78 protein-coding genes, 1 tRNA gene and 1 pseudogene (2 of these 80 only partly in view) are annotated in these 115,343 nt (G+C 64.6%); 39 read left to right on the forward strand and 41 right to left on the reverse strand.

From position 1 onward, the window contains the following. The 4 genes from C4K27_RS20795 to C4K27_RS20810 all read right to left on the reverse strand — a co-directional run. Positions 1-564 carry the 5' portion of an NADP-dependent oxidoreductase gene (locus C4K27_RS20795; RefSeq protein ID WP_053261968.1) on the reverse strand. The gene continues 435 nt to the left of window position 1, outside the view, so the window shows 564 of its 999 coding nt (coding positions 1-564); its start codon is at positions 562-564; its stop codon lies beyond the left edge, outside the window. A 76-nt stretch (positions 565-640) separates the two neighbouring features. Further along, positions 641-1,510: an alpha/beta fold hydrolase gene (locus C4K27_RS20800; protein WP_053261969.1), complete on the reverse strand. Its 870-nt coding sequence runs from the start codon at positions 1,508-1,510 to the stop codon at positions 641-643. A 47-nt stretch (positions 1,511-1,557) separates the two neighbouring features. Next, on the reverse strand, positions 1,558-2,346 hold the full coding sequence (locus C4K27_RS20805; protein ID WP_053261970.1) for an SDR family NAD(P)-dependent oxidoreductase: 789 nt from the start codon (positions 2,344-2,346) through the stop codon (positions 1,558-1,560). A 72-nt stretch (positions 2,347-2,418) separates the two neighbouring features. Then, the gene (locus C4K27_RS20810; protein WP_053261971.1) at positions 2,419-3,519 is read right to left on the reverse strand and encodes an alkene reductase; all 1,101 of its coding nucleotides are present in this window, start codon (positions 3,517-3,519) and stop codon (positions 2,419-2,421) included. Positions 3,520-3,666: 147 nt separating this feature from the next. Here C4K27_RS20810 and C4K27_RS20815 point away from each other — a divergent pair, with 147 nt between their 5' ends. Next, a complete protein-coding gene (locus C4K27_RS20815; RefSeq protein WP_053261972.1) occupies positions 3,667-4,254 on the forward strand; it encodes a TetR/AcrR family transcriptional regulator in 588 nt (195 codons plus the stop codon). 89 nt (positions 4,255-4,343) lie between these two features. Next, positions 4,344-4,511, forward strand: a complete 168-nt coding sequence (locus tag C4K27_RS31520) for a hypothetical protein (RefSeq protein WP_238437613.1) — start codon at positions 4,344-4,346, stop codon at positions 4,509-4,511. A gap of 232 nt (positions 4,512-4,743) precedes the next feature. Here the strand turns inward: C4K27_RS31520 and C4K27_RS20825 are convergent, their stop codons facing one another. Further along, complete coding sequence (locus C4K27_RS20825; RefSeq protein WP_053261973.1) at positions 4,744-5,805, reverse strand: saccharopine dehydrogenase family protein; 1,062 nt, start codon at positions 5,803-5,805, stop codon at positions 4,744-4,746. Between the two features lie 53 nt (positions 5,806-5,858). Further along, positions 5,859-7,319 (reverse strand): flavin-containing monooxygenase, encoded by a 1,461-nt coding sequence (locus tag C4K27_RS20830; RefSeq protein ID WP_053261974.1) that lies wholly within the window; start codon positions 7,317-7,319, stop codon positions 5,859-5,861. Between the two features lie 61 nt (positions 7,320-7,380). Here C4K27_RS20830 and C4K27_RS20835 point away from each other — a divergent pair, with 61 nt between their 5' ends. Next, a complete protein-coding gene (locus C4K27_RS20835) occupies positions 7,381-8,430 on the forward strand; it encodes an AraC family transcriptional regulator (RefSeq protein ID WP_238437614.1) in 1,050 nt (349 codons plus the stop codon). A gap of 162 nt (positions 8,431-8,592) precedes the next feature. Here the strand turns inward: C4K27_RS20835 and C4K27_RS20840 are convergent, their stop codons facing one another. The 6 genes from C4K27_RS20840 to katG all read right to left on the reverse strand — a co-directional run bounded on the left by C4K27_RS20840 (position 8,593) and on the right by katG (position 18,460). After that, positions 8,593-8,853: a PAAR domain-containing protein gene (locus tag C4K27_RS20840; protein ID WP_053261975.1), complete on the reverse strand. Its 261-nt coding sequence runs from the start codon at positions 8,851-8,853 to the stop codon at positions 8,593-8,595. Positions 8,854-8,925: 72 nt separating this feature from the next. After that, positions 8,926-9,951, reverse strand: a complete 1,026-nt coding sequence (locus C4K27_RS31290) for a T6SS immunity protein Tli4 family protein (protein WP_238437615.1) — start codon at positions 9,949-9,951, stop codon at positions 8,926-8,928. A gap of 246 nt (positions 9,952-10,197) precedes the next feature. Further along, positions 10,198-11,337, reverse strand: a complete 1,140-nt coding sequence (locus C4K27_RS20850) for a T6SS immunity protein Tli4 family protein (protein WP_053261977.1) — start codon at positions 11,335-11,337, stop codon at positions 10,198-10,200. Further along, positions 11,334-13,034, reverse strand: a complete 1,701-nt coding sequence (locus C4K27_RS20855) for an esterase/lipase family protein (RefSeq protein WP_053261978.1) — start codon at positions 13,032-13,034, stop codon at positions 11,334-11,336. Before C4K27_RS20855 ends, C4K27_RS20850 begins: the two co-directional genes overlap by 4 nt. Then, the gene (locus tag C4K27_RS20860; RefSeq protein ID WP_053261979.1) at positions 13,031-15,562 is read right to left on the reverse strand and encodes a type VI secretion system Vgr family protein; all 2,532 of its coding nucleotides are present in this window, start codon (positions 15,560-15,562) and stop codon (positions 13,031-13,033) included. The genes C4K27_RS20855 and C4K27_RS20860 overlap by 4 nt, the downstream gene beginning before the upstream one ends. Positions 15,563-16,195: 633 nt before the next feature. Further along, the gene (katG, locus tag C4K27_RS20865; RefSeq protein ID WP_053261980.1) at positions 16,196-18,460 is read right to left on the reverse strand and encodes a catalase/peroxidase HPI; all 2,265 of its coding nucleotides are present in this window, start codon (positions 18,458-18,460) and stop codon (positions 16,196-16,198) included. Between the two features lie 440 nt (positions 18,461-18,900). On the opposite strand from katG, the gene C4K27_RS20870 reads away from it, so the two are divergent. From C4K27_RS20870 to C4K27_RS20880, 3 genes are all read left to right on the forward strand, one after another. Then, complete coding sequence (locus C4K27_RS20870) at positions 18,901-19,491, forward strand: hypothetical protein (protein ID WP_053261981.1); 591 nt, start codon at positions 18,901-18,903, stop codon at positions 19,489-19,491. A gap of 114 nt (positions 19,492-19,605) precedes the next feature. After that, complete coding sequence (locus C4K27_RS20875; RefSeq protein WP_053261982.1) at positions 19,606-20,382, forward strand: nucleotidyltransferase domain-containing protein; 777 nt, start codon at positions 19,606-19,608, stop codon at positions 20,380-20,382. Positions 20,383-20,683: 301 nt separating this feature from the next. Then, the gene (locus C4K27_RS20880; RefSeq protein WP_223816025.1) at positions 20,684-22,081 is read left to right on the forward strand and encodes a phospholipase effector Tle1 domain-containing protein; all 1,398 of its coding nucleotides are present in this window, start codon (positions 20,684-20,686) and stop codon (positions 22,079-22,081) included. 109 nt (positions 22,082-22,190) lie between these two features. Here the strand turns inward: C4K27_RS20880 and C4K27_RS20885 are convergent, their stop codons facing one another. Beyond that, positions 22,191-23,615, reverse strand: a complete 1,425-nt coding sequence (locus C4K27_RS20885) for an MFS transporter (RefSeq protein ID WP_053261984.1) — start codon at positions 23,613-23,615, stop codon at positions 22,191-22,193. 140 nt (positions 23,616-23,755) lie between these two features. Between C4K27_RS20885 and C4K27_RS20890 the strand changes: the two genes are divergently transcribed. Continuing rightward, the gene (locus C4K27_RS20890) at positions 23,756-24,646 is read left to right on the forward strand and encodes a LysR family transcriptional regulator (RefSeq protein WP_053261985.1); all 891 of its coding nucleotides are present in this window, start codon (positions 23,756-23,758) and stop codon (positions 24,644-24,646) included. Between the two features lie 82 nt (positions 24,647-24,728). On the opposite strand, the gene C4K27_RS20895 is transcribed toward C4K27_RS20890, so the two are convergent. Next, entirely contained in the window at positions 24,729-26,357 is a 1,629-nt protein-coding gene (locus C4K27_RS20895; RefSeq protein WP_053261986.1) for an ATP-binding response regulator, read from the reverse strand. Between the two features lie 113 nt (positions 26,358-26,470). Between C4K27_RS20895 and C4K27_RS20900 the strand changes: the two genes are divergently transcribed. Together C4K27_RS20900 and C4K27_RS20905 are read left to right on the forward strand one after the other, a co-directional pair. Continuing rightward, entirely contained in the window at positions 26,471-27,076 is a 606-nt protein-coding gene (locus tag C4K27_RS20900) for a LuxR C-terminal-related transcriptional regulator (RefSeq protein ID WP_053261987.1), read from the forward strand. Positions 27,077-27,181: 105 nt separating this feature from the next. After that, positions 27,182-27,844, forward strand: a complete 663-nt coding sequence (locus C4K27_RS20905) for a glutathione S-transferase family protein (protein WP_053261988.1) — start codon at positions 27,182-27,184, stop codon at positions 27,842-27,844. Positions 27,845-27,970: 126 nt separating this feature from the next. Here the strand turns inward: C4K27_RS20905 and C4K27_RS20910 are convergent. Next, positions 27,971-28,045 (reverse strand) — tRNA-Gln (locus tag C4K27_RS20910). A 428-nt stretch (positions 28,046-28,473) separates the two neighbouring features. On the opposite strand from C4K27_RS20910, the gene C4K27_RS20915 reads away from it, so the two are divergent. After that, the gene (locus C4K27_RS20915) at positions 28,474-30,186 is read left to right on the forward strand and encodes an amidase (protein WP_053261989.1); all 1,713 of its coding nucleotides are present in this window, start codon (positions 28,474-28,476) and stop codon (positions 30,184-30,186) included. 130 nt (positions 30,187-30,316) lie between these two features. On the opposite strand, the gene C4K27_RS20920 is transcribed toward C4K27_RS20915, so the two are convergent. Together C4K27_RS20920 and C4K27_RS20925 are read right to left on the reverse strand one after the other, a co-directional pair. Continuing rightward, on the reverse strand, positions 30,317-30,796 hold the full coding sequence (locus tag C4K27_RS20920) for a YybH family protein (RefSeq protein ID WP_053261990.1): 480 nt from the start codon (positions 30,794-30,796) through the stop codon (positions 30,317-30,319). A gap of 16 nt (positions 30,797-30,812) precedes the next feature. Next, the gene (locus tag C4K27_RS20925; protein WP_053261991.1) at positions 30,813-31,799 is read right to left on the reverse strand and encodes a zinc-binding dehydrogenase; all 987 of its coding nucleotides are present in this window, start codon (positions 31,797-31,799) and stop codon (positions 30,813-30,815) included. Positions 31,800-31,931: 132 nt separating this feature from the next. Between C4K27_RS20925 and C4K27_RS20930 the strand changes: the two genes are divergently transcribed. Then, on the forward strand, positions 31,932-32,819 hold the full coding sequence (locus tag C4K27_RS20930; RefSeq protein ID WP_053261992.1) for a LysR family transcriptional regulator: 888 nt from the start codon (positions 31,932-31,934) through the stop codon (positions 32,817-32,819). A gap of 36 nt (positions 32,820-32,855) precedes the next feature. Here C4K27_RS20930 and C4K27_RS20935 read toward each other — a convergent pair whose 3' ends face one another. Next, positions 32,856-33,737, reverse strand: coding sequence for a LysR family transcriptional regulator (locus C4K27_RS20935; protein ID WP_053261993.1), 882 nt, complete (start codon positions 33,735-33,737; stop codon positions 32,856-32,858). Between the two features lie 102 nt (positions 33,738-33,839). Here C4K27_RS20935 and C4K27_RS20940 point away from each other — a divergent pair, with 102 nt between their 5' ends. The 3 genes and pseudogenes from C4K27_RS20940 to C4K27_RS20950 all read left to right on the forward strand — a co-directional run bounded on the left by C4K27_RS20940 (position 33,840) and on the right by C4K27_RS20950 (position 36,388). Further along, a complete protein-coding gene (locus C4K27_RS20940; RefSeq protein WP_053261994.1) occupies positions 33,840-34,898 on the forward strand; it encodes an alkene reductase in 1,059 nt (352 codons plus the stop codon). A gap of 10 nt (positions 34,899-34,908) precedes the next feature. Then, the gene (locus C4K27_RS20945; protein WP_053261995.1) at positions 34,909-35,745 is read left to right on the forward strand and encodes a pirin family protein; all 837 of its coding nucleotides are present in this window, start codon (positions 34,909-34,911) and stop codon (positions 35,743-35,745) included. A 58-nt stretch (positions 35,746-35,803) separates the two neighbouring features. Next, positions 35,804-36,388 (forward strand): annotated as a pseudogene (locus C4K27_RS20950) (isochorismatase family protein). Positions 36,389-36,502: 114 nt separating this feature from the next. Here C4K27_RS20950 and C4K27_RS20955 read toward each other — a convergent pair. Continuing rightward, positions 36,503-37,381 (reverse strand): LysR family transcriptional regulator, encoded by an 879-nt coding sequence (locus C4K27_RS20955; RefSeq protein WP_053261996.1) that lies wholly within the window; start codon positions 37,379-37,381, stop codon positions 36,503-36,505. A 182-nt stretch (positions 37,382-37,563) separates the two neighbouring features. On the opposite strand from C4K27_RS20955, the gene ampC reads away from it, so the two are divergent. Beyond that, entirely contained in the window at positions 37,564-38,739 is a 1,176-nt protein-coding gene (gene ampC / locus C4K27_RS20960; protein ID WP_081002322.1) for a class C beta-lactamase, read from the forward strand. Between the two features lie 181 nt (positions 38,740-38,920). Then, positions 38,921-39,475 (forward strand): UPF0149 family protein, encoded by a 555-nt coding sequence (locus C4K27_RS20965; protein ID WP_053261998.1) that lies wholly within the window; start codon positions 38,921-38,923, stop codon positions 39,473-39,475. 111 nt (positions 39,476-39,586) lie between these two features. Here C4K27_RS20965 and C4K27_RS20970 read toward each other — a convergent pair whose 3' ends face one another. The 8 genes from C4K27_RS20970 to C4K27_RS21005 form a co-directional block, all read right to left on the reverse strand. Next, positions 39,587-40,372 carry a sulfite exporter TauE/SafE family protein gene (locus tag C4K27_RS20970; RefSeq protein ID WP_053261999.1) on the reverse strand — a complete coding sequence of 262 codons (786 nt, stop codon included), beginning with the start codon at positions 40,370-40,372 and terminating at the stop codon, positions 39,587-39,589. 221 nt (positions 40,373-40,593) lie between these two features. Beyond that, complete coding sequence (locus C4K27_RS20975) at positions 40,594-41,127, reverse strand: DUF3087 family protein (protein ID WP_037035113.1); 534 nt, start codon at positions 41,125-41,127, stop codon at positions 40,594-40,596. A gap of 221 nt (positions 41,128-41,348) precedes the next feature. Beyond that, entirely contained in the window at positions 41,349-42,119 is a 771-nt protein-coding gene (locus C4K27_RS20980) for a tellurite resistance TerB family protein (RefSeq protein WP_053262000.1), read from the reverse strand. Between the two features lie 155 nt (positions 42,120-42,274). Next, positions 42,275-42,715 carry a carboxymuconolactone decarboxylase family protein gene (locus C4K27_RS20985; RefSeq protein ID WP_007927880.1) on the reverse strand — a complete coding sequence of 147 codons (441 nt, stop codon included), beginning with the start codon at positions 42,713-42,715 and terminating at the stop codon, positions 42,275-42,277. Between the two features lie 202 nt (positions 42,716-42,917). After that, positions 42,918-44,357 (reverse strand): mechanosensitive ion channel family protein, encoded by a 1,440-nt coding sequence (locus C4K27_RS20990; RefSeq protein WP_053262001.1) that lies wholly within the window; start codon positions 44,355-44,357, stop codon positions 42,918-42,920. A 435-nt stretch (positions 44,358-44,792) separates the two neighbouring features. Beyond that, positions 44,793-45,419, reverse strand: a complete 627-nt coding sequence (gene ycaC / locus C4K27_RS20995) for an isochorismate family cysteine hydrolase YcaC (RefSeq protein ID WP_007927871.1) — start codon at positions 45,417-45,419, stop codon at positions 44,793-44,795. A gap of 56 nt (positions 45,420-45,475) precedes the next feature. Then, complete coding sequence (locus tag C4K27_RS21000) at positions 45,476-46,159, reverse strand: isochorismatase family protein (RefSeq protein WP_053262002.1); 684 nt, start codon at positions 46,157-46,159, stop codon at positions 45,476-45,478. Positions 46,160-46,257: 98 nt separating this feature from the next. Beyond that, positions 46,258-47,124 carry a pirin family protein gene (locus C4K27_RS21005; RefSeq protein ID WP_007927867.1) on the reverse strand — a complete coding sequence of 289 codons (867 nt, stop codon included), beginning with the start codon at positions 47,122-47,124 and terminating at the stop codon, positions 46,258-46,260. 108 nt (positions 47,125-47,232) lie between these two features. Here C4K27_RS21005 and C4K27_RS21010 point away from each other — a divergent pair, with 108 nt between their 5' ends. The 3 genes from C4K27_RS21010 (at position 47,233) to dkgB (ending at position 49,834) form a co-directional block, all read left to right on the forward strand. Further along, a complete protein-coding gene (locus tag C4K27_RS21010; RefSeq protein WP_053262003.1) occupies positions 47,233-48,141 on the forward strand; it encodes a LysR family transcriptional regulator in 909 nt (302 codons plus the stop codon). A gap of 124 nt (positions 48,142-48,265) precedes the next feature. Next, positions 48,266-48,805, forward strand: a complete 540-nt coding sequence (locus tag C4K27_RS21015) for a PaaI family thioesterase (RefSeq protein ID WP_053262004.1) — start codon at positions 48,266-48,268, stop codon at positions 48,803-48,805. A gap of 225 nt (positions 48,806-49,030) precedes the next feature. Continuing rightward, the gene (gene dkgB / locus C4K27_RS21020) at positions 49,031-49,834 is read left to right on the forward strand and encodes a 2,5-didehydrogluconate reductase DkgB (protein ID WP_053262005.1); all 804 of its coding nucleotides are present in this window, start codon (positions 49,031-49,033) and stop codon (positions 49,832-49,834) included. Between the two features lie 4 nt (positions 49,835-49,838). Here the strand turns inward: dkgB and C4K27_RS21025 are convergent, their stop codons facing one another. From C4K27_RS21025 to C4K27_RS21050, 6 genes are all read right to left on the reverse strand, one after another. After that, positions 49,839-50,318, reverse strand: coding sequence for a hypothetical protein (locus C4K27_RS21025; protein ID WP_053262006.1), 480 nt, complete (start codon positions 50,316-50,318; stop codon positions 49,839-49,841). A gap of 366 nt (positions 50,319-50,684) precedes the next feature. After that, positions 50,685-51,104: an ANTAR domain-containing protein gene (locus C4K27_RS21030; protein WP_053262007.1), complete on the reverse strand. Its 420-nt coding sequence runs from the start codon at positions 51,102-51,104 to the stop codon at positions 50,685-50,687. 134 nt (positions 51,105-51,238) lie between these two features. Continuing rightward, positions 51,239-51,955 (reverse strand): MgtC/SapB family protein, encoded by a 717-nt coding sequence (locus C4K27_RS21035; RefSeq protein ID WP_053262008.1) that lies wholly within the window; start codon positions 51,953-51,955, stop codon positions 51,239-51,241. A gap of 182 nt (positions 51,956-52,137) precedes the next feature. Next, positions 52,138-54,903 carry a magnesium-translocating P-type ATPase gene (gene mgtA, locus C4K27_RS21040; RefSeq protein WP_053262009.1) on the reverse strand — a complete coding sequence of 922 codons (2,766 nt, stop codon included), beginning with the start codon at positions 54,901-54,903 and terminating at the stop codon, positions 52,138-52,140. A gap of 511 nt (positions 54,904-55,414) precedes the next feature. Continuing rightward, positions 55,415-56,749: a lysine N(6)-hydroxylase/L-ornithine N(5)-oxygenase family protein gene (locus C4K27_RS21045; protein WP_053262010.1), complete on the reverse strand. Its 1,335-nt coding sequence runs from the start codon at positions 56,747-56,749 to the stop codon at positions 55,415-55,417. Positions 56,750-56,880: 131 nt separating this feature from the next. After that, complete coding sequence (locus C4K27_RS21050) at positions 56,881-57,363, reverse strand: sigma-70 family RNA polymerase sigma factor (protein WP_037004888.1); 483 nt, start codon at positions 57,361-57,363, stop codon at positions 56,881-56,883. A 333-nt stretch (positions 57,364-57,696) separates the two neighbouring features. On the opposite strand from C4K27_RS21050, the gene C4K27_RS21055 reads away from it, so the two are divergent. Genes C4K27_RS21055 through C4K27_RS21065 form a run of 3 tightly spaced genes read left to right on the forward strand, consistent with a single transcriptional unit; the run spans position 57,697 to position 62,245 of the window. Beyond that, entirely contained in the window at positions 57,697-58,869 is a 1,173-nt protein-coding gene (locus C4K27_RS21055) for an efflux RND transporter periplasmic adaptor subunit (RefSeq protein ID WP_053262011.1), read from the forward strand. Next, the gene (locus tag C4K27_RS21060; protein WP_053262012.1) at positions 58,870-60,843 is read left to right on the forward strand and encodes a MacB family efflux pump subunit; all 1,974 of its coding nucleotides are present in this window, start codon (positions 58,870-58,872) and stop codon (positions 60,841-60,843) included. It abuts the gene before it with no gap. A 7-nt stretch (positions 60,844-60,850) separates the two neighbouring features. Continuing rightward, on the forward strand, positions 60,851-62,245 hold the full coding sequence (locus tag C4K27_RS21065) for an efflux transporter outer membrane subunit (protein ID WP_053262013.1): 1,395 nt from the start codon (positions 60,851-60,853) through the stop codon (positions 62,243-62,245). Positions 62,246-62,469: 224 nt separating this feature from the next. Here C4K27_RS21065 and pvdP read toward each other — a convergent pair whose 3' ends face one another. Next, positions 62,470-64,095 (reverse strand): pyoverdine maturation tyrosinase PvdP, encoded by a 1,626-nt coding sequence (gene pvdP, locus C4K27_RS21070; protein ID WP_053262014.1) that lies wholly within the window; start codon positions 64,093-64,095, stop codon positions 62,470-62,472. A gap of 218 nt (positions 64,096-64,313) precedes the next feature. On the opposite strand from pvdP, the gene pvdM reads away from it, so the two are divergent. Genes pvdM through pvdO form a run of 3 tightly spaced genes read left to right on the forward strand, consistent with a single transcriptional unit; the run spans position 64,314 to position 67,931 of the window. Continuing rightward, the gene (pvdM, locus tag C4K27_RS21075) at positions 64,314-65,663 is read left to right on the forward strand and encodes a pyoverdine-tailoring dipeptidase-like protein PvdM (protein ID WP_053262015.1); all 1,350 of its coding nucleotides are present in this window, start codon (positions 64,314-64,316) and stop codon (positions 65,661-65,663) included. 31 nt (positions 65,664-65,694) lie between these two features. Further along, entirely contained in the window at positions 65,695-66,987 is a 1,293-nt protein-coding gene (gene pvdN, locus C4K27_RS21080; protein ID WP_053262016.1) for a pyoverdine-tailoring periplasmic protein PvdN, read from the forward strand. 44 nt (positions 66,988-67,031) lie between these two features. After that, positions 67,032-67,931, forward strand: a complete 900-nt coding sequence (gene pvdO, locus C4K27_RS21085) for a dihydropyoverdine dehydrogenase (protein ID WP_053262017.1) — start codon at positions 67,032-67,034, stop codon at positions 67,929-67,931. Positions 67,932-68,059: 128 nt separating this feature from the next. On the opposite strand, the gene C4K27_RS21090 is transcribed toward pvdO, so the two are convergent. Beyond that, positions 68,060-68,887: a formyl transferase gene (locus C4K27_RS21090; RefSeq protein ID WP_053262018.1), complete on the reverse strand. Its 828-nt coding sequence runs from the start codon at positions 68,885-68,887 to the stop codon at positions 68,060-68,062. Positions 68,888-69,073: 186 nt separating this feature from the next. Between C4K27_RS21090 and C4K27_RS21095 the strand changes: the two genes are divergently transcribed. Both C4K27_RS21095 and C4K27_RS21100 read left to right on the forward strand, forming a co-directional pair. After that, entirely contained in the window at positions 69,074-70,726 is a 1,653-nt protein-coding gene (locus C4K27_RS21095) for a cyclic peptide export ABC transporter (RefSeq protein WP_053262019.1), read from the forward strand. 152 nt (positions 70,727-70,878) lie between these two features. Next, positions 70,879-73,278: a TonB-dependent siderophore receptor gene (locus C4K27_RS21100; protein ID WP_125738076.1), complete on the forward strand. Its 2,400-nt coding sequence runs from the start codon at positions 70,879-70,881 to the stop codon at positions 73,276-73,278. A 299-nt stretch (positions 73,279-73,577) separates the two neighbouring features. Here C4K27_RS21100 and C4K27_RS21105 read toward each other — a convergent pair whose 3' ends face one another. Both C4K27_RS21105 and C4K27_RS21110 read right to left on the reverse strand, forming a co-directional pair. Next, a complete protein-coding gene (locus C4K27_RS21105) occupies positions 73,578-85,475 on the reverse strand; it encodes a non-ribosomal peptide synthase/polyketide synthase (protein ID WP_125738079.1) in 11,898 nt (3,965 codons plus the stop codon). A 3-nt stretch (positions 85,476-85,478) separates the two neighbouring features. Then, positions 85,479-99,692 carry a non-ribosomal peptide synthase/polyketide synthase gene (locus tag C4K27_RS21110; protein ID WP_125738081.1) on the reverse strand — a complete coding sequence of 4,738 codons (14,214 nt, stop codon included), beginning with the start codon at positions 99,690-99,692 and terminating at the stop codon, positions 85,479-85,481. A gap of 177 nt (positions 99,693-99,869) precedes the next feature. Between C4K27_RS21110 and C4K27_RS21115 the strand changes: the two genes are divergently transcribed. Continuing rightward, a complete protein-coding gene (locus C4K27_RS21115; protein ID WP_053262022.1) occupies positions 99,870-100,853 on the forward strand; it encodes a siderophore-interacting protein in 984 nt (327 codons plus the stop codon). 77 nt (positions 100,854-100,930) lie between these two features. On the opposite strand, the gene C4K27_RS21120 is transcribed toward C4K27_RS21115, so the two are convergent. Continuing rightward, the gene (locus C4K27_RS21120; protein ID WP_053262023.1) at positions 100,931-101,671 is read right to left on the reverse strand and encodes a thioesterase II family protein; all 741 of its coding nucleotides are present in this window, start codon (positions 101,669-101,671) and stop codon (positions 100,931-100,933) included. 311 nt (positions 101,672-101,982) lie between these two features. On the opposite strand from C4K27_RS21120, the gene C4K27_RS21125 reads away from it, so the two are divergent. Further along, positions 101,983-103,119 (forward strand): cupin-like domain-containing protein, encoded by a 1,137-nt coding sequence (locus C4K27_RS21125; RefSeq protein ID WP_053262024.1) that lies wholly within the window; start codon positions 101,983-101,985, stop codon positions 103,117-103,119. 3 nt (positions 103,120-103,122) lie between these two features. Here the strand turns inward: C4K27_RS21125 and C4K27_RS21130 are convergent, their stop codons facing one another. Further along, positions 103,123-104,316 carry an MFS transporter gene (locus C4K27_RS21130; protein WP_053262025.1) on the reverse strand — a complete coding sequence of 398 codons (1,194 nt, stop codon included), beginning with the start codon at positions 104,314-104,316 and terminating at the stop codon, positions 103,123-103,125. A 132-nt stretch (positions 104,317-104,448) separates the two neighbouring features. Here C4K27_RS21130 and C4K27_RS21135 point away from each other — a divergent pair, with 132 nt between their 5' ends. The 3 genes from C4K27_RS21135 to C4K27_RS21145 all read left to right on the forward strand — a co-directional run bounded on the left by C4K27_RS21135 (position 104,449) and on the right by C4K27_RS21145 (position 107,769). Next, entirely contained in the window at positions 104,449-105,036 is a 588-nt protein-coding gene (locus tag C4K27_RS21135) for a TetR/AcrR family transcriptional regulator (protein WP_053262026.1), read from the forward strand. Between the two features lie 119 nt (positions 105,037-105,155). Next, the gene (locus C4K27_RS21140; protein WP_053262027.1) at positions 105,156-105,956 is read left to right on the forward strand and encodes a glucose 1-dehydrogenase; all 801 of its coding nucleotides are present in this window, start codon (positions 105,156-105,158) and stop codon (positions 105,954-105,956) included. Then, positions 105,949-107,769: a glycoside hydrolase family 15 protein gene (locus C4K27_RS21145; protein ID WP_125738083.1), complete on the forward strand. Its 1,821-nt coding sequence runs from the start codon at positions 105,949-105,951 to the stop codon at positions 107,767-107,769. The genes C4K27_RS21140 and C4K27_RS21145 overlap by 8 nt, the downstream gene beginning before the upstream one ends. A gap of 454 nt (positions 107,770-108,223) precedes the next feature. Here C4K27_RS21145 and C4K27_RS21150 read toward each other — a convergent pair whose 3' ends face one another. Further along, on the reverse strand, positions 108,224-108,496 hold the full coding sequence (locus tag C4K27_RS21150) for a hypothetical protein (RefSeq protein WP_125738085.1): 273 nt from the start codon (positions 108,494-108,496) through the stop codon (positions 108,224-108,226). A 95-nt stretch (positions 108,497-108,591) separates the two neighbouring features. Here C4K27_RS21150 and idi point away from each other — a divergent pair, with 95 nt between their 5' ends. From idi to C4K27_RS21180, 6 genes are all read left to right on the forward strand, one after another. Then, positions 108,592-109,137, forward strand: coding sequence for an isopentenyl-diphosphate Delta-isomerase (idi, locus tag C4K27_RS21155; RefSeq protein WP_053262029.1), 546 nt, complete (start codon positions 108,592-108,594; stop codon positions 109,135-109,137). 107 nt (positions 109,138-109,244) lie between these two features. Next, positions 109,245-110,216: an SAM-dependent methyltransferase gene (locus C4K27_RS21160; protein WP_053262030.1), complete on the forward strand. Its 972-nt coding sequence runs from the start codon at positions 109,245-109,247 to the stop codon at positions 110,214-110,216. Then, positions 110,213-111,280: a terpene synthase family protein gene (locus C4K27_RS21165; RefSeq protein WP_125738087.1), complete on the forward strand. Its 1,068-nt coding sequence runs from the start codon at positions 110,213-110,215 to the stop codon at positions 111,278-111,280. The genes C4K27_RS21160 and C4K27_RS21165 overlap by 4 nt, the downstream gene beginning before the upstream one ends. A 226-nt stretch (positions 111,281-111,506) precedes the next feature. Continuing rightward, the gene (locus C4K27_RS21170) at positions 111,507-111,989 is read left to right on the forward strand and encodes an isochorismatase family protein (protein ID WP_053262032.1); all 483 of its coding nucleotides are present in this window, start codon (positions 111,507-111,509) and stop codon (positions 111,987-111,989) included. 104 nt (positions 111,990-112,093) lie between these two features. Continuing rightward, complete coding sequence (locus C4K27_RS21175) at positions 112,094-112,858, forward strand: hypothetical protein (protein ID WP_053262033.1); 765 nt, start codon at positions 112,094-112,096, stop codon at positions 112,856-112,858. 37 nt (positions 112,859-112,895) lie between these two features. Continuing rightward, positions 112,896-113,798, forward strand: coding sequence for an alpha/beta fold hydrolase (locus C4K27_RS21180; RefSeq protein WP_053262034.1), 903 nt, complete (start codon positions 112,896-112,898; stop codon positions 113,796-113,798). Here C4K27_RS21180 and C4K27_RS21185 read toward each other — a convergent pair. Beyond that, positions 113,784-114,776, reverse strand: a complete 993-nt coding sequence (locus C4K27_RS21185; protein ID WP_007921935.1) for a GlxA family transcriptional regulator — start codon at positions 114,774-114,776, stop codon at positions 113,784-113,786. The genes C4K27_RS21180 and C4K27_RS21185 overlap by 15 nt on opposite strands. Before the next feature lie 114 nt (positions 114,777-114,890). Here C4K27_RS21185 and inhA point away from each other — a divergent pair, with 114 nt between their 5' ends. Beyond that, a protein-coding gene (gene inhA, locus C4K27_RS21190) for an isonitrile hydratase (RefSeq protein ID WP_053262035.1) crosses the window boundary here: on the forward strand, positions 114,891-115,343 show its 5' portion. It continues 234 nt past the right edge of the window; only the first 453 of its 687 coding nucleotides appear in the window; the start codon lies at positions 114,891-114,893; the stop codon falls past the right edge of the window.

Here is a 115,343-nt window from a genome sequence, read left to right on the forward strand (position 1 = left end):
CGCCCCGAGTGCTTTCACCCATTCGACATTCACCGTGCTGGTGGTGGTCGCAACGAAGGCGCCGAGGTGTTTGGCGAGCTGGATGGCAAGCGTGCCGACACCGCCGGATCCGGCATGAATCAACACCTTCTGGCCTTTTTTCACCTGGGCGATCTCAACCAGCGCCTGCCAGGCCGTCAAGGCGGCCAAGGGAATGGAAGCCGCTTCGGCCATATCGAGATTCGAGGGTTTCAGCGCGAGCGCGCTTTCGTTCACGGCGATCAGTTCGGCAAAGGTGCCGATCCGGGCCTCGGGAGGACGGGCATAGACTTCGTCTCCTGGCTTGAATCGCTTCACCGCCGATCCCGTGCGAACGACAACTCCGGCCAGGTCGTTGCCCAATACCAATGGAAAGGTATAGGGCAGGATCAGCTTGAACTCCCCTGTTCTGATCTTTGAGTCCAACGGGTTCACGCTCGTTGCATGCACCTGGATCAGAACGTCATGCACACCGACCGCAGGGTCGGGCACTTCGCCAAGCATTCCGTCCTGCTTGCCGTAGCGGTCGATAAAAAATGCCTTCATGTTGCAGATACTCTTGTCGGTGAAGTGAGAATGGGCGCGGCCACGGCAACCTTGAGGCGATTAGACGTGCAGGCTGTCAGGCGTCGAGGAACGCCACGGCCTTGGCCACGAAATCGGTGTGGTGCTGGAAAATGCTGCCGTGCCCGGCGTCCTGATAAATGATCAGTTGCGCGTTGGGGATTCGCTGCGCCAGCTCGATCGAGTTCACGGTGGGCACCATGATGTCGTTGTCACCGTTGGCGATCAGGGTCGGCATCCGCAGGCGACCGAGATCTTGCGCGGCCTGCCTGCCCCACGCGGTAATGGCTTTGAACTGCCGTAGAAACGCGCGGGGTGTCGGGCCCTTGTCCCGATCTTCCTGGCGCTCTTTCAAACGTTGCAGATACTCGGACGCGGCGCGTTGGCCATTGGCCGTGGTGGTAAAGAACAGGTAGAACTTGGGGTCTCGCAGCGTCAGCAAACCTTTGATCATCAAGGGCCAGGTCACCGAACCGAGGCTGTCGATGCCTGTGCCACCGGCCGGTCCGCTTCCGGTGAGGATCAATCTGCGCACTCGTTCGGGAGCTTTCAGGGCGACGTCTTGAGCGACGAAGCCGCCGAGTGAAAATCCGAGCAGGTCAACCTGGTCAAAACCCAGCGCATGAATCAGGCCGATTGCATCGTCAGCCATCTCACCGACGGTCAATGGCGCGGCGCCACCCGAGCCACCGATACCGCGGTAATCGGTCGTGATGACACGCCGGTTTTTTGCCAGACCGTCGACGATGCGAGGGTCAAAGTTATCCAGCACGGCCCCCCAATGGTTAAACATGACCAGCGGGACCTCCGTCTTGGGTCCCAGGTCACGATAGGCGAAAGGTATCCCGCCAATCAGAACCGACTGGTTCACCGCGTTGATAAATGACGGCTGCGAACCCGAGTGATTGCGGGTAGCCATGGGGGTCATGTTTATTCCCTCCGATTGCGGGGCGAGGCCGACCTGCTGGACAGGGTTCAGACCTGAGTCAAATAGCGTTGCGCCACGGCGGATTGCCTGATCTGCGACAAAAGCCCCTGGCGCGCGGCTTGCAAGGCATCCCAGCACTCGCCTTCTTGCAACGGAGGAATGGTCACCGGTTCGCGACGGTCAAAACCAACCAGTGCGGCATCGACCAGGTCACCCACTTCCATGATTTCGCTCAAGGTGTTGATGTCGATACCGGCGCGATCCCAAATCTCCGTGCGGGTGGCGGCGGGCAGTACGGCTTGCACATAAACACCCTGCGGCGAAAGTTCCAGGCTCAGGCCTTGGGAAAGGAATAGCACAAACGCCTTGGTCGCCCCGTAGACCGACATGCCGAACTCCGGCGCCAGCCCCACCACCGAACCGATGTTGATGATCGCGCCTTCACCTGCCTTGGCCAGGCGTGGCGCGATGGCGCTGGCGAGCCGCACCAGCGCGGTGGTGTTGAGGGCCACCAGTTGTGCAACGCTGTCGGTGCTTTGCTCGATGAAGTGGCCGGACTGTGCGGCGCCGGCATTGTTGACGAGGATGCCGATGCGCGCGTCATCCCGCAGGCGTGCTTCGACGATGTGCAGGTCGCTGAGTTGAGTCAGGTCGGCTGGAAGCACTTCAATGGCGACGTTGTGTTCGCCACGCAACGTTGCGGCGAGCGTCTCCAGGCGCGAGTGGTCGCGGGCGACCAACACCAGAGCATGCCCGCGTTGGGCGAAACGCTCGGCGTAAACCGCGCCGATGCCGGTGGAAGCGCCAGTGATGAGAACGGTGGGGAGAGTAGTCATGATGTCAGCTCTTTTTCGGGAACATGAATTGGGATTGATGCACGAATAAAACCAGGCTCGATCGGCCAGTGCCTAGTTCGCGGCAGCGCTTGATTCGGCAAGCGTCGGGTAGTCGATGTATCCCGCCGCACCGCCGCCGTAGAGCGTGGTGGGGTCGAAGGCGGACAGTGGCGCACCGGTCTTGAGCCGCTCCACCAGATCAGGGTTGCCGATAAATGGACGGCCAAAGGCGATCAGGTCAGCCTTGTCATGTGTAAGGCGTGCCGTGGCCAGGTCCAGGTCATAGCCGTTGTTGGCGATGTAAGTGTTCTTGAAGCGCCGGCGCAAGGCATCGAAATCAAAGGGCGCCACATCGCGTGGCCCACCGGTCGCGCCTTCGACGACGTGCAGATAAACGATGTCTAGAGCATTGAGTTGCTCGACGATGTAATCGAACTGAGCCTGTGGATCACTGCTCGATATGCCATTGGCCGGCGAGACAGGCGAAAGGCGGATGCCCGTGCGACCGGCGCCAATCTCGGCGACCACGGCGGCCGTCACTTCCAGCAGCAGGCGCGCACGGTTGGCGATGGAGCCGCCGTACGCATCCGTCCGCAGGTTGGAGCCGTCCTTGATGAACTGGTCCAGCAAATAGCCGTTTGCACCATGGATTTCCACGCCGTCAAAGCCTGCCGCAATGGCGTTTGCCGCCGCCTGGCGGAAATCGTCGACGATGCCCGGCAGTTCGTCAGTCTCCAGCGCTCGCGGCTCGGAAACGTCCTCGAAGCGATTGTTGACGAACACCTTGGTTGCAGGACGAAGCACGGAAGGGGCTACCGGCGCCGCGCCGTGCTGTTGCAGATCCACGTGGGATACGCGGCCCACATGCCACAACTGCAGGAAAACTCTCCCGCCCTTGGCGTGCACGGCATCGGTCACCTTGCGCCATCCCTCTATCTGCGGCTGCGTGTAAATGCCCGGGGTGTCCTGATAGCCCTGCCCCTGCTGCGAGATCTGCGAGGCTTCGGAAATCAGCAAGCCCGCGCTGGCCCTCTGGCTGTAATAGGCAGCCGCGAACTCGCTCGGCACAAAGCCTTTGCCTGCGCGATTGCGCGTCAGTGGCGCGAGAACCACGCGGTTCGCCAGCGTCAGGGCGCCAAGCGTGTAAGGGGTAAACAGATTCAGGTCGCTCATGGGTGTTTGTTCCGTGTCCGTTGGGAAATGGTCAGGTCGCTTTCAATTAGGATGATGATCGAAATCTAAACTGTCAACGGTTTTGATTATGGTCAACATCTATGTATCATCAGCCGATGATTTTCCAGCGGTAGCGAGGTATTTCCCATGCGAGTGTCCAAGGCTCAGGCCCAGCTAAACCGGGAGCACATCGTCGAAACGGCCTCAATCATGTTTCGCGAGCGCGGTTTTGACGGTGTCGGCGTGGCCGACTTGATGGCCGCCGCCGGTTTCACCCATGGCGGTTTCTACAAACATTTCGGTTCGAAGGCGGACCTGATGGCCGAAGCCTCGGCTAACAGCCTTGCGCAGCCACTTGCCAGCGCCGAAGAATTGAGCGTGAAGGATTTCATCGATGTGTATGTGTCCAGGGATCATCGCGACGGGCGCGCCACGGGTTGCACCATGGCGGCGTTGTGCGGTGACGCGGCGCGTCAGTCGGACGATTTGAAGTCGGCATTCGCTGAAGGCATCGAGCGCACATTGCAAACGCTCGGCGAAAAATACCCGACCGGGCCGGATGCGGCGCCGGGTGAAGCGCGGGTGAAAATGATCGACCTGCTGGCCCGCGCGGTCGGGGCGATCATCTTGTCGCGTGCCTGTCCTGACGACTCGGCGCTGGCCGATGAGATTCTGGCGGTGTGTCACGCGCAAATGACCGAATCATTATCTAGCCAATCGCAGACTCAGTCGTAGAGCAGATAGATGGATGTTGCACAAAGCGTGCTGACTGGAATGACCAAAGCGGAGAGTACTGGGTCGCCAACCAGGCCCGGCTCGACGCCATGTTTGCGGTGTTCGGCCAGGCCGCGATAGAAACCGCCGCGCCCGCGACGGGTGAGCGCGTGCTGGACGTCCTGACAGCGGCCGGCTTTACCGATATCGCTATCGTGCCCTTCGATGTTTCCATCCCGTTCGGCGAGGGCAGGACGCGACGATCGACGACGCGGTGAAGCGTGGCGTTCGGTTGCTTGAAACGCTCGATGACTGCCGCACGGTTGCCCGCGCGAAGTGTGATCGTTTAGTAACGCTCAACCAATGCGGGTGCCAGGCCCAGTAATCTTCTCTGGGGGCGTTGCCTGCATCGATGCGGTAAGCAGCAGGAAGGAAAGCCTGGATACGCTTCCAGGCAGCTTGTTCTGTATAGCTCATCGGAACCTCTACGATCGCGTTGGCGCTATGCACTCAATCCGAGAAATGGGTGCGTACTTCAACACCAGGACGGCTGGCAATCATCTCGTGCCCCATCAGGATTGAGGGTGTGAAATACCCCGCCTGGCTGGTCGCGTTCAGGCAATGTTGAGTCAGGGTCAATGCCGTATCTACGGTGAGTGCATAGACATTGGGTGCCGAGATGGTCGCTGACACGCGCTTGCCCGAAGCGCTGACGGCCTCGCCCCAGAACTCGCTGCGCTGGTTCTCCCGGGCCTCGGCGTCCGGCCCGCCACCGAACAGGCGCACGGCCAGGCGGTCGAGCCACTTTTGCGCCCATGCGGTGGCCATCAGGCCGCGGAACGGACTGCTGATACGCATCAGCAGTCCCAGCGCCAGCGGCAAGGCGGTGTACACCATCCCGTTCGGTACGCCAGTAGAAATACCGGAGGTGTAGACATCTCCCCAGGGAATGGTCACCGACCAACGGGCGCCTCCGGGAAAGCGAATGCGGCGCAAGCAGTGACCGTTGCCTACCGCTTGCAAGGCATGATCGCGGCGGATCAGCCCGCCTTCCTTGGCGCTCTCGACTATGGTTCGCGCCGTACCTACGCTGGGGCGCGTGCCGAAGGAGAAGGCCAGGTCGATGGTCTGCGCATCGGGCAACTGGTGCTTGAGCATGGCAGCCAGACAATCCGTCGGCACGATATCGAACCCAGCTCCCGGGCACAGGATGATGCCTGCTTTTTCCGCCTCGGCGTCCTTCGCATAACACATCTGGAACACCGGGATTTCGCCGCTGATGTCGATGTAGTGCGCGCGCGCATTCAGGCAGGCCTCGACCCAGGCCTGCGCCGTCGACGAAAACGGCCCGGCGCAATTCAGGACTGCGGACATACCCGCTACGTTGGCCTGCGCCAGGGCGACATCAAAGGCGCGGTATTCCAGCCCCAGCTCCTTGGCCAGCGGCAATAGCTTCCAGGCCGAGCGCCCGGCGAGAACAGGCCGCATACCGCGACGCACCGCTTCACGAGCCATCAACTCGCCAGTGTAGCCATAGGCGCCGTAGATCATCCATTGCTGTGTTGAACTCATTTGCTACTCCTGAAGATACGATGGAAAGGGCCAGCTGTGCAGGGCTTCCGCGCTCATACTTCCCGCGACCATTCGAGGCCGGAGTCATCCACGGGACGCCGGTACATGACTTGATCGAGCTCGAAATGGTTCAGGACCCGCCAGGGGCCACTGCGCCCCTGCCGAGGCAAGAATGCACCGCCGCGCTGCACGTAGCCCGCCTGCAGAGAGCCGAACACGCTTTCGGCCTGGATCTCTCCCGTGGGGGCTCGCGGCGTGACGATGGACAGCTTGCGCCTGCTCATTTCATTCAGAACACGGCAGGCGAACTCGGCCGCCATGTCGATCTTCAGCGTCCAGGCGATGTTGGTGTAGCCAAACAGATAGGCGAAGTTCGGGATGTCCTGCACCAGCACCCCTTTGTAGGTCATGCGTTGGTTGACCGCCTGCTCTATGCCATCGATGGACAGCTTCATCCCACCCAGTGCCTGCAGGCGCAAGCCGGTCGCGGTGACGACGATGTCGGCTTCCAGTTCGCGCCCCGACTTCAGCAGTATTCCTGACTCGGTGAAGCATTCGATATGATCGGTCACTACCGAGGCTTTGCCTTCGCGTAACACCCTGAACAGGTCGCCATTGGGCACGGCGCACAGCCGCTCATCCCAGGGCATGTAGCGTGGCGTGAAGTGCTCCATGTCGAAGTCCGGACCCAGTTGCTTGCGCACCAAGGCCAACAACAGCCAGCGAGTTAGCCTTGGGAAGCGGCGGGAGAACTTGTAGCCAGTTCGTTGCAGCAGGATGTTGCGCTTGCGAGACAGTTGGTAAACCCAACTATCGGGCAGATAGCGCCGCAAGACTGTGGCCAGCTTGTCGACCTCCGGCATCGAATACACGTAGCTGGGCGAACGTTGCAGCATGGTGATGTGCGCGGTGTCATTGGCCATCGCGGGGAGCAGGGTAACCGCCGTAGCGCCACTACCGATCACCACGACACGCTTGCCTCGGTAGTCCAGGCTCTCAGGCCAGTGTTGCGGGTGAATGCACTGGCCCTTGTAGGATTCGATACCCGGGAAATTGGGCAGATAGCCCTGGTCATGGTCGTAGTAGCCGGTGGCCGAAACAAGGAAATTGCAGGTCAGGATACGCGCCTCACCACTGTCTTCCTGCAAGGCTTCAACTACCCAGCAACCTTTGGCAGTGGACCAGTCGGCAGAGAGAATGCGCATGCCGAACTGGATGTGCTTGTCCACGCCTGCCGCTTTGGCCGTCTCATTCACGTAGTCCCGGATCGACGGGCCATCAGGCAGAACTCGGCGACCCGTCCAGGGCCGGAAGCGGAAGCCTAAACTCATCATGTCCGAGTCAGAGCGGATGCCGGGATAACGGAATAGATCCCAGGTACCTCCGATGGCGTTGCGCCGTTCGAGGATGGAAAAGCATTTGCCGGGGCACTCACGGATCAGCTGGCAGGCCATGCTGATACCAGAAATGCCGGCGCCGATTATCAGAACATCGAAATGCTGAGCGTTTGCCATCGAACTCTCCCGGAAGTACTGCTTGTCCGGGAGGACTATCTACTCTAAATCAACACGCTTCTTGACGTTACGGGACATTGTTTTTACCTTACAGGCCATGACGACCATGGTTCGCGCGAGTGGGATTTCAGGCTATATCGCGGTGATGCGAGAGCTCGGCATTGATCCCGCGCCTCTGCTGCTGCAGCACCATATCAATCCCGCAGTCCTGCAGGACGACGACGCGCTGCTGTCCCTCAGGGCCGTGACACACCTGCTGGAAGCCAGCAATGAAGCATCTGGCTGCCCGGATCTGGGGCTGCGAATTGCCCAGGAGCAGCATATTGGCACCCTTGGGCCCTTGGGGGTTGTGATCCAGAATGCCGAGACGGTCTATGACGCACTGCAACTCACCTCCCGCTACCTCTTCACCCACAGTCCAGGGTTGGCAGTGACCAGTAATCCTGTCAGCCCACTGGTCGAGGGTGCTTTCGAGCTTGCCGTGGAAATCCAGCTGTCAGGTCGCCCCAGCCAGCGCCAGAACATCGATCTGTGTCTGGGAACCAGTCACCGCATTGCCCAGTTCGTCATGGGGTCGCAGTACAGGCTCAAGCTCGTCACCCTGCCGCACGCGCCGAGTGCCCCGCTGAGCAGCTATCGTCGGTTCTTCAATGCGCCGGTCATCGCCGAGCAAGAGAGGGCTGCGCTGCATCTGGATGCGGCGGTACTGCACGGCAAGATCCAGGGAAGCAACCCGGCACTGCGGCAGATCACCGAAGACTATTTGTCCCGCCACTTTCGCATGCCCGGGGACATCGTCAGCGTCCGTGTCCGCCAAGCCCTCAAGCGGATGCTTGGCACTACTTACACCAGCAAGTCCGATATCGCAGCGATGCTGGCGCTTCATCCACGCACCCTACACCGCCGACTGCAAGCCGAGGGCACGCACTTCGAGGCCATCAAGGAGAGTGTCCGGCAGGAGCTGGCGCTGCAGTACCTGCGAGAAACCAGGGTGCCCTTGAGCCAGATTGCCGACATTCTCGGGTATCCAGAACAGTCGGCGTTTACCCGCTCCTGCAAACGCTGGTTCGGACAAACACCGTCGTCATTTCGTCGGGAGCCTACTTGTTGATGGGTAGGGTTCAGAACGACCGCTTCTGGCCGTTCTCTGCTGGTCATGGTTAAAGCGCGTGTTGATCACACTCGAAGAAATCACTGGCCAGGGAGAATGCGAGTGGCCAGGTCGAATGCAAACGGGTGGGCAAGTCCGTGTAATTACCCACCCTCTACCTGACTAACTCCCGGCGTCGCCTTTGGGCCCACTGGCGATCAGGCTGGCGCCACAGGCGGTTTTCATTCCATGGAGCGCCACGGGAACACCGCCGACATCCAGCAAGGCGCTGCCCTCGGCAATAGGGAACACACCTTTGCATAGAGGGCAGGTGACCTTGTGCCCGACCCCGGCCATGGGTTTGCCATTCAGGTCGGTCTGGTTGAACGCTTCGATCACGGTTCCACCGTGACTGGTGGAATCGCCGAGTCGGATGATGTCCATATCTGCTCCTTTTCCGTTGTACTCACAAAAACTCCTCCCTCCTGGGCCTTGCGCCCTCCGAAGGACAAATATTCAGGAACCTGCTGTATTACCGTCACGCGAAGACACCGGGCGCAGGCGGACGGAGCTGATGATGGTGTCCCAGAACGCCAGCGCTTCTTTGTCTGATTTGAATGGCGGCGCTGGCAGCCTGCCGTTGCTGTCGGGGCTACGTTGAAGCACGCCGAGCGCGGCGGAGATATTGGGTTCGGTGATCGAGCCATCCTTGCCCTGGGCTTCCCAGGCGAAGGTATAGATGCGCTGCCCCTTGTCAGTACTGACCAACAGGTATTCGTCGGCCGGAACCGGTCCACCACGCGCCCTTTTGCGCAGGGTCTCGATCCCCAGCACCATCCTGGCGGCACCTGCGAGGAAACCACTCACCCGATCCAGCAGACGGTTCTCTTCTGCTCCGGTGCTGGAGGTGAATTCGAAGTGGGCGCCGGGATGATCCGGGAAAGTCACGCCGATATCGAAACGTTCGCTCTGGAAACTGTTGCCTGCGATATAGGCACGATCAATGCAAAATCCGGGCTCGGAAGGAACTTCATTAGGCTCACGGGAGCGAAGACTACGGGCTAGAAGGGTAGAAAGCTCTATGGCGCGAGGCTCTCTATCTGCCGACACATTTCCTTTCCATCTATAAGCACGCCATGTTGGGTGAGAAACAACGTAGGTATCTAGAAGATATACCTTAGAAGCGACTTCCGAAGACCAAGATAACAATCCAGATGCACCTGCACCAAAATCCAACCGGCGAAGAAACATACTGCCCTTCGAGTCATGTTGTTGGCTTTTTAATTCCTGCTCACTCTGATTGATTTTGGTGGCCAAGGCCGCAGGCGTTTCGTCGAGAGCCTCAATATTGTCACCCCACAGGTAGTAACCCGCTCTGACTTCCGCTTGGGGCGGCAAATCGATCAGGTATCTGCCAAAGCAATGGGTGATCCATCCGCTCTTGTCCATGACTGGGTCCCGAGAAGAAGAAAATAATGTGCAACTGGTTATCCCGGTCAGGGCAACGATGCCAAGAACAGTGAGGAACTGATGGGCACGCATCATGAATCTTCTAACTGCTGGAGGACTTCGACAATCGATGGCAAATCTCGGTGAAACCGGCCGTTATCCCTGCGGTCCTTATCATCTCGAATGATGTTCACGTCTAGTCCTTTTCCGCTGTACCACCCGACACTTCTGCCTCGGCAGGCTTTATGCCCGCCGAAGGAAAAGTGTCGGCTGTGAAGAGTGATGATCCAGAGAGAGAAGTACCCTCTGCCCCAACGCGTACTGATGCCTACAAAGCTCCTACAACTCATCCATCCAGTTGTTGTTCGGCTTCAGGTCGGCCAGGAATCTCTCGATGGCGTAATCGTCATCCACGGCCTTCGTATTCCCCGTTGGGGCAGTTGGAGCGGGGCTGCCTGCGTTACTGCCACGCGGCGCAGAAGACACCGGGCGCAAGCGGATAGAGCCAATAATGGTGTCCCACAATTCCAGTGCTTCTTTGTCTGACTTGAATGGGGGTGCAGGCAGTTTGCCGCTGCTGTCAGGGCTACGCTCGAGTACGCCAAGGGCAGCTGAGATATTTGGCTCGGTGATAGAGCCGTCTTTGCCTTGAGCTTCCCAGGCGAACGTATAGATGCGCTGCCCCTTGTCGGTGCCAGCCAACAGGTATTCGTCAGCGGGAACCGGACCGCCCCGCTCCCTTTTACGCAGGGTCTCGATACCCGTAACAGCCCTGGCGGCACCAGCCAGGAAACCACCCACCCGATCCAACAGGCGATTCTCTTCGGCGCCAGTGCTGGAAGTGAATTCGAAATGAGCGCCTGGATGATTCGGGAAGGTCACGCCAATATCGAAACGTTCGCTCTGGAAGTGATTGCCTGCGATATAGCCACGATCAATGCAAAACCCCGGCTCGCTGGGAATTTCACTGGGTTCGCGAGAGCGAAGATCGCGTACCAGGTTCTTCGCGACCTCAATGCCACGAGGCTCGCGATCTGGCTCCATCTCAATCCTCCAGTAATAAGGCTGCCACACAGGTTCTGAAACAGCATAAGCGTACAGGTAATACGACTCGATGCTGGCATCGGAAGCCCAAGACAGTATCCCGGTTGAGCCTTTGCCCAGATCATACCGGCGCACAAACATGCTTCCCTTCGTATCATGCTGCTGCCGTTTAAGCTCCTGCTCGTGCTGATCGATCCTGGACGTGAATGCAGCGAGATCGTCCTTTAGTGGCTCAATAACCTGCCCACGCAAGTAATACCCCGCTCTGATTTCCGCTTGGGGCGGCAAATCGATTAGAAATCTGCCATAGCAATGGGTGATCCATCCGGTCTTGTCCATGGAAGGGTTCCGAGAAGAGGAGAATGATGTGCAATTGGTGATACTGGTCAAGGCGACCATGCCAAGAACAGCGAAGAACTGACGCCGGCGCATCATGAACCTCCTGCCCAGTCAGCATGCTGGGCAATTTTGATAACGCCATAGAGAGTGGCCCATTGGGCACGTTTGTCGTTGTAGCTGTTTTGATGATCGTAGCCTTTGTCGGTGTTGTACTGCCCGACGCCCTTGCCGCCCTGGCGGAAGCTGGCCTTGATGCCGGCTTTGCCAGGGGCCAGTCCGGAGTCGGTGGGAACGGTCCCGTCCCCACCGCTGCCGGATGATTCCTGCGTCACGGCAAACCGCAACGGACCTTCGACCACAGCAGGCAGGCCACGGCGGAACCAGCCGTTGTAACTGCCATTCTCATCATCCTTGACGGTAGAACCGGATGACTCCAGGGAAGTTGAATCGCCTTGCCAGATCATGTCCCGCCAACTGTGCCTGTCAGGGGAGTCGTCGGCGCCATAATGAGCGTAGGTTTCGGGGTAATACCCAGCCGCCGCAAGTTCACGATGAAACTTGGCTACAGAGTCAATCAGCCTTTTGAAAACTACTCGTGGTCCCATCACGTCGGCATTACTGAGGCCATCCGACATATTGAGGTACTTAGTATTCTGCTCCGGCACCAACCCATACCAGGCTGAACTCTTATAGATCTCCTCATAAGGATCACCCTGCTGAGGATAAGCACGGGGCGTTCCATCGATGTCCTTCAGGACCTGCCCCTGTGCGTCGCACAGGAACAGCCAAGGGCGCCCTTCCCGGTACTCCGCGGAGGGGGTCAGTTCCAACGCGCCGGGCGAGTTGGCCACTACCGCCGTGACTTCACCGGCGTTGGCGCCGAGGACGACCTGGGCCACCCCTTCGTAGCCACAGCGCACATGGTGATAGATGGCCGATGAGCCAAGGGCAGGCAGCACGCCATGGACCACACCCAGCACCCGCTTGTAGCCATGCAGTTGAGTCAGCGATCGGGCCACCAGGCCACCCATCGAGTGAGTGACCACAATGACCTTGGTCCGCGCCAGTTGCTCAGGGTCGACCCCGCCCTTCTCGCGATAGAAAGGCAATACCGTGTTCTCGATATAGTCGCGCACGTCCTGGCCGGATTGACGGTTGGATTGCAGCCAGTTGTAGCCTGCGCACCAGACATCGAACTGATACTTGCCCGCCGCGCTCAGTTCGTCGCTGCTAAGGGGAGCGGCACTGCCCAGCTCTTCGCCATAGTCGGCAGGCGAGCGCAGGCTTTCAGCTTTCCACCATCCCTGAAGCTCGCGTTGTTTGACGATATGGTCCAGCCGGTTTTCCAGCAGCGCCATGATCGGGTTGTAGGAGGTGCGCATGACCTTGCCCCAACCGCGCATCCGCACGGCCTCCTCGCTCAGCCCCGATTCGCCGGGGTCGACCGTTCCACGATCATCGACCTCGACATCATCGGCCTTGAGCAACTCCTGTCGTCTTTTCGGCCCCCGGAAACCCCAGACAAACAATGCTCCCAGGGCCCCCGCGATATCGCCAAAGCTGAACGACGCATTGGGCGGACTCCAGACACTGTTCAAGGTCTTCTTGTTGCGCAGGTTGGTCCCCATGATGCCGGGAATGAAAATCACTGGAATGGTGACCTGCTGCTTCACCAGTAACACCTTGTCGCGCTGATCCTCAGTGCGGGTGAGCTGACTGGTGTAGACGGGACGGCCCAGGTTGTCGCGCGCACGCGGCACTATCACTTCCTGGGTATTCGCTTCGCTGCTCATGTGGTGGACTCCCTGTCACCCTTGATACTGGCTCCCTTGGCCAAAACACGTATTTGAACCCGATCCATTGCCAGGTCCTGTTGCCTCGGCAAACGACCTTGAGCGTCGGTAGTGAGCTTAAGCGGGGCTCCGTCACCACGCAGCAGTTCCACCGCCGTATTGGCCAGGGGCTCCAAGGTGTTTTCGTCACGCAGGACAAAGGCGTCATCAAATGGCGTGGAGTCCCAGGTGTTGAAGGTGGTCGAGGCGTGTGCCGGTCCGACGTGACTGTGCTTGGCCGCCTTGACAATGAAGTTGCCCGGCATCCCCAGCTCGATGTTGCCGCCCTTGAGGGTGAGGTAGGCACCACCACACATCAGGGTGATGTGCTCCTTCGCGGCAATCAGCACGTGCTGATTGCTTGCACTGACTTCTACGCTCTGGTCCGCCTCCAGGCGGATGGTGTTCTTCTGGGCCTGCAGCAACATTGGCCCCTGGTGAGCGATATGACGCATCTCCCCGCCCTGGGCGAACAGCCCGAGGTCGGTGCCGGCGTTGACCACGAACTTCTGGCCTGACGTCAGTTGCTGGTTCTGCTGGGCCACGCTGTCGATATGCTCCCCAGCCGCCAGCGTGACGCTGTTGGGAGAGGCGGCAGCGATACCCGCCTGGCCGCTCAGGGCGATGGCCGGTGTGCCACCGTTGGTTTTGCCCGACTCATCGTTGGCGCCATGCCCCAGATCGCGAACCGCTTCACTGAGGGCTTTCTGAGGATCGGTGTCGTGGTCGATGCCCTGGTGATCGGCGGCATAGTCTCCCAAGCCCTTGGCCAGTTGCAGCGCCGCCTCCAGCACTTGAACGACGGTGCCACGATCAAGGTGGCCACCGCCGGCATTCAACTGTTCTTCGGTGCTGAGCAACAGCCCCTTGGCCGCGCGCAACGCACCATGCTCGTCGGTGCGCAGCTCGAAACCCTCACCCCGTGGCGCGCCACCGTCGGGACGGGGGTGAGTCAGGTACCCCAGGTGCAGCGCGGTGCTGCCGTGATCGCTCATCAGCGCGGCGCTGATTTGCTTGGTGGTGTCATCGATGCGCAGTTCGTTGGCACGGCTGCCTTTGTATTCCTTGCTCTTGATGGTGCTGAGGATCTTGTGATTGGGCAGTGGGTACGGCGGCATGTTGCTCGCACGGTAGGTGCGGCCGGTGATGATCGGCTGGTCGCAGTCGCCATCGAGATAATCGACTATGACTTCCTGGCCGATACGCGGGATCGCCATATGGCCCCAGTCAGCACCGGCCCAGTTCTGCGAGACCCGGACCCAGCAGGAACTGAATTCGTTGCTCCGGCCCTCCCGGTCCCAGGGGAACTGGACCTTGACCCGGCCAAACTCGTCGGTGTGGATCTCCTCGCCTTCCGGGCCCACCACGCTGGCGATCTGCGGCCCGTCGATACGGGGCTTGGGCAAGGGCGCCGGGCGCCATTCCATTTCTTCGGGAATGATCTCGGCGGTGAAGTCGTAGCTCACGCCCATTTCGGCGTCGGCGGACTCCTCCTGCTGGCTGGCGTGCTGCACGCCTCGGTGGGTAATGCGAACCGAACGCCACCAGCGGTTGAAGTCTTGCCGGGGGTGGCCCGTCAACTGGAAGGAAAGACCCGGGATCAAACGCGGATCGTCACCTTCGACCAGGGCGCCCTGGGCGTCCCGACGGTGGCCACGCAGGCGGTTTTCAGTGAAGGGTTTGCCGGCCGCGCTGGCCTTGTAGCGCCCTGGATAATCGTAGCGTTCATAGTGCCGGGCCTGGTGTTGCAGCTCTTCGCCGACAAGACGCTGTTGCTGGTCGAAAGCCGGACGCTTGAAGGTGTAGTCACGCTGGGTCTGTTCGGCCGTGCGGACGTTTTCCGTGTAGCTGAACGCATACAGCACCGGTCGCGTGGCATCTGCGGCCGGCTGTGCGCTGTACAGCACCGGATCACCCTGGATGCGTTCCTGAACGTAGAGTTTGTCGCTCTGGATCAGCGTGTGGGAGGTCGCGTCGGATTTGAAGTAGTAGAACAAGCCTTCTTCGGTGGACAGCCTGTCGAACCAATAAAGGTCGGTGTCCCCGGCCTGGACGCAATATTCGCGAGGCAGGTGCTCGGTATGAGTGCTCTGCTGATAATCCAGGATGCCGTGCTCGGCCAATACCGACTTGAGTATTTCGGGCACGTTTTTCTGCTGGAAGATCCGCCAGTCGGAACTCAGGGCCAGTCGGGCCAGCTGTGGCTCGACCACGACACGGTAACGTGTGCGGCGGAACCCGGTTTTGCCCTGGGTGAAGCGGGAGACCATGCCATGCACATGACGGACAGCCGTGGTGCCTTGCCAGATGGTCAGCAATGCCGGCTGATCGAGGACCTGGGCAAAATCGAGGGTGGGGTTGTCGCTGGCCAGTTCGAGCGTCAGCCGATAAGGCTCGCAAATGGCTTCTTCCAGGGTGAACTCTACGACCTCGAACTCCATCCGCCCGGACAGCACGGAGAAGGTGAATCTCAAATCCCTTTGACGCATATGACTCATCCTTGGTCAACGTATTGAGGCGCCCGGTGTACGAACTTGGCGTCCAAAACCAAGCGTCAACCGCACCTTGTTTTACCTGGACCGATACCTGGGTCCGCCCCGGAAATGCCTGAACAATCCAGCGCTGTTCATCTGCCCAGGCAGCACATCAGGGCAGCAGCCTATTTGTAAAAATGCACGAGGGTCAACTCCGCACTCACACCGCTTGCATGTTCTCGACGCCTGATCTGATGGGCCTGTGGCCGCCACATCAGGCGTCCAAATCAGGCTTGCCACCATACCCAAAGAGACGAAGGTATAGGGGTAGGAATTATCCAAAATTGCCGTAAGGAAAACCTGATCCTGATCAGATCAAATGCACTTGAGTAGTCAGAGAAAGGACAGGTTATCGACACCTTTCAAGAGGTGGATATCCCCCGTCCTGTGCCAATGAGCCCAGGCAATCGCCACTCCGCGAACAGTCACTGCACCTTCCCCTCGGACAAAAAAACGCCTCCACACTGGGAGGCGTTAGCAACTTTCAAAAACACCGAATGGTTTATGAGGCGCCTACCTCCGGCCTGGTGCCCCCGACCTGAACCATCGGGTCGAGAGCCCTGTTTCCAGACCTCAAGGCGCTTCCCCTCACCGCAAATCAAACCGATCCAGATTCATCACCTTGACCCAGGCCGCGACAAAGTCCTTCACGAACTGCCCCTGCGCATCCGCGCTGGCATAGAACTCGGCCAGGGCCCGCAACTGGGCGTTGGAGCCGAAGACCAGGTCGACGCGGGTGCCGGTCCATTTGACCTGGCCGGTCTTGCGGTCGCGGGCTTCGAACTCTTGCTGGGCGTCGGAGACAGGTTTCCATTCCACGCCCATGTCCAGCAGGTTGACGAAGAAGTCGTTGGTCAGCGCGCCCGGCCGTGTGGTGAAGACGCCGTGCGGGGTGTGGCCGACGTTGATGTCGAGCACGCGCAGGCCGCCGATCAGCGCCGTCATTTGGGGGGCGGTGAGGGTCAGCAGTTGCGCCTTGTCGATCAGCAGCGCTTCGGCCGGTACCGCGTAGCGGGTCTTGAGGTAGTTGCGAAAACCATCGGCGATGGGTTCGAGGTAGCCGAACGACTCGACGTCCGTCTGCTCCTGGCTGGCGTCCATGCGCCCTGGGGAGAACGGCACGCTGATGTCGAGGCCGGCGTTTTTCGCGGCCTGTTCGATGCCGGCGCTACCGCCGAGCACGATCAGGTCGGCCAGGGAGATTTTCTTGCCACCGGATTGCGCACTGTTGAAATCCTTCTGGATCCCTTCGAGGGTCGCCAGCACCTTGGCCAGTTGCTCGGGCTGGTTGACTGGCCAGTCCTTTTGCGGGGCGAGGCGCAGGCGCCCGCCGTTGGCGCCGCCGCGTTTGTCGGAGCCACGGAAGCTGAACGCCGCCGCCCAGGCGGTGGACACCAGTTGCGACACCGACAGGCCCGAGGCCAGCAATTTGGCCTTGAGTGCGGCGATATCGCTGTCGTTGACCAGGGCATGGTCCACCGCGGGGATCGGGTCTTGCCACAGCAGTTCTTCGTGGGGCAGTTCCGGGCCGAGGTAGCGCGAGAGCGGGCCCATGTCGCGGTGGATCAACTTGAACCAGGCGCGGGCGAAGGCGTCGGCCAGCTGATCAGGGTTCGCCAGGAAGCGTCGCGAGATCGGCTCGTAGATCGGGTCGAAGCGCAGCGACAGGTCGGTGGTCAGCATGGTCGGGTTGCGCCGCTTGGAGGGGTCGTGGGCATCGGGGATGATGCCGGCGCCGGCGCCACCTTTGGGCGTCCACTGGTGCGCGCCCGCCGGGCTCTTGGTCAGTTCCCACTCGAAGCCGAACAGGTTTTCCAGGTAGTTGTTGCTCCAGCGGGTGGGCGTGGTGGTCCAGGTCACTTCCAGGCCGCTGGTGATGGTGTCGGCGCCCTTGCCACTGCCGAAAGTGCTCTTCCAGCCCAGGCCCTGCAGTTCCAGGCCGGCGGCTTCAGGCTCGGCGCCGACATTGTTGGCGGGGCCGGCGCCGTGGGTCTTGCCGAAGGCGTGGCCGCCGGCGATCAGGGCCACGGTTTCTTCATCGTTCATCGCCATGCGGGCGAAGGTTTCGCGGATATCCACCCCGGCGGCCACCGGGTCCGGGTTGCCCTCGGGGCCTTCGGGGTTCACATAGATCAGGCCCATCTGCACCGCGGCCAGGGGGTTCTCCAGGTTGCGCCCCTGGTCGGTGCGGCTTTCTTCATTGCCAGGCTCGGCCACCAACTGGCCCTCGCCAGGTTCCTGCATGGCGGCTTTATCCGGTTTGCCATAGCGGGTGTCGCCACCCAGCCATTTGTTTTCCGAGCCCCAATAGACGTCTTCGTCCGGCTCCCAGGCGTCCGGGCGACCGCCGGAAAAACCGAAGGTCTTGAAGCCCATGGATTCCAGGGCGACGTTGCCGGTGAGCACGATCAGGTCGGCCCAGGAGATGTTGCGGCCGTACTTCTGCTTGATCGGCCACAGCAGCCGGCGCGCCTTGTCGAGGCTGACGTTATCCGGCCAGCTGTTGAGCGGGGCGAAACGCTGCTGGCCAGAACCGGCGCCGCCACGGCCGTCACCGACGCGGTAGGTCCCGGCGCTGTGCCAGGCCATGCGGATGAACAGCGGCCCATAGTGGCCGAAGTCGGCGGGCCACCAGTCCTGGGAGTCGGTCATCAGCGCATGCAGGTCTTGTTTCAGGGCCTGGAAATCCAGGCGTTTGAAGGCTTCGGCATAGTTGAAGTCCTCGCCCATGGGGTCGGACAGGGACGAGTGCTGGTGCAGGATCTTCAGGTTCAGTTGGTTCGGCCACCAGTCGCGGTTGGTTACCCCACCGCCGGCGGCGTGGTTGAACGGGCATTTCGATTCGTTTGCCATGAGGAGCTACCTTTGGTCGTATTCATCCAGCTATCCGCCCCAGATGGGCACGAAATAGCGACAGGCGAAAGCAATGACATAGGTTGCGGGGCTCACAGTTCGCTCAACTGATGGGTGTGGCCACAGGGCATGTTGCAGAGCGGCAAGCGAGTTGCCAGGACGGTGGCCCACGGTAAGCCCAGTACGCTTCTGACTCGTTCTTCGTTATCTCTTGATCAGGTCTCATCCGGCCGGCTCGCGCCAGCGCTGAATTAAGGCTAGACCCTCTGTGGCGGATCGCTAATAGCCGGACTATTGGTTGTTGATAGGGACAAACTTTTACCCGGGGCCCACGGCCGAAGCCAATGATAGAGACAGCCCCGCGGGGGCTCTGACGGCTTTTGCGACTGATGCCCCGCCTTTTTCGTCCGCCCGACGCGTACAGAGCACGGGAGAAGACCATGAACCAGCGCCCGCGTTGCACGGCCATCCACGAAGCCGGCCACGCCCTGGCCTTCTGGTGGAACGGTCAACCGATCGCCCGCATTACCGTGCGCACCAGGGCCGAAGCCGACGCGGGTCCGATGCTCGATCGGCGCGGCAACCCGCGCTATGTAGAGGGGTTGGTGGAAGCCGATTACCTGGTCCCGCGCCCGGCCTTCGACGCCCCGGGGATCGCCGAATACCTGCCATCGATGATTGAGTCCATCGAGCGCGACCTGCTGCATTGCTTTGCCGGCCCCGTGGCCGAAGCGATCTATCGCCATGGCCGATCCGACAGGCTGATAAGAGGCAGCGGCCGCGGCGACCTGAGCCGCGCTCATGAGCTGATCAGCCTGCTGCCACCGCGCAAGCTGCTCGACGCCGAATCCCGGGCCCTGGCCCGCGCCAGTTGCCTGGTGCATCGCTACTGGCCGGCGGTCGGCGCGGTGGCGGACCTGCTGCAAGAGCGCGGCATGGTCGAGGGGGAAGCCATCACGGCGCTGTTGTGCGCGATCAACGGCGAGTCGCCGACGCCCCTCGGTAACGATCTGGCGAGCCTCGACCCGTGACGGCGTGGCGTTGAACCGCGCCGGCTTGCGCGATCCGTGAAGTCAGCCAGACTGTCTGCCAATCGCCCGCCTGGCCCGGGCGGTTTTCATCGCCATTGCCCCACCGAGATCACCATGTCGCAGTACCCAGGCGTCGACGCCGAAGGTTTTATCCAGTCCCTACCCGACCAGCCGTTGCAACCGGCGTTCAGCCCTCTGGTGGATGAGTTGCGCGCGATGCTCTCGCGGCGCTTTCCGGCGCTGCTCGATGGCCTGTACCTGTACGGCAGCGTGGCCCGTGGCGACGCGCGGCCGGGTACCTCCGACCTGGATGTGACCCTGGTCCTGGCCTGGGCACCGAGCCCCGCGGAGCGCCAGCGGCTGGAGCAGACTCGGCAAGCGCTGGAAGCGCGGCACCCGGAAGTGTCGAAGATCGATTTCGATATCGGCGTGCTCAACGAGGTGCTGGCGCCCGACAATCGCTACCGCTGGGGTTTCTGGCTCAAGCATCAGTGCCGCTGCATCTGGGGCAACGACCTGGGGCTGCGCTTCGAGCCTTTCCGCCCGAGCCGGACCATCGCCCTGGCACTGAATGGCGACTTCCCCCAGGTACTGGAAGGCTACGCTCGGCAGCTGGAACAAAGCCGCGAACCGTTGCAGCAACAACGCCTGCAACGGGCTGCGGCGCGCAAGGCGCTGCGCTCGGCCAACCTGCTGCGCGGCGAACAGGAGCGCGGCTGGCCGACCACCCTGGAGGAGCATGCGCAGCTGCTGACGGCGGCCGAACCAGGGATGGCCGAGTACGCCGCGTTCTTCCTCAAGCAGGCCTATGTTTCCCAGGGTTCGGTGAGTGAATTCGTGCGGCGGTTGCGGGCCTACAGCGCGTTGCTGGCAGGGGAAAGCGTGGGGTGATTCCTGGCACGCCCTCTCCGCTCATGGCACTGGCGTCGCTTTGGGGAACCTGATTCCGACCCGATGATGGCATTTTGACAACCTTCGACTAGGTTCACTTGAGCAGCCAGCGGGGCACCCTCACCGACCTCCATCGGCTGCATTGCCACGCCTTCCGTATCCGGTCACGGAGACCTTCGAAATGCGCATCGCCCTTCTGTTGAGCCTCGCCCTCCTGTCAGCCTGTTCCACCCCACACAACAGCGCGATCAAACTGCAAACCACACAAGCTCTCGACACCCAATTACTGAGCAAAGCCCGAATGGCCCCATCGCAGGCCTCGGCACAAAAGTGCGCGAATGCGTTCGATACTGAGGGTATTGAAGACGGCTATTTCAAAGTCCGGGAGCGCTGGAAACTCCTCGACTGCCTGTACAGCGATGCCAAGCCCAGAAAACTCGTGGTGCTGCTCGACGGCACGGAAAATACCAAGGAGGACAACACCAATATCTGGCGCATGTACAACCAGGCGCTCGAGCAGGCCAGGAACGGGGCCAGGGTCATTCCCTATTACGACAAGGGCGTGGCCACCAGCATTACTACTCCCTTCGGTGCCCTGTTCGGCAGCGGGGTCAGCCTGAATATCCGCCAGGCCTACCGCTTTCTGATCGAAGCGTACCGGCCTGGTGACGAGATCTATATCTTCGGTTTCAGCCGCGGCGCCTTCACTGCTCGTTCGTTGAACGGTTTTATCGAAGTCGCCGGCCTGCCCAGCAACCTGAAAGCCGATAGCCGCGACGACAGTTTCCTGTGGGGCTGGACCGGCCATATGCACGATGTGGTCGAAGACATGTACGACATCTACAAGTCAAGAAACGATGGCGTGCCTGGGTTCGACGACAAGCTGCGCAAGCTTCTGGCGCAGTACCGGCACGACAACGGCATCAGGGTCTATGGCGACACCCCCGACAAGAGCGCTGAAAAAGTCGTGGTCAAAGTCATCGGGGTATTCGACACCGTACCGGCGGTGGGCACCAATCTGAAGGAAGAGCCCGACGAACACCGCCTGGAGCTGTATGCCGAGCGCGGTTACCACGCCATGTCCCTGGACGAACAGAGGGCCTCGTTCCGCCTGCTGCGCTTCGGCCTGCAGCAATCGAAATCACAGGTACTGGAAGAGGTATGGTTCGCCGGCGCACATGCCGATGTGGGGGGCGGTTACCTCAATGACCCGGACACCGCCAAGTGCGGTGAAAGCCCGTATGCCAAGGGCGGCCAGGGGCTGGAGACCATCCCGCTGCGCTGGATGCTGAAGAACCTCGAGAGCGACGGCCTATTCGCCAACAGCACGAGCTGGCCGGCCGAGTGCATCGGCGGTCCGCTGCATGATGAATTCCACGATGCCAAATACGTGATCAGTTCCGCCTACAAGGAAGCCGGGCTGATTCGCCGCAAACCGGTGGAACGAGACAAGGTCCATGCCAGTGTGTTTTTGAGAATGGACATCCCCCAATTGAAGGCGCCTCATCCCTTGCGCGAACCCGAGGCCCGCTACGACCCGATCAACCTGGGTTACGCCAGGCGCGAACGCTGCCAGAACGACGACCTGGAGCGCAACTACACCATTGTCGGCACCTACAAAGCCAACTGCACAACCACCAACGGCACCGTCAGGAAAGGCGCAAACAACGACGCGGTGAACGTCGAGAGTGCCCAATAAAACTATCGGACCAGGAACGGCCCGCGATTGTCCCACGCAATCGCAGCCGCTCCCCGCCACGCCTCGCTCCTACAGAAGATGTTTGCGGTCGGCCGACGCTGCCTGCGGGCTAAACCGTCGAATCCACTGCCTGCCGCCCACGCAGCTGGCTGGCCAGCGCAACAGACAACGCCATGACCACCAGCCCCGCGGCCAGGGCGAAGGTGAAGCCCATACCACTGCCGACGGCCTCGGCGCTTGCCGTGCTCAGGTCCCCTGTCACCGCGGCGAACACCGCGCCCATCAGCGAGGCGCCGGTGATCAGCCCGAGGTTGCGCGACAGGTTGAGCAGGCCGGAAATCACCCCGCGCTGTTCGGCGCCCACCTCGCTCATCACCGCGGTGTTGTTGGCGGTCTGAAACGTCGCATAGCCCAGGGTGATGACAACGATGGGCGCCAGGTAGCCGCCAATGCCCAGGCTCGCCGGCAGCAAGGCCAGCATCAGGCAACCGAGGACCATGGCGCCGAGACCGGCGAGAATCATCGGCCGCACGCCCAAACGATCGGCGATGCGCCCGGCCGGCACGCCGCTCAGCGCGGTGACACAGGGGCCGAGCGACATCGCCAGGCCCACCGCGAAGGTTTCCAGCCCGAGCCCGTGGGCCAGGTAAAAAGGCCCGACCACCAGCGTCGCCATCATCACCGTCGAGACCAGCGCACTCATGGCCAGGCTGCCGCTCAAGGCCGCATCGCGAAACAGCGCCAGGCGTATCAGCGGCGCGGCCACCCGCGCTTCCACCCAGACAAACAGGCCGGCCGCCATCAGCGCCGCCAACAGCAGCCCGGCGTTGAGCAGGCCGAAATGGCCGCGGCCCAGGGTCATGGCCAGCCCGTAGGCCAGCAGCGTAAGGGCCAGCAGCAAGGTGCCCAGCGGGTCGAACGCGCCTCGTTCAAGGGCCCGCGCCCGGCCAGCAGCCGGCAGATAGCGATAAGCCAGCACCCAGGTCAGCCCGCCCAACGGCACGCAGGCCAGGAACAACGCCTGCCAGCCGAACCCGGCGATCAATCCCCCGCCCAGGGACGGGCCGAGGGCGGTGCCGATCGCCGACATCGTGCCCAGCAGGCCCATGGCGCTGCCGGTGCGGGCCTTGCTGACCGTCTCGCCAACCAGGGCCAGGGCCAGCGCCATCATGATCGCCGCGCCGACGCCCTGCAGTGCCCGGGCGCCGATCAGCATCCCCAGCGTCGGGGCGGCGGCGCAGAGCATCGAGGCCAGGGTGAACAGCAGGATCCCCACCAGCAGCAGGCGCCGCCGTCCCAACAGGTCGCCGAGCCGGCCGACACTGACGATCAGCGCGGTCATCGCCAGCAGGTAGGCAAGGACCACCCACTGCACCTGCTGGAAGCTCGCCCCGAACGCCTGCACCAGGGTCGGCAAGCCGACGTTGGCGATGCTGGTGCCCAGCGACGCCAGCAACATCGACAGCGACAGGCTGGCCAGCGCCCAGCCGGCTGACACAACGTCCGGTTCTGTTCCGCTACTGACTGGCTTCACTCTGCACTCCCGTTCTGACCCGCGCGAAACGGCGCTGTCGCCAATCTAGCCCGCGGTCTAACATGGCGGAAGACGCAACCCTTGCAGGTTATTCGTGCGCCTGACGCCATCTCACTTTTATGCCAGACGGGACCGCCGCCATGTCCACACCCGATCTCAATCTGCTGATCACCCTCGACGTGCTGCTCGCCGAAGGCAGTGTGGCGCGCGCCGCCCAGCGCCTGCGGCTAAGCCCGTCGGCGATGAGCCGGGCCCTGGCGCGCCTGCGCGAAACCACCGGCGATCCGCTGCTGGTGCGCGCCGGCCGCGGCCTGGTGCCGACCCCGCGCGCCCTGGAACTGCGCGAGCGGGTCGGCCATCTGGTGCAGGACGCCGAAGCCATGTTGCGCCCCGTCGAACGGCTCGACCTGCAGCGCCTGGTGCGCACCTTCACCCTGCGCAGCAGCGACGGTTTCGTCGAGAACTTCGGCCCGGCCCTGGTCGCTCGCCTGCGCGCCGAAGCCCCTGGGGTACGCCTGCATTTCATGCAGAAAACCAGCAAGGACAGCACGCCCCTGCGCGACGGCACGGTCGACCTCGACACTGGCGTGGTGGACGCCAACGCCAGCCCGGAAATCCACACCCGCGCGCTGTTCCGCGATCGTTTTATCGGCGTGGTGCGCAACGGCCATCCGCTGAGCCGCGGGCCGATCAGCGCCGCCCGTTACGCCGCCGGCGAGCATGTGCTGGTATCGCGCCAGGGCCCAGGTCGCGGGCTGGTGGACGATGCGTTGCAGGCGGCGGGCCTGGCGCGCGATATCGCCACCGTCGTTGGCGGTTTCTCCGCCGCCCTGGCCCTGGTCCGCGCTTCGGACCTGATCGCCGCCGTCCCCGAGCGCCACACCCACAACCTGCGCAGCGGCCTGCACAGCTTCGCCCTGCCGCTGGACACGCCGGAAATCACCGTGTCCATGCTCTGGCATCCACGCATGAACAGCGACCCGGCGCATCGCTGGTTGCGCGACTGCGTGCGGGAGGTGTGTGCACAGTGATCGGGAAAACCCTGGGCAGTCATGTACCGCCACTCCCCTTGCCTCGGCACGGAGAGTGGCCGCTGCTCGCTGAACCGCCCTGTCACACCTCGGGCATGACCGCCGGCGCAGAATGCTGGCGCAGCGCCCGCAAGCTGCCGCGCAGTTCGGCCGGGCGCACCGGCTTGGACAGGATGGCGATATTGCGGTCGTGCAACGCGGCCTGGATCTTCTCCACCTCATGCCCGGTGAGGATCAGCGCCGGCACCGCCCAGCCGCGTTGCCGGCGCAGGCTGTCGATGCACTCGATGCCCGTGGCGTGGTTGCCCAGGTCATAGTCGGCGATGATGATGTCGCAGTCGCTGACCAGATCCTTACCGGAAAGCTCGGCCTGGACCACACAGCCCCAGCGCTCGAGCAAGGCCGAGGTGGCCAGCAGCACATTGCGATCATCCTCCACCAGGCACACCTTCAAGCCAGTCAACAGCCCCGCCTGCCGCGCCTCGTCGAGGCTGGCCGGCTGCAGCTGCGGTGGCGCCAGGGACAACCCGTACAGGCTCACCGCGGTGCCGTGGCCCAGCCGCGAACGGATCGCCACTTCGAGCCCCATCAACTGCCCCAGGCGCTTGACGATGGACAGGCCCAGGCCCACGCCTTCGACGTCCTTGTCCCGTAGCTCGCGCACCCGATAGAACTCCTCGAACAGGTTCGGCAGGTGTTCCTCGGCAATCCCCCGGCCCTGGTCATAGATGACGATGGCCAGCCCCGCGCCGCGCTGGCGCACGCCAATCAGCACCGGTCGCCGCGCCGCGTACTTGAAGCAGTTGGACAGCACGTTCTGGACCATGGTGGCGAGCAGCGCCGGGTCCGCCCGGACCCAGTGCGAACAGGGGCGCAGGCGCAGCTCGACCCCGGCCCAGCGCGCGGCTTCGGCGTTCTGCCGCATCTGGTCGGCGAGGAATTCGCCCAGGTGCAGGGTCTGGAAACTGGGTTGCACCCGCCCGTTGTCGAGGGTGTAGAGGTCGAGAATCGAGCGGAACAATTGCGAGACGTTGAGCAGCGAGCGGTCGATGTTATCCACCAGGCGCCGCTCTTCGTCGCCCAGGCGCGCCTCGCGCAGGCAGGCGGTGAACAGGCCGATGGAGTGGATCGGCTGGCGCAGGTCGTGGCTGGCCTGGGCGAGAAAACGCGACTTTTCCAGGTTGGCGGCAATCGCCTCTTCCGAAGCCTTGCGCGTGCGCTCCAGCAAGATATGGGCGTAGACCGGGATCACCGTGCTGGTGATCAGCAGCATCAGTACCATGAAGGGTTGCGCCTGCCACAGCGGCGTCAGGCGATAGACCACCAGCAGCGCCATTAGCGCCAGGGCCGTGGCAATCGCCAGGTAGCGCGAGCCATAGCGCATGCCGTTGCCCAGGTTGACCCAGACCATTACCGCGTACAGCGGCAACGCCGCCTCCCCGCCGACCACCAGGCCGAACGAGGTGCCGGTGTAGTCGTGGACCATGCTCAGGATCCGTCGCGCCGGATAATGCCCGGGCCAGTGCACGATGGCCTGGCGCAGGACGATCGACAGCAGCAGGAACAGGACGATATAGATCACGATCGGCAGGTAGGTATCGACCCGCTGCCCGGGCAGGAACCCCAGCACGCCGATATAGGCCACGGCGCAGGAACCGACAATAATGCGCAGGTTGGCCTGGTCGAGCTCGGTGTTTTTCTCGAATTTCATGGGGAACATCCTTGTGCGCCAGTCGTCGTACTCGACACGAACCACAGGCAGTTGCCTGGCCCGCTGCTAAAGTAGCTGCCTCAAGGAAAGCTCGACCCAAGGAGAGTCACCCCATGGCATGCCGGATTATCATAGCCGACGATCACCCGCTGTTTCGCGAGGGCATGTTGCGCACGGTCCAACGCCTGCTGCCGGATGCGCTGATCGAACAGGCCGGCGACCTGGACAGGGTACTCGCCCTGACCCGGGCCGGTGACGAACTGGACACGCTGATCCTCGACCTGCGTTTTCCAGGCCTGACCTGCGTCAGCCAGCTGGCCGAGCTGCGCCGGCAATTGCCGCGCACCACCCTGATCGTGGTGTCGATGGTCGACGACCAGGCGCTGATCGGCGAGGTCATGGCCGCCGGCGTCGACGGCTTTATCGGCAAGAACATCGCCCCGGACGAGATCGGCCAGGCGGTCCTGGCCATTCGCCAAGGCGAAGTGCTGGTCAAGTTCGCCCCTTCCGGCCTGCTGCCGCTGGGCACCGGTGCCACCCTGACCGCGCGCCAGCATGAGGTGCTGCGCCTGATCGCCCAGGGCAAGACCAACAAGGAAATCGCCCGCGAACTGGAGATCTCACCCTTCACCGTGCGCATCCATGTGTCGTCGCTGCTGCGCATCCTCAATGTGCCATCACGGGCCGCGGCGGCGGTGAAATATTCAGGGGGGCTGTAGCCCGGCTCGTCGCCTGCCAGCGCCTCGTCGCCAGGGTCGGCCGATAATAGGTGGGTTTCCCTGCTGGCACGTCGTGCGCCCCACCCTTCATCGAGGAACCGGAACATGCCGCTGACCCTGTATTTCCATCCCCTGTCGTCGTTCTGCCACAAGGTGCTGATCGCCCTGTACGAACACGGCAGCGCCTTTGAAAAACGCATCATCGACCTGGCCAACGACGCCGACCGGGCCGAGCTGCAAAGCCTGTGGCCGCTGGGCAAGTTCCCGGTCATCCGCGATCACGCCCGGCAGCGCGATGTGCCGGAATCGAGTGTGATCATCGAGTACCTGGACCGGTTTTATCGCGGCCGGCAGCCGTTGATTCCGGATGATTGGGACAGCGCGCTGGAAGTCCGGCTGTGGGACCGTTTTTTCGATTGCCATGTCCAGGGGCCGATGCAGCGGATAGTCGCCGATCGCCTGTATGGCACCAACGGGGACCTGAGCCGGGAACGCGCAGCCCTGCTGAGCGCATACACCATGCTCGAAGAGCGCCTGGCCTCGAGGACCTGGGTGGCCAACCCGGACTTCAGCCTGGCCGATTGCGCCGCCGCCCCGGCCTTGTTCTATGCCAGCACGCTGGTGGCCTTTGCCGATGACCATCGCCATTTGCGCGCCTATTTCGAGCGGCTGCTACAGCGCCCCTCGTTTCAGCGGGTCATCGACGAAGCCCGGCCCTACTTTGTCCATTACCCGTTTGCCGAGGCCATCGCGCCGCGCTTTCGCTAGCCGCCGGACCAGAGCTGAGGTGATGGGAATATTCCGGGCACACAAAAACGGGCCGCTTGAGCATCCGGATGGAGCCGAGGCCGTGCCTTGGGGGAGCGTTTGATAAATAGAGGGAGGGATGAGAGATGGCAGGGGCGGCTGGATTCGAACCAACGCATGGCAGGATCAAAACCTGCTGCCTTACCGCTTGGCGACGCCCCTATCTCTGCTGTTGCTTGCTTTCACTGCAAGCCCCGTGGGGGCCTCTGCAAGAACGCGCGGAAATTTATCAACTTTTTCGTCGTCTGTGAAGTCAAAGATGCATAAATTTGTTTTTAAAACAGCTACTTACTTTTTGGGGCCTGAGTGAGGTAAAAACCGCCGATGCCCGGCAACTGCTATACGGCGGGCGCCAGTCGCCGATCAGCCACCAACAACGACGGCGAAACCTTTAACGATTCCCCGCCGGCAACTTGGTGCAAAATACCCCGCTCAGGTTGTAGCCCAGCCCCAGTCGCGTCGTGCCGCGCAACGAGAACCGATATGAACACCCATTGTGAGATAAGCGATGTGCCCAAGCCGCCCCAACCCCAGCGCCAGTGTGATGGCAACTTTCACTACATCACCCCTCAGCAGCCGGCGGTAACAGCATGATCGAAGTCACCGAGGTTTCCATTGCCCAACTGCGCGCCGCGCTCGAATCAGGCCAGACCACGGCGGTCGAACTGGTCCAGGCCTATCTCGCCAGGATCGATGCCTACGACGGCCCCGACACGCCTACCGCCCTCAATGCGGTAGTGGTACGCAACCCCGACGCGCTCAAGGAAGCCCAGGCCTCCGACGCCCGCCGGGCCAAGGGCGAAACCCTGGGTCCGCTCGATGGCATTCCCTACACCGCCAAGGACAGCTATCTGGTCAAGGGCCTCACCGCGGCTTCCGGCAGCCCCGCCTTCGCCAGGCTGATCGCCTATCGCGACGCATTCACCATCGAACGGCTGCGCGCCGCCGGGGCGATCTGCCTGGGCAAGACCAATATGCCGCCCATGGCCAACGGCGGCATGCAGCGCGGGGTCTATGGCCGCGCGGAAAGCCCGTACAACGCCGCCTACCTCACCGCGCCCTTCGCCTCGGGCTCGTCGAACGGCGCGGGTACCGCCACCGCCGCCAGCTTCGCCGCCTTTGGCCTGGCGGAGGAAACCTGGTCCAGCGGCCGGGGACCTGCCTCGAACAACGGCTTGTGTGCCTACACCCCTTCGCGCGGGGTGATCTCGGTGCGCGGCAACTGGCCGCTGACCCCGACCATGGACGTGGTAGTGCCCTATGCCCGGACCATGGCCGACCTGCTCGAAGTGCTCGACGTGGTGGTCGCCGAGGACCCGGACACCCGTGGCGATCTGTGGCGCCTGCAACCCTGGGTGCCGATTCCCAGCGTGGCCTCGGTGCGCCCGGCTTCCTATCAGGAACTGGCCGCCACCGGCAGCGCCCTGGCCGGCAAGCGCTTCGGCGTGCCGCGCATGTACATCAACGCCGACCCTGAGGCGGGCACCAGCGAGGCGCCGGGGATCGGTGGCCCGACCGGGCAACGCATCGACACCCGCCCTTCGGTGATCGGCCTCTGGCAGCAGGCGCGCCAGGCCCTCGAAGCCGCCGGCGCCGAGGTGCTCGAAGTGGATTTCCCCCTGGTGTCCAATTGCGAGGGCGATCGCCCCGGCGCGCCGACGGTGTTCAACCGCGGCCTGGTGTCCAAGGAGTTCCTGCACCATGAGTTGTGGGACCTGACCGCCTGGGCCTTCGATGACTTCCTGCAAGCCAATGGCGACCCGCAGCTCAATCGCCTGGTGGACGTCGACGGCCCGCTGATATTCCCTCACGACCCGGGCACCCTGCCCAACCGCGAAGGCGACCTCGCCGCCGGCATGGACGAGTACGTGAAGATGGCCGAGCGCGGCATCACCCCCTGGGACCAGATCCCCACCATACCCGACGGCCTGCGTGGCCTGGAGAAAACCCGCAAGCTCGACCTCGAGGACTGGATGGACCGTCTCGGCCTTGATGCGGTGATCTTCCCCACCGTGGCCGACGTCGGCCCGGCCAATGCCGATATCGACCCGGCGTCCGCGGACATCGCCTGGAGCAATGGCGTCTGGGTGGCCAACGGCAACCTCGCCATCCGCCACCTGGGCGTGCCCACAGTCACCGTGCCGATGGGCGTCATGCCAGACATCGGCATGCCTGTCGGGCTGACCTTCGCCGGCCGCGCCTACGACGATTCGAACCTGCTGCGCCTGGCGGCGGCCTACGAGTCCACCGGCAGCAAACGCCTGATCCCGCCGCGCACTCCGGCGTTGCTGGCGGGGAAATAATCGGCGGGTAAACAAGCAAGGGCGGGATGGAGCATGACCAGCTCCAATCCCACCCGCTAAAAGCGCGCTTGAACACCGAGCCCCATCCGTGGCCTGTTCCAAGGCAGCGCCGCGCCTCTGCTTCCTTCAGCTACTTGCGTGGCTGGGTGGTCGAGAAGATATAGCGTGCAAAACGCCATTGGCCATCGCTTTCTCGATGCAACAGGAAAACCTCCTGATTGCCTTCACCGCTGGCAGGCTGATCCCCCTTCAGCAACTTCACCGTACCGTTGGAACGGGTCCGAGCGAACGCCCAGTCTCGTGACAGCGGCTGGATTTCATCGATGGTGAAACGCACGTCGAGCCTGAGCAGGTCGAAGATCTGCCGATACGCTGCGCGTATCGCGTCACTTCCCACGGCCGGCGGGCTGTTCTGCGGCATGAACACCGCGTCGCCGGCATACAGGGTCATGACGTGGTCGAGGTCGGATGCGTTCAACGCCGTTTCATAGCGCTTGAGCTGTTGGGTGACCGCCGCCGTCACGCCTGCCTCGGCGGCTGGCTGGGCAGCCTGGGCCGCCAGGGGCAGCAACAGGCTGGCAAGCACCAGTGTGATCAATCGAATACCCATGATGTTCTCCTTGAGATCAAAGCACGACGACGAGCTTGCCCAGTGCGCGATCGCTTTCTATCAGGCGATGCGCCTCGCGGACTTCGTCAAAGGCAAAGGTTCGGGTATGGATGGACGGTATGCGCTGGGCGGCGAGTTCCTTGGCCAGCCACGGCAGCGGAGTGTTCTGCAAGGGCAGGGCCGGCGTACCGAACAAGCCGCTCGGGAAGAAGTTCAGACGCACGCCCGCGGGCAGGTCCTGCATCAGGTGGAACTGCTCCAGAATCGGCGCGCCGCCGAGCAGCCCGATCACGCTCACCGCACCGAAGGGGCGCAGGGTCTTGAGGGTATCTCGCAGTGTGGGCGCGCCAACGACTTCCAGGGCCGCATCGACCCCAGCAGACGCAATTTCGCGGATGCGCGGGGCGATATCGCCGTTGTCGACCACCACCACGTCGGCCCCTGCCTGGTAAAGGCGCTGGCTGTTTTCCGGGTTGCGGGTGGTGGCGATGACTTTTAATCCACGAGCCTTGGCATAGGTGATGGCGGCCAGGCCAACCGATGAGGTGCCTCCGCGAACCAGCAAGGTCTGGCCCTCCTGGATGCCCAGGCTCTTGTCCAGCGCACCCCATACCGTGAGGTAGGCCTCCGGCAGCGTAGCCAGTTGTTCCCAGGACAAAGAAGTGTCATCCAGCGCAATCACGTTGCTGCGTAGCACCGTCACCTGCTCGGCGTAGCTGCCATTGCGGGTGAACTGCATGCCGCCCATGGCCGTGACCACCCGCTGGCCCGTGCGCAACAGACCCGAGGGGTCCTGGATGACTTCACCTACCGCCTCGATGCCCGGCACCCGAGGTGCGCTGATGGCGCCCATCTTGCCAGCGCGCAGATAGGTTTCGGCGCGGTTGAGACCAAAGGCGCGGACGCGGATCTGGACTTCGTCGGCCGTCGGTTCGGGGGACGGGATATCCCGCAATTGCAGGACTTGCGGGCCACCGGTCTGTTCGATCACATAAGCTTTCATGCTGGAATTCCTCAAGTACGCTGTGGGTCGGAGCGATTGCCGTCAAGGCAGTAGCGTCACTATCCTTCAAGCGAAACTGGAAGATAATCCACACAATAGATAGGCTTCCTCTCATAAACGAGAGGATCAGCCATGGACTTCAACGCCGTCCGGATGTTTGTCAGCGTGGCGCAGGCCGGCAGCCTTTCCGCCGCCGCCGAGCGCCTGGAGATTCCCCTGCCCACCTTGAGCCGACGCATTCGCGAGCTCGAACAGCAGCTGAAAGTGCAACTGCTCGAACGCTCGGTACGGGGCACCAAGCTCACCGACTCGGGGGCGCGCCTGTACGAACACGCCAGCCGCGGTATCGAGGCGCTGATCGAAGGGGAACAGGCGGTGATCAGCGATCAGGCCCTGTTGAAAGGCTGCTTGCGGCTGTCGTTGCCGCCCTCGTTCGAACCCTGGTGGGATGTGCTGTCGGCGTTCCAGCGCCGCTACCCGCAGGTCGAGGTCAGCGTCCATACCACGGAGCGACGCATCGACCTCATCGAAGACGGCGTGGATGTGGCGTTACGGGTCGGCGCGATTACCCATGAGACCATGGTCGCCCGCCGCCTGCTGAGCTATCGCCACCTGCTGGTAGCCAGCCCGGCGTTGCTTGAGCGGCTGGGCCCGCCCCGCAGCGTCGAGGCGCTGAATGCTTACCCCTGCGGAGTCTGGAGCCAGGGCAGCCCGGGGACCTGGCAGTTGGGAGAGGTGGCCTTCAAGCCCAGGGCCATGCTCGCCACCAACGACTATGCGCACCTGCGCAGCCGGGCGCTGGCCGGTGACCTGGTGACGGAACTGCCGCCCTTCCTCGCGGCGCGTGCCATCCGCGAAGGCCGGCTGCTGGCGCTGCTGCCCGACTATCCCTTGCCCGAGCAGCAAATCAATCTGCTCTACCCGTCCCACCGTCACCCCTCGGCCATCGTGCGGGCGTACCTGGACTTCTCCCAGGGGTACATGGGCTACCTGACAGACGTGTCGTCCACTCAGCAGTGATTCGCTCCTGAAGGGCCCAGGCACGACCCGAATCGATCAGCCCTCCTCCAGCCGCTCCCGCAGGAACTCGATAAAGCGCTGGGTCTTCGCCGGCAGCAGGCGGGTTTCGGTGAGCGCGTAGACAGGGATGGGGCTGGCTTGCCACTGCGGCATTACCCTGCACAGGCTGCCGTTGGCCAGTTCCTCGGCGACTATGCCTTGCGCCAGCACGGCGATGCCCAGGTCGAGCGTCGCCAGGCGGCGGATCAGGCCCACGCTGTTGAGCTGGAAGCGCCCGCCCACCTCGATCTCCAGCGTTTCGCCTGGACGGGACAGCGTCCAGTTGTCGGCTTTGGGCGAGCGCAGGCGCAGGCATTCATGCCCCGCCAGATCTTGCGGATGAGCCGGCTCGCCGAACCGTTCGAGATAAGCCGGTGAGGCGTACAAAAAGCGCGGCAGGCTGGCGAGCTTGCGCGCGATCAGGTTCGAGCTCGGTGGCTCGCCCATGCGAATGACCACATCGACCGGCTCGCTGATCAAATCGACCTGGCGCGGCGTCAGGTCGAAATCGAAGCTGATGCCCGGGTAACGGCCGGCGAACTCGGCGATCAGCGGCGCCAGGTAGATGGTGGCGAAATCCACCGGTAGCGAGGCGCGCAACAGGCCGCTGGGCCGCGCCAGCATTTCCCCCAGTTGCTCGTGGGCGAGACGGGCCTCCTCGACGATGCGCTTGCAGCGCTCGAAGTACAGTTGCCCCGCCTCGGTCAGTTCGATCTTGCGGGTGGTGCGGTGCAGCAGCCGCAGGCCGATGGCCTTCTCCAGGCCGCTGATGCGCCGCGACAAGGTCGAGTTCGGCATCTCCATCGCTTGCGCCGCGCGGCGGAAACTGCGCGCCTTCACCACCTCGACGAACAGCGCCATATCGTTCAGAAACTCCACGCCGATTGCTCCACCAATGGATCAGTCATTTCAATTTAGACGGATTTATCCCGCCCTTGGATTGATCGATGATAACCACATCGCCCATTGAGGAGCACTGCCATGAGTTCGCTTTTTTCCCCCGTCCAAGTAGGTCGCCACCACTTGTCCAACCGCCTGGTCATGGCGCCCATGACCCGTTCCCGCGCCGATGATGCCGGGGTGCCCAGCGAGTTGGCGGTGACCTATTACGCCCAGCGCGCCGGCGCCGGCCTGATCGTTTCCGAGGGGGTATTCCCCGCCGCCCTGGGCAAGGGCTACGTGCGTACCCCGGGGATCGAAACCGCGGCACAGGTGGCGGCCTGGAAGCAGGTCAGCACGGCGGTGCACGCGCGCGGCGGGAAGATCTTCATGCAAATGATGCACTGCGGGCGCATCTCTCACCCTTCACTGCTGCCTGAAGGCGCCCTGCCCCTGGCCCCTTCAGCGATCAGGCCGGCGGGCCAGACCTGGACCGCGACCGGCCTGCAGGACTTCGTCACCCCCCATGCACTGAGCGTGGAAGAAATCGCCACAGTGGTCGCGGGCTATCGGCAGGCCGCGCGCCTGGCCATCGAGGCGGGTTTCGACGGGGTCGAGCTGCATGGCGCCTCGGGTTATCTGCCGGAACAGTTCCTCTCGTCCGGCAGCAACCAGCGCAGCGATGCCTACGGCGGCTCGGTGGAGAACCGCGCGCGTTTTGTCCTCGAGGTACTGGCGGCGGTGACAGCGGAAATCGGCGGTGACCGGGTTGGCCTGAAGATCTCGCCGGAAATGAACTTCAACGACATCACCGATGCCAACCCGCAACAGACCTACCGCTACCTGGTGGAGCAGTTGCGCGGACTCGACCTGGCCTACCTGCACGTGGCCCTGTTCGGCGCCAGCGTCGACTACCACGCCCTGTTGCACCCACTGTTCGACGGCCGCTACCTGATCGGTGGCGGGCTCGACCAGCAGGCCGCTGAAACGCTGCTCGCCGATGGCCGGGCCGACGCCGTGGTGTTTGGCGCGGCCTTCCTCGCCAACCCGGACCTGCCCGAGCGTTTCCGCCGGGGCGCCGAGCTGAATGCACCGCACAAGGAGACCTTCTACAGCCCGGGTGCGCAAGGCTATACCGACTACCCGAGCCTGGGCGCCTGAGGACACCGCCATGACCCATATCGCACGCCTGCAACGGATGAACCACGGCAGCCACTTCCGTGCCTTCACCCTGCGCGGTGGCCAGCCCGCCACGCCCATCGACCCCTTCCTCGCGGTCGACCACGCCTGGACCAGCGGGCCGACGTTCCCGCCGCACCCCCATGCCGGTTTTTCCGCGGTGTCCTACCTGTTCCTCGACTCCGAGACCGGGATCGACAACCGCGACTCCCTGGGCAACCGCAACCTGATCCAGCCCGGCGGCCTGCACTGGACCGCCGCGGGCACGGGCGTGGTGCATGAAGAAGTGCCCACCGAGACAGGCAAGACCGTGCACATGCTGCAGGTGTTCATCAACCTGCCACTGCACCTGCAGGGCGGCGCGCCGTTCGTCTTCAGCCTCGAAGCCGAGGACGTGCCGGTGGTGCAGTTACCGGGGGTGAAAGTCCGGGTGCCACTGGGCCGCTTCGCGGATCTCCATTCGCCGCTGTCGCTGCCCACCGAGGTCAGCTTGCTGGACATCTCCCTGGAGCCAGGCGCGCAGGTGACGGTGCCGATCGCGGCCGGCCATGGCGCCTTCGTGATGCCGATCGACGGTGAACTGTCGGTCGATGGCCAGCCCTTCGACCTAATGCACGCCCGACTGCCAGTGAGCCTGCCACAACCCGAAGAACGCCAGCTCAGCCTGCGGGCGGACCAGGGGCCGGCGAAGGCGGTGCTGTTTTCCGGCCGCCCCCTGGGGCAACCGGTGTATTGGCAGGGGCCGCTGGCCCTTGCCTCGCAAGAGGCGCTGGCCGCGGCCGTCGAGGCCTACCAGCGCGGCGCGTTCGGCACGCTGCAAGCGCGCTGATCGCCCTAGATCAACCCCGGGGCGCAAGCGCCCAATCTCACCTACCAGGAGCACCATCATGTCCTACGAAAGATTCAGTGCCGAAAATGCCGCCCTACTGTTGATCGACCACCAAGTGGGGACCATGGGCTGGGTGAAATCCATTCCCTTCGAAGAGATGAAACGCAACGCGCTGATGCTCGCCAAGGCCGCCAGTATCCTGTAACTGCCGGTGGTCCTGACTTCGAGCATGGAGGAATACGCCCAGGGGCCACTGCTAAGCGAACTGGAACAGATCCTGCCCGGCGAGTTCGCCGCCCGCGTCAAGCGCCTGGGGATCGTCAACGCCATGGACGATGACAACTTCGCCAAGGCGGTCCAGGCCACCGGCCGCAAGAAACTGATCATTGCCGGGGTCACCAATGACGTCTGCACGGTGTACCCGGCCCTGAGCCTGGTGCGCGATGGCTATGAGGTACAGGTGGTGGCTGACGCCGGCGGTTCACCCAGCGCCATGGCCGATGACATCGCCCTGCGCCGGATGGACAAGGGCGGCGTGACCCTCACCAGTACCAACCAGCTGATCGCCGAACTCGCGGGAAGCTGGGCGACGCCACAAGGAGGTCAACTGGTGCAGGTACTGATGACCGCGCTGCAAGGCTGAGTCGCGCGAAAAACGATCACCAGAACGGCGCCAGGCGGTTCTGGCGATCCGCATTGGCGCCCTCCCCGTCCGCACGCTCTGCGCCCAGGGAAACACCTGGTCTTCAGACCGTCTTCAGCCCTCCTGCACGGTCCCCAACAGCCATTCCTTGAACGCCAGCATCGCCGGGCTTTGCGCCCGGGACTGCAAGCGGGTCAGCCAGTAGCTGCCGGTGGTGATGCCCAGCGCGAACGGCTGGACAATGCTGCCGGCGTGCAACTGCCGGGAGAACATCAGCGGCGGCGCCAGGGCCACGCCTATACCCTGCTGCGCGGCTTCCATCATGCCCAGGGACGAGTCGAAGACGATGCTGCGCGCAGGCAGGGTGCTGGCCGGCAAGCCGGCGGCGCTGAACCATTCCGGCCATTCGTCGGTGCGGTAGGAGCGCAGCAGGGTCTGGCCGAGCAGGTCGATGGGGCTGTGCAGTTGCCGAGCCAGTTCCGGCACGCAGAGCACCGACAGCGGTGCTTCCAATAGCTGGACAGCATCGGTGCCGTGCCAGGCGCCATTGCCGAAACGGATGGCGTAGTCCAGGCCTTCGGCGGCGACGTCGACCCGGTTGTTGTGGGTCGACAGGCGCAGGTCGATGAACGGGTGGAGGGCCTGGAAATCCTCCAGGCGCGGCAACAACCAGCCGACGGCAAAGGTGCCGACCGCGCCGACGCTGAGCATTTCGCGGTAGTGCCCGCCTTCGAAGCGGCCGAGGGTTTCGGCGATGCGGTCGAAACACTCGCACAGCACCGGCAGCAGGGTTTCGCCCTCGCTGGTCAGCATCAACCCGCGGGGCAGGCGCTTGAACAGGGTCACGTTGAGCTGGGCCTCGAGGCTTTTCACCTGATGACTGACCGCCGCCTGGGTCACGCACAGCTCGATGGCCGCGCGGGTAAAACTCAAATGCCGCGCCGAGGCCTCGAAGGCGCGCAGGGCATTCAGCGGCAGATGGGGTCGGATCATGACCACTCCCTAGTTTTTCTAATGGCTCCTGCGAAATATCGTCGTTTGCCGATCCTTTGTCGACCGCCTACATTGAGCCGGCTCGCAGCGCGCTGCTCCCTGACTGCAAGGGCAGGCGCTGGCAAAAGCCGCTCGGAGTGCAGCGGCCATCACTCTGCAAAATCATGGAATGCCAGCCCATCATGCACAACAAAAACCTAGCCCTATCTGGATTTTTCACCATTTCCCTGCTGCTGTCCGGCGCCAGCGCCTGCCTGGCCGCCAGCCAGCCGGACAGCGCACTCAAGCCCCTGGTCGACGCGGCGATCCGCCCGTTGATGCAACAACAGGACATCGCCGGGATGGCGGTGGCCATCACTCTCAAGGGCCAGCCCCATTACTTTAACTACGGCCTGGCCTCCAAAGAAGGGAAAAAGGCCGTCGACGCCGACACGCTGTTCGAGATCGGCTCGGTGAGCAAGCTCTTCACCGCGACGCTGGGGGCCTATGCCCAGGCCAGCGGCAAACTGTCCCTGAACGACCCGGCCAGCCGCTACCTGCCGGCGTTGAAAGGCAGCGCCTTCGAGCACATCAGCCTGTTGCAACTGGGAACCTACAGCGCCGGCGGCCTGCCGTTGCAGTTCCCGGAACAATGGGACAGCCAGGACAAGATGCTCGGCTACTACCAGGGCTGGAAACCGGCCTTTGCCCCCGGCGCCCAGCGCCTGTACTCGAACCCGAGTATCGGTCTGTTCGGCTACCTGGCCGCGCAAAGCCTGGGGCAGCCCTTCGAGCAATTGATGGAGCAGCGGCTGTTCCCGCAGTTGGGCCTGCAGCACAGCTATATCCAGGTACCGAAGTCACAGATGGACAATTACGCCCAGGGCTACGGCAAGGACGGCAAGCCGGTGCGGGTCAGCCCCGGCGCCCTGGATGCCGAGGCCTACGGGGTCAAGACCAGCGCCGCCGACCTGCTGCGTTTCGTCCAGGCCAACCTCAAGCCCCAGTCGCTGGCGCAACCCTGGCCGCAGGCCATCGCCCTCACCCACACCAGCTACTACCAGGTCGAGGGCATGACCCAGGGCCTGGGCTGGGAGCTCTACCCCTACCCGCTCAGCCTGGACGCCCTGCTAGCCGGTAACTCGTCGCAGATGGCCTTCGAACCGCACCCGACCCGCTGGCTCACCCCGCCCCAGGCACCGCGGGCCGATACCCTGCTGAACAAGACCGGTTCCACCGGCGGTTTCGGCGCCTATGTGCTGTTCGTACCCGGCAAAGACATCGGCCTGGTGCTGCTGGCGAACAAGAACTACCCCAACGCCGAACGGATCAAGGTCGCCCATGCCCTGCTCAAGGCACTGGATGACGCGCAACCCTGAGAACAACAGCGACCGGATCGGTTAACGGGCCGGGCGCTGGAGCGACCAGGAGCGCGTCGCAGCTATGACAACGCGCTCCGCGACGATGATCGGCGCTGGATAAAAGCCGCGGAACGCGCCATCCTCCGCGTCTTTTTTCCGCGCAGCCCCTGGGGCGCACGTTTTTCCAAGGAAACCCTCCATGCACAACCAGCCGCTCAGCCCCGCCGAGTTCGAATTCATCGAAGACACCCTGCTCAAGTATGGCGACGACCACTCCGTGCTCAACCTGGCCGAGCTGGACGGTTTTTGCACCGCCCTGGTGTCCGGCCCGGCCCAGGTGGACATCTCCGAATGGTTCCCGGCCATCTGGGGCGGGCAGAACCCGGACTGGCAGGACCCCGAGGAGTGCAAGCGCTTCATCGAGCTGAGCGTGCGCCATCTGAACGCCCTCGCCACGGCGCTGGCGAGCGACTCGGCGAGCTTTCAGCCACGTTTCGAACAGACCGAGCATCAGGACCAACCGCTGACGCTGGCGGAAGAATGGTGTTTCGGCTACATCCGCGCCATGGCCGTGAGCAACTGGCCCGAGCTACCCGCCGCCCAGGCCGCCCAGCTGCAAGCCATCATCACCTGCGCCGAACAGGACAACTTCGAACTGCCGGCCGACCTCGATCTGGCTCAACATCGCCAGACCGTGGCCAGCGTCGAACAGGCAGCCCGTGGGCTGCACGATTACTGGTTGGCGCAACGCTGAGAGAGGCCTGGGGGCGGGTCCATCACGGCCCGTCCCAAGTGTGCGCACTCAAACCGCAAAAACACAAAAGCCTCCCGCAGGAGGCTCTTGGCTCGACCCGCCAGCGCGGGGTCAGAACGCCAGCTTGTAGCCGATGGAAAACAGCATGACTGCCAGGAACGGCCGCAGCAGTTCGTCCGAGACGCGGCCGGTCATGTGGCTGCCGAGCCAGATCCCCGGCAGCGAGCCCATCAGCAGAAAGCCCAGCAGTTGCCAGTCCATGTTACCCATGCTCGCGTGTCCCAGGCCGGCGACCAGGGTCAGCGGCACGGCGTGGGCGATTTCAGTGCCGACCAGGCGCTTGGTGGCCAGGAAGGGGTAAAGGATGAACAGCGCCACGGTGCCCAGGGCGCCGGCGCCGATGGAGGTCAGGGCGACCATGGTGCCCAGGACCACGCCGGTGAACACCGTCAGGCCGTTGAGGCTGGAGTCCTTCAGGTGGTAGTGATCGCCGGCGTGCTTCTGGGCAAACGCCAGGAGCTTTTTCTTGAACAGGATCGCCAGGGCGGTGAGCAGCAGCACAAAACCCAAGGCCTGCTTGATCACGCTGTTCAGCGCTTGCGGGTCAGTGTGCAGGCTCTTGAGGAACCACAGGGTGGCCAACACCGCAGGCACGCTGCCCAGGGTCAGCCAGCCGGTGATTTTCCAGTCGATGTTGCGGTTTTTCTGATGGACCAGCACACCACCGGACTTGGTGATGGCGGCGTACAGCAGGTCGGTGCCGACAGCGGTCGCCGGGTTGATACCAAACCACAACAGGATCGGGGTCATCAGCGAACCGCCTCCCACCCCCGTCATCCCCACGATGAAACCCACCAACAGGCCCGCGATTACAAAACCAAAATTACCCACATCCATCAATAAGCCCTACGCATCAACCGCGGCCAGGTAAAAAACTGGCGGCAGCATAGCGCTAATGCTTATGTCCATTTATATAAATAAAATCTAACGTTATAACTCTTTGCCTTTTTGCCATGTATTCGGCGCATACAACCCGCGGATTGCATGCACCCATCACATGTCGAAATTGGCTTGGAAGCGGCCGGGGAAAGCCTTCGAAACCGCGCGCCCTTTGCAGGTCACTTTGCTAGAGGAATCCGCTTCACCGCTTCGATCCAGTCCGGATTCAAACGCTTCTGCTCGGTGTCCATGCCCAGGGCTTGCATCCGCTCCTTGTGCCGGTCGATCTCATGCACTGCCTGGCTCAACGCGCTGGAGTTGGCATCCAGCTGGTGCATCTGGGTCAGGCCCAGGTGGTAGAAGCGCAGCAGTTTCATTGCTGTCGGGTCCTGGGCCTCGACGCCCGCGGTGACATGGTGCATGACATTGGTCACGCTCATCAGGCTGCGCTTGAGCTGCCAGCCGTAGACCGCCGCGGCCATCCACGGCTGCGACCAGAAGCGCACGCGCATCAGCACCATGCTCAGCACCAGCCCGGCCAGCACGCCGGCGACATTGAGCTTGAAGTTATCGCCGCCCGGCGTGCCGAACAGCAGCACCGCGGCGCTGGACAGCAGCATGGCCAGGGACAGGAAAATCAGGGCAATGAACAGGGTACTGCGGCGGGTCTGCTGGCGAAAAAGCTCGGGGTTCTGCGGCTGGATCTCGAACATGGCGACGGTGCGCTCGCATGGTGGACAGGCCGGCATTATCACCCTGCCCGCCCCCGGAGATGGCGAATAAATCCACGCTGCGACAATCCACCTCGGCCACGGGGGCGCCGGCGGAACCAAAGCAGAGATTGGGAGAGACGCGGATCGAGCATGCCTGGCGTCGAATGGCATGCCCGACGCGGACAAATGGACCGGCCCCTGGTGGAGCCGGTCCTCGTGGCTCAGGCCACCTGGCCCTTGGCCTGTTGCTCCAGGTGCAGTTGCAGCTCGGGGTCGATCCGCAGCGCCGCCGCCAGTTCGTCCAGGTAACTGCGCTCGGCGTCCTGCTGATCGTCCACCAGCATCACGCTGGCCAGGTACATTTCCGCCGCCATGCCCGGCTCGCCCGCGGCCGACTGGGCCACGTCGGCGGCGTCCAGGGGACGTGCGACTTCGTCGTCGAGCCATTGCTGCAATTGCGGGTCATCGGTGTGACGGCCGATCTCGGCGCTGATCAATTGTTTTTCCTGTTCGTCGATACGGCCATCGGCCTTGGCCGCGGCGATCAGCGCGCGGAGGATCGCATGGCTGTGTTCTTCGACTTCCGGGCCGGCCAGCTGGTCGACGGTGCGCAACGCCTGTTGCGGCGCCGCCGATTGCTGCTGGCGCTGCCAGGCCTGATAAGCCTGGAACGCCATCATCCCCAGGGAGGCCAGCGCCGCGTAGTTCATGCCACCACCGGAGCGGCCCTGAGGGGCTCCACCGGAAGTCGCGCCGCCGGAGATCGCGCCGCCCAACCCGGAACCGCCCAGCAGGCCGCCCAGCAGACCACCCAGGCCACCAGCGCCCAGGCCACCCGGAGCACCGCCGCCGCTGTTACCGCCCAACAGGCCGCCGAGCAAGCCACCCAGGCCTCCCAGGCCATCCTGCGGTGCCGAGGCCCCGCCACCCTGCTGCGTCATCGAGGCCTGGCCGGCGCGCAACAACTGTTCAAGCAAATCACTGGTGTTCATGGCATCGCTCTCTTCGGGCAGTTATTCAGATTGCCAACAATAGTCTTCGCCACGCATTGCGCCAACTGCTTCCGCTTGGGCCCTGATCCCTTCTCGCCAAACGCCGCGCTGGCGGCCCATTCCATCCGCCAGCCGACGGCCAGTGAGCCCGGGAATCAGGCCTGGGGCATTTTGCGGAAACCCACCGCCAGGCGGTTCCAGCTGTTGATGGTGGCGATGGCCAGGCTCAGGTCGACCTGTTCGCTGGGGCTGAACTGGCTGCTCAGCAGCTCGTAGTCGGCATCCGGCGCATGGGTTTCGCTGACCCGGGTCAGGGACTCGGTCCAGGCCAGGGCGGCCCGTTCGCGGTCGGTGAAGAACGGCGCTTCGCGCCAGACCGAGACCGCGTACAGGCGGCGCTCGGTTTCCCCGCTCTTGCGCGCGTCGGCGGTGTGCATGTCGACGCAGAAGGCGCAGCCGTTGATCTGCGAGGCGCGCAGCTTCACCAGCTCGATCAGCGACTTTTCCAGGGGCAGTTTCGATACCGCGGTTTCCAGCGCGATCATGGCTTTGAGGGCGTCCGGCGAGGCGGTGTAGAAGTCGATACGCGGTTGCATGGTGTGGCTCCAGATCAAATGAATGTGGCGCTACGTTAAGCCCGGGCCTGGTCCTAACCAATAACCAATTCCGGCTAAGACCAGGTGACCAATGCCCCCCTCTTGCGTAGGAGCGCAGCTTGCGCGCGATCCGCGCAGCGGCCATTCACCGATGACGCTATCGCGCGCAAGCTGCGCGCCTGCAGGGGCCGTGCATGGACGCTCAGGCGCGCCGGCGCAGCCACTGCATAAAGCCTTTTTTCACCGCCGGCCGCGGGCTTTCCTGGGTCAGGGTCTGGGCGATGTGCTGGCGGAAATCCAGGAGGTTTTTCATCGCGTCGCTGATGTCGCGCCGCGCATCCAGGCACGGCTTGAGGTATTCGTTTTCGATGCGGTACAGGGTGCAGAAGGTCTTGGCCGAGAAGTCCGCCGCGGTCGCCTGATCGGCAACCCCCGCCTCGCCTATCACTTCGCCCGGCCCCATGCGTCCGGCCTCGAAGGGCTTGCCATCGCGGATCAGGCTGACCGAGACCACCCCCGATTCGATGATCAGCAGGTGATCGCTGACCTCGCCCGCCGGCAGGATGGTCTCGCCGGCGCGGAAGGTCTGCAGGGTCATGTTCTGGCTGAAGGTTTCCTTCTCTTCCTGGCGCAGGGTGGAGAAGATGCTCGAGCTGTCCAGCAGCGCCCGCGGGCGCGACAGGTGGGCCGCCACGCTGCTTTCACCGCTGGACAACAGGCTGACGCCGGACGCCTGCAAGTGCCGGAAGGCCAGGTCGAACAACTGGTTGCGCACTTCGCGCTTCTGCCCCATGGAGGCCACGAAGCCGCTGATTTCGTACTCCACCCCCGCATTGCCCGAGCTTTTCAGGGCCACGCTGGGGGCCGGCTTGGGGAGCAGGAAACGGCAACCGAGCATGGCCCGTTCCAGCGCCTCGATCACCGTTTGCGGCCGCGCATGGGGGCTGACCTGGAGGCTGATGGAAAGCCCGTGCATATCGGCGGGACGGCTGAAGTTGATGATCTTGGCCTTGGCCGCCAGGGAATTGGGGATCACCGCCATGCTGCCCTGGGAGGTCTGCAGCCGGGTGGCGCGCCAGTCGATATCGGTGACCCTACCTTCGGTGCCGTCGATGGAGATCCAGTCATCGAGCTGATACGGCTTGGTGGTGTTCAGCACGATGCCGGAGAACACGTCGCTGAGGGTGCTTTGCAGCGCCAGGCCGACAATGATCGCCACCGCGCCGGAGGTGGCCAGCACGCCCTTGACCGGCAGCTCCAGCACATAGGCCATGGCGGCGATGATGGCGATCAGGAAAATCACCGCCCCCATCAAGTCCTGCAACAGCCGCCCGGTATGCCCGACCCGTTGCATCATCAGGGTGCCGAGCAACACCGTCAGGGTCCGCGCGCCGAACAGCCACCACCCGATCTGCAACCCGGTGGCGGCCAGGTGCAGCGGCACGTCCTCCGGCCAGGGCGCCGCCTGCATCGGGTTCAGGCCCTGGTTGAACAACAGCACGCTGTACAGGGTGAAGATCAGCACCCGCACCAGCAGCTTCCAGTAACCGCCGCGAGCGCCGATCAGGCGCCACAGCAGCATGTCCAGCAGGATCAGGATCAGCGCGGCGAACAGCGGGTGGTCGGCGAACAGGTTCGGCATCAAGCAACTCCAGCACGGTCAGAGGCGCGACAATCTCACACAAGCGACCTTGCAGGTATAGCCGGAGAAACAAAAACAGGGGCCTCATGGGAGGCCCCTGCCTGCAACGATGTTGCTCACTCTGTAGCCGCTGCCGAGCCCGCGAGGCTGCGATCAACCCCGCAGGGGGAGCAGGATCTTGAGATCGCTTAAGGACCTTCGGTCCTATCGCAGCCTGCGGCAGCGGCTACAGGGGTTGTGACCTACCGATCGGCGCTAACCCTGTAGCCGCTGCCGAGCTTGCGAGGCTGCGATCGACTGCGCAGCAGGCGCAGGGTCTTGAAACCGCTGGAGGACCTTCGGTCCTATCGCAGCCTGCGGCAGCGGCTACAGGGAATGGCGACACCTCCGATAGCCCGGTCGTGCTCACTGCCTTGTGTAGCCGCCGCTGGCAGGTCACTTGCCCTGGGTCAGAGTGGTGTAGCTGGTGATCAGGTTGCGGTAGTCCGGGATGTGGTTGGAGAACAAGGTGCCCAGGCCCTCGATGTCGTTGCGCCAGTCGCGGTGCAGCTCGCAGGCCAGGCCGAACCAGGTCATCAACTGGGCGCCGGCGGTGGACATGCGGTTCCATGCAGAATCGCGAGTCAGGGCGTTGAAGGTGCCGGAGGCGTCGGTGACCACGAACACCTCGAAGCCTTCTTCCAGGGCCGACAGCGCCGGGAAGGCCACGCAAACCTCGGTCACCACGCCGGCGATGATCAGTTGCTTCTTGCCGGTGGCCTTGATCGCCTTGACGAAGTCCTCGTTGTCCCAGGCGTTGATCTGGCCGGGCCGGGCGATGTACGGCGCGTCCGGGAACAGCGCCTTGAGCTCGGGCACCAGCGGGCCATTGGGGCCGGTTTCGAAGCTGGTGGTGAGGATGGTCGGCAGCTTGAAGTACTTGGCCAGGTCGGCCAGGGCCAGCACGTTGTTCTTGAACTTGTCCGGGTCGATGTCGCGCACCAGGGACAGCAGGCCGGCCTGGTGATCCACCAGCAGCACGGCGGCGTTGTCTTTGTCGAGACGCTTGTAGGCAGTAGTCATGGGGTAGTCCTCGCTTCTTGTCGATACCGACTGGACGTCGGCGTGGGGGTGCAGCTTCAGCGCTGGGAATCCAGCACTTCGTGCTCGTTCGCCACTTGCTGGGCCTTGAGGTAGCTCTCGATCAGCAACTGGTAATGCGGCATGGCCTGGGCGTAGACCGCGGCCCATTGCTCGGCGTCCGGGCGGTTCCACGAACCCTGCAGCTCGGAAAGCGTCGCCATGATGTCGATCGGCACCACCCCGGCCTGGGCCAGGCGGGCGATGGTCAGATCGGTGGCCAGCCGCGAATGGTTGCCCGAGGCATCGACCACCGCGAACACCTTGTAGCCTTCATGCACCGCGGCGATCGACGGAAACGCCAGGCAGACGCTGGTCAGGGTGCCGGCGATCACCAGGGTTTTCTTGCCGGTGGCTTCTACCGCCGCCCGGAACTGGGGATTGTCCCAGGCGTTGATTTCGCCTTTGCGCGCCACGTACTGGGCATGGGGCGCCTCCTGGTGGATTTCCGGGATCAGCGGGCCGTTGGGGCCCTGGGGCACCGAGGCCGTGGTGATCACCGGCATCTTCAGCAAGGTCGCGGCTTTTGCCAGGGCGATGGCATTGGCCCGCAATTGCGGCACGTCCATGTCCTTGACGATCTGGAACAGCCCGCTCTGGTGGTCGATCAGCAGCATCGCCGCGTCGTTGGGGTCGATGGTCGGCTTGGCGCCATCGAAGTTGGCAGCATTGAAGTTGTTCATGTGCAGTTCCTCTTCCGTTTAGGGCATTTGTTGAAGGCAACAGCCATCCCTGGCCCTGAACCGGCCTACACGTCCTGTGCAAGTCGGTAAGCGGGGGGTCAGCCAGGCATCTGGCCGAAACGACCGGACTGGAAGTCAACGAAGGCCTGGTGGATCTCGGCCTCGCTGTTCATCACGAACGGACCATGGCCGACGATGGGCTCGTCGATTGGTTCGCCGCTGAGCAGCAGCACCACCGCGTCGTTGTTGGCTTCCAGGCTGAGCTGGTCGCCGTCGCGTTCGAACAGCACCAGCTGGCCTTCGCGCACTACTTCCTGGCCATTGACCTGGAGCGTGCCGCGCAGCAGCACCAGGGCGGTGTTGCGCCCCTCGTGCAGGTCGAGGGTCAGGGGCTTGCCGGCATTCAGGCGGATGTCCCAGACGTCGATGGGCGTGAAGGTGCGGGCCGGGCCCTTGACGCCGTCGTACTCGCCGGCGATCAACCGCAGGGTGCCGGCCTTGTCCTTCAGGGCGATGGCCGGGATGTCGCCATCGAGGATGGTCTGGTAACCGGGCGCGGCCATCTTGTCCCGCGCCGGCAGGTTGACCCACAGTTGGACCATGTCCAGGGTGCCGCCGGACCGGGCGAACGCTGCGGAGTGAAACTCCTCATGGAGAATCCCCGAGGCCGCGGTCATCCATTGCACATCGCCAGGGCCAATCTTGCCGCCGCTGCCGGTGGAGTCGCGGTGCTCCACCTCGCCCTTGTAGACGATGGTCACGGTTTCGAAGCCGCGGTGGGGGTGCTGGCCCACGCCGCGCCGCCCCTGGGTCGGGGTGAATTCAGCCGGGCCGGCATGGTCGAGCAGCAGGAACGGGCTGATGTGCTTGCCCAGGTTGTCGTAGGAAAACAGCGTGCGCACCGGGAAGCCGTCGCCCACCCAATGGGCCCGTGGGCTGGTGTAGATACCGATGATGTTTTTCATGCGGGTGCCTCCGAAATGGGTGAGTTATTTCGTTGGATACACCTTAAAACCCATACCTTTGATGCACTAGACTGCAAAAATCGCTCTTAGCGTTCTATTTGGAGAACGATAGTGGAAGACCTCAATACCCTCTACTACTTCACCCAGGTCGTCGAACACCGTGGTTTCGCCGCCGCCGGACGCGCCCTGGACATGCCCAAGTCCAAGCTCAGCCGGCGCATTGCCCAGCTCGAGGAACGCCTCGGCGTGCGCCTGATTCACCGCACCAGCCGCCACTGTTCGCTCACCGAGATCGGTCATGAGTACTACCAGCGTTGCCTGGCCATGCGCGTGGAAGCGGAAAGCGCCGCGGAAGTCATCGAGCGCAACCGTTCCGAGCCCCAGGGCCTGGTGCGCATCAGTTGCCCGACCGCGCTGCTCAACTCCTGGGTCGGGCCGATGCTGACCCGCTACATGCTCAAGTACCCGCTGGTGGAGCTGTTCATCGAGAGCACCAACCGCCGGGTCGACCTGATCCACGAAGGTTTCGACATCGCCCTGCGGGTGCGCTTCCCGCCATTGGAAAGCAGCGACCTGGTGATGAAGGTGCTGGGCAACAGCACCCAGTGCCTGGTCGGCCACCCGGACTTTCTCGCGCGCCTGTCGAGCCCCGCCTCCCCCGCCGACCTCAGCGGCCTGCCGAGCCTGCATTGGGGCGCGGCGCAACGCGAATACCAGTGGGAGCTGTTCGGCCCGGACGAGACGCTCGCGCAGATTCGCCACAAGCCACGGATGGTCACCGACGACCTGATTGCCCTGCGCCAGGCGGCGCTGGCGGGAATCGGCATCGTCCACCTGCCCAGCGTGGTGGTGCGCGACGATGTGGCCGCCGGGCGCCTGGTGCAGCTGGTACCGGACTGGGCGCCCAAGTGCGGGATCGTCCATGCGATCTTCCCGTCGCGCCGTGGCCTGCTGCCGTCGGTGCGCACCCTGATCGACTTTCTCGGCGAGGAGTTCAGCCGCAGCGATATCACCTGAGGATGCGCGCAAGGTGAAGCCTGGCCGAATCTTCCGACCTGTGGCGTTTTTGACACTGGCCGAAATAATATTTCGAACATAATATTTTCATCGTCATCTTGTTCCGCCCAGTGAGGAAACGCCCATGCAAAGCCCATCACGCGAGGCCACCCTGGCCCAGTGGATCGCCCAGGAACAGGCCATGCGCGCGCGCCTGGCCGGTCCGGGCAGCCTGTCCCTGGCCGAGGTCAGCGCCCTCTCCCCCGCCGAGTTCTTCGACGGCATCGGCAACGGCGAATTGCCCTCGCCACCCATCGGTACGTTGCTGGACTTCATCCCCATCGAATGGTCCGCCGGGCACTTCGTGTTCCAGGGCACCCCGGATGCCCGCCATTACAACCCGCTGGGCAGCGTGCACGGCGGTTATGCCGCGACCCTGCTGGACTCCTGCATGGGTTGCGCGATCCACACCCGCCTGAACAAAGGCCAGGGCTACACCACCCTGGACCTGCGCATCAGCTATGTGCGGGCCCTGACCGGCAGCAGCGGGCCGATCCGCGCCGAAGGCAAGATCGTCCACCTGGGCCGCTCCACCGCCCTGGCCGAAGGGCGGATCTACGACGTCGATGGCCGCCTGTACGCCACCGGCTCCACCACCTGCATGATTCTTGAAGCGCGTGGCTGAAACCGCCTCTGCGTCTGTAGAAGCGGGCCCGTTCGCGAAAAAACTACGGCTTGCGCTCAGCGGTGGCCGAGAGGACGTCTCGCGAGCAAGCTCGCGCCTACCAGGGATCGTGCCTGTCCGCGCATTCGTGATTCGCGGTAAAGATTGCTTTGCCTGTCCGGCGGTTTTTCTCAAGGGTGCGGACCGGGATACTCGTGGCCTTTCCACTGCCATCTGGAGTCATCCATGTCTGTACCTGCTTTCGGCCTCGGCACCTTTCGCCTGCAAGGCCAGGTGGTCATCGACTCGGTCAGCACCGCGCTCGAGCTGGGCTACCGGGCGATCGACACCGCACAGATCTACGAGAACGAAGCCGAGGTCGGCCAGGCCATCGCCGACAGCGGCATCCCCCGCGACGAGCTGTTCGTCACCAGCAAGATCTGGGTTGCCAATTTCGCCCGCGACAAGCTGATCCCCAGTCTCAAGGACAGCCTGCGCAAGCTGCGGACCGACTACCTGGACCTGACCCTGATCCACTGGCCGTCACCGGACGACCAGGTGCCGGTCGAAGAGTTCATGGCGGCGCTGCTGGAGGCCAGGCAACTGGGGTTGACCCGGCAGATCGGTGTTTCCAACTTCACCATCGACCTGATGCGGCAGGCCATCGCCGCGGTCGGTGCCGAGCACATCGCCACTAACCAGATCGAACTGCATCCCTACCTGCAGAACCGCAAGGTCGTGGAGTTTGCGCAAAGCCAGGGGATTCACATCACCTCGTACATGACGCTGGCCTACGGTGAAGTGCTCGAGGACCCGGTCATCCAGCAGATCGCCGAGCGGCATCGGGCGACGCCGGCCCAAGTGACCCTGGCCTGGGCCATGCAATCGGGTCATGCGGTGATTCCCTCCTCGACCCGGCGCGCGAACCTGGAAAGCAACCTCAAGACCTGTGCCCTGACCCTGAGCGAGGCAGACATGCGGCGCATCGCCGATCTGGAGCGTGGTCATCGTCTGACCAGCCCCGCCGGCATTGCACCGGCGTGGGACTGAGGCCTTAACGCACCACGGCATTCAACCGAATGCCATCGGGGGCGATCTCTTCCTCATTGGAACTGCTGGGAAACTTTCCGGCCGCCGGGATCTTGCTCCGGTGGCCGGTGTCGATGGCCGCCATCAAGCGGCTGATGGTCTCGTGGTCCGGCAGCGGCAGGCTGCTGATATACAGCTTGCGCTGCGGACCGAGTGGAATCGAAGGCACGCCGAGAAGCTCGGAGTCATAGACCAGCACATAACGGATCTGCGGGTTATCCATGCAAAACGCCACGATATCGAGCCTGGCCTGCAACCCCAGCGAAGCGTTGATGATCAGCAAGTCCATTGGCTCACTGCCATATTCCACGACGTTCAACACCTCGACGAGTCGATACATCGGTGCAATCCGGTAATAGCCCAGCTGGTTCAGCACCCGTTCGATCTTCATTCGATGAAAATGCTGTTCATCGGCGATCAGGATTCGTAACGTTTTATTCGGCATTTTTTCGCGACCATGAAAAAAGTCTGAGATGACAGGCTCCAAGCCTATGAATAAAGGCTAGGGGAGCAGCCGATAGTTTTCTCTAAGGGATTTCTGAAAAGCCCTACTCCACATTACTAAAATGCGGCTTTCCCTTACTTTTTGGCCCAAAATGCTCGTTTCCCTGGGATATCCGCCCACATCGGCGGAACACATCGGCTATCCATGGGCGGCCATGAATCCTGCTTTTTATCCGCTCCGGATGGAGCCAAAAGACCCGTCCGGCCCCGGCAGCGGCCATCAGCAAACCGCTGGCCAGGTGGCGGTTTCCACCTCCAGCAGCATGACGCAAGCCCTGTTCCCATCAACGGCGGGGCTATTCAGTATTCACAAGGTTCGGTCTTTACCCGAGGAGGCGGGAGGATTGATATGGGCAATGAAGCGCTGGAGGATCTCCTGCGTGGCGCCCTGCACCCAGAGAATCTCCTGTAGCGCAGAGGCGCCAAGGACCACCGGCAATGCCTGTTCGGTACGACCGCCATAGATCATGGCATGGCGGATCTGCGGGTTGCCCTGGCAGAACGCGCCGGCGTCCACCCCGGCGGCGAACGCCAGCTCGCCGCTGAGCAGCAACAGGTCGAAGTTCTCGAAGGGGTCGCAGGAATAGTGAGTCAGGGTCACCAGTTCGCGGAAAGACTCCACCACCGCGACGCGGAAATACCCCAGGCCATTCAACAAACGCTGGATGCGCCCACACTGCTCCCGGGACGCATCGGCAATCAGTATTCTCAAGCGTTTGTTGGGCATCGGCGTGGCAACTATCGGTTGAACACAGAGGCCCGACAGACTATCCGATGGCCCCTGGCCAACTCTTTAAGACAATTCCCAAAAATTGCCGCGCACGAGAAATTTCTCCCAGGAAAGCCCCCTGCACGGGCGCTTTATTCGGTGGTGCTGGGGCTCCAGAACGCCTGCTCCACCAGGGCCGAGGTGGACAGACGCGCCACCAGGGCGTCGAGCTCGTCGCCGTCCACCGAAGTGGTGGCCAGGGTGGCTTCGATCTCCACGTCGTCGTTGCCGAAGGCATGGACATCGATGTCGCTGGCCGGGTAGTTGCTGCGTTCCAGTTCCGCTTCGAGCAGGGCGAACACGGCCTTCTGCTTGGAGCGATGGGCGATGACATAGACGATGTTGGTGACCTCGGCGGAGATCACATCCAGCGGCTGGCGGTTGATGTTGTTGACGATCGGCCGCAGCAGGGTGTTGGCCGCCAGTACGAACAGCGTGCCGAGAAAGGCCTCGAGAATCAGGTCGGCGCCGGCGCAGGCGCCCACCGCCGCCGAGGCCCAGAGGGTGGCCGCGGTGTTCAGGCCACGAACATTGCCCTCCTCGCGCATGATCACCCCGGCGCCGAGAAAACCGATGCCGGACACCACATAGGCCACCACCCGCACCGCGCCCTCGGCGCCGCCGAGGCGGTTGGCCATGTCGACGAAAATCGCCGCGCCCACCGCCACCAGCACGTTGGTGCGCAGGCCGGCGGTGCGTTGCCGGTACTGGCGCTCGAAGCCGATCAGGCCACCGAGGATAAAGGCCGCGCTGAGGCTGACCAGAGTGTCCACCAGGGAGGCCAGGTTAATGTTCTGGAGTGCTTGCATGAAGGGAGTCCTTGAGTACGCGGCGTTCGGCTGCCGTTAAGGATAGGTGCACTTTGCCGGTGCGAGCGGGCGGCGATCCGACAGGTCCGCGATGAGGCCGGCCAGGGTGCCGGGTATCTTGCACCGGCTGGCATTACGAGCAGATGGCGATTACCGGTTAACCCTGTAGCCGCTGCCGCAGCTTATTGCCAGCCGAACCGGCGGATATAAAAGCCCTTCACCGCCTGGGTCAGCGCCATGTACGCCAGCAGGATCACCGGCAGGAACACGAAGTACAGCGACGGCAGCGCCTGCAGCTTGAAGTAGTGCGCCAGCGGGCCCATGGGCAGGAAGATGCCGATGGCCATGATCAACCCGGTCATCACCAGCAGCGGCATGGCCGCGCGGCTTTGCAGGAAGGGGATCTTCGGCGTACGTATCATGTGCACGATCAGGGTCTGGGTCAGCAACCCGACCACGAACCAGCCGGACTGGAACAGGGTCTGGTGGTCCGGGGTATTGGCGTCGAACACGTACCACATCAGGGCAAAGGTACTGATGTCGAAGATCGAACTGATCGGCCCGAAAAACAGCATGAAGCGCCCGACGTCCGCCGGCTGCCAGCGCTGCGGACGGGCCAGCATTTCCTCGTCGACGTTGTCGAACGGAATGGCGATCTGGGAAATGTCGTACAGCAGGTTCTGCACCAGCAGGTGCATCGGCAGCATCGGCAGGAACGGAATGAAGGCGCTGGCCACCAGCACCGAGAACACGTTGCCGAAGTTCGAGCTGGCGGTCATCTTGATGTACTTGAGCATGTTGGCGAAGGTCCGCCGGCCTTCCAGCACGCCCTCCTCCAGCACCATCAGGCTTTTCTCCAGGAGGATGATGTCCGCCGCTTCCTTGGCGATGTCCACGGCGCTGTCCACCGAAATGCCGATGTCCGCGGTGCGCAGCGCCGGCGCGTCGTTGATGCCGTCGCCCATGAAGCCGACCACATGGCCGTTGCCCTTGAGCAGGCGGACGATGCGTTCCTTGTGCGAGGGCGTGAGCCGGGCGAAGACGTTGGTGGTTTCCACGGCCTTGGCCAGCTGCGTATCGCTCATGCGCTCGATGTCGTTGCCCAGCAGCAGGCCCTGTTGTTCCAGGCCGACTTCGCGGCAGATCTTCGCCGTCACCAACTCGTTGTCGCCGGTCAGCACCTTCACCGCCACGCCATGGGCGGCCAGGGCCTGGAGGGCCGGCGCGGTGCTTTCCTTGGGCGGGTCTAGGAATGCCACGTAACCGATCAGGGTCAGCCCCTGCTCGTCCGCCAGGCTGTAGCTGTCGCGGCCCCGGGGCATCGGCCGGGCGGCCACGGCCACCACCCGCAGGCCTTCGCCATTGAATTGGGCGGTGACCTGGCGGATTCGTGCCAGCAGCTCGTCGCTGAGCATTTCCTCGGCGGCGCCATGACGCACCCGGGTGCACACCGCCAGCACCTCCTCCACCGCGCCCTTGCAGATCAGCAGGTGCGCACGCTCCTTCTCGGCCACCACCACCGACATGCGCCGCCGGTTGAAATCGAAGGGAATCTCGTCGACCTTCTGGAACGCCGTGCCGACCCTCAGCTCGCGGTGCACTTCGACGTGCTCCAGCACCGCCACGTCCAGCAGGTTCTTCAGGCCGGTCTGGTAGTAGCTGTTCAGGTAGGCCATTTCCAGCACGTCGTCGGACTCCTCGCCCCAGACATCCACATGCCGGGCGAGGAAGATCTTGTCCTGGGTCAGGGTGCCGGTCTTGTCGGTGCACAGCACGTCCATGGCGCCGAAGTTCTGGATCGCGTCCAGGCGCTTGACGATGACTTTCTTGCGCGACAGGAACACCGCGCCCTTGGCCAGGGTCGAGGTGACGATCATCGGCAGCATTTCCGGGGTCAGGCCCACGGCGATCGACAGCGCGAACAGCAGCGCCTCCATCCAGTCGCCCTTGGTGAAGCCGTTGATGAACAGCACCAGCGGCGCCATGACGAACATGAAGCGGATCAGCAGCCAGCTGACCTTGTTCACCCCGTTCTGGAACGAAGTCGGCGCCCGGTCGGTGGCCCCGACCCGCTGCGCCAGGGCGCCGAAATAGGTGGCGTTGCCAGTGCTCAGAACCAGCGCGGTGGCCGCGCCGGACACCACGTTGGTGCCCATGAACAGGATATTGTCCAGCTCCAGCGGATTGAGGGTGGCGGCGTCCTGCTGGCGCGGGAATTTCTCCACCGGCATCGATTCGCCGGTCATCGCCGCCTGGCTGACGAACAGGTCCTTGGCGCTGAGCACCCGGCAATCGGCGGGGATCATGTCGCCGGCCGAGAGCTGGATCAGGTCGCCCGGCACCAGTTGCCGGATCGGCAGTTCCAGGCGTTGCTGGCCCTGGCTGGCCACCGCCGCGCCATGCAGCCGGGCAAACACCGACGGCGCGACGTCGACCACGTTGCGCCGCAGCACGGTGGCGGTGTTGCTGACCATTGCCTTGAGGGCATCGGCGGCCTTGTTCGACTTGGCCTCCTGCCAGAAGCGCAGCAGCGTGGAGAGCACCACCATGGAAAAAATCACCGTGGCCGCCTTCATGTCTTCGGTCAGCCAGGAGATCACCGCCAGCAGGGTCAGCAGCAGGTTGAAGGGGTTCTTGTAGCAATGCCACAGGTGCGTCCACCACGGCAGCGGCTGCTCGTGCTCGACCTCGTTGAGGCCATGCTGCTCGCGCAGGGCCTGGGCCTCGGCCTCGCTCAGGCCATCGGTGTGGCTGCCGAGGCGTTGCAGCAGGTCCGTGGCATCGTCGTTGGCCGCGGTCACCAGGGTGTGCGCGAGGCTCGGTGGCAGGTCGCGGCTGACGCTGGCGTCGCTGAAGCTCTCCAGCAAGGCCAGGCGGCGAAAGTGCCGGGCAAAGTGCCGGGTCCGCAGGAAGCCGGCAAAAAACTCTTTGAGCAGGGTGAGATTCATGGTGTGTCCCCTAACGGTCGGCGCCGGGAAACTCACAGCCAGGTCTGGTTCGCCGGCCGCGCAAACAGGCGCAGCCGTAGCGCGGCGATGCGCCAGGCATCACCCACTGTTGCAGTGTCGATGAGAAGGACATCGGGAACGGGCCCTGAAGGCCACGATCGGGAAGCCGCCGCTCGCTGTCATGGCGAGACAACGGCACACAAGGCGGGCGCGTTATCTTGCCGGGAAGGTGCCGGTTAGCGAAACCGGCCGACTACTGTCGCTCGAACAAGTACCCACTGTGGGTCTCCGCTTGATGGAAAACGCGCGCAGCTTACGCCGCGGTTTTTGCAGAGTAAATCGGCGGCAAGGCGCTGACGGGGGAATCGAAAAGTTCTTCAGCGAAGGTTCAGGAAGGGTCGTCGGCGGGCGCTCGACCAGGGGAGATAACAGCGGGAATTTGCGGGGTGTAGAGCGGTCAGGAATGGGGCCCGAACGTTCAACACTGAACTATCGGGCCCGGCGACCTCTGTCAGCTGGCGGTGGCCAGCAGCAGGTCGCGCACCGAACGGCTGTGGCGGCCTTTGTCGTGCTCGTACAGCGAGGCGGCGATTTCCTCGGCGCGGATCGGCAGCACCGACAGCAAGGTATCGCTCAGGCCGTGGCTGGCCTGGCTGAAGCCCTGGGTGTAGATGCCGGCCTTGCAGCGCTCGTCGGTGATGAGCCGATAGTTGCGGTCCACTTCGAAGTCGCCCAGGTAGGCTTCCAGCGGCGCCAGCAACGCACGGTGAGTCTGGCGCTCGTAGCCGGTGGCCAGGATCACCGCGTCGTAGTGGCCGGTGCTCAGCTCGCCAGTGGAGGTGTTGCGCAGCACCAGTTCGACGCCCTGGGCGGTGGCGCTAGCTTTTTCCACGGTGGTCAGGGTGCGGAAGGCATGGCGCGCGATGCCGGAGACTTTCTGCCGGTAGAGAATCCCGTAGATGCGTTCGATCAGGTCGACATCCACCACCGAGTAGTTGGTGTTCTGGTACTCGTGGACCAGGCGCTCGCGCTCGCCGCTCGGCTGCTGGAACACCAGGTCGGTGAAGGCCGGCGAGAACACTTCGTTGACGAACGGGCTGTCGTCCGCCGGCTTCAGTGCCGAACCGCGGACCAGCATGTCCACCTGTACCGAAGGGAAGCTGTCGTTGAGGTCGATAAAGGCCTCGGCGGCGCTCTGCCCGCCACCGATGATCGCCACGTTCATCGGCTGGCCGCTGGCGCACGGCTGGCTGGCCATGCGTTCCAGGTAATGCGCGTGGTGGAACACCCGGCCGTCGTCCTTGAGCGCCTTGAAGGTGTCCGGGATCAGTGGCGTGCCGCCAGGGCTGACCACCACCGAACGGCTGGTGCGGACAAACTCCTGGCCCTGGCTGTCGCGGGAAATCACCCGCAGCGCCTCGACCTGCTGGTTGTGCAGCACCGGCTCGATGGCCAGTACTTCTTCACCGTAGCGGCTCTGTTCCTGGAAGTGCCCGGCGACCCAGCGCAGGTAATCGTTGAACTCCATGCGGCACGGATAGAAGGTGCCCAGGTTGATGAAGTCCACCAGGCGGCCGTGGTGCTTGAGGTAGTTGACGAAGGAGTACGGGCTGGTCGGGTTGCGCAGGGTCACCAGGTCCTTGAGAAAGGAAATCTGCAGGTCGCTCTGGGCCACCAGCGTGTTGCCGTGCCAGCGGTAGTCGGCCTGCTTGTCGAGAAACAGCGCGTCCAGCGGACCCTGAATCTGGCCACGTTCTTCCAGCGCGATAGCCAGCGCCAGGTTCGAGGGGCCGAAACCGATACCGATCAGGTCGTGAACGATGGTCGATGCAATTGCCTGTGTCATTTCCAGTGTCCTCTGGATAAATCCCTCAACGCGGGGAGAAATCGACGGTGACCTGATCGGCCCATGGCGAGGCAGCAGGTCGTCTGTTGAGTAGGAACGAGGACAGTGAAAAAAAATTTAACAAAGAAGGATCAATGGGCGTCCCACTGCCGGACCCGCACCCGGCAATGTTTCATCGCATTGACGATGTGCTTCTCCACCAGGCTGCGGGAAATCCCCAGGCGCTCGGCGATCTCGGGGTGGGACAGGCCTTCGAGCTTGCGCAGCAGGAAACTTTCCCGGCACAGCGCCGGCAGCTCCGCCAGCGCCCGTTGCAGCATGTCCAGGCGCTGGCCGTGGTCGATGCTGGTGTGTGGCGAGGGGCTGAAGAAGCGCTCTTCATTGTCCAGCACATCCAGGGATTCGACCTGGCGCAAGGCGTTGCGCCGATGGCCGTCGATCACCAGGTTCAGCGCCGTGCGGTAGAGGAAGGCCCGCGGTTGCTCGATCGGCGTGTCGCTGGAACGCTCCAGCACCCGCACATAAGCGTCATGCACCACATCTTCGGCCACCTGCAGGTTGCCCAGCTTGGCGTTGAGGAAACACACCAGCTCGCGATAGTAGTTTTCCAACATGACTCCCGACCGCGATACGCGGCTTTTGTCCTTGAGCACGACTGGCACTCCGCCCCTGGGCGGGCGATTCGATGATGGCAGTTTAGAAGTGGCGTAATTTATAGTAATTCTCATATAGATTTAAAGTGCTGTGTCGATTCGCCAGTTTTATTTTCGTCGCCTAACCTGTAACCCCGCACCTGTAACGCCATGTGTCATGACTTAAATTCCCTCCGGCGCTTCTCGTCTACCTGACAGCTCCCCGTATCTGTCGCTCTGGCGACAGCCTCCAGCCCTGCCCACCCCCTGGGCCAGGCCGGACGACGGGCCGACTTCCATTGGCCGGAACCCTGCATGAAACGTCCCCGTCATACCCGACGCGCCCTGCTTGTCACCCTGTGTCTGATTCCTGTCGTTGCCTTCGCCGCCTGGCAGTTCCTGCCGCCGGGGCGCGACCAGCTCGCCACCGTACAAGTCAGCCGCGGCACCATCGAAAGCAGCGTGACCGCCCTGGGCACCCTGCAACCGCGGCGTTACGTGGATGTCGGCGCCCAGGCGTCCGGGCAGATCCGCAAGATCCACGTCGAGGCCGGCGACCCGGTCAAGGAAGGCCAGCTGCTGGTGGAGATCGACCCCGCCACCCAGCAGGCCAAGCTCGATGCCAGCCGCTTCTCCATCGAGAACCTGCAGGCCCAGCTGCAAGAGCAGCGGGCGCAGAACGAGCTGGCCCGGCAGAAGTACCAGCGCCAGCAGAACCTCGCCGCCGGCGGCGCGACCCGCGACGAAGACGTGCAGACCGCCCGCGCCGAACTCAAGGCCACCCAGGCGCGGATCGACATGTTCCAGGCGCAGATCCGCCAGGCCCAGGCCAGCCTGCGCAGTGACCAGGCCGAGCTGGGCTATACGCGGATCTACGCGCCGATGTCCGGCACCGTGGTCGCGGTGGACGCCCGCGAAGGCCAGACCCTCAACGCCCAGCAACAGACGCCGTTGATCCTGCGCATCGCCCGGCTGTCGCCGATGACCGTCTGGGCCGAGGTCTCCGAAGCCGATATCGGCCACGTCAAGCCGGGCATGACCGCCTACTTCACCACCTTGAGCGGCGGCGCCCGGCGCTGGACCAGCACCGTGCGGCAGATCCTGCCGATCCCGCCCAAGCCGCTGAACGAAAGCAGCCAGGGCAGCGGCAGCCCCAACAGTTCGAGCAAGAGCGGCAGCGGCCGGGTGGTGCTCTACACCGTGCTGCTGGATGTGGATAACGCCGACAACGCGCTGATGGCCGAGATGACCACCCAGGTGTTTTTTGTCGCCGAGCGCGCGCAGGACGTTCTCACCGCGCCGATCGCCGCCCTGCAGGGCAGCACCGAGAGCGGCGTCCAGCTGGCCCGGGTGGTGGCGAAAAACGGCTCGATCGAGGAGCGCAAGGTACGGGTCGGCATCAGCGACCGCTTGCACATCCAGGTCCTGGACGGCCTCGCCGAAGGCGATCACTTGCTGATCGGTCCCGCGCAAAGCAGCGGAGGCTGAATGCAAACCCCGCTGATCGACCTCAAGGGCATCCGCAAATCCTATGGCGGTGGCGACACGCCGCAAGTGGACGTGCTGCGTGGCATCGACCTGTCGATCCACGCCGGCGAGTTCGTCGCCATCGTCGGCGCCTCCGGCTCCGGCAAATCGACGCTGATGAACATCCTCGGCTGCCTCGACCGCCCGACCTCGGGCGAGTACCTGTTCGCCGGGGAAAACGTCGCCCGGCTGGACAGCGACGAACTGGCCTGGCTGCGTCGCGAGGCCTTCGGCTTCGTGTTCCAGGGCTACCACCTGATTCCCTCTGGCTCGGCCCAGGAAAACGTCGAGATGCCGGCGATCTATGCCGGCACCCCGGCGGCCGAGCGCCACGCCCGCGCCGCCGCCCTGCTCGACCGCCTGGGCCTGGCCAGCCGCACTGGCAACCGCCCGCACCAGTTGTCCGGCGGCCAGCAGCAGCGGGTGTCGATCGCCCGCGCGCTGATGAACGGCGGCCATATCATCCTCGCCGACGAACCCACCGGCGCCCTCGACAGCCACAGCGGCACCGAGGTCATGAGCCTGCTCGACGAACTGGCCAGCCAGGGCCACGTGGTGATCCTCATCACCCACGACCGCGAAGTCGCGGCGCGGGCCAAGCGCATCATCGAAATCCGCGACGGCGAGATCATCAGCGACACCGCCGACGAACACCCCGAGGTCCAGGCCAGCGCCAACAGCGGCGCCCTGCAGGCAGTGGACCTGCGCCAGCGCCTGGCCGACGGCAGCGAACCCAACGGCGCCTGGAAAGGCGAGTTGGTGGATGCCGTGCAGGCGGCCTGGCGGGTGATGTGGATCAACCGTTTCCGCACCGCCCTGACCCTCTTGGGAATCGTCATCGGCGTGGCCTCGGTGGTGGTGATGCTGGCAGTGGGCGAAGGCAGCAAACGCCAGGTCATGGCGCAGATGGGCGCCTTCGGCTCGAACATCATCTACTTGAGCGGCTACTCGCCCAACCCGCGCACGCCCGAGGGCATCGTCACCCTGGACGACGTCGCGGCCCTGGCCAACCTGCCCCAGGTAAAACGCATCATGCCGGTCAACGGCGCGAAGGCCGGGGTCCGCTTCGGCAACGCCGACTACATGAGCTATGTGGGTGGCAACGACACCAACTTCCCGGAGATCTTCAACTGGCCCGTGGCCCAGGGCAGCTACTTCAGCGACGCCGACGAACGCTCGGCAGCGGCGGTGGCGGTGATCGGCCACAAGGTCCGGGAAAAACTCCTCAAGGACGTGGCCAACCCCATCGGCCAATACATCCTGATCGAGAACGTGCCATTCCAGGTGGTCGGCGTGCTCTCGGAAAAGGGCGCCAGTTCCGGCGACAGCGACAGCGACGACCGCATCGCCGTACCCTACTCCGCCGCCAGCATCCGCCTGTTCGGCGACCACAACCCGCAGTACGTGGCGATCGCCGCCGCCGATGCCAGCCGGGTCAAGCAGACCGAACGCGAAATCGACGAACTGATGCTGCGCATGCACGGCGGCAAACGCGACTTCGAACTGACCAACAACGCCGCCATGATCCAGGCCGAGGCACGGACCCAGAACACCCTGTCGCTGATGCTCGGCGCCATCGCCGCGATCTCGCTGCTGGTGGGCGGCATCGGGGTGATGAACATCATGCTCATGACCGTGCGCGAACGCACCCGGGAGATCGGCATCCGCATGGCCACCGGCGCCCGCCAGCGCGACATCCTGCGCCAGTTCCTCACCGAGGCAGTGATGCTCTCGGTGGTCGGCGGCCTGGCCGGGATCGGCGTGGCGCTGATCATCGGCGGCGTACTGATCCTCAGCGAAGTGGCGGTGGCCTTCTCCCTGGTGGCGGTCCTGGGCGCCTTCGCCTGCGCCCTGGTCACCGGCGTCATCTTCGGCTTCATGCCGGCCCGCAAAGCTGCCCGGCTCGACCCGGTCACGGCCCTCACCAATGAATGATCGACCTATGAAAGCGTCCCTCAGCCTTATCGCCGCCAGCCTGTTACTGGCGGCCTGCAGCAGCCCCGCGCCGCGCCCGGACAGCGGCCTGCAGGCCCCGCCCGCCTGGCATTCGCCCCATACCGCGGCCGCGCAGCAGGACAATCGCCAATGGTGGACCCGCTTCGGCAGCCCGCAACTGGAGCGCCTGATCGAACAGGCCCGCCTGGGCAGCCACGACCTGGCCGCCGCCATGGCCCGGGTGCGCCAGGCGCAGGCCTCGGCGGTGATCGCCGGCGCGCCGTTGCTGCCGGAGCTCAAGGGAGCGCTCAACGCCAACCGGCAGAAACTGCTGCGCGGCAACGGCTACAGCCAACTGGACGCCGACAGCAGCAACAAGGCCGTGGACTACTTCGACGCCAGCCTCAGCGCCAGCTATGAAATCGACTTCTGGGGCGGCCGGCGCGCGGCCCGCGACAGCGCCGTGGAAAGCCTGCGGGCCAGCGAATTCGACCAGGCCACCGTCGAGCTGACCCTGCTCGGCGGCGTCGCCAACAGCTACACCCAGGTGCTGTCGCTGCGCGAGCAGAGCCGCATCGCCGAACTCAACCTGGCCAATGCGCAAAACGTGCTCAGGCTGGTGCAGACCCGCTATGACTCGGGCTCGGCCACCGCCCTGGAGCTGGCCCAGCAGAAGAGCCTGGTAGCCGCCCAGCAGCGCCAGTTGCCATTGGTGCAGCAACAGGCCGAGGACGCGCGGATCACCCTCGCCGCCCTGCTTGGCCAGCCGGTGCAGAGCCTCGACCTCGGCCGGCAACCCTTCGCCCAACTGAGCTGGCCCAGCATCGACTCCGGCGTGCCCAGCGACCTGTTGAGCCGCCGCCCGGACATCGCCAGCGCCGAAGCCAGGCTCGCCGCCGCCCAGGCCGACGTCACGGTGGCGCGGGCGGCGATGCTGCCCAGCGTCACCCTGAGCGCCAGCCTCGGTTCGGGCGCCAATTCCGCCTCGGATATCCTGCGCAGCCCCTTCTACAACCTCACCAGCGCCTTGGCGGCGCCGATCTTCAACGCCGGCCGCCTGAGCGCCGAACGCGACAAGGCGCGGGCGCGCCAGCAAGAGTTGCTGGAAACCTACCGCGGGGCGATCGTCAACGGCTTCGCCGATGTGGAAAAGGCCCTCGCCAGCATCCGCGGCCTCGATCAGCAGCGGCAATGGCAGAGCGAAGAACTGCGCCAGGCACAGATCGCCTTCGACATCGCCCAGAGCCGCTACCAGGCCGGCGCCGCCGACCTGCTGACGGTCCTGGAAACCCAGCGCACCCTGTACGCCGCACAGGACCAGAACGTGCAACTGCGGCTGTCGCGCCTGCAAGCCAGCATCGCCCTGTACAAGGCTTTGGGGGGCGGCTGGCAAGCCCTCTGAAAATGTAGATTGCGCACCGCTGCTTCGTCTGTAGCCGCTGCCGAGCGCAGCGAGGCTGCGACCGGGCGCGAAGCGGCCGTGAATCAGGCAACACGGTGTTGCAGACAAATCCCGTGCACAGGCCTCGCGAGGACTGTGTCGGAATGCCGCCCACCTCGATCGCAGCTTCGCTGCGTTTGGCAGCGGCTACCGGGCCTGGCTGTCTGTACGGGCGGTGAGCATTGTTACAGCAACCGCTCACGCACCTTCAGGTGGCGGGCATACCAGGGCCGCTTGGGCACTTTGCGAAACAGCTCGGCCAGCTTGTCTTCCTCGGCGAAGGTGATGCGCAAAGCCAGCTTCATGGTTTCCGGGTCCATCTCCACCGAGCGCCCCAGCTGCAGGCCCGGGGTGGTGCTGCAACCGTGGGTGTCCGGGCCCAGCCAGGGGTCGTCGACCTCGACCCAGCGCCCGGGGGCGAACCAGGGCACGCCGTTGACTTCAAGGCGGCTGACTTCACCCGGATGGAAGCGCTCGTGGGCGCGGAACCAGTCCTCCACGCGGTCGTCGATCCAGCCGTGGAAATGCCAGAACACCGGGCTCACATGGGAAGAAAACGGATCGCCGAGGAAATCGTTTTCCGCGGCGTACCAGCGCGCCGAAAAATCCGCCGGATCGCGGGCGAACGGCACCGGCGCGCCGTTGGAGGGGTCGCGCGGCACCGAGGCCCAGCGCATATGCAGCCAGTCGTGCAGGCCCAATTCCACCTCGGAACCGAACTGCCCCAGGGTCAGGGTTGACAGGTAGCGCGGGTCGCGGTAACGCGATTCCCAGACCTGGAAGTTGCTGTGGTAGGTCTCGGCGGTCTTGATGTCGCTGACCCACTGGGTGTACTCGGCGTCGTCGCTGGCCAGCCAGGTCGGCGGCAGGGCGAAGCCGTCATGGTTGTCGAAATAGCGGGCAAAACCCTGACGATCGCGCTCCAGCTCCGGCTGCGGGGTCGGGAAGTTCAGCCAGGACGGCAGGTCCTGCATGGAACGCGCGGAGCCGAGCATGTGCCGGTGCATGAAAAAGAAGTCGATACCCGAGCCATTGCGATCCTTGCGCTTGCCTCGGGCGTCACGCTCCTGGCCACGCGGGCCGGGCTGCCAGCCGATGCCGCGCAGGGCGTCGCGTTTTTCTTCGGACAGGGTGTGCCACTTGTCCCGCGAGGCATGCCACAGCTGGTGAAACAGCCGGTGCTCGGGGGAAATCAGCCAGGCCAGCAGCGTCGGATTCAGGCCGATACGCTGGCGGGCTTCGGGAAACAGCTGCTTGGTGGCGACAAAGCGATTGTCCTGCTCGGACAGCGCCAGCGGCCGGTCCAGGCGCAGGATACGCCCGCTGAGGGTGCCGCTGCCGGCGTTGCCGAAATCGGCCCAGACCTCGTCGAGCACCACACTGAATTCATAACAGGGCGCGCCGTCGCCGGCATCGGCGCTGACCAGGCGCCAGTAAAGCTGCTTTGGGTCGGGCGCCAGCAGATCGCCGACTACCCGGTAACGCGGCTCGCCCTCGCCACGCAAGGCCTCGGCACGGTCCAGGTAGCCGCGCAGGCCGCGCCCGCGCTGGGCAATGTCGAGAAACAGTTCCAACCCCTCGCGCGGCAAGCCCGCCAGGCCGCCGTCCGCGCCCTCGAAACGCAGGGTCCAGACCCCGCGCAGCTTGTCCGCCAATTGCTGGCCGGCGGTGTCCGCCAGATCGACCGTCGCTTCGCCGGGAGTTTCCGGCTCCTCCTCACGCGTCAGTTCACGGTGCGCATAAATGGCCGCGGGCACCGCAGCTCCAGTGAGCGCCAAGCCTGCGATAAACCCTCGTCGAGAAATCGTCATTGCCCTACCTGTGTCAGCCCTGAAGCAGGCCTTATCCCAGCTAGGACGTTTGCAGTGGGGGGAAATTTAAGCGGCGCCAACAAAGGTCCGCGCCCGCCGCGCAGACCGGCCACAGAGCCTAATTTTCCCCCGACCTCACTCGTTCTTCCCAGATAGCAAAGGCGCTGCCCCCGTACCGGCACGCCTGCACTTTGACGGCGAACCCGACTGAGATGGCAATGACAAAACCACGTTCGAAAAAGGCTCTTTACATCGGTCTGCCGCTGGCCCTGGCCGTCGCTGCCGGAGCAGGCTTTCTGGCCTGGGACTACTGGCTGCGCGGCAACCCCGGCTACCCGGTCAAGGTGATCAAGCAGGCCGATGAATTGCAGGAGCGCATCCTGTCGTTCGACAGCCACATCAGCCTGCCGCTGGACTTCGGCGCCGCCGGCAACGAGTTCGACAAGGACGGCGGTGGCCAGTTCGACCTGGTCAAGGCCAATCGCGGGCGCCTGTCCGGCGCGGCCCTGACCATCTTCGGCTGGCCGGAAATGTGGAATGGCCCCAACGCACCGCATCGCCCCACCGAGGGCTTTGTCGAGGAAGCGCGCAACCAGCAGGAGGTCCGTTACAAGATTATCTCCGGCATGGTCCGCGACTTCCCCAACCAGGTCGGCATCGCCTACACCCCGGACGATTTCCGCCGCCTGCACGGCGAAGGCAAGTTCGCGATCTTCATCAGCATGCTCAACGCCTACCCCCTGGGCAACGACCTGAACCTGCTGGACCTGTGGACCGCCCGCGGCATGCGCATGTTCGGCTTCAGCTACATCGGCAACAACGCCTGGGCCGACTCCTCGCGGCCGCTGCCGTTCTTCAACGACTCCCCGGACGCCCTCGATGGCCTGTCGGAGATCGGCAAGCGGGCGGTGCACCGCCTCAACGACCTGGGGGTGATCATCGATGTCTCGCAGATGTCGACCAAGGCCCTGGAGCAGGTGGCGCAGCTAAGCCGCACGCCGATGGTGGCCTCGCACTCGGCGCCCCGGGCCTCGGTGGATATCCCGCGCAACCTCAGCGACAAGGAAATGCAACTGATCAAGAACAGCGGCGGCGTGGTCCAGGTGGTCGGCTTCTCGCAGTACCTGCGCCCGCTGACCCAGGCCACCCAGGACAAGCTCAACGCCCTGCGCGCGCGCTTCGACCTGCCGCCGCTGCCGAACCTGGCCATGGCCCTGATGCCGGGCGACCCGATCATCTCGGCCTGGCCGGAACAGAAGTTCGGCCAGTACGCCGGCGAGCTGTACGGGATCCTCGAGGAGGAGCCCAAGGCGACCCTCAAGGACCTGGGCGACGCCATCGACTACACCGTACGCAAGATCGGCATCGACCATGTCGGCATCAGCTCGGACTTCAACGAAGGCGGCGGGGTCAAGGGCTGGGAGAACGTCGGCGAGATCCGCAACGTCACTGCCGAACTGCTGTCGCGCGGCTACTCGGAGGCGGATATCGCCAAGCTCTGGGGCGGCAACTTCCTGCGGGTCTGGGACCAGGTGCAGAAAGCCGCGCGCCCGGTAGCCAACCGTTGAATTTCCTTGGCCGAACAAGTGAACCCAAGCCATGACTGACCGCCGTACCTTTCTCAAACAGGCCGGCGTCCTTGCCGCCAGCCTGCCGCTGGGCAATGCCGCCCTCGCCTCCCTGGCCCGGGCCGACGAAGCCCGCGACAGCACCCCGGCGTCCGGGGACAAATGGCTGCAACTACGCCAACTGTTCAACCAGGACCCGGACTACCTGCACTTTTCCAACTTCCTGGTGACCTCCCACCCCAAGCCGGTGCGCGACGCCATCGAGCGCCACCGCGCGAGCATCGACCGCAACCCCGGCCTGGCCATGGACTGGGACCTGGAGGAAACCTGGAAGCGCGAAGCCGAGGTGCGCAAATGGGCCGGGCGCTACCTGGACGCCAAGCCCGGGCAGATCGCCCTGACCGGCAGCACCAGCGAAGGCCTGGCGATGATCTACGGCGGCCTCCATGTGCGCCCGGACCAGGAGATCCTCACCACCGTCCACGAGCACTATTCCACCGAGTACAGCCTGGACTTTCGAGTGAAAAAACAAGGCACCCAGGTGCGCAAGATCAAGCTGTTCGAAAACGCCCATACGGTGTCGGCGGACGAAGTGCTGGGCTCGATCAAGCGCAGCATCCGCCCCAACACCCGGGTGCTGGGCATGACCTGGGTGCAGTCCGGCAGCGGCGTGAAACTGCCGATCGGGCAGATCGGCCAGCTGGTGGAGGAACTCAACCGCGAGCGCGCCGAGCAGGAGCGCATCCTCTACGTGGTCGACGGCGTGCACGGCTTCGGCGTGGAAGACCTGAGCTTCCCGGACATGCATTGCGACTTCTTTATCGCCGGCACCCACAAGTGGATGTTCGGCCCGCGCGGCACCGGCATCGTCTGCGCCCGCTCCGAGGAGCTCAAGGACGTCACCCCGATGACGCCGACCTTCTCCGAAGACAACAATTTCGCCACCAGCATGTCGCCCGGCGGCTACCACGCCTTCGAGCACCGCTGGGCGCTGGACGAAGCCTTCAAGCTGCACCTGGAACTGGGCAAGGCCGAGGTCCAGGCGCGCATTCACAGCCTCAACAGCTACCTGAAACGACGCCTGCAGCAACATCCGCAGATCGAACTGGTAACGCCGCTGAGCAGCGAGCTGTCCGCCGGCTTCACCTTCTTCCGGGTCAAGGGCAAGGACAGCGACGCGGTCGCCGCCTACCTGATGAAAAACCGCGTGGTGGCCGATGCCGTGGACCGCGACGTCGGCCCGGTGATCCGCACCGCGCCCGGGCTGCTCAACGACGAAGCGCAGATCGACCGCTTCATGGACCTGCTGGCGCGCACCCTCTGAGCGCGCGCCACTGGCGATCCACCTACCTACCCTTGAGATGACTCATGACCATTGAACCGACTCACCCCGCCACCCCACCACTGGCCCTGAAAAAACTCTGCGCCACCTCCTTGCTCGCCCTGTTCGGCGGCCTGCTGTGCCAGGGCGCACAAGCCGCCACACCGCAACCGGGCCAGGTGTTCAAGGACTGCAAGGACTGCCCGGAAATGGTCGTGCTGCCCGCCGGCACCTTCACCATGGGCACTCCGGACGACGAGGTCGGCCGCGAGCCCGACGAAGGCCCGATGCATGACGTGACCTTCGCCAAGCCCTTTGCCATGAGTCGCTTCCAGATCACCGCCGGCGAATGGGACAGCTACGTCAAGCAGACCGGCGTGGTCATCGCCAATGGCGACACCCGCCCCGGCCGCGAATGCGTCGCCAGCAAGCCGCGCTACCCGCAAGGCCCACGTCAGCCGGCGGTGTGCATGGACTTCGCCGACGTGAAGGCCTATGTCGCCTGGCTGTCGAAAAAGACCGGGCACAACTATTCGATGGTCAGCGAGGCCCAGCGCGAATACGCCGCCCGCGCCGGTTCCAAGGGGCCCTTCCCGTTTCCGTTCGATGAAGGCAAGGGCTACAGCATCGCCAAGCACGCCAACACCTATGGCCCGGCCGATGGCTACAGCTTCAGCTCGCCGGTGGGCAGCTACCCGCCCAATGCGTTCGGCATGTACGACATGCATGGCAATGTCTATGAATGGATCGCCGACTGCGAACACGCCAACTATGTGGGCGCGCCTACCGATGGCAGTGCCTGGGTAGAGCCGGGCTGCGAATCGCTGCAGATCCGTGGCAACGACTGGGGCGAGGCTCCGGTGTTCTCGCGTTCGGGTAATCGCAACAATATCTACCCGAGCACCCGCGGCGACTGGATCGGCTTCCGCGTCGTGCGCGAACTGTAACCCCGCGCCCGCGTCGCAGGCTTACGGGGCTGCGCCCCGATCACAGCCTGCGGCAGCGGCTACAGATTGCGATCGACCCGGGGGGCTTGCGAGACAGCGGGCGCCAGGTGCGGCGCCCGCCAATGGGTTCAGCCCTGTTGGGCCAGCAACGCCAGGCCTTCATGCAAGGCCGGGAACAGGCTGTTGTTGAAGTTGTTCCAGCGCAGTTCGAGGATGGTGTCCTCGGGCGCGATCTCGGTGTTGAGCACGTCGTGGAACACCTCGCCGGAATCGATGCCGTTGTCCACGTAGTGGAACGAGGCACCGGTCATGTACAGCGGCTCGACCGGCTCGGTTTCCCGGGTGGTCCAGTCCACCACCTTCTGCCCCCGGGCGCCGTACAGCGCATTCCAGGTGGCATAGGCACCGCGGCGCTCGTAAGGCGACTCGAGGCGGGTGATGCCCGGATGGATGTTCATGATCCGCCGCGCGAAAGGCGCGCCCGGGCGCACCAGCTCGTCGAGGATCACCAGCAGGCCGTCGAGCACCACGATGTCGGCCGCAAGGTCCACCAGGGTGTCGTGCAGGCGACGCTCGAAATCCTGCTTGCCGGCGATGTGCTCGGCCGTACCGCGCGGATGGCGGCGATAGGTGGACGGCACGCTGAGCAGCAGCTCATTGACCAGGCGCCCCTGCACGCGCAGGTCCGCCGGGTACAGCCATTGCCGGCCGGGCTGATAGGCGAAGCCGTAGTCGCTCACCAGTTGCCGGTCCCGTGGCGACTGTTCGTCGTCGTCATACACCACCCCGACCAGGTTATAAGCGTCGCCCAGGGGCGTCTGGTTGAGCGTCTCCACCAGGAACTCCAGCACCGACTTCATGTAGCGCTCGTGATCCTTGTAGGCCACCGGCTGCCCGGCCTTGTCGGCCGCCGCGTTCCTCAGGGACCAGACATACACCAGATTCTTTTTCGTCATTTGCTCGCTCTCGCTGAATGGGCCAGGCACGACGTCGTTACGCGTGCACCTGCAGAACAAGAACGAATCAGGTGCCGGGCAATTTATCCACGCCCGCAGCCGCGCTAAATACTCCCGCCAACGGTTCGTCTGTCATGGGTACGGGTCTTTCTGCCTCGACCCTTCATTCACTGCCGGGAACCCCTTATGACCGACCCCAAGCGCGGAGCCTTTCACGGACTGCTCGCCCTGCTCAGACCCTTTCGTACCACTGTGGTGATTTCCGTGGCCCTGGGCATGGTAGGCGGCCTGGCCATCACCCTGCTGCTAGCCACCATCAACAACGCCCTGCACTCGGCGACCGGCATGACCCAGGGCGTGGTGCTGACCTTCGCCGCCCTGTGCCTGCTGGCCCTGACCAGCTCGATCGTCTCGGATATCGGCACCAACTACGTGGGCCAGCGGATCATCGCCGCCCTGCGCAAGGACCTGGGGGAAAAAGTGCTCTCGGCGCCCATCACCCAGATCGAGCGCTACCGCTCCCACCGCCTGATCCCGGTGCTGACCCACGACGTCGACACCATCAGCGACTTCTCCTTCGCCTTCACCCCGCTGGCCATCGCCGCCACCGTCACCCTGGGCTGCCTGGGCTACCTGGCATACCTGTCGGTGCCGATGTTCCTGATGATGGTGGTCGCCATCATCATCGGCATCAGCGTGCAGTACGTGGCCGGCGGCAAGGGGATCCGCGGCTTCGACCTGGCCCGTGACCAGGAAGACGAACTGCAGCGCTACTACAACGCCATTGCCTCCGGCGCCAAGGAACTGCGCATGCACCGCCCGCGCCGCTACCGGATGAACACCCACCGGATCCGGGAAACCGCGGACCGCATCGCCTCGATCCAGGTACGGTCGGTGAACATCTATATCCTGGCCAAGACCTTCGGCTCGATGCTGTTCTTCGTGGTCATCGGCCTGGCCCTGGCCATGCAGGCCTACAACCCGAACCCGGACCCGACCGTGATCACCGGCTTCGTGCTGGTGCTGCTGTACATGAAGGGCCCGCTGGAAAACCTGGTGTCCTACCTCCCGGTGGTGGGCAAGGCGAAGATCGCCTTCGGCCGCATCAGCGAGCTGTCCGAGCGTTTCTCTTCCCCCGAACCCTACCTGCTGCTGGACGCTACCGAGGCGCCGAAACCCGTGGTGCACAGCCTCGAACTGCGTGGCGTGAGCTACAGCCCGCCCGCGGTGGAAGGCAGCGAGCCGTTCCACCTGGGGCCAATCAACCTGGACATCAAGCAGGGCGATATCGTGTTCATCGTCGGCGAGAACGGCTGTGGCAAGACCACCCTGATCAAGCTGCTGCTGGGGCTGTACCAGCCCCAGGCCGGGGAAATACGCCTGAACGGCGAGGCCGTGACCGACCTGGCCCGGGACGACTACCGCCAGCTGTTCACCACCGTGTTCGCCGACTACTACCTGTTCGACGACTTGGTCCAGGGCGGCGGCCAGCAGTCGCTGGACAGCGCCAGCCAGTACCTGGACCGCCTGGAGATCGCGCACAAGGTCAGCGTCAAGGATGGCGCCTTCACCACCACCGACCTCTCCACCGGCCAGCGCAAGCGCCTGGCCCTGGTCAATGCCTGGCTCGAAGGGCGCCCGGTGCTGGTGTTCGACGAATGGGCGGCGGACCAGGACCCGGCCTTCCGGCGGATTTTCTACACCGAGCTGCTGCCGGATCTCAAGCGCCTGGGCAAGACCATCATCGTCATCAGTCACGACGATCGTTACTTCGATATCGCCGACCAGCTGGTGCGTCTGCGCGCGGGCAAGGTGGTGCGCGAAATGCAACCGGCCTGAATCTTTTTTCCGGTTTGTCCATGGATGAACGTCTCACTATCGGTAATGAGAATTAACCGCAATAAATACCAGCACCTGCCAACCTATACATAGAAGAGAACGCATCCATGCCAGCAGTACTCGGTCTCAGTCCCCTGAGTAAAGCGCTATCCATGCGAAAGGCCCTGAACATCAAGCTTCTCCCCAGCGCATTGGCCCTTGCGGTGTCGCTGCCGGTAGCCGGCTATGTACAGGCCCAAGAGATCGAGCTGGATATTCCCGTGCAATCGCTAGGCACTGCCCTGCAGGAGTTCGGGCGGCAGACCAACCTGCAGGTGCTCTATAGCCCGCAGGACGTGCAAGGCAAGCAGAGCACCGCGGTGAAGGGCAAGATGGACACGCAACGGGCCATCGACATCCTGCTGACCGGCAGCGGAATCCGCTACAGCCTGCAGGGCAACTCGCTGACCCTCAGCGCCACCAGTGCCGGCGCCGAGGGCCTCGAGCTGAGCCCGACGCAAGTGACCGCCAACCAATTGGGCAACGTGACCGAAGGCACCGGCTCCTACACCCCGGGCACCATCGCCACCGCCACCCGCCTGCCACTGACCCTGCGCGAAACCCCGCAGTCGATCAGCGTGGTCACCCGCCAGCACATGGACGACTTCGCCCTTAACAGCGTCGACGCCGTCATGCGCCATACCCCGGGCATCACCGTGTCGGCGTTCGACACCGACCGGACCAACTACTACTCCCGCGGATTCTCGATCAACAACTTCCAGTACGACGGCATTCCCTCCGCCGTGCGCAACGTCGCCTATTCGGCGGGCAACACCCTGAGCGACATGGCGATCTACGACCGCATCGAAGTGCTCAAGGGCGCATCCGGCCTGCTCAGCGGCGCCGGTTCCCTGGGCGGCACCATCAACCTGGTGCGCAAAAAGCCCACCGCCGACTTCCAGGGCCACGCCACCCTGGGCGCAGGCTCCTGGGACAACTACCGCAGCGAACTGGATGTCAGCGGCCCGCTGACCGAAACCGGCAACGTCCGCGGCCGGGCCGTGGCCGCCTACCAGGACAAGAACTCGTTCATCGACCGCTACTCGACCAAGAACTCGGTGTTCTACGGCATCGTCGAGTTCGACCTGTCGCCCGACACCCTGCTGACCGTGGGCGCCGACTATCAGGACAACGACCCCAGGGGCTCCACCTGGTCCGGCAGCTTCCCGCTGCTCAACTCCAAGGGCGAGCGCAACGACGCCAAGCGCTCGTTCAGCAACGCCACCGACTGGAGCAGCTGGCAGCAGTACACCCGCACGGTCTTCGCCACCCTGGAACACGACCTGGGCGACGGCTGGGTGACCAAGCTGCAACTGGACCACAAGTACAACGGCTACGACGCCCAGATGGGCTCCATCCAGTTCGACCAGCCGCAGCCCGACGGCAGCGCCGAAATCAACGCGCAACGCTACAAGGGCGACACCACCAGCGACTCGGCCGACCTCTATGTCAGCGGTCCGTTCAGCATGCTCGGGCGCGACCACGACCTGGTGCTCGGCGGTTCGATCAGCAAGGCCCACTGGAAAGGCAAGGGTTACTGGGACGAAACCTTCTCGGTCCCCAACCGTGTGGATTACAACAACTGGCACGGCAACCTGCCCAAGCCCGACTGGGGCCCAGTGTCGCAACGCACCGATGACGTAATCCGCCAGACCGGCGTCTACATGACCACCCGCCTGAACGTGACCGACGACCTGAAAGTCCTGCTGGGCGGACGCGTGGTCAACTACAGCCTGACCGGCCTGACGCCGACCTACACCGAATCCGGGCGCTTCATTCCCTACGCCGGGGCCATCTACGACCTGAACGAGAACTTCTCGGTCTACGCCAGCTACACCGACGTGTTCATGCCCCAGGAGAACTTCAACCGCGACCGCGACAACAAGTTGATCGAGCCGGATGAAGGCGAGAACTACGAAATCGGCATCAAGAGCGAATTCTTCGACGGTCGCCTGAACGCCAGCCTGGCCTACTTCGAGGTCAAGGAAACCAACCGTTCGGTACCGGACGACGCCTACAACAACCAGACGCCGACGCCGCCCAACTACGCGTTCAAGGGCAGCAAGGCGACCACCAAGGGCTACGAGCTGGAAGTGTCCGGCGAGCTCGCCCCAGGTTGGCAGGTGCAGGGCGGCTACACCCACAAGGTGGTGCGCGACGACAACGATGTGAAGCTCTCGACCTTCGAGCCCGAAGATCAGCTCAGCCTCTACACCACCTACAAGCTCACTGGCGACCTGGACAAGATGACCATCGGCGGCGGTGCCCGCTGGCAGAACAAGGCCTGGCAGCAAATCTGGAACAGCCCCAAGGGCGTGAATGAAGACATCACCCAGGAATCCTACTGGGTGGTGGACCTGATGACCCGCTACCAGATCACCAAGAACCTGTCGGCGACGCTCAACGTCAACAACATCTTCGACAAGTACTACTACACCAACGTCGGCTTCTATAACTCGGCCATCTATGGCGAGCCACGCAACGTCATGGTCACCACCCGCTGGGACTTCTGATACTCCGCCCCCGCGTCCCCCACGCCCTGGAAAGGTTCCACCTTCCCAGGGCGTTTTTGTTTGCCCCGGATTCCCTGGCCCCCCTGTAGCCGCTGCCGCAGGCTGCGATCGGGGCGCAGCCCCGTAAAGCTGACGACGCGATGGCCTGAACTGCTGGCGTCGGGTTTGGCGACCGCTGCGCAGTCGAGCGCAGCCTCGCCAGGTTCGGCAGCGGCTACATTGTGTCCCTGCCCCGCCGTACAAACAAAAACGCCCCCGGTCACGGGTGTGGCCGGGGGCGCTTTTGTTCCTGCTGGGGGTTACTCCATTGCGGCGACAAAGCTCTCCACGAACTCGGCATTGTCGATGATCCGGTCATGGTCGGTATCGATCACCACCGAACGCGCCACGCAGGACTGGCCGATGACCTGGCGCATGCTCGACTCGATCAGCTCCTTGTGCTGGCCGGCCCGGCTCAGGCCTGCCCACCAGCAACTGATCGGCGCCTTGATCGGCTTGAAGTCGGCCTGTTCCAGGCGCTCGGTCAGGGTCCGGTCGACTTCCCAGGAGATCTCGGCCTCGTTGCCTCGCAGCAACTCTTCCTTGATCTCGCGGAAGGCGTCACCCAGGGTCTGTTCGGCCCAGGCGCAGAAACGGCTCCATTGCTCGGCCTCGTCCGCCGACCCCGCCTGGCAGTCCAGCCAAGACTGGCGGATAGGCTCGGCGAATGCGCCGAACATCACCCCGAGCAAGGCCACCCGCTGTTCGTTGGCCGACACCTCGCGCTCATCGCTGATCACCGCCGCGTCCCAGTACTGCTTGAGCCAGAAAGGCGGCGCGGAGTCGATCCAGCCGACCATCTCGACCTGCCGGCCAGCCTGCTCCAGGGCATAGGCGACTGCCAGCGCCAGGTTGCCGCCCAGGGACCATCCGGCCAGGCGGAAGGCGCCCTGTGGCTGGGCGTCCAGCAGTTGCCTGCTGTAGTCCTCGACCATGTCTTCCCAGCTCGGCACTGCGGCCCCCTGTTCGGCCAGGGCCCGGCAGATCACGCCCATCACCGGCCGCTGCTCGCGCAACGCCAGGGCGATGGCCTTGTAGCAATGCACCGAGCCGTAGCTGGGGTGGAACAGGTACAACGGAGTGCCCTGGGTCTGGCTGTTGAGCTTGACGATCAACGAGCTGCGCGCGTTGCCTTGCAGGCAATTGACCTGGCCGCGCACGGTCGGGTTGAGCATCAGCTGGCTGACCGACAGGCCGATGCCGCTGGCCTTGCGAATCCGCTCCTTGAGCATCAACACCAGCAGCGAGTGGCCGCCCAGTTCGAAGAAGTTGTCGCTCCGGCCGACACGCTCCACGCCCAGCACCTCGCTCCAGATCGCCGCGAGCTGTTGCTCCAGCTCGCCTTGCGGCGCTTCGTAGTCCTGCGCGCCCTGCTGCGCGTCGGGCTTCGGCAGCGCCTTGCGGTCCAGCTTGCCGTTGGGGCTCAGGGGCATCTGCTCCAGCACCACCCATTGCGCCGGCACCATGTAGTCCGGCAACTGGGCCGCCAGGTGCGCGGCCAGGGTGTCGCGCCAGTCGTCAGGCTGTTCCCGCAGCACCAGGTAGCCCACCAGATGCTTGCCTTCCACCGCCAGCACCGCAGCCTCACGCACCAGGGCGTGTTCCAGCAGGCGGGCCTCGATCTCGCCCAGCTCGATGCGCAAGCCGCGCAGCTTGACCTGATGGTCGATACGCCCGGCGTATTCGATCACCCCGTCGGCGCGGTAGCGGGCTAGGTCGCCGGTGCGGTACATACGCTCGCCGCTGACGAACGGATGGGCCACGAAACGCTCGGCGCTCAGGCTCGGCCGCCGGTGGTAACCACGGGCCAGGCCGACCCCGCCCAGGTACAGCTCGCCCAGCACGCCCACCGGCACCGGCTCGAGGTTGCTGTCCAGCACATAGCAGCCCAGATTGGCGATCGGTACCCCTATTGGCACCGCGTCCCGGCCCTCGTCGACGCAGGTCCAGTGGGTGACGTCGATCGCCGCCTCGGTCGGACCGTAGAGGTTGTACAGGCCGGCAGCCGGCAACTTGGCGAAGACCTGTTGCTGGGCATCCACCGGCAAGGCTTCGCCGCTGCAGATAATCCGTTGCAGGCTGTGGCACGAGGCTACAGCCGGATCTTGAAGAAACGCCTGCAACATCGAAGGCACGAAGTGCAGGGTCGTGACCTGCTGCCGGTTGATCAGGCGCACCAGCTTTTCCGGATCACGGTGATCCCCCGGCGCCGCCACCACCAGGCGCGAGCCGGTCATCAGCGGCCAGAAGAACTCCCACACCGAGACGTCGAAGCTGAACGGGGTCTTCTGCAAGACCGTGTCGCGCGCATCCAGGCCATAGGCTTCCTGCATCCAGCACAGGCGGTTGGTCAGTGCCGAATGACGGTTGCCCGCGCCCTTGGGTTGCCCGGTGGAACCGGAGGTGTAGATCACGTAGGCGAGGTTTTCGCCGTCCAGCGCCACCTGCGGATTGTCCTCGCTGTAGCCTTCGAGGCTGCTTTGCACCTGCCCCTGATCCAGCACCAGGCACTCCAGACCGTGCGGGATCGGCAAGCGTTGCAGTAGGTGATCCTGGGTCAGCAGCAGCTTCACCGCGCTGTCTTCGAGCATGTAGGCCAAGCGTTCACGCGGGTATTCCGGGTCCAGCGGCACATAGGCGCCACCGGCCTTGAGCACCGCCAGCAAGCCGACCACCATCTCGATGGAACGCTCCACTGCCAGCCCCACCAGCACATCGGGACCGACGCCGGCGGCCATCAGGCGATGGGCCAGGCGGTTGGCGCGGCGGTTCAACTGGGCATAACTCAGCTGCTGCTCGCCGAAGATCAGGGCCGGCGCATCCGGGCTGCGCAGCACCTGCTCTTCGATAAGCTGGTGCACGCCGCGCTGTAGCGGGTAATCGCGGGCCGTGGCGTTCCAGTCATGGACCATCCGTTGGCGCTGCGCGACCGGCAGCGACGGTAGGTCCGCGAGGCGCTGCGGCTCAGGCGTGGCCAGGGCCAACAGCAGTTGCTGGAAGTGCTCGGCCAGTTGCTCGATATCCTGCGCGCCGAAGGCCTGGCGGTCATAGTTGAATTCCAGCGCCAGGGTTTCGCCGATGGCCAGCAACACGGTCAATGGATAGTGGGTCTGCTCCAGGCTCTCGATGGCGCCAAAACGCAGGCCCGCTGGCGAGCCCTGCTCCAGCGCCTCGGACACCGGGTAGTTCTCGAACACCAGGATGCTGTCGAACAGCGCTTCGCCACCCAGTCCGGCCCAGCGCTGGATCTCGAACAACGGCGTGTGTTCCTGCTCGCGCAGGCGCAGGTTCTGCTCCTGCAGCTGTTGCAGCCATTCGCCCACCCACATCTGCGGGCTTGGCGTGGCCACCACCGGCAGGGTGTTGATGAACAGGCCGACCTGTTGCTCGATCCCCTGCAATTCCGCCGGACGCCCGGCCACCGTCGCGCCGAAGGCCACGGTGCGCTGGCCGGTATGGCGTTGCAACAGCAGCAGCCAGGCACTTTGCACCAGGGTGTTGAGGGTGACCTTGCTGCCCTGGGCGAAGGCCTTGAGGCGCTCGGTCTGGTCCCGGTCGAGGCTCAGGCGGTGGGCGCCGTTGACCAGCGCGACACTCGCGTCCCGGATCTTGTCATCATGAGCGCCACGGGCCAGCCGCGTCGGCTCCTCGAGGCCAGCCAACTGGCCTTTCCAGAAGGTTTCGCTGATCGAACGGTCCTGCGCCTGCAGCCAGGCGATGTAGTCGCGATAACGCCCGACAGGCGCGCGCAAGGTCTCGCCAGCATAGTGTTGCAACACCTCGCCGAACAGCTGCGAACCGCTCCAGCCGTCCATCAGGATGTGATGGTTGGTGTAGATCAAGTGATGGCTGTCGGCGCCAGTGCGCACCACCACCAGGCTCAGCAGGGGTGCCTGCTCCAGGACGAAGCCCTGGGTCCTGGCCGCTTCGGCCAGGTTGTCGAGGGCTTGCGCCTGGTCCGCGCGGTGCTGCCAGTCATGTTCGACCAGGGGCACTTGCCGCTGCTTGTAGACCACTTGCAGCGGCTGCTCCAGCTCCGCCTGCCAGAGGAAACCGCTGCGCAGGATATCGTGGTGCTCCAGCGCCACCTGCCAGGCCGCCTGGAAGCGCCCGACGTCCAGGCCCTGCACATCGACCCGCATCTGGTTGATGTAGTCGCCCGAGCCCTGCCCGTACAGGGACTGGAACAGCATGCCCTGTTGCATCGGCGACAACGGGTAGATGTCCTCCACCTGCGGGATCGGCAATAACAAGCCATCAAGCTGTGCCTGGCCCAGCCTGGCCAGCGGGAAGTCCGACGGCGTGGCGCCACGGTTCTCACTCTGGCAGCAATGCTCGATCAGCGCCTTGAGCTCTTCGGCATAGTCGTCGGCCAGTTGCTGGATAGTCGCCTGGTCGAACATTGCCTGGCTGAAGCTCCAGTTCAGGTTCAGCTCGCCGCCGTAGACCTGACCGTTGATTTCCAGCCAGTTGCCCAGCGCCGCCTCCGGGCTCTGCTCGGCACCAGCGGAGTCGCCGGACGGCGCGAACAGCCCTTCGGCCTCGCCGCCCTCGAAGCTGGCATCGAACTGGCCGAGGTAGTTGAAGGTGATCCGCGGTCGCGGCAGTTGGCCCAGCGCTTCGCGGATCCGCGGGCTGCCCAGGTAACGCAGGGCGCCGAAACCGATGCCCTTGTCGGGAATCGCCCGCAGCTGCTCCTTGATCGCCTTGAGCGAGTCGGCCAGGGTCGGTGCCGGTACCAGCTTCACCGGATAGAGACTGGTGAACCAGCCCACGGTGCGCGTCAGGTCGATGTCGTCGAACAATTCTTCGCGACCGTGGCCTTCCAGGCGGATCAGGGTCGACTCGTGGCCGCTCCAGCGCCCGATGACCCGCGCCAGGGCGGTCAGCAGCAGATCGTTGATCTGGGTGCGATAGGCCGCCGGCGCATCCTGCAACAGCTTGCGGGTGAAGGCCTGGTCCAGGTGGGTGGTCACGCTCAGGGCATGGCGGTTGCTCAGGCTGGCGTCCGGGTTGGCGCACGGCAGCTCGGCCCGGGCCCCCTGCAATTGCGCCTGCCACCAGGCCAGCTCGCGTTCCAGGGCCGCGCCCTGGGCATAACCCTGCAAGCGCAGGGCCCAGTCGCGGGTCGAACTGGTCTTGGCCGGCAGCACCACGGCGGCGCCACGGGCCAGCTGGCGATAGGCGCTCTGCAAGTCCTCCAGCAGGATGCGCCACGACACCCCGTCCACCACCAGGTGATGGATCACCAGCAGCAAGCGCTGGGAACCGTCGGCCAGCTCGGCGAGGACCGCGCGCAACAGCGGGCCCGCGCCGAGGTCCAGGCTGCGCTGGGCTTCGTCGCCGAGGGCGGCGAGTTCCTCGACGCCTTGCAGCGCGCTCTGCCACAGCACCTGCTCGGCCTGATGCTGCTCGGCCGGACGATAGGCCGCGTGCCAGCCGGAGGCATCGGCCACGAACTGCGAACGCAGCGCGTCGTGCTGCACGATCAGTGCTTGCAGGGCCTGGGTGAGGATCGCCGGGTCTAGGCGCTCATGGAGTTGCAGCACCACCGACTGGTTCCAGTGATGACGCTCGGCGATCTCGTCCTCGAAGAACGCCTGCTGGATCGGCAGCAGCAACAGCTCGCCGCTCAGCGCGGCCTGATCGATCGACAGCCCCTCGGCCCCCTGGCGCGCGACCGCGGCCAGGCTCTGCACGGTCTGGTGCTGGAACAGGTCCTTGGGCGTGAAGCGGATGCCCGCCTGACGGGCGCGGCTGACCACCTGGATCGAGATGATCGAGTCGCCGCCCAGTTCGAAGAAGTTGTCGTTCAGGCCAACCTGGGGCAGGCGCAGGACTTCGGCCCAGATCGCGGCGATCTGTTGTTCCAGTTCGCTCTGCGGCGCCACGTACTCCTGTTGCAACAGGCTGGCGTCCGGCAGTGGCAGGCCCTTGCGGTCCAGCTTGCCGTTGGGGGTCAGCGGCATACTTTCCAGGAACATCAGGTGCGCCGGCACCATGTAGTCCGGCAACCGGCGTTTCAACGCCTGGCGCAAGCTTTCGCGGCACTGCGCTTGCGCGGCCGTGTCGTTGGCCACCGCCGGGTCGAGTGCAACGATATAGGCCACCAGCTGTTTTCCGCTCGGCCCGGCCTGGGCCACCACCACCGCTTCACGCACCGAGTCCTGCTCCCGCAGGCGCGCTTCGATCTCGCCCAGCTCGATACGGAAACCGCGGATTTTCACCTGATGGTCGACTCGACCCAGGTAGTCCACCACGCCGTCCGGCCGGCCACGGGTCAGGTCGCCGCTGCGGTACACGCGGCTGCCCGGTGCGCCGAAGGGGTCCGGGACAAAACGTTCGGCGGTCAATGCCGGACGCTCCAGGTAACCACGGGCCACGCCTTCGCCGCCGAGGTACAACTCACCGGCCACGCCGATCGGTTGCAGGTTCAGTTGCGCGTCCAGCACGTAACCGCTGCGGTTGCCCAACAGTTCGCCGATGGGTGCATAGGCCGCGCCGCATGGATCGCCCTTACGCGCCTTCCACAGCAGCGGCGTGACCACGGTTTCGGTCGGGCCGTAGCCGTTGAACAAATAGGTCGGACGCAGTGCGCGCCAGGCCAGGTCGTAGCTGGACTGCGCCACCGCGTCACCACCGAAGCAATAAACACGGACTGCCGGTGGGTTGCCGTCGCGCTCGGCATGCTCGGCCAGTTGTTGCAGGTACACCGGCGGGAATACACCCACAGTCACGCCATGGCGATGCATCTGCGCGTAGGTGTGTTCCGGCAGCCACAGGCTGTCGTCGCGGATCAGCACCCGGGCGCCGTTGATCAGCGGGTGCATCCAGCCTTCGTGGGAGCCGTCGAAGGCGAAGGACATAAAGTGCAGCTCGCAATCCGCCGGGGTCATTTCATAGCGTTCGCCGGTGGCGATGATGTGCGCCACCAACGGACCGTGGGAGACCGCCACGCCTTTGGGCATGCCGGTGGAGCCGGAGGTGTAGATCACGTAGGCCAGGTTGTCGCCGTCCAGCGCCACGTTCGGCGCGCTGTCGTCCTCCCCTGCCCAGTCCTGGGTGCGGTCCACTGCCAGGCTGTCCAACCCGTCCGGAATCGGCAGCTGTTGCTGCACCGCGGTGTGGGTCAGCAGCAACTTGGCGCGGCTGTCCTGCATCATGTACAGCAGGCGATCGCGCGGGTATTCCACGTCCAGCGGCACATACACGCCGCCAGCTTTCAACACCGCGAGGAAGGCCACCATGATCTCGGCGCTGCGCGGCATGGCGATCGCCACCCGCACTTCCGGGCCGACGCCACGGGCGATCAGCGCCCGGGCCAGGCGGTTGGCGCTACGCTCCAGCTCGCCGTAGGTCAGTTGCCGATCACCAAAGATCACCGCCACCGCATCCGGGTTGTTGCGGGCCTGATCGGCGACCAGCTCATGCACCAGGCGCTTGGCCGGGAAGCCGGAATCCGTGCGATCCCACAGGGTCAGGATCTGCTGCCGTTCGGCGCTGTCGAGCAGGTTCAACTGGCCGATGCTCTGCCGTGGATCGGCGACCATGGCCTGCAACAGGTTCTGCCAGTGCCGGGCCATGCGCTCCACGGTGGCCGGCTCGAACAGGTCCAGGGCATAACCCAGGGACGCCCAGATGCCCTCCTCGGCTTCCTGGATATCCAGGTCCAGATCGAAGTGCGCGGTGCGGCTGTCCCACTCCAGGCCCTCGACCCGCAGGCCGGGCAACTGTTGCTCGGCACGAGCGCCACGGGCGTCGGTCTGGTGATTGAACATCACCTGGAACAGCGGGTTGTGGCTCAGGCTGCGCTCGGGTTGCAAGGCCTCCACCAGTTGCTCGAATGGCAGGTCCTGGTGGGCCTGGGCCTCCAGCGCGCGCTGCTTGACCTGTTGCAACAGCTGGGCAACCGTCATCTGCCCGTCGATATCGGCCTTGAGCACCTGGGTGTTGACGAAGAAGCCGATCAGGCGCTCGGTCTCGACCCGGTTGCGGTTGGCGATCGGGATGCCGACGCGCACATCCTCCTGGCCGCTGTAGCGGTGCAACAGGGTCTGGAAAGAAGCCAGCAACAGCATGAACAGGGTCACGCCCTGCTGCTGGGCCATAGCCTTGAGCTGGGTGGCCAGCAGCGGGTCCAGGGCGATGCCCAGGCGCGCGCCGCGATGGCTTTGCACCGCCGGACGCTGATGGTCGAACGGCAATTCCAGCACCGGCTGTTCGCCGCCCAGTTGGCCCATCCAGTAATCCAGCTGGCGTTCTCTTTCGCCAGCGTCCATCCACCCGCGCTGCCATGCGGCGTAGTCCGCGTACTGGATCGGCAAGACCGGCAACTGCAGGTCCTGGTCCTGGCTGTAGGCCGCATACAGCTGCACCAGCTCATCGACCATGATCTGCATCGACCAGCCATCGGAGACGATGTGGTGCTGCACCAGCACCAGCACATGCTCCTCCTCACTCAAGCGCAGCAGCTTGACCCGCAACAGCGGGCCCCGCTCCAGGTCGAACGGCCGGGCGATTTCCGCTTCCACCAGGGTTTTAAGCTGGGCTTCATCGGCCTCGGCCAGTGCGATATCGACGGACGCTGCGCCGCGAATTACCTGCACCGTGCGCTGACCGTCCTGTTGCAAATGAGTACGCAGGCTTTCATGGCGCGCCACCAGGGTGTCGAAGCTGCGTTGCAGCGCGGCCTGGTCCAGGCGGCCTTTCAGGCGCAGGGCGCTGGGCACATGGTAAGCAGCGCTTTCGGGCTCCAGCTGCCAGAGGAACCACTGGCGCTCCTGGGCATAGGACAGGGCCAGGGGCTGGCCGCGCTCGACCGGCAGCATGGCCGGCGCCTGGGCGCCCTCGGCATCGCCGGCCGGCAAGGCGCGGACGAAACCTTCCAGGCGCGGCTGCTCGAACAGGGTCCTGAGCGGCACTTCCAGCCCCAGGGTATGGCGCAGGCGCGAGACCACCTGCATGGCCAGCAGCGAGTGACCGCCCAATTCGAAAAAGTGGTCGGTGAGGCCGACGCGCTCGGCGCCGAGGATATCCGCCCAGATCGCCGCCACCTGTTGCTCCACGGCGCTCACCGGCGCGACCCAGGCCTGCTGCGCCTGGCTGGCGTCCGGTTGCGGCAGGGCCTGACGGTCCAGCTTGCCGTTGGGGTTGAGCGGCATGCGCTCCAGGAACAGCAGGTGCGCGGGCACCATGTAGTCCGGCAATTGCTCGCGCAACGCGGCCTTGAGCCGCTCGCCCAGGGCCTGTTGCTGCTCTGGCGATGTCAGCGGCTGCGTCGCCACCACATAGCCGATCAGCTGGCTGTCGGCGGCCAGCAGCACGGCTTCGCGCACCTCGGCCTGGGCCAGCAGCAAGGCTTCGATTTCCCCCAGCTCGATACGGAAACCACGAATCTTCACCTGATGGTCGACCCGGCCGACGTACTCGATCACCCCGTCGGCGCGGTAGCGCGCCAGGTCGCCGGTGCGGTACAGCCGCTCGCCCGAACCGGCAAACGGATCGGGCATGAAGCGCTCCGCCGTCAGCAGCGGGCGCTGCAGGTAGGCCCGCGCCAGGCCGCTGGCACTGCCGATATAGAGTTCGCCCACGGCTCCCACCGGCAACAGGTTGAGGTCGCGGTCCAGCACATACAGGGCCCGCCCCGGCAACGAGCGGCCGATCGGGCTGGCCGTGGCGCTCATGACCGGGTCGGCCGCGCAGCAGTCCAGCACGCTGGAGACCACGGTGGCCTCGGTCGGGCCATAGGTGTTGAGCAGCCGCACCTGCTCCAGGCCGGCCCGGCGCCACTGGGCAGGACCGTCGAGGGGCATCGCTTCGCCGCCGATATGCACCTGGCGCAAGGCGCCATAGGCGCGCGGGCCGGCCGCCAGGCAATCGAGCAGGAACAGGTTCCAGTAGGCGGTCGGCAAGTCGACCAGGGTAATGCCCTGGCGGATGATTTCGCTGTACAGGCGGGCGCTGTCCCACAGCTCGGGACCGCGCAGGACCACGCTGGCGCCCTGGGTCAGGGCCGGGTACAGCTGCTCGACGAAGCCGTCGAAGTTCAGGGTGGCGAATTGCAGGACGTGGTCATCCCGGGACAGCCGCGAATAAGCCGCGGCGATCCCGGCGAACTCGCTCAGGGCGGCGTGATCGATGGCCACGCCCTTGGGCTTGCCGGTGGAACCCGAGGTGTAGATCACATACGCCAGGTTGTGCGGATCGACCGCCAGCCCTGGATCGCTCTCGACGCATGACGCCAGTTGCCCGTCCGCCAGATCGATATCCAGGGCCGCCAGGTCGGCCGGCAAGGGCAGGCGCTGGCGCAGGTGGGACTGGGTCAGCACCAGGCGCACGGCGCTGTCTTCGAGCATGTGCACCAGGCGCTCGCGGGGATATTGCGGGTCCAGCGGCACATAGGCACCGCCGGCCTTGAGCACCGCCAGCAGGCTGACCACCATGGCGAAGGAACGCTCGACCGCGATCCCCACCAGCACTTCCGGGCCGACGCCCTGGCCGATCAGGTAATGCGCCAGGCGGTTGGCCTGGCGGTTCAGTTCGGCATAGCTCATGCGCTGCTCGTCCAGCAGCAGGGCCACGGCATCGGGACGCTGCCGGGCCTGCGCCTCGAACAGCCGATGCACAGGCTCTTGCGCCGCGACGGTGGCGCCGGCATTCCATTCCCGGAGCATGCGCTGCTGTTCGTCCGCGCTCAGCAGCGGCAGCTCGCCGATCAGTTTCTGCGAACTATCGAGCATGCCGCGCAGCAGCCCTTGCCAGTGCTGCGCCAGGCGCTCCACGGTGGCCGCCTCGAACAGGTCGGTGGCGTAGGTCAGGGACGCCCAGAGGTCGTCACCGGACTCCTGGGTGTCCAGGCTCAGGTCGAAGTGGGTGGTGTGGCTGTCCCACTCCAGGCCTTCCACGCGCAAACCGGGCAACTGCTGTTCGGCGCGGGCGCCACGGGCGTTGGCCTGGTGGTTGAACATCACCTGGAACAGCGGGTTGTGGCTCAGGCTGCGCTCGGGTTGCAGCGCTTCGACCAATTGCTCGAACGGCAGGTCCTGGTGGGCCTGGGCCTCCAGCGCGCGCTGCTTGGTCTGTTGCAGCAAATGGGTGACGGTCATCTGCCCGTCGAGATCGGCCTTGAGCACCTGGGTGTTGACGAAAAAGCCGATCAGGTGCTCGGTCTCGACCCGGTTGCGGTTGGCGATCGGCACGCCGATGCGGATATCCGACTGGCCGCTGTAGCGGTACAGCAGGGTCTGGAACGAGGCCAGCAGGAGCATGAACATTGTCACGCCTTCGCGCTGCGCCAGGCCTTTGAGACCCGCCGCCAGCGACGCCTCCAGCTTCAGGTCGAGACGCGCGCCGCGCTGGCTCTGCACCGCCGGGCGCGGATAGTCCAGAGGCAGCTCCAGCACCGGCTGCTCGCCCCCCAGCAGGGCGCACCAGTAATCCAGCTGGCGCTCCTTCTCCCCCGCTTCCATCCAGCTGCGTTGCCACAGCGCGTAGTCGGCGTACTGGATCGGCAGCGCCGGCAATTGCAGGTCCTGGCCTTGGCTCTGCCCCTGACTGTAGCCGGCGTACAACTGCACCAGCTCGGCCACCATCACCTGCATCGACCAGCCATCGGAAACGATATGGTGCTGCACCAGCACCAGCACATGTTCGTCCTCGGCCAGGCGCAGCAGCCTGACCCGCAGCAGCGGGCCCTGCTGCAAGTCGAAGGGCCGGGCGATTTCCGCTTCCACCAGGGTCTTGAGCCGCGCATCGTCGGCGCCCTCGGCCTCGACCCGCACGATCTCGACGCTGGCCTGGGCATCGACCACCTGCAGCGTGCGCTCGGCATCCATCTGCAAACGGGTGCGCAGGCTTTCATGGCGCGCCACCAGAGCATCGAAGCTGCGCTGCAACGCGACCTGGTCCAGCCGGCCTTTCAGGCGCAGGGCGCTGGGTATGTGATAGGTGACGCTGTCCGGTTCCAACTGCCAGAGGAACCACTGGCGTTCCTGGGCATAGGACAGCGGCAGGCTGTCGACCTCCATACGGGTCGGGGCAATCGGCAGCTGGGCGAAGCTCATGCCACGGCTTTGCAGCCGTTTGTAAAACAGCTTGCGTTGTTCCAGAGGCAGGCGAACGAAGCGAGACACCAGATCGATATTTTCATTGGAAAGCATTGTTCAAATCGCCTCAAGTTCGCTCAAGAAATCTCTAAGATCATCAAAATCGGCAGTACTGCCCGACCGGCAATCGCCGGCGGCCTTGGCATAGGCCTGCAACGACTCGGTCTGGAACAGCGCGGCCAACGGCACTTCAAGCCCCAGCTCGGCATGCACCCGCGAGGTGATCTGGGTCGCCAGCAGGGAATGACCGCCCAGCTCGAAGAAGTGGTCGTTCAAACCGACCCGTGGCAAACCCAGGACCTCGGCCCAGATGGCCGCGATCTGTTGTTCCAGTTCGTTTTCGGGCGCCACGTATTCCTGTTGCAACAGGCTGGCGTCCGGCAGTGGCAGCCCCTTGCGGTCCAGCTTGCCGTTGGGGGTCAGCGGCATCTGTTCGAGGAACATCAGGTGCGTCGGCACCATGTAGTCCGGCAGACGAGCCTTCAGCGCCCGGCGCAGGTTCTCGCGGCACGTCGCCTGGGCGGCAGCATCCGCGGCCACTGTCGGGTCCAGGGTGACGATGTAACCCACCAACTGCTTGCCGCTCGGCCCGGCCTGGGCCACCACCACCGCTTCGCGCACCGAGTCCTGCTCGCGCAGGCGGGCTTCGATCTCGCCCAGCTCGATACGGAAACCGCGGACTTTCACCTGATGGTCGACCCGCCCCAGGTAGTCCACCACGCCGTCCGGCCGGCCACGGGTCAGGTCGCCGCTGCGGTACACGCGGCTGCCCGGTGCGCCGAAGGGGTCCGGGACAAAACGTTCGGCGGTCAATGCCGGACGCTCCAGGTAACCACGGGCCACGCCTTCGCCGCCGAGGTACAACTCACCGGCCACGCCGATCGGTTGCAGGTTCAGTTGCGCGTCCAGCACGTAACCGCTGCGGTTGCCCAACAGTTCGCCGATGGGTGCATAGGCCGCGCCGCATGGATCGCCCTTACGCGCCTTCCACAGCAGCGGCGTGACCACGGTTTCGGTCGGGCCGTAGCCGTTGAACAAATAGGTCGGACGCAGTGCGCGCCAGGCCAGGTCGTAGCTGGACTGCGCCACCGCGTCACCACCGAAGCAATAAACACGGACTGCCGGTGGGTTGCCGTCGCGCTCGGCATGCTCGGCCAGTTGTTGCAGGTACACCGGTGGGAATACCCCCACAGTCACGCCATGGCGATGCATCTGCGCGTAGGTGTGTTCCGGCAGCCACAGGCTGTCGTCGCGGATCAGCACCCGGGCGCCGTTGATCAGCGGGTGCATCCAGCCTTCGTGGGAGCCGTCGAAGGCAAAGGACATGAAATGCAGCTCGCAATCCGCCGGGGTCATTTCATACCGTTCGCCAGTGGCGATGATGTGCGCCACCAACGGGCCATGGGATACGGCCACACCTTTCGGCATGCCGGTGGAGCCGGAGGTGTAGATCACGTAGGCCAGGTTGTCGCCGTCCAGCGCCACGTTCGGCGCGCTGTCGCTGTAATCGGCCCAGTCCTGGGTGCGGTCCACCGCCAGGCTGTCCAGCCCGTCCGGGATCGGTAGCTGTTGCTGCACCGCGGTGTGGGTCAGCAGCAACTTTGCGCGGCTGTCCTGCATCATGTACAGCAGGCGATCGCGCGGGTATTCCACGTCCAGCGGCACATACACGCCGCCAGCTTTCAACACCGCGAGGAAGGCCACCATGATCTCGGCGCTGCGCGGCATGGCGATCGCCACCCGCACTTCCGGGCCGACGCCACGGGCGATCAGCGCCCGGGCCAGGCGGTTGGCGCGGCTTTCCAGCTCGCCGTAGCTCAACTGTTGCTCGCCGAAAAGCACCGCTACGGCCTCGGGATTTTCCCTGGCGCGGTCGGCCACCAATTCATGCACCAGACGCTGGGCCGAGAAGCCGGCATCCGTGCGATCCCACAGGGTCAGGATCTGCTGCTGTTCGCTATCGTCGAGCAGCACCACCTGGGCAAGGCTCTGCTGCCGGTCGGCGACCATGCCTTGCAACAGGTTCTGCCAATGCCGGGCCATGCGCTCGATGGTCGCGGCCTCGAACAGGTCGGTGGCATAACTCAGGGACGCCCGCAGCTCGGCCGGCGCCTCCTCGATATCCAGGGCCAGGTCGAACTGGGCCACGCCTTCGTCCCAGGTCACCACGTCGATATCCAGTTGCGCCATGGACTGCAATTGACTGTCGGCCGAGGTCACGCGGTGGTTGAACATCACCTGGAACAGCGGGCTGAGGCTCAGGCTGCGCTCGGGTTGCAGCGCCTCCACCAGTTGCTCGAACGGCAGGTCCTGGTGGGCCTGGGCCTCCAGCGCGCGCTGCTTGACCTGTTGCAACAGCTGGGCAACCGTCATCTGCCCGTCGATATCGGCCTTGAGCACCTGGGTGTTGACGAAGAAGCCGATCAGGCGCTCGGTCTCGACCCGGTTGCGGTTGGCAATCGGCACGCCGACGCGAATGTCTTCCTGGCCGCTGTAGCGATGCAGCAGGGCCTGGAACGAAGCCAGCAACAGCATGAACAGGGTCACGCCCTCGCCCTGGGCCAGGGTCTGGAGGTCCGCCAGCAGCTGCGCATCCAGCCGCAGGTCCAGGCGCGCGCCACGGTGGCTTTGCACCGCCGGGCGCGGGTGATCGAACGGCAATTCCAGCACCGGCTGTTCGCCGCCCAGCTGTTGCATCCAGTAGTCCAGCTGGCGCTGTTTCTCGCCGGCTTCCATCCACTGGCGTTGCCATACGGCGTAGTCCGCGTACTGGATCGGCAGCGCCGGCAAGTGCAGGTCCTGGCCCTGGCTGTAGGCGCCGTACAACTGCACCAGCTCATCGACCATGACCTGCATCGACCAACCGTCGGAGACGATGTGGTGCTGCACCAGCACCAGCACATGCTCATCCTCGGCCAGGCGCAGCAGCTTGACCCGCAACAGCGGCCCCTGCTGCAAATCGAACGGCCGGGCAATCTCTTCCATCACCCGGGCCTTGAGGCTGGCCTCGTCGGTTGTCGCCAGAGCGATGTCGAGGGTTGCCTCGGCGCGAATCACCTGCACCGTGCGCTGGCCATCCTGCTGCAGATGGGTGCGCAGGCTTTCATGACGCGCCACCAGGCTGTCGAAGCTGCGCTGCAACGCAGCCGGGTCCAGCCAGCCCTTCAGGCGCAGGGCGCTGGGGATATGGTAGGCGGCGCTCTGCGGCTCCAGCTGCCAGAGGAACCACTGGCGTTCCTGGGCATAGGACAGCGGCAACGGCAGGTCGCGGCTGATCCTGTGGATCGCCGGGACCTCGCTGGCCACGTTACCCAGCGCGTTGACGAAATCCCCCAGCAGCGGTTGCTCGAACAGGGTCTTCAGCGCGACCTCGATGCCCAGCGCCTGGCGTACCCGCGAGACCACCCGCGTGGCCAGCAGGGAGTGGCCGCCCAGCTCGAAGAAGTGGTCTTCCAGGCCGATGCGTTCGGCCCCCAGGATATCCGCCCAGATCGCCGCGACCTGTTGTTCTTTCTCGCTGACCGCCGGCACATGGCGTTTCTGCAACAGGCTGGCGTCCGGTTTCGGCAGGGCCTTGCGGTCCAGCTTGCCGTTCGGCGTCAGCGGCATGCGTTCGAGGAACAGCAGGTAGGCCGGCACCATGTAGTCCGGCAGCGATTCGCGCAGGGCCGCCTTGAAGCGCTCGCGCAGCACTGCCTGATCCGCCTCGGTGGTCGCGTCCCGAGTCACGTCCTGGAGGACCAGATAGGCGACCAGTCGATCGTTCTCGGCCAGCACCACCGCTTCGCGGACCTCGGCCTGGTCCCGCAGGCGGCTTTCGATTTCCCCCAGCTCGATACGGAAACCGCGCACCTTCACCTGATGGTCGACCCGGCCGATGTACTCGACCACACCATCGGCGCGATAACGCGCCAGGTCGCCGGTGCGGTACAGCCGCGCGCCCGAACCGCCGAACGGATCGGGCACGAAGCGCTCGGCGGTCAGCGCCGCCTGGCCGTGGTAACCACGGGCCAGGCCGACACCGCCGATCAGCAGCTCGCCGGTGGCACCTACCGGGCACGGCGCCAGGTCGGCATTGAGGATAAACAGCGAGGTATTGGCAATCGGCCGACCGACAAAGGGCTGGGCGTCGCACAGGCGATAGGCCGCCGACCAGATGGTGGTTTCGGTCGGACCATAGAGGTTCCACACCGTGCCTTGCAGGTCGAGCATGCGCTGGGCCAGGTCGTTCGGCAGCGCCTCGCCGCCGCACAGGCACTTGACGCCGCGCAACAGGGAATGCCGCTCGCTGTCGAGCAGCATGCGCCAGGTCGATGGCGTGGCCTGCACCACACTGGCCGCCCGGGCTTGCAGCAGGTCGAGAATCGCTTGCGGGTCCAGCGCCAGCGCCTGGTCGCCCAGCACCACGGTCGCGCCCACGCTCAGCGGTACATAAAGCTCCAGGGCGAAGATGTCGAAGGAGAAGGTGGTCAGCGACAGCATCCGCTCGTCACGGCCGATCCCCAGGGTCGTGGCCATGCCGCTGGTGAAGCTGCTCAGCGCCTGATGACGGATCATCACGCCCTTGGGCTTGCCGGTGGAGCCCGAGGTGTAGATCACATACGCCAGATGCTCAGGCGACTGCACTGCATTCGGGTTCTCGGTGCTGAACCCGGCGTCGGCGCCCTGTCCGTCCACCAGCAGTACCCGCGGGCCGCTTGGCAGTTGCAAGCGCTCGCGCAAACGCTCCTGGGTCAGCAGCACCTGGGCACGGCTGTCTTCGAGCATGAAGGCCAGGCGCTCGGCCGGGTATTGCGGATCGAGCGGCACATAGGCGCCGCCGGCCTTGAGGGTGGCCAGCAGGCCGACCACCATCTCCACCGAACGCTCCAGCGCCACTGCCACCAGCACGTCCGGACCGACCCCGGCGTCCATCAGGCGATGGGCCAGGCGGTTGGCGCGGCGGTTCAGTTCGGCATAGGTCAGCGCCTCGCCGTTGCAGTGCAGGGCAATGGCCTGCGGTTGCGCCAACGCCTGGGCCTCGAAGAACTGATGCACGCCCTGGTCCTGTGGATAAGCGGTCGCCGTGGCGTTCCAGTGATGCACGATCTGCTGCCACTGCGGTTCGCTGAGCAGCGGCAAATCATCCAGGCGCGCCGAGGCCTGGGTGGTCACGGCTTGCAGCAGGTTCTGCCAGTGCCGCATCAGGCGTTCCACGGTGGCCGCTTCGAACAGGTCGCTGGCATAGGTCAAGGAGGCCCAGAGACCTTCGGCGGTCTCCTGGGTGTCCAGGTTGAGGTCGAACTGCGCGGTGTGGCTGTTCCACTGCAAGCCTTCCATCAGCAGGCCGGGCAGTTGCCGGGTGTTACGCGCGTCGCTCTGATGGTTGAACATCACCTGGAACAGCGGGTTGTGGCTCAGGCTACGCTCAGGTTGCAGTGCCTCCACCAGCTGCTCGAACGGCAGGTCCTGATGGCTCTGCGCTTGCAGCGCGCGCTGCCTGACCTGCTGCAACAGCCCGGCAAAGGTCATCTGAGCGTCGATATCGGCCTTGAGCACCTGGGTGTTGACGAAGAAGCCGAGCAGATGTTCGGTTTCCACCCGGTTGCGGTTGGCGATCGGTACGCCTATGCGGATATCCGCCTGGCCGCTGTAGCGGTACAGCAGGGTCTGGAACGCGGCCAGCAACAGCATGAACATCGTCACGCCTTCGCGCTGGGCCAGGGCCTTGAGCTGCTGCACCAATTCCGGCTCCAGCGCCAGATCCAGGCGCGCGCCACGATGGCTCTGCAGCGCCGGGCGTGGACGATCCAGGGGCAACTCCAGCACCGGCTGTTCGCCACCCAGCAAGGTTTGCCAGTAATCCAGCTGGCGCGCCTTCTCCCCTGCTTCCATCCAGTTGCGCTGCCACTGGGCGTAGTCGGCGTACTGGATCGGCAGCGCCGGCAGTTGCAGGTCCTGGCCCTCACGGTAAGCGGCGTACAGCTGCACCAGCTCATCGACCATGATCTGCATCGACCAGCCGTCGGAGACGATATGGTGCTGGACCAGCACCAGCACATGCTCCTGCGCGCTCAAGCGCAGCAGGCTGACCCGCAACAGCGGGCCCTGTTCCAGGTCGAACGGCCAGGCGATTTCCTCGTCCACCAGGCTTTCCAGCCGGGCTTCGTCGGCCTCGATCAAGCGGATCGCGATGGCCCCTTCGGCGTCGATCACCTGCACGGTGCGTTCGCCGTCCTGCAACAGACGGGTGCGCAGGCTTTCGTGGCGCGCCACCAGGGCATCGAAACTGCGCTGCAAGGCGTCCAGGTCCAGCTTGCCCTTCAGGCGCAGGGCGCTGGGCACATGGTAGGCGGCGCTGTCGGGCTCCAGCTGCCAGAGGAACCACTGGCGTTCCTGGGCATAGGACAACGCCAGCGGCTGGCCACGTTCCAGGACCTGCATCGGCGGCGTGCCGGCCCCTTGCACCCCAGCGCAGGCGGCGGCGAAAGCGCCCAGGGTCGGCTGCTCGAACAAGGTCCGTAGCGGCACTTCCAGGTGCAGCTCATGACGGACCCGGGAGATGACCTGGGTGGCCATCAGCGAGTGCCCGCCGCGCGCGAAGAAGTGCTCGCCCAGGCCGACAGGCGCGCTTTGCAAGACGTCTTCCCAGATCGCCGCGAGCTGGCGCTGCAAGCGGGTTTGCGGCGCTTGATAAGCCTCGCCGCCCTGAGTCTGGTCGGGTTTGGGCAGGGCCTTGCGGTCCAGCTTGCCGTTGTTGTTCAGCGGCAGGCGGTCGAGCAACAGCAGGTGGCTCGGCAGCATGTAGTCCGGCAACGAACGGGCCAGCGCCTGCAACAGTTGCGCGCGATAAGCGTCCTGCGATGGCGGGGTCGCCAGGGCCGGATCGCTGGCCACCACATACGCCACCAGTTGCGCGCCCGCCGGGCTGTCCTGGGCGATCACCGCCGCCTCGCGCACCTGTTCCAGGGCTTGCAGGCAGGCTTCGATCTCGCCCGTTTCGATGCGGAAACCGCGAATCTTCACCTGATGGTCGATACGGCCGACGTACTCCAGGTCCGCGCCGTTGTAACGGGCCAGGTCACCGCTGCGATAGAGCCGCGCCCCCGGTTCGGCGGCGAAGGGGTCGGGCAGGAAACGCTCGGCGGTCAAGCCGGGGCGATCGAAATAACGCTGCGCCAGGCCGGACGACGCGCCAATGCACAGCTCACCGACACCACCGGCCGGCAACAGCTGGCCGGCGCTGTCGAGGACATAGAGCGTGCGTCCGCCAATGGCCCGGCCGATCGGCACGCCAAAGGCATCGCTGGCGTCTTCCAGGCGACACTCATGCACGCTGGAGACCACCGTGGCCTCGGTCGGGCCGTAGGTATTGAGCAGGCGCACATGCCCCAGGCCAGCCTCGTGCCACAGGCGCAGGCCTTCGACGGACATGGCTTCGCCGCCCACATGCATCTGGCGCAGGCGGCCCAGGGAACGCTTGGCGTCGATCGCGCACTCGCGGGCCAGCAGGTACCAGTAAGCCGCCGGCAAGTCGGCCAGGGTCACGCCATGGCGGACCATCTCGTCCGCCAGTTGCCCGACATCCCAGGGCTCGTCGCCACGCATGACCAGGGCCGCGCCGACGCAGAGTGGTGGATAGCACTGCTCGACAAAACCGTCGAAGCTCACGGTGGCGAACTGCAGAACCCGGTCCTCGGCCGTCAGCCGCGAATACTCCGCGGCGGTCTGGCAGAACTCGCGCAGCGCGCCGTGATCGATGGCCACGCCCTTGGGCAGGCCAGTGGAACCGGAGGTGTAGATCACATACGCCAGGTCGCTGGCGGCGGCGCGGTTCTGCGGATCGCTGTCGGCATACGCCGCCAGCTCAGTGTGCAGATCGTCCAGGCGCAACGCTGCCAAGCCCAGTCGCGGCAACGATGCCGGCAGTACCAGATCTTCCAGCAGCCCGGCTGCGCACAGCAGCAGGTCCAGGCGGCTGTCCTCGATCATGTAGGCCAGACGTTCGGCCGGGTATTTCGGGTCGAGCGGCACATAGGCCGCGCCGCTTTTGAGCACCGCCAGCAGGCTGACGATCAACTGCGGGCCTCGCCCCATGGCCAGGCCGACCCGCTGGCCGGGCGCCACGCCCTGCTCCAGCAGGCGGTGCGCCAGGCGGTTGGCCAGGGCATTCAACTGGCCATAACTCAAGCGTTGGTCGCCGGCTTGCAGCGCCAGCGCGTCCGGGGTGGCGGCGGCCTGCGCGGCAAAACGCTGGTGCACCAGCTGTTCGCTGTGCAGGTGCAGCGCCTGGGGCTGGCTCACGGCGAGGACCGCGGCCTGCCCGGCGCCATCCAGCAGGCGCAGTTCGCCCAGCGGCGCCTGCGGCGAGACGACCATCTGCGCCAGCAGGTGCTGGAGGTCGGCGCTCAATTGCGCGACCTGGGCGGCGCTGAAGCGCGCCAGGTCATAGCTGAACTCCAGGCTCAGCCCGGCGCCGAGCTCGATGCCCAGGGTCAGCGGATAGTGGGTGCGCTCGTGGTTGTGCAGCTCACCGAACGCCAGTCCGGCCGGCGCGCCGCCCTTGAGGGCCTCGGCCACCGGGAAGTTCTCGAACACCAGCAGGCTGTCGAACAGTGCCGTGCCCTGCTGCCCCGCCCAGCCCTGGATGTCGTAGAGCGGTATATGTTCGTACTCGCGCATGCTCAGGTTGAGGTTCTGCAGCGCGGCCAGCCACTGGTTCAGCGGCTGGTCCGGCGCCGCCGCGCAGACCAGCGGCAGGGTATTGATGAACAGCCCCAGTTGCTGCTCGATACCCGGCAAGGCCGCCGAACGCCCGGCCACCGTGGCGCCGAAGACCACGCAATCCTGCCCGGTATAGCGTTGCAGCAGCAGGCCCCAGGCCGCTTGCACCAGGGTGTTGAGGGTGACCTTGTGCTGCCGGGCGAAGTCCGCCAGCCGCTGGGTCGCGGCTGCGTCCAGGGCCACTCGGTACTCGGCGCTGCCGCTGCCGTCGACCGGCGGACGCAAGGCCTCGGCCAGCAATGTCGGGGTTTGCAGCGGGGCCAGCACGGCCTTCCAGAACTGTTCGCCAGCAGCGCTCGACTGCTGCTGCAACCAGCCCAGGTAGTCGCTGTATTGACTCAAGGGCTGACTCAAGGGCTGGCCCGGGGCCTGTCCGGCATAGTCCTGGATCACTTCGGCGAGCAGCTGCGCGTTGCTCCAGCCGTCCATCAGGATGTGGTGGCTGGTGTAGATCAGGTGCCAGGCATCGTCGCCGCAGCGGACCAGTTGCAGGCGCAGCAGCGGCGCGCCGCTCAGTTCGAAACCACGCTTGCGCTCGGCGCTCGCCAGGATTTCGAGGTCCGCGGCGGCGTCCTCGATGACCTGCCATGGCAGGTCGACGTGACGGTGTACCACCTGGTGCGCGACTTCCAGCCCCAGCCAGTGGAAGCTGCTGCGCAGGATCGCGTGGCGGTCCAGCGCGGCTTGCCAGGCACAAGCGAAGGCCTGGAGATCCAGGCCGCGGATATCCAGGCGCAGCTGATTGATATAGGCCTCGGCCTGGGGCTCGTACAGGGTGTGGAACAGCATGCCCTGCTGCATCGGCGACAGCGGATAGAGGTCTTCGATGGCGCTGCTGTCCGGAGCCAGCGCATCCAGCTGAGCCTGGCCGATGGTCGCCAGTGGGAAGTCCGACGGCGTGGCCTGGCCGGCCGGGACCGTGCAGCAATGGGCGATCAGCGCCTTGAGCTCCAAGACATAGGCGTCGGCCAGGCGCTGCACGGTGGCGTCCTCGAACATCTCGTGGCTGAAACCCCATTGCAGCGCCAGCTCGCCACCGTAGACCTGCCCTTCCAGGGTCAGCCAGTTGGCCAGCGGCGCATCCGGGTCCTGGGCGCGGCCGCTGCTTTCCACGGCAGGGACCAGCAGCGCCGTGTCGTCGAACTGACGGTCGAACTGCCCCAGGTAGTTGAAGGTGATGCGCGGCGCCGGCAACGCCTGCAGCAGCTCGCGGCTGCCCGGCTCGCCCAGGTAACGCAGCAGGCCATAGCCCAGGCCTTTGCCCGGCACGGCGCGCAGTTGTTCCTTGATCGCCTTGATCGCGCTCGCCAGTTCGTCCTGGGGTTGCAGGCGGACCGGGAACAGGCTGGTGAACCAGCCGACGGTGCGGCTCAGGTCCAGGTCAGCGGACAGCTCTTCGCGAGCAAGGTTTTCACGGCCATGGCCTTCGAGCTGGATCAGTGCCGCGTCCTGCCCGCTCCAGCGGCAGAGCACCCGGGCCAGCGCGGTCAGCAGCAGGTCGTTGACCTGGGTGCGATAGGCCGCCGGCGCGCTTTGCAGCAGTTGCCGGGTCAGCTCGCTGTCCAGCCGCGATTCGATCTTGCGCTCCAGGCGATTGTGCAGGCCGCCTTGCGGGTTATCGCACGGCAGGTCGAGCCCGGCCTGTTGCTGCGCCTGCCAGTAAGGCAGTTGCGCCTCCATTTGCCGGACATGGCTTTGCAGTTGTTCGGCCCAGGCCTGGTAGGCGCTGGTCTTGGCCGGCAAGGCCACTGCGTTACCCGCCGCCAGCTGGCCGTAGGCGCGCTGCAGGTCCTCGAGCACGATGCGCCAGGACACGCCGTCCACCACCAGGTGGTGGATGACCAGCAACAGGCGCTGGCTGCCATCGGCCAGATCCATCAGCGCGGCCCGCAACAACGGCCCCTGCTGCAGGTTCAGGCTGCGCTGGGCCTCGTCGCAGAGCACAGCCAGGGCTTCGGTGTTTTCAGCCTGGCACTGCCACAGGCCACTCTCGGCGAGCGGTGCGGCGTGGCTTTGCTGCCAGCCGTCGGCGCCCTGGACAAAACGCAGGCGCAGGGCGTCGTGATGATTGAGCACTGCCGTCAGCGCGCCTTCCAGCCACTGCGCGTGCAGCTTCTGGCGCGGGGTCAGGAGCAGCGACTGGTTCCAGTGGCCACGTTCGGCAATCGCCTGCTCGAAGAAATACTCCTGGGCCGGGGTCAGGATCGCCTCGCCGCTGACCGGGCCCTGGTCGATCACGTTCGGGCTCTCGAACACCGCCGCCAGCGCCAGGCTGCGCACCGTCTGGTACTGGAACAGGTCCCGCGGGCTGAGGCGGATGCCGGCCTGGCGGGCGCGGCTGACCACCTGGATCGAGATGATCGAATCGCCGCCCAGTTCGAAGAAATTGTCTTCCAGGCCGACCTGCTCCAGGCCCAGGACGTCGCACCAGATCGCCGCCAGGGCTTTCTGCGTGGCGTCCTCGGGAGCGATGAAGGCCTGCTGCGCTGTGGCTTCGGGCAGCGGCAACGCCTTGCGATCGAGCTTGCCGTTGGCGGTGACCGGCAGTTTCGCCAAGGGCATCAGGTAAGCCGGCACCATGTATTCCGGCAGGCTGCCCAGCAGCCAGGCCTTGAGCTCCTGCTGCCAGGTGGCGGCCGGCTCGGCGTCTTCCAGTACCAGATAACCCACCAGCTGCTTGCCGCCCTGCACCAGCACCACGGCTTCGCGCACCAGCGGGTGCTGCATCAGGCGGGTCTCGATTTCGCCCAGTTCGATGCGCAGCCCGCGCAACTTGACCTGGTGATCGAGGCGGCCGAGGTATTCGATCACCCCGTCGGCGCGCTGGCGCACCCGGTCGCCGGTGCGATACAGGCGCGTGCCGGCCTCGAACGGGCTGGTGACGAAACGCTCGGCCGTCAGCCCCGGACGGCGATGGTAACTGCGGGCCAGGCCGGCGCCACCGAGGTACAGCTCGCCGGCGACACCGGCCGGCACCGGCGACAGCTCGGCGTCCAGCACATAGGTGCGCAGGTTGGCGATCGGACGGCCGATCGGCACGCTAGAAGCGCCCTCGTCGATACAGGTCCAGTGGGTCACGTCGATGGCCGCTTCCGTCGGCCCATAGAGGTTGTACAGCACGGCGTCCGGCAGCTTGGCGAACACCTGCTGCTGGGCATCCAGGGGCAAGGCTTCGCCGCTGCAGACAATGCGCTTGAGGCTGGCGCAGGCCTGTACGCCCGGCTCGTGGATGAACGCCTGGAGCATCGACGGCACAAAATGCAGGGTGCTGATGCCGTGCTTGACGATAGTCTCGATCAACAGCGCCGGCTCGCGATGGGCGCCCGGCGCGGCCACCACCAGGCGCGCACCGGTCAGCAGCGGCCAGAAGAATTCCCAGACCGACACGTCGAAGCTGAACGGGGTCTTTTGCAGCACCGCGTCGCTGCCATCCAGCCCATAGGCGTCCTGCATCCAGCACAGGCGGTTGACCAGCGCGGCGTGGCTGTTGCCGGCGCCCTTGGGCTTGCCGGTGGAACCCGAGGTGTAGATCACGTAGGCCAGGTTCAGCGGCCCGCTGACCAGGGCCAGCGGGGCTTCGCTGTAGCCGTCCAGCCAGTCCTGGCCCTGATCGAGGATCATGACCTTGACCGCCTCGGTCGGCAGCACCGACAGCAACGCGCTTTGCGTGAGCAACAGGGCGATGCCGCTGTCTTCGATCATGTAGGCCAGGCGGTCCAGCGGGTATTCCGGGTCCAGCGGCACATAGGCGCCGCCGGCCTTGAGGATCGCCAGCAGGCCGACCACCATTTCGATCGAGCGCTCGACACAGATACCCACCAGCACGTCCGGGCCCACCCCCTGCTCGCGCAGCAGGTGCGCCAGCTGGTTGGCCCGGGCGTCGAGCTGGGCGTAGCTCAGTTCGCGCCCGGCGAACACCAGGGCCGGCGCGTGCGGCGTGCGCTGCACCTGCTCTTCGATCAACTGGTGCAGGCAGCGCTCGACCGGATAGCGGGCCTCGGTCTGGTTCCACTCCAGCAGCAGTTGCTGCCGTTCGGCGGCGGCCAGCATCGGCAGCTCGCCGACCCGCTGCGCAGTATCGGCGACCATCGCCTGCAACAGGCGGGTCCAGTGCTGCGCCATGCGCTCGATGGTGGCGGCGTCGAACAGGTCGTTGGCGTAGGTCAGCGCGGCCTGCAGCTTGCCGGACTTTTCGAAGGTGTCCAGGGTGAGGTCGAACTGGGTGGTGCGGCTTTGCCACTCCACCAGGCTCAGCTCCAGGCCCGAGGCGGTGCTGACCGCGCTGATGTCGGCGACCTGCGGCTGGTGGTTGTACATCACCTGGAACAGCGGGGTATGGCTCAGGCTGCGCTCCAGCTTGAGCGCTTCCACCAGTTGCTCGAACGGCAGGTCCTGATGGGCCTGGGCGCCGAGGGCCGCTTCCTTGACCTGTTGCAGCAACTGGCTGACCGGCGTCTGCCCGTCCAGCCGGGTACGCAGCACCTGGGTGTTGACGAAGAAACCGATCAGCCCTTCGACTTCCGCGCGGTTGCGGTTGGCGATCGGCACGCCGACGCGGATGTCGTCCTGCCCGGTGTAGCGATGCAGCAGTACGTTGAAGGCCCCGAGCAGCAGCATGAACAGGGTCACGTTGTGCTGCCTGGCGGTGGCGCGCAGTTGCTCGGCCAGGGCCGGCTCGATGACGAAGTCATAGCGGGTGCCGCGATAGCTGGGCATCGCCGGGCGCGGATGGTCGGTGGGCAACTCCAGCACCGGGTGCTCGTCGCCCAATTGTGCCTGCCAGTACTCCAGTTGCCGCGCCTGCTCCCCGGCTTCCAGCCAGCGGCGCTGCCACAGGGCGTAGTCGCTGTACTGGATCGGCAAGGCCGGCAGTTGCGGCGCTTGCTGCCGCTCATGGGCGTCATAGAAACGGATGAATTCGTCGATCAGCACATTCATCGACCAGCCGTCGGAAACGATGTGGTGCAAGGTCAACAGCAGCACATGTTCCTCGTCCGCCAGCTTCAGCAGCTTGACCCGCAGCAGCGGCCCGCTGCCCAGGTCGAACGGTTGCAGCGATTGGCGCTGCGCCTGCTCCGCGACCGCCTGCTCTCGCGCGTCGGGCGCCAGGGCGCTGAGGTCCACCGACTCCACGGGCACCAGGGTCTCGACCGCCACTTGCTCCAGGCGCTCGTCGGCATGGCGCTTGAACACCGTGCGCAGGGTTTCGTGGCGCGCCACCAGGCTGGCGAACGCCTGCTCCAGGGCCGGCAGGTTCAGGGCGCCACGCAGGCGCACCGCGCCCGGCAGGTTATAGGCGCCGCTGTGGGGGTCCATCTGCCAGAGGAACCACATGCGGCGCTGGGCATAGGACAGCGCCTGGCGATCCTCGGCGGCGATCCCGGCGGGAATCGGAAACAACGAAAAGTCGATGTTTTCCGCCCGCAGACCATCGAGGAACACCCGCCGCTTTTCCAGCGGCAGCTCGATAAATCGACTGGCGAGTTTCAGGGACTTTTCAGCATTCATCTGGCTTCATCCGTACATGTTGGGTATCGAGCATTGGCTCGGCTATCCCTACGGAACGGATGGGCAGGAGGAAAAATTAACCCCCGCCCCAGCGCGCCAGACCGCGGCCCGCCGTTAAATTCCACGGATGGCGACTCGTCAAAAGAGGACCATCACTTTCCACACAAGGTCGCGATCATGTCCTCTGCAACCTCACTGGCCAACTTCCTGTCAAACAGCTCGCTGGCAAACGGCTTGCGCAAACTGGTCGGCGCAGGCAACCAGCAGCCGCGCGCCTACCGCCTGATCAATGTCCAACTCAAGCAACGGATCAGCCTCAGCCCCTGCATGGCGCGCTTCGTATTTACCGGCGAGGACGTCGCCCACACCCGCACCCTGGCGCCGGACCAGCGCATCAAGCTGCTGTTCCCCGCTGCCGACGGCCTGCCGCCCGAATTGCCGCGCATCGGTGACTGGCACGCGGCCCGGCGCAAGCTGCCGGCGGCGCAACAACCGCCGATGCGCACCTACACCATCCGCGCCCTGCGCGCCGAGCCCGCGGAGCTGGACGTGGACTTCGTGCTGCACGGGGTCACCGGCCCGGCGTCGCGCTGGGCGACTCAGGCCAAGGTCGGCGACCGCCTGCAAATGGCCGTGCCCGACAAAGCCTTCAGCGGCGACCCCGGCGGCTACGAATGGCAACCGCCGGCGGGAATCCGCAAGGTCCTGCTGATCGGCGACGAAACCGCGCTGCCGGCCATCGCCGGGATTCTCGAAGACCTGATGGAGTACCCGACGCCGCCCGATGTCCAGGCGTTCATCGAAGTGCCCCACGAAAGCGATTGCCTGGCGCTGCGCCACAACCACCAGACCCGCCTGAGCTGGCTGCCCCGCGACGTGCTGGGCGCCAGCCATGGCGAGGCGCTGATGCACGCCGCCCGGGAACTGGCCGAGCTGCCCGCGCCGGGCAAGCACCCACGCCCCCTGAAGCCCCAGGAGAACGCCGACGACCTGCGCCCCTGGGATTCGGCAAAACCTGCGGACAACGGCTTTTATGCCTGGATCGCCGGCGAGTCGGGCACGGTCATGAAGATCCGCCGGCACCTGATCAACGAGCGTGGTCTGGAACGCCGCAACCTGGCGCTGATGGGCTACTGGCGCCTGGGCACGTCGCTGGGCTGACAGATCTGCCTGGACCTTGGGAACGCCGCGGCCGTGCCGGCCGATCGCAGCCTGCGGCAGCGGCTACATTGCCTGGCTCAGGAAACCGCGGTTTCGGCTTGCAGGTGACGCCGACGATGCACCTCAAGGTGGCCCTTGATCAGGCTCAGGACCCTGGCTTCGTGTTCGTGGATGAAGAAGTGCCCGCCCGCCAGCATGTCCACGGAGAAGCTGCCCTGGGTCTCCTTCCTCCAGCCAATCAACTGTTCGGTGGTGGCCCGGTCGGCCTTGCCTCCCAGGACATGCACCGGGCAGTTCAGCAACGGTCGCTGCAGCGGGCGAAAACGGCCACACAGGAGAAAGTCGGCGCGCAGGATCGGCAGGGTCAGGCTCATCAATTCCTGGTTGGCCAATACCTCTTCGCTGGTGCCATTGAGGGTGCGCAACTGTTCGATCAGTTGTTCGTCCGTCTTGGGGTCGGCAAAACCCCGGTCGTAGTCGGTGCGCAGGGTCGGCGCCGCGGTCCCCGAAGCGAACAGCGCCACCGGTTCCGGACAACCCAGGGCCCGCAGGGCGTGGGCCAGCTCGCAGGCCAGCAGCGCCCCCAGGCTATGGCCGAACAAGGCATAGGGCGCACGCAGGCCCGCACGAACTTCCACCGCCAGTTGCCGCGCCAGCTCGCGCATGTCGGTGGCCAGCGGCTCGGCATAACGGGCGCCCCGCCCCGGCAGTTCCACCGGCTGCAATTTCAGCCATTCGGGCAGCTTGCGCCGCCAGCGGCTGTAGACCATGGCGCTGGCTCCGGAATACGGCAGGCACAGCAACGTCAGCTGGGTCACGGTGTTCCCCTTGAAAAAATGATGGTAAAGACTGGACGTGCCACCTGGCCGGCAAATTAGTGCGGCAGCCGGCCTGACGCCCATCTGTAGGAGCAGTCGGTCGACGCTCGATTGCTCGTTATGGTCGTTAACGATACCGCGTCTTGCATTGGGTAAACGCGGTGTTCTCAGGTTCATCGCGAGCAAGCTTCGCTCCTACATTAGATCCCCTTCGCTTGACCGGTCGTCATTGAGTCAGTCATCCCCATAAATTTCCCGATACAGCCTTCGTTCCCTGCTGCAGATCAAACCAACCAACAAGAGAGATCGCCGTGGACTTGCAGACCATTCTGTCAAAGCTGTTCGCCAATGCCGGTGCCGTGGGAATCGAAGGCACCTTTCAATTCGTGTTCGGTCCACAGCTGGCATTCTGGTCACAGGTCCAGGCGCACAGCCGCACCGAAGCCGGCCGGCACCCGGCGCCCGATGTCACCATCGAGGTCGCCCAGGCCGACTTTCTCGGGATCATGGGCGGCAGCGCCAACGTCGAGGAACTGTTCGCCAGCGGCCGCCTGAAGATCGGCGGCAACATGGGCCTGGCCACGCTGCTGCCGCAGATCATCGACCATGCCCGGCATGGCGGTGGCGCGCTGGAAAAGAAAGTCGAGATGAACACTCGCTACCCCACCCCGCCGCGCTACAGCGAGACAGTCTCGGCCGGCCTGCCGACCCAGCGCACGGTGGAACGGCGTCCGCGCAGCGGGCTGTCGGTGGAGGAGTTCAGGACGCATTACCTGCCCCAGGGCATTCCCGTGGTGATCAGCGATGCCCTGCAGGACTGGCCGCTATTCCAGCTCAGCCGCGAAGAATCGCTGGTGCACTTCGCCGAACTGCAAGGCATCACCCGCCACGGCGACTACGTGAAAAAGACCTTTTCCACCGAGCGCGACTTCCGCTCCACCTCGATGGCCGAGTTCATCGCCTCGCTGGACAACCCGGCGCCGAAAAACGCCGACGGCGAACCGCCCGCCTACATGGGCAACAACATCCTGCCGGCGCAGTTGCTGGAGCAGATCCAGTACCCGCCCTACTTCGACCGCTCGCTGTTCATCCCGCCGCGGATCTGGATCGGCCCCAAGGGCACCCTGACCCCGCTGCACCGCGACGACACCGACAACCTGTTTGCCCAGGTCTGGGGCCAGAAGTCCTTCATCCTCGCCGCGCCCCACCACCGTGAGGCGCTGGGCACCTGGTCGACCGCGCCCCAGGGCGGGCTCGACGGTTGCGAGGTCAACCCTGACGCGCCGGACTACGAGCGTTTTCCGGCCTCGCGGAACGTGACCTTCCTGCGGGTCATCCTGGAAGCCGGCGACCTGCTGTTCCTGCCCGAAGGCTGGTTCCACCAGGTAGAGTCGGTGTCCACCTCGCTGTCGGTGAATTTCTGGGTCAACTCCGGGCGCGGCTGGTAGCGCTCAGGCGACCGCCGGCTGGCTGCGGGTCAGCCGACGACAGCTCTGCACCGCCGCTCCCAGTACCACCACCCCCGCCGCCTGCGCTACCCAGAAGCCGCTGCGCGCGCCAAAGGCATCCACCAGCCAGCCGGAACTGGCCGCACCAATGGCCACGCCGATGCTGACCCCGGTGACCAGCCAGGTCAGGCCTTCGGTGAGCTTGGCCGGCGGCACGATGTTTTCCACCAGGGCCATGGCGACGATCAGGGTCGGGGCGAAGAACAGGCCGGAGACGAATACCGCCAGGGACAGGCCGAAGATATTGCTCGCCAGCAGCAATGGCAGGGTGGTCACGGCGGTGGCGATACCGCCGTACATGAACAGCCGCGGCAGCGGGATATTCAGTTTCAGCGCGCCGAAGGCGATGCCCGCCAGGCAGGAACCGATGGCGTACACCGACAGCACGATGCTCGCCGCCGCGGGTTGCCCCTGCTGCTGGGCAAACGCCACGCTGACCACATCCACCACGCCGACGATCATGCCCATGGCGATCATCAGCAGCACCAGCAGCTGCAACTCCAGCGAGCGGATGATCGACACGTCGTGCCGGGCCTCATGGGGATGCACCGGCGGCTCGGTCGCCCGTTGCGCCACCAGCGCGGTGACGCCGATCGCCAGCATCAGCAGCGCCGCCAGCGGCCCGGCCTCGGGGAAGGCCGCCACGCACAGCCCCACCGACAACGGCGGGCCGACGATAAAGCACACCTCATCGAGCACCGACTCCAGGGCATAGGCGGTCTGCAACTGTGGCTGGCCGCGGTACAGCTCGGTCCAGCGGGCGCGGACCATGGCCGGCATGCTCGGCATGCAGCCGGCCAGGGCGGCGAACAGGAACAGCGTCCAGTGCGGCGTCTGCAAGCGGGTGCACAGCAGCAACGCCAGCAGTGCCCCGCCGCCCACACCGGCGGCGATCGGCAGCACCCGGCCCTGGCCGAAGCGGTCGACCATGCGCGACACCTGGGGCGCGCAAAAGGCCGTGGCCAGGGCGAAGGTCGCCGCCACCGCACCGGCCAGCGCGTAGCCGCCCTTGAGCTGGGCCAACATGGTGATCAGGCCGATGCCGGTCATCGACATCGGCATCCGCGCAATCATCCCCGCTACCACGAAAGCGCGGCTGCCGGGGGCGTTGAACAGTTCGCGGTAAGGGTTTGCCATCGTCATCACACCTTGTTTGAGGCTTGCCAGAAATGCACCGCAAGATAAAAATACATACGGCGCGTATGTGAGAAAGCATGAGAACATACGCGCCGTATGTCAATCCACCTGTCAGCTGTGTGAGTGCCCGCCATGAGCCCGCGTCAACGCGCCGAGATGATCGAAGAAACCCGCAGCAAACTCATTGCCAGTGCCCGCCAGGCCTTTGGCAGCCTGGGTTATGCCAACACCTCGATGGACGAGCTGACGGCCGAGGCGGGCCTGACCCGGGGGGCCTTGTATCACCATTTCGGCGACAAGAAAGGCCTGCTGGCGGCGGTGGTGGAACAGCTCGACGCCGAGATGGACCAGCGCCTGGAGGCAATCTCGCGCGGCACCGACGACCTCTGGGCCGCCTTCGTCCAGCGTTGCCGCACTTACCTGGAAATGGCCCAGGAAGGGGAGATCCAGCGCATCATCCTGCAGGATGCACGCGCGGTACTCGGCGACCTGACCGAGGCCAGCGAGGAGCAGTGCGTGGCGTCCTTGAGCGCGCTGCTGGATGAGCTGATGCAGGCCAGCCTGGTGGTCAACGCCCCCAGCGAAGCCCTGGCGCGCCTGATCAACGGCAGCCTGCTCGACGCTTCGCTGTGGATCGCCCGGGATGAGCATCCGGGGCAACGATTGCAGCAGGCACTGGCCGGGCTGGAGGCGCTGCTGCAGGGCTTGCGGGTGCGCTGAGCCCTGGCGCCTGGCGCTTCCCATCGGCCCCGCCCTCCTCCGGGATTTCATAACCCCGGTGAACTCCTGCCCGCTCTTGCCAGTCAGCTGAACAGGCTCTCCGGTTAAGGTGCGTGCTCATGAACATCTCCCTGAACCAACAAGTCGCCCTGGTCACCGGCGCCAGTTCCGGCATCGGCGCCGCGGCGGCCACCGCCCTGGCCGCGGCCGGGGCCTCGGTGGTGCTCAATTACCATCGGCAGGCGGCGCCCGCGGAAAAGCTCGCCGCCGACATCAACGCCTGCGGCGGCCGGGCCATTGCCGTGGGCGCCGACATCTCCCAGGAAGACCAGGTCCAGCACCTGTTCGACAGGGCCCTGGAAGCCTTCGGTTTTCTCGATATCCTGGTGGCCAACTCGGGCCTGCAAAAAGACGCCGCCACAGTGGACATGACCCTGGAGGACTGGAACCAGGTGATCAGCGTCAACCTCACCGGCCAGTTCCTCTGCGCCCGCGCCGCCCTGCGCATTTTCAATCGCCAGGGCATCCGCACCGGCGTGTCGCGCGCCGCCGGCAAGATCATCCACATGAGCTCGGTGCACCAGCGGATACCCTGGGCCGGGCACGTCAATTACGCGGCGTCCAAGGGCGGCGTGGACATGCTGATGCGCAGCCTGGCCCAGGAGGTCAGCCACCAGCGCATCCGCGTCAATGCCATTGCCCCGGGCGCGATCGCCACGCCGCTCAATCGCAAGGCCACCGAGGGCGCGGCCGAGCGCAAGCTGCTCGAGCTGATTCCCTACGGGCGCATCGGCGACGTCAAGGACGTGGCCAACGCCGTGGTCTGGCTGGCCAGCGATGCATCCGACTACGTGCTCGGCAGCACCCTGGTGATCGATGGCGGCATGAGCCTGTACCCGGAGTTTCGCGACCATGGCTGACACGGAACGACAGGCGCCGATCGACGCCCACGGCATCATCGGCGACCTGCGCAGCGCCGCGCTGGTCAACGACAAGGGCAGCGTGGATTTTTTCTGCTGGCCGGAGTTCGACAGCCCGTCGATCTTCTGCTCGCTGCTCGACACCCCGGACGCCGGCATCTTCCAGCTGGCGCCGGACCTGCCCGACGCCCGCCGCGAACAGATCTACCTGCCCGACAGCAACGTGCTGCAGACCCGCTGGCTGAGCGAACGGGCCGTGGTGGAAGTCACCGATTTGCTTCCGATCGGCGACAGCGAGGATGACCTGCCGCTGTTGATCCGCCGGGTGCGGGTGGTCAGCGGCCGCGCCACCCTGCGCCTGCGCTGCGCGGTGCGCCATGACTATGCCCGCGCCACCACCCGGGCGCGGCTGGACGGCGACGCCGTGTGCTTCGAGGCCGAGCGGCAGCCGGGCCTGCGCCTAATCGCCAGCCAGCCCCTGCGCATCGACCGGCAGGCGGCGGTGGCCGAGTTCGAGCTGGAACAGGGGCAGAGCGCCGAATTCATGCTTGGCGGCATCGACGATCCGCGGCTAGTCACCGGTGGCAGCGGCCTGTGCCTGGAACGCACATTGAAGTTCTGGCGCGACTGGATCGGCCAGTCCAACTACCGCGGCCGCTGGCGCGAGATGGTCAACCGCTCGGCCCTGGCGCTGAAGCTGCTGACCTCGCGCAAGCACGGGGCGATCCTCGCCGCCGCCACCTTCGGCCTGCCGGAAACCCCGGGCGGCGAACGCAACTGGGATTACCGCTACACCTGGATCCGCGACGCGTCGTTCACCGTCTACGCCTTCATGCGCCTGGGCTTCGTCGCGGAGGCCAACGCCTACATGCGCTGGCTGCGCGGGCGGGTCAGCGACTGCTGCGGCCAGCCGGCCAAGCTGAATATCCTGTACGCCATCGACGGCCGCCAGCAGCTGCCGGAAACCCGGTTGCCGCACCTGTCCGGGCATGGCGGCGCGACGCCGGTGCGTATCGGCAACCAGGCCTATGAACAGGTCCAGTTGGACATCTTCGGCGAGCTGCTGGACGCGGTGTACCTGGTCAACAAATACGGCGAGGCGATTTCCCACGAAGGCTGGAAACACGTGGTGGACGTGGTGGATCAGGTCTGCAGCAGCTGGGACGGCGAGGATGTGGGCATCTGGGAAATGCGCGGCGAGCAGCATCATTTCCTGCATTCGCGGCTGATGTGCTGGGTCGCCCTGGACCGGGCCATCCGCCTCGCCTCGAAGCGCTCGCTGCCGGCGCCGTTCGCCCGCTGGGACCAGACCCGCCAGGCAATCTACGACGATATCTGGAGCAACTTCTGGAACGCGGAACGCGGGCATTTCGTCCAGTACCGGGGCGGCACCGCGCTGGACGGCTCGATGCTGCTGATGCCGCTGGTGCGCTTCGTCGGCGCCCGCGACCCACGCTGGCTGGCGACCCTGGAAGCCATCGAGAGGACCCTGGTGCGCGACGGCATGGTCTACCGCTACCGCAACGAAGACAGGCAGATCGACGGCCTGGCCGGCACCGAAGGCGCATTCGCCGCCTGCTCGTTCTGGTACGTCGAATGCCTGGCCCGCGCCGGCCGGCTGGACCAGGCCCACCTGGAGTTCGAGCAACTGCTGCGCTACGCCAACCCGCTGGGGCTGTACGCCGAAGAGTTCGACAGCCATGCCCGGCACCTGGGCAACACTCCTCAGGCACTGACCCACCTGGCCTTGATCAGCGCCGCGAGTTTTCTCGATCGCCGGCTCAGTGGCGAGAAGATCCTCTGGCAGCCTTGACCCGCGGAAAAAAGGCGGATCGCGTCATCGTTCATCGCGAGTAAGCTCGCTCCTAACACAGTCCGCTGTAGGAACGAGTTCCAACGGATCTAATGATCCAGGACACCTCTTTAGAGCGAGACGCATGATCCAGGCACTGGCACGCCTGATCAACGGCAGCTTGGTGGATGCCGCATTATGGATTGCCCACGACAAACATCCGGCACCGACTACGACAGGCCCTCGCAAACCTGAACCTGTTGCTGCAAGGGCTAAAGCGCCAATACTCCCCAAAAAATCACTGTCGCCAATAGCGCCGGTAGCGCCGAGAACTGGCAGGTACTCAAGCATCATTCAACTTGTCTAGCCTTAGTTACACCACCCCGTTTGCTCTCGCCATACTTACAACAACTTACATCCCATATGAGCTTATATCGGACCTTGCGTCATTTTATTGCCGATCTCTGCACTACCGTTATTTCCAACAACTGCTTGCGCTGTGCATCACATCCAGAGAACCGCATCCCAACACCCTTTCCAGCGTGCCCAACAGCCCGCCGAGGCCAGCGCCCCAGAAAACTCCAAAGGCATGAAAACCGAACAATTCGCTATAATAATTAGCGCAAAACTCCATATAAGGATCCGCCCAAACGCATAGAGCAGACGCTGCAAACCATTCAACTTTCGCGCATTTAATCCAAGCACTATCTCTTGCAACGAATGACTTGAAAAAGTCAATAACCAGCATTAGATTTCGATGTCGATAAATGAAAGTGTCTGATATTTCCTACGTAGTCTGACCAGTAATAACCTCCAATAGCGACGAAGTCATGGAGTCTGTCTGTGGAAGAAACACTTATTCTCGTCAATGCCAATGACGATGAAACTGGCACAGCGCACAAGTTACCTATCCACAAGCAAGGATTGCTGCACCGAGCGTTCTCGATCTTCATTTTCGATGACCACGACCGGCTGCTGCTGCAACAGCGTGCCTTCGGCAAATACCATTCCCAGGGTCTGTGGACCAACACCTGCTGCGGCCACCCGCGCCACGGCGAACAGACTCTCGCTGCCGCCAGACGCCGATTGCGCGAAGAAATGGGGCTGTCCTGCGAACTGTTGGAAGTCGCCACCTTGCTGTACCGCGAACAGGTGTCGAACCAACTCATCGAGCATGAATACGACCATGTGTTCGCCGGTATCAGCCACGTCGATCCGCAAGCCAATCCCGTAGAGGCCCACGCCTGGCAGTGGCTGGACCTGGCCGAGATTCCAGAACGCATTGGCACGGCGCCGGACAGCTTCACCGTGTGGTTTCGCAGGCTGTTCGAAACCCCAGGACTGGCCGGCATACGCGACTGGCAAACACTCGCGCGGAACAACCGGTAGGCACCTCTTCTGCCACCCACAAGGGAATCACTATGCCCCCATAGCGGCTGCGGATAACCGTTCGCCGCGCGCCAGAACATAACGTGAACGTACACAAGGAGATCGCAATGAGCACTCAAGCCGCCACGCCGCCTCTCGAGACCTATGATCCCCGCCTGCCCTACCGGATCATCCAGGGTTCCAGTGTCGATACCTATCAGGAAAAGGTCGTGTACACCTATCGCGACAGCCCCGATGACTGGCGCAAGGCGATTGGCGATTACCTGCTGTTCCAGTTCGGCATCTACGACGATCCGCGCTCGCCGCAACCGATCAGCCTCGACGAGTCGGGGATCCGCTACTTCGAACGGCAACTGAAACTGGCCGGCCTGGAAGAGCCGGACCGCCCGCCGCTCAGGCGCATCCTCGATATCGGCTGCGGCTGGGGTTACATCCTCAAGTATCTGGCCGAGCGTTTTCCTGAATGCCGGCGCCTGGAAGGCGTGAACGTCAGCTCTCGCCAGCTCGATTTCTGCGCAAAGTTCCACGCCGAGCAAGGCCTGTCCGAGCGGATCAGCCTTTATCTGTGCAACGCCAAGGACATCGAGCTGCTGCCCGACGCCGACGAACCCTACGACCTGGTAATCATCCGCGGAGTGATCTCGCACTTCCCCGACGCCCTGTATGAAACCACCATGCGCGCACTCTCCAGCCGGGTCCGCGAAGGGGGTAGCGTGATTATCTCGGACAACCTCTACAACACCGATCCCCAGACCTACACCTCCGATATCCCGGATGAAATCGATCGTCTGGCCTGCAAGCACCGCAAGACGCCGCAGTACTTTCTCCAGGTATTGGAGCAGAGCGGTTTCGCCCTCCAGGACATGCGCGTGCTGCCCGCCAATATCGATGTCGTGCACTGGCTGATGGACGCCAAGGCCAATATCGAAAACAAGGCGCTGTTTCCCCATGGCGTGACGGGCGCGCTGGAAGAGTTGCGGGTACTGGCAGAAAACTGGTCGGTGGCGCTGCTCAAGAACAAGGTCTCGACCTATAGCGTGATCGTGAAACAGCCGCGTCGCCCGGGAGACTCTCTATGAGTACGTTGACCTTGCCCCCTATAGCTTGCCCCCTGCCTTACAGGATCTATCCGTACAGCGAAAGGCTTGAAGCCGGTACCAGGGAGTGGATGGACAGATGGCAACTCTACAGTGACGAACAGCATCGCCAGCGGCTGAGCAAGATCGGTTGCGGGCGTCTGGCCGCGCTGATGTACCCCAGTGCCGCGACCCCTGAGATCGCACAGATCATGTCGGATTATGTGCTCTGGGCCTTCTCGTTCGACGATGAGTATTGCGACGAAGGCCTGATGAGCCAAAAGCCCGAGCTGTCGATCGCCGCGATGCAGCAGATGCAACGCGCGATCGAGTCGCCCGAGGTCCCTGCCTTTCCTGAAAACCGCTACGCCATGGCCCTGCGCGATATTCGTCGACGACTGGATCGGTACACCACTGCGCTGCATGTTTCGCGCTTCGTCAATACTCAGCGCGGCTACTTCATGGTCGAGGTCGGGAAGCTGGTCAACCCGCGGCCGAACTTGAGCGAGTGCGTGCTGCTAAGGCTCTGCTCCGGCGGCGGCATGGTTTTCCCGACGTTTGGCCATATGAGCACACTGGTTGAGATCAGTCAGTCCGATGTCGAGGACCGGCGTCTGTGTGCGTTGAGTGAAATGGCCGGGATGATGATCGTCTGGGAAAGCGACTTCTTTTCCTATGCCAAAGAGCTGGCACGCGAACCTGAAGACCGCCAGCACAATATCGTTTCGCTGATTCGCCAACAGCATGGCGTTTCTCATGCCCAGGCCCTGGCTCAAGCCTTCAGCCTGCGGGACAGGACAGCCGGCCTGTACCTGCGTTTGCGGGCATCGGTATTGTCACAGGCCTCGCCCGAGGTCGCCGCCTATATCGAAAGCCTGGACTGTTACTGGCGTGGTGGACTGGAGTGGATCAGCGAGAACCCGCGCTACCGCTATCTCAATGGTGTCGACGGAGCAGCGGCCTATCAGGGTGGCGTACTTACCGAAACGCTGCCGGACGATCGCTTCGGGACGATCGACATCCCCAGCATTGCCTGGTGGTGGCACTACGATCCGGCCCGGCAGTGAATCGCCATCGAAAGGAGTCCACGGCACCTGGGGCTGACTGAAGCAGGCATGGGCTCCAGGAGTATCGTCACCTCATCCACTGCATTGGCGGTGCTGTTGTAGGGTCGAACAGCTTCTCGGAACGCGGATGTACGACTTTCAGCCCTCGCCTGTAATCGCGTCCGAGGGCAGAATGCTCCAACGATGAAGCACCACCTGCTTTATCAAGCGTTGTATAAAGAATCTCATGCGCCAGGTATTACTGATCATCGATGTGCAACCCTCATTCAACCCGCCGGACTGGCTGGTGAATGGCATCAACGCCCTGCTCGGCCAGTTGCCCTCGGTGGCCACCGTCGAGCGTCATGACGAAAGTCGCACGCCCTTCGTCCGCCAGCTCGGCTGGTGCCCCGCCGCCGATGACCACAGCCTGGTCGCCGCCGACCGCGTGTTCATCAAGCACGGCTACGCCCCCACGCCGGACACCATCGCCTACCTGCGCAGCCTGGCCCCGGACCGTGTGCTGGTCTGCGGCATCCAGACCGACACCTGCGTGCTCGCCGCCGGCTTCGCCCTGTTCGACGCTGGTCTGCAACCAACGCTGATCACCGACCTGACCGTGGGCTCGTCACTGGACCGCAGCGGGCAGTTGGGCGTGCGGTTGTGGCAGCACCATTTCAAGCACCTGGTGACGAGCTGCGAGCTTGTGCAGGGCGCGACCGGGCGCTGAAAGACCCCGCGTAAGACAGGCCTTGCCCTGGAATCATTCACCTCCTTTTACGGCGCGGGCGGTTAACGTCCGTCCCCCATGAACACAGGACAGGAACGTTAAACGTGGTCCCGAAAATCGACATCACCCATTATTTCGCAGCGACCCGCAAGATGCTGTTCCTGGCGGCACATACGGAAGGAACCGCGCAGCGGCTGGGGTATCACGAACACGCCAACCTGGTGTTCAAAAGAACCGCGGAATTTCAGATCGAGTTGATCCAGACCATCGAGCATGTGCTGAAACTGGGTTTGATCAGGCCCGCCCTGGCCACCCTACGCACCTCGCTTGACCTGGCTGCCCGGTTCTCCTGGCTTGCCGAAAACTTCGATGATCGCCTCGAAAGGTTTTCCCAGGGCCAGTGCCCTGGCGTGCAAAAAATGATGTCCGCCGCGAACCTCGGCTGGGGCGACGAATACCAGAAGTCCTACGCGCCCCTTTCGGACTTTGTCCACGGCAGCTTTACCCTGTCCGACTTCAACAAGGTGCAAAGGGACTATCGGCAGGATGCGCCCTACTCCCCCCTGGGCGACTACTTCATTGTCCAGTCGGATGAAGGCACGCATGTGCGGATAGTCGAAGACGTCACCATCGCCGAACTGATTGCCGAGCACGGGGGCTACATCACGCTGAAAGCCTTCGACATCGCGCTGACCATGCTCATGCGGGCCTCTGGTGACTATGCCGATGCGTTCAATTGGTGGCCGGGACGCGCGATGCTGGAGGAGTATGACGCGCTCGTCAGCCAGTACGACGACACTACGAACTTCCTCTGGCGCTCTGAAAAACACCGGTTGGCCGTTTGCAGGGTAGAAGGCCGCTACCGATGAGCTAAAGTTCGAACCTTGGTCAACGATGGTGCCTGGAATGAACAACTCGCCTGCGCTCGAACACGTCCTGACGCCCCGCCTGCACATCGCCTACGAACACCACGGCCCCGCCGACGGCGAGCCGGTGATACTGCTGCATGGTTTTCCCTACGACCCGCGCAGCTACGACGAGATCGCCCCCGAGCTGGCGGCGCGCGGCTATCGGGTGATAGTGCCGTACCTGCGCGGCTACGGCCCGACCCGCTTCGCCAGCCCGGACATCCTGCGTTCCGGGCAACAGGCGGCGCTGGCCCAGGACCTGCTGGACCTGATGGACGCCCTGGAGATCCCCCGGGCCGCCCTCGCCGGTTTCGACTGGGGCGGTCGCGCCGCCTGCATTGTCGCGGCCCTGTGGCCGGAGCGGGTGCGTTGCCTGGTGAGCGCCGAAGGCTACAACATCCAGGATATTGCCCGCTCGACCCAACCGCGGCCGCCCGAGACCGAGCACCGGCTCTGGTATCAGTATTATTTCCACACCCAACGCGGGGTCGACGGCCTGACCGCCAACCGTCGCGAACTGTGCGCACTGCTGTGGCGACTGTGGTCGCCGACCTGGGATCGCGGCCAGGAACTCTACGGCCGGAGCGCGCCGTCGTTCGACAACCCGGACTTCGTCGAGGTGGTGATCCACTCCTACCGGCATCGCTTCATGTACGCGCCGGGCGACCCGAGCCTGGAACACATCGAGCAGGCCCTGGCGCAGCAGCCGCCGATCCGCGTGCCGACCCTCTCGTTGTGCGGCGGCGATGACGGGGTCGGCCCGGCGAGCGAAGAGGACGAAGACATCGGCCTGTTCACTGGCCCTTACCAGCGCCGGGTCTTGCCCGGGGTCGGCCACAACGTGCCGCAGGAAGCGCCGCACGCCACCTTGCAGGCGTTGCTGGAACTACTGGAAGCCTGACTCCCCCTCCGGCGAAAAGCGCTCCCGATAGGCCTGCGGTGTCACGCCGACGACCCGCAGGAAGCTGCGGCGCAGGGTTTCTTCGCTGCCGAAGCCGCACTGCACGGCGATGCGCTTGATCGCCACGCCGCTGTCGCCGAGCAGGCGCCGAGCGCTTTCCACGCGGATCTGCTCGATGGCCCGGGCCGGGGTCTGGCCGGTGTCGGCGCGGTAGTGGCGGACAAAGCTGCGCTCGCTCATGCCGGCTCGCTCGGCCAGGGCCGGGATGTTCAGGTCGCGACCGAGGTTTTCGGCGATCCAGGCGTGCAGGTCGTCGAAGCGGCTACCCTGTTTTTGCAGGGCCAGGGTCGCGCTGAACTGCGACTGGCCGCCCGGGCGCTTGAGGAACACCACCAGTTGCCGGGCCACGTCCAGCGCCATGGCATGCCCCAGGTCCGCCTCCACCAGCGCCAGGGCCAGGTCGATACCGGCGGTGACGCCCGCCGAGGTCCAGACCGGCCCCTCGTTGATGAAGATCGGGTTGGCTTCCACCCGCAGCTGCGGATATTGCCGCGCCAGTTGCTCGCAGCGGGTCCAGTGGGTAACCACCCGGCGCCCGTCGAGCCAGCCGCTGGCGGCCAGCAGGAACGCCCCGGTGCACACCGACGCCACCCGCCGCGCCAGCGCCGCCTGCTGGCGGACCCAGGCCACCAGCGCCGGATCTTCCGCCGCGGCGTACACGCCCCAGCCGCCGGCGATGACCAGGGTGTCGCAAGGCGTGCCCGGCGCCGGCAAGGGCTCGGCCAGCAGCGCCAGCCCGGCCGAGGTGGTCACCGGCCCGTCGCCCGCGGCGATCACATTCACCGCGTAGGGCAGCGGCAGGCCTTTGTGCCGCGCCAGGTCGTTGGCCGAAGCAAACACCTGCAGCGGGCCCGTGACGTCGAGTACCTGGGCGTTGGCGAAAGTCAGTACATGAACGGTTCTGGCGGTCTGGGACATGATTGGCGTAAATCGTGGGTAGGTTGGCGTATTCGCCAAAGCCTAGGGCGCTAGAGTCGAACCGTCCAGCCACATAAGAGCGGACACCTTCGAACTTCTCCAGGGAGATACCCCATGACGCTGCAGATCGGTTTCCTGTTGTTCCCCAACGTCCAGCAACTCGACCTGACCGGCCCCTACGATGTGCTCGCGTCGCTGCCGGACGTGCAGGTGCATCTGGTCTGGAAGGCGCGCGGGCCGGTCACCGCCAGCACCGGCCTGGTGCTGCAGGCGACCACCAGCTTCGCCGATTGCCCGCCACTGGACGTGATCTGCATCCCCGGTGGCGCCGGTGTCGGGCCGTTGATGGAAGACCCGCAGACCCTCGACTTCATCCGCCAGCAGGCGGAGCAGGCGCGTTATGTCACCTCGGTCTGCACCGGCTCCCTGGTGCTTGGCGCCGCCGGGCTGCTGCGGGGCAGGCGCGCCACCACCCATTGGGCCTACCACCATTTGCTGGAGACTCTGGGGGCGATCGCGGTACAGGAACGCGTGGTGCGCGATGGCAACCTGTTGAGCGGTGGCGGG

Source organism: Pseudomonas chlororaphis subsp. chlororaphis (genome assembly GCF_003945765.1).
GTDB lineage: Bacteria > Pseudomonadota > Gammaproteobacteria > Pseudomonadales > Pseudomonadaceae > Aquipseudomonas > Aquipseudomonas chlororaphis.

Coding starts and splice junctions, on each gene's coding strand:
- C4K27_RS20800 (WP_053261969.1), bottom strand. CDS start 1,510: ATGACCCCCATGGCTACCCGCAATCACTCGGGTTCGCAGCCGTCATTT.
- C4K27_RS20805 (WP_053261970.1), bottom strand. CDS start 2,346: ATGACTACTCTCCCCACCGTTCTCATCACTGGCGCTTCCACCGGCATC.
- C4K27_RS20810 (WP_053261971.1), bottom strand. CDS start 3,519: ATGAGCGACCTGAATCTGTTTACCCCTTACACGCTTGGCGCCCTGACG.
- C4K27_RS20815 (WP_053261972.1), top strand. CDS start 3,667: ATGCGAGTGTCCAAGGCTCAGGCCCAGCTAAACCGGGAGCACATCGTC.
- C4K27_RS31520 (WP_238437613.1), top strand. CDS start 4,344: ATGTTTGCGGTGTTCGGCCAGGCCGCGATAGAAACCGCCGCGCCCGCG.
- C4K27_RS20825 (WP_053261973.1), bottom strand. CDS start 5,805: ATGAGTTCAACACAGCAATGGATGATCTACGGCGCCTATGGCTACACT.
- C4K27_RS20830 (WP_053261974.1), bottom strand. CDS start 7,319: ATGGCAAACGCTCAGCATTTCGATGTTCTGATAATCGGCGCCGGCATT.
- C4K27_RS20840 (WP_053261975.1), bottom strand. CDS start 8,853: ATGGACATCATCCGACTCGGCGATTCCACCAGTCACGGTGGAACCGTG.
- C4K27_RS31290 (WP_238437615.1), bottom strand. CDS start 9,951: ATGCGTGCCCATCAGTTCCTCACTGTTCTTGGCATCGTTGCCCTGACC.
- C4K27_RS20850 (WP_053261977.1), bottom strand. CDS start 11,337: ATGATGCGCCGGCGTCAGTTCTTCGCTGTTCTTGGCATGGTCGCCTTG.
- C4K27_RS20855 (WP_053261978.1), bottom strand. CDS start 13,034: ATGAGCAGCGAAGCGAATACCCAGGAAGTGATAGTGCCGCGTGCGCGC.
- C4K27_RS20860 (WP_053261979.1), bottom strand. CDS start 15,562: ATGCGTCAAAGGGATTTGAGATTCACCTTCTCCGTGCTGTCCGGGCGG.
- katG (WP_053261980.1), bottom strand. CDS start 18,460: ATGGCAAACGAATCGAAATGCCCGTTCAACCACGCCGCCGGCGGTGGG.
- C4K27_RS20870 (WP_053261981.1), top strand. CDS start 18,901: ATGAACCAGCGCCCGCGTTGCACGGCCATCCACGAAGCCGGCCACGCC.
- C4K27_RS20875 (WP_053261982.1), top strand. CDS start 19,606: ATGTCGCAGTACCCAGGCGTCGACGCCGAAGGTTTTATCCAGTCCCTA.
- C4K27_RS20880 (WP_223816025.1), top strand. CDS start 20,684: ATGGCCCCATCGCAGGCCTCGGCACAAAAGTGCGCGAATGCGTTCGAT.
- C4K27_RS20890 (WP_053261985.1), top strand. CDS start 23,756: ATGTCCACACCCGATCTCAATCTGCTGATCACCCTCGACGTGCTGCTC.
- C4K27_RS20895 (WP_053261986.1), bottom strand. CDS start 26,357: ATGAAATTCGAGAAAAACACCGAGCTCGACCAGGCCAACCTGCGCATT.
- C4K27_RS20900 (WP_053261987.1), top strand. CDS start 26,471: ATGGCATGCCGGATTATCATAGCCGACGATCACCCGCTGTTTCGCGAG.
- C4K27_RS20905 (WP_053261988.1), top strand. CDS start 27,182: ATGCCGCTGACCCTGTATTTCCATCCCCTGTCGTCGTTCTGCCACAAG.
- C4K27_RS20915 (WP_053261989.1), top strand. CDS start 28,474: ATGATCGAAGTCACCGAGGTTTCCATTGCCCAACTGCGCGCCGCGCTC.
- C4K27_RS20920 (WP_053261990.1), bottom strand. CDS start 30,796: ATGGGTATTCGATTGATCACACTGGTGCTTGCCAGCCTGTTGCTGCCC.
- C4K27_RS20925 (WP_053261991.1), bottom strand. CDS start 31,799: ATGAAAGCTTATGTGATCGAACAGACCGGTGGCCCGCAAGTCCTGCAA.
- C4K27_RS20930 (WP_053261992.1), top strand. CDS start 31,932: ATGGACTTCAACGCCGTCCGGATGTTTGTCAGCGTGGCGCAGGCCGGC.
- C4K27_RS20940 (WP_053261994.1), top strand. CDS start 33,840: ATGAGTTCGCTTTTTTCCCCCGTCCAAGTAGGTCGCCACCACTTGTCC.
- C4K27_RS20945 (WP_053261995.1), top strand. CDS start 34,909: ATGACCCATATCGCACGCCTGCAACGGATGAACCACGGCAGCCACTTC.
- C4K27_RS20955 (WP_053261996.1), bottom strand. CDS start 37,381: ATGATCCGACCCCATCTGCCGCTGAATGCCCTGCGCGCCTTCGAGGCC.
- ampC (WP_081002322.1), top strand. CDS start 37,564: ATGCACAACAAAAACCTAGCCCTATCTGGATTTTTCACCATTTCCCTG.
- C4K27_RS20965 (WP_053261998.1), top strand. CDS start 38,921: ATGCACAACCAGCCGCTCAGCCCCGCCGAGTTCGAATTCATCGAAGAC.
- C4K27_RS20970 (WP_053261999.1), bottom strand. CDS start 40,372: ATGGATGTGGGTAATTTTGGTTTTGTAATCGCGGGCCTGTTGGTGGGT.
- C4K27_RS20975 (WP_037035113.1), bottom strand. CDS start 41,127: ATGTTCGAGATCCAGCCGCAGAACCCCGAGCTTTTTCGCCAGCAGACC.
- C4K27_RS20980 (WP_053262000.1), bottom strand. CDS start 42,119: ATGAACACCAGTGATTTGCTTGAACAGTTGTTGCGCGCCGGCCAGGCC.
- C4K27_RS20985 (WP_007927880.1), bottom strand. CDS start 42,715: ATGCAACCGCGTATCGACTTCTACACCGCCTCGCCGGACGCCCTCAAA.
- C4K27_RS20990 (WP_053262001.1), bottom strand. CDS start 44,357: ATGCCGAACCTGTTCGCCGACCACCCGCTGTTCGCCGCGCTGATCCTG.
- ycaC (WP_007927871.1), bottom strand. CDS start 45,419: ATGACTACTGCCTACAAGCGTCTCGACAAAGACAACGCCGCCGTGCTG.
- C4K27_RS21000 (WP_053262002.1), bottom strand. CDS start 46,159: ATGAACAACTTCAATGCTGCCAACTTCGATGGCGCCAAGCCGACCATC.
- C4K27_RS21005 (WP_007927867.1), bottom strand. CDS start 47,124: ATGAAAAACATCATCGGTATCTACACCAGCCCACGGGCCCATTGGGTG.
- C4K27_RS21015 (WP_053262004.1), top strand. CDS start 48,266: ATGCAAAGCCCATCACGCGAGGCCACCCTGGCCCAGTGGATCGCCCAG.
- dkgB (WP_053262005.1), top strand. CDS start 49,031: ATGTCTGTACCTGCTTTCGGCCTCGGCACCTTTCGCCTGCAAGGCCAG.
- C4K27_RS21025 (WP_053262006.1), bottom strand. CDS start 50,318: ATGCCGAATAAAACGTTACGAATCCTGATCGCCGATGAACAGCATTTT.
- C4K27_RS21030 (WP_053262007.1), bottom strand. CDS start 51,104: ATGCCCAACAAACGCTTGAGAATACTGATTGCCGATGCGTCCCGGGAG.
- C4K27_RS21035 (WP_053262008.1), bottom strand. CDS start 51,955: ATGCAAGCACTCCAGAACATTAACCTGGCCTCCCTGGTGGACACTCTG.
- mgtA (WP_053262009.1), bottom strand. CDS start 54,903: ATGAATCTCACCCTGCTCAAAGAGTTTTTTGCCGGCTTCCTGCGGACC.
- C4K27_RS21045 (WP_053262010.1), bottom strand. CDS start 56,749: ATGACACAGGCAATTGCATCGACCATCGTTCACGACCTGATCGGTATC.
- C4K27_RS21050 (WP_037004888.1), bottom strand. CDS start 57,363: ATGTTGGAAAACTACTATCGCGAGCTGGTGTGTTTCCTCAACGCCAAG.
- C4K27_RS21055 (WP_053262011.1), top strand. CDS start 57,697: ATGAAACGTCCCCGTCATACCCGACGCGCCCTGCTTGTCACCCTGTGT.
- C4K27_RS21060 (WP_053262012.1), top strand. CDS start 58,870: ATGCAAACCCCGCTGATCGACCTCAAGGGCATCCGCAAATCCTATGGC.
- C4K27_RS21065 (WP_053262013.1), top strand. CDS start 60,851: ATGAAAGCGTCCCTCAGCCTTATCGCCGCCAGCCTGTTACTGGCGGCC.
- pvdP (WP_053262014.1), bottom strand. CDS start 64,095: ATGACGATTTCTCGACGAGGGTTTATCGCAGGCTTGGCGCTCACTGGA.
- pvdM (WP_053262015.1), top strand. CDS start 64,314: ATGACAAAACCACGTTCGAAAAAGGCTCTTTACATCGGTCTGCCGCTG.
- pvdN (WP_053262016.1), top strand. CDS start 65,695: ATGACTGACCGCCGTACCTTTCTCAAACAGGCCGGCGTCCTTGCCGCC.
- pvdO (WP_053262017.1), top strand. CDS start 67,032: ATGACCATTGAACCGACTCACCCCGCCACCCCACCACTGGCCCTGAAA.
- C4K27_RS21090 (WP_053262018.1), bottom strand. CDS start 68,887: ATGACGAAAAAGAATCTGGTGTATGTCTGGTCCCTGAGGAACGCGGCG.
- C4K27_RS21095 (WP_053262019.1), top strand. CDS start 69,074: ATGACCGACCCCAAGCGCGGAGCCTTTCACGGACTGCTCGCCCTGCTC.
- C4K27_RS21100 (WP_125738076.1), top strand. CDS start 70,879: ATGCGAAAGGCCCTGAACATCAAGCTTCTCCCCAGCGCATTGGCCCTT.
- C4K27_RS21105 (WP_125738079.1), bottom strand. CDS start 85,475: ATGCTTTCCAATGAAAATATCGATCTGGTGTCTCGCTTCGTTCGCCTG.
- C4K27_RS21110 (WP_125738081.1), bottom strand. CDS start 99,692: ATGAATGCTGAAAAGTCCCTGAAACTCGCCAGTCGATTTATCGAGCTG.
- C4K27_RS21115 (WP_053262022.1), top strand. CDS start 99,870: ATGTCCTCTGCAACCTCACTGGCCAACTTCCTGTCAAACAGCTCGCTG.
- C4K27_RS21130 (WP_053262025.1), bottom strand. CDS start 104,316: ATGGCAAACCCTTACCGCGAACTGTTCAACGCCCCCGGCAGCCGCGCT.
- C4K27_RS21135 (WP_053262026.1), top strand. CDS start 104,449: ATGAGCCCGCGTCAACGCGCCGAGATGATCGAAGAAACCCGCAGCAAA.
- C4K27_RS21140 (WP_053262027.1), top strand. CDS start 105,156: ATGAACATCTCCCTGAACCAACAAGTCGCCCTGGTCACCGGCGCCAGT.
- C4K27_RS21145 (WP_125738083.1), top strand. CDS start 105,949: ATGGCTGACACGGAACGACAGGCGCCGATCGACGCCCACGGCATCATC.
- C4K27_RS21150 (WP_125738085.1), bottom strand. CDS start 108,496: ATGCTGGTTATTGACTTTTTCAAGTCATTCGTTGCAAGAGATAGTGCT.
- C4K27_RS21160 (WP_053262030.1), top strand. CDS start 109,245: ATGAGCACTCAAGCCGCCACGCCGCCTCTCGAGACCTATGATCCCCGC.
- C4K27_RS21165 (WP_125738087.1), top strand. CDS start 110,213: ATGAGTACGTTGACCTTGCCCCCTATAGCTTGCCCCCTGCCTTACAGG.
- C4K27_RS21170 (WP_053262032.1), top strand. CDS start 111,507: ATGCGCCAGGTATTACTGATCATCGATGTGCAACCCTCATTCAACCCG.
- C4K27_RS21180 (WP_053262034.1), top strand. CDS start 112,896: ATGAACAACTCGCCTGCGCTCGAACACGTCCTGACGCCCCGCCTGCAC.
- C4K27_RS21185 (WP_007921935.1), bottom strand. CDS start 114,776: ATGTCCCAGACCGCCAGAACCGTTCATGTACTGACTTTCGCCAACGCC.